Source organism: Streptomyces termitum, from assembly GCF_014650175.1.
In the GTDB taxonomy this organism is placed as follows: Bacteria; Actinomycetota; Actinomycetes; order Streptomycetales; family Streptomycetaceae; genus Streptomyces; species Streptomyces termitum.
Genome location: NZ_BMUL01000001.1, coordinates 223,999 through 337,980, shown reverse-complemented (window position 1 = coordinate 337,980; position 113,982 = coordinate 223,999). Strand labels below are relative to the sequence as shown.

The 113,982-nt window shown below is 74.3% G+C and carries 98 protein-coding genes and 1 pseudogene (1 of these 99 only partly in view); 41 read left to right on the top strand and 58 right to left on the bottom strand.

The genetic code is table 11. The features are described from left to right. The 7 genes in view from IE219_RS01600 to IE219_RS01570 are tightly spaced (at most 17 nt apart) and all read right to left on the bottom strand, a layout consistent with a single transcriptional unit that may run on beyond the window. On the bottom strand, positions 1 to 344 hold the 5' end (the start) of the coding sequence (locus IE219_RS01600; RefSeq protein WP_189974626.1) for an NADH-quinone oxidoreductase subunit G. The gene continues 2,176 nt to the left of window position 1, outside the view; only the first 344 of its 2,520 coding nucleotides appear in the window; its start codon is at positions 342 to 344; its stop codon lies beyond the left edge, outside the window. Then, entirely contained in the window at positions 341 to 1,690 is a 1,350-nt protein-coding gene (gene nuoF / locus IE219_RS01595) for an NADH-quinone oxidoreductase subunit NuoF (RefSeq protein WP_189974615.1), read from the bottom strand. The genes IE219_RS01600 and nuoF overlap by 4 nt, the downstream gene beginning before the upstream one ends. After that, positions 1,690 to 2,433 (bottom strand): NADH-quinone oxidoreductase subunit NuoE, encoded by a 744-nt coding sequence (nuoE, locus tag IE219_RS01590; protein ID WP_189974613.1) that lies wholly within the window; start codon positions 2,431 to 2,433, stop codon positions 1,690 to 1,692. Before nuoE ends, nuoF begins: the two co-directional genes overlap by 1 nt. Further along, positions 2,430 to 3,752, bottom strand: a complete 1,323-nt coding sequence (locus IE219_RS01585) for an NADH-quinone oxidoreductase subunit D (RefSeq protein WP_189974611.1) — start codon at positions 3,750 to 3,752, stop codon at positions 2,430 to 2,432. Before IE219_RS01585 ends, nuoE begins: the two co-directional genes overlap by 4 nt. Next, the gene (locus IE219_RS01580; protein ID WP_189974609.1) at positions 3,749 to 4,480 is read right to left on the bottom strand and encodes an NADH-quinone oxidoreductase subunit C; all 732 of its coding nucleotides are present in this window, start codon (positions 4,478 to 4,480) and stop codon (positions 3,749 to 3,751) included. The genes IE219_RS01585 and IE219_RS01580 overlap by 4 nt, the downstream gene beginning before the upstream one ends. After that, complete coding sequence (locus IE219_RS01575) at positions 4,477 to 5,031, bottom strand: NuoB/complex I 20 kDa subunit family protein (protein ID WP_189974607.1); 555 nt, start codon at positions 5,029 to 5,031, stop codon at positions 4,477 to 4,479. Before IE219_RS01575 ends, IE219_RS01580 begins: the two co-directional genes overlap by 4 nt. A gap of 17 nt (positions 5,032 to 5,048) precedes the next feature. Then, positions 5,049 to 5,408 carry an NADH-quinone oxidoreductase subunit A gene (locus tag IE219_RS01570; protein ID WP_189974605.1) on the bottom strand — a complete coding sequence of 120 codons (360 nt, stop codon included), beginning with the start codon at positions 5,406 to 5,408 and terminating at the stop codon, positions 5,049 to 5,051. A gap of 691 nt (positions 5,409 to 6,099) precedes the next feature. On the opposite strand from IE219_RS01570, the gene IE219_RS01565 reads away from it, so the two are divergent. Then, complete coding sequence (locus tag IE219_RS01565) at positions 6,100 to 6,969, top strand: C40 family peptidase (protein ID WP_189974603.1); 870 nt, start codon at positions 6,100 to 6,102, stop codon at positions 6,967 to 6,969. Between the two features lie 91 nt (positions 6,970 to 7,060). Here IE219_RS01565 and IE219_RS01560 read toward each other — a convergent pair whose 3' ends face one another. Beyond that, positions 7,061 to 7,957: an NAD(P)-dependent oxidoreductase gene (locus IE219_RS01560; RefSeq protein ID WP_189974601.1), complete on the bottom strand. Its 897-nt coding sequence runs from the start codon at positions 7,955 to 7,957 to the stop codon at positions 7,061 to 7,063. 102 nt (positions 7,958 to 8,059) lie between these two features. Between IE219_RS01560 and IE219_RS01555 the strand changes: the two genes are divergently transcribed. Beyond that, positions 8,060 to 9,034, top strand: coding sequence for a helix-turn-helix domain-containing protein (locus IE219_RS01555; protein WP_189974600.1), 975 nt, complete (start codon positions 8,060 to 8,062; stop codon positions 9,032 to 9,034). Here the strand turns inward: IE219_RS01555 and IE219_RS01550 are convergent. From IE219_RS01550 to IE219_RS01530, 5 genes are all read right to left on the bottom strand, one after another. Beyond that, the gene (locus tag IE219_RS01550) at positions 9,000 to 10,286 is read right to left on the bottom strand and encodes a geranylgeranyl reductase family protein (protein WP_189974597.1); all 1,287 of its coding nucleotides are present in this window, start codon (positions 10,284 to 10,286) and stop codon (positions 9,000 to 9,002) included. The genes IE219_RS01555 and IE219_RS01550 overlap by 35 nt on opposite strands. Positions 10,287 to 10,451: 165 nt before the next feature. Next, positions 10,452 to 11,147, bottom strand: a complete 696-nt coding sequence (locus tag IE219_RS01545; protein ID WP_189974596.1) for a demethylmenaquinone methyltransferase — start codon at positions 11,145 to 11,147, stop codon at positions 10,452 to 10,454. Positions 11,148 to 11,218: 71 nt separating this feature from the next. Then, positions 11,219 to 11,818, bottom strand: coding sequence for an imidazolonepropionase-like domain-containing protein (locus IE219_RS01540; protein ID WP_189974593.1), 600 nt, complete (start codon positions 11,816 to 11,818; stop codon positions 11,219 to 11,221). Positions 11,819 to 11,825: 7 nt separating this feature from the next. Continuing rightward, positions 11,826 to 13,025, bottom strand: coding sequence for a cyclic dehypoxanthinyl futalosine synthase (gene mqnC / locus IE219_RS01535; protein WP_189974591.1), 1,200 nt, complete (start codon positions 13,023 to 13,025; stop codon positions 11,826 to 11,828). A gap of 324 nt (positions 13,026 to 13,349) precedes the next feature. Then, positions 13,350 to 14,219: a menaquinone biosynthetic enzyme MqnA/MqnD family protein gene (locus IE219_RS01530; RefSeq protein ID WP_189974589.1), complete on the bottom strand. Its 870-nt coding sequence runs from the start codon at positions 14,217 to 14,219 to the stop codon at positions 13,350 to 13,352. Between the two features lie 293 nt (positions 14,220 to 14,512). Between IE219_RS01530 and IE219_RS01525 the strand changes: the two genes are divergently transcribed. Next, positions 14,513 to 14,716, top strand: coding sequence for a cold-shock protein (locus tag IE219_RS01525; RefSeq protein WP_043227793.1), 204 nt, complete (start codon positions 14,513 to 14,515; stop codon positions 14,714 to 14,716). A gap of 142 nt (positions 14,717 to 14,858) precedes the next feature. On the opposite strand, the gene IE219_RS01520 is transcribed toward IE219_RS01525, so the two are convergent. Continuing rightward, positions 14,859 to 15,704 carry a M23 family metallopeptidase gene (locus tag IE219_RS01520; protein ID WP_189974587.1) on the bottom strand — a complete coding sequence of 282 codons (846 nt, stop codon included), beginning with the start codon at positions 15,702 to 15,704 and terminating at the stop codon, positions 14,859 to 14,861. A gap of 134 nt (positions 15,705 to 15,838) precedes the next feature. On the opposite strand from IE219_RS01520, the gene IE219_RS01515 reads away from it, so the two are divergent. From IE219_RS01515 to IE219_RS01500, 4 genes are all read left to right on the top strand, one after another. Beyond that, complete coding sequence (locus IE219_RS01515; protein WP_189974584.1) at positions 15,839 to 16,249, top strand: DnaJ family domain-containing protein; 411 nt, start codon at positions 15,839 to 15,841, stop codon at positions 16,247 to 16,249. Further along, positions 16,249 to 16,761, top strand: a complete 513-nt coding sequence (locus IE219_RS01510) for a mycothiol transferase (RefSeq protein WP_189974583.1) — start codon at positions 16,249 to 16,251, stop codon at positions 16,759 to 16,761. The genes IE219_RS01515 and IE219_RS01510 overlap by 1 nt, the downstream gene beginning before the upstream one ends. 220 nt (positions 16,762 to 16,981) lie before the next feature. Continuing rightward, entirely contained in the window at positions 16,982 to 19,201 is a 2,220-nt protein-coding gene (locus IE219_RS01505; RefSeq protein WP_229849529.1) for an FG-GAP repeat domain-containing protein, read from the top strand. A gap of 216 nt (positions 19,202 to 19,417) precedes the next feature. Beyond that, positions 19,418 to 21,310: a serine/threonine-protein kinase gene (locus tag IE219_RS01500; RefSeq protein ID WP_229849528.1), complete on the top strand. Its 1,893-nt coding sequence runs from the start codon at positions 19,418 to 19,420 to the stop codon at positions 21,308 to 21,310. On the opposite strand, the gene IE219_RS01495 is transcribed toward IE219_RS01500, so the two are convergent. Further along, a complete protein-coding gene (locus IE219_RS01495; RefSeq protein WP_189974579.1) occupies positions 21,307 to 21,714 on the bottom strand; it encodes a Zn-ribbon domain-containing OB-fold protein in 408 nt (135 codons plus the stop codon). The genes IE219_RS01500 and IE219_RS01495 overlap by 4 nt on opposite strands. A gap of 212 nt (positions 21,715 to 21,926) precedes the next feature. On the opposite strand from IE219_RS01495, the gene IE219_RS01490 reads away from it, so the two are divergent. The 4 genes from IE219_RS01490 to IE219_RS01475 all read left to right on the top strand — a co-directional run bounded on the left by IE219_RS01490 (position 21,927) and on the right by IE219_RS01475 (position 26,958). Further along, entirely contained in the window at positions 21,927 to 23,066 is a 1,140-nt protein-coding gene (locus tag IE219_RS01490) for a flavin-containing monooxygenase (RefSeq protein ID WP_189974577.1), read from the top strand. 163 nt (positions 23,067 to 23,229) lie between these two features. Continuing rightward, positions 23,230 to 25,452 (top strand): acetate--CoA ligase family protein, encoded by a 2,223-nt coding sequence (locus IE219_RS01485; protein WP_189974575.1) that lies wholly within the window; start codon positions 23,230 to 23,232, stop codon positions 25,450 to 25,452. A 12-nt stretch (positions 25,453 to 25,464) separates the two neighbouring features. Beyond that, a complete protein-coding gene (locus IE219_RS01480; RefSeq protein ID WP_189974573.1) occupies positions 25,465 to 26,307 on the top strand; it encodes an enoyl-CoA hydratase/isomerase family protein in 843 nt (280 codons plus the stop codon). A 51-nt stretch (positions 26,308 to 26,358) separates the two neighbouring features. Continuing rightward, positions 26,359 to 26,958, top strand: a complete 600-nt coding sequence (locus tag IE219_RS01475; protein WP_189974571.1) for a flavin reductase family protein — start codon at positions 26,359 to 26,361, stop codon at positions 26,956 to 26,958. Here the strand turns inward: IE219_RS01475 and IE219_RS01470 are convergent. Both IE219_RS01470 and IE219_RS01465 read right to left on the bottom strand, forming a co-directional pair. Further along, positions 26,948 to 28,249 carry an MFS transporter gene (locus tag IE219_RS01470; protein WP_189974570.1) on the bottom strand — a complete coding sequence of 434 codons (1,302 nt, stop codon included), beginning with the start codon at positions 28,247 to 28,249 and terminating at the stop codon, positions 26,948 to 26,950. The two genes, IE219_RS01475 and IE219_RS01470, sit on opposite strands and share 11 nt — an antisense overlap. 92 nt (positions 28,250 to 28,341) lie before the next feature. Next, positions 28,342 to 29,592 carry an MFS transporter gene (locus tag IE219_RS01465; protein ID WP_189974962.1) on the bottom strand — a complete coding sequence of 417 codons (1,251 nt, stop codon included), beginning with the start codon at positions 29,590 to 29,592 and terminating at the stop codon, positions 28,342 to 28,344. Positions 29,593 to 29,702: 110 nt separating this feature from the next. On the opposite strand from IE219_RS01465, the gene IE219_RS01460 reads away from it, so the two are divergent. Then, positions 29,703 to 30,707, top strand: coding sequence for a GlxA family transcriptional regulator (locus IE219_RS01460; protein ID WP_189974568.1), 1,005 nt, complete (start codon positions 29,703 to 29,705; stop codon positions 30,705 to 30,707). A gap of 167 nt (positions 30,708 to 30,874) precedes the next feature. After that, complete coding sequence (locus tag IE219_RS01455; protein ID WP_189974566.1) at positions 30,875 to 31,243, top strand: peptidoglycan-binding domain-containing protein; 369 nt, start codon at positions 30,875 to 30,877, stop codon at positions 31,241 to 31,243. Positions 31,244 to 31,261: 18 nt separating this feature from the next. Here the strand turns inward: IE219_RS01455 and IE219_RS01450 are convergent, their stop codons facing one another. After that, positions 31,262 to 32,311 (bottom strand): Zn-dependent alcohol dehydrogenase, encoded by a 1,050-nt coding sequence (locus IE219_RS01450; RefSeq protein ID WP_189974564.1) that lies wholly within the window; start codon positions 32,309 to 32,311, stop codon positions 31,262 to 31,264. A 49-nt stretch (positions 32,312 to 32,360) separates the two neighbouring features. Then, a complete protein-coding gene (locus IE219_RS01445; protein WP_189974562.1) occupies positions 32,361 to 33,275 on the bottom strand; it encodes an SDR family oxidoreductase in 915 nt (304 codons plus the stop codon). A gap of 84 nt (positions 33,276 to 33,359) precedes the next feature. Here IE219_RS01445 and IE219_RS01440 point away from each other — a divergent pair, with 84 nt between their 5' ends. Then, the gene (locus IE219_RS01440; RefSeq protein WP_189974961.1) at positions 33,360 to 34,286 is read left to right on the top strand and encodes a cyclase family protein; all 927 of its coding nucleotides are present in this window, start codon (positions 33,360 to 33,362) and stop codon (positions 34,284 to 34,286) included. Between the two features lie 292 nt (positions 34,287 to 34,578). On the opposite strand, the gene IE219_RS01435 is transcribed toward IE219_RS01440, so the two are convergent. From IE219_RS01435 to IE219_RS32185, 4 genes are all read right to left on the bottom strand, one after another. Continuing rightward, positions 34,579 to 35,022, bottom strand: coding sequence for an ATP-binding protein (locus IE219_RS01435; RefSeq protein ID WP_189974560.1), 444 nt, complete (start codon positions 35,020 to 35,022; stop codon positions 34,579 to 34,581). Between the two features lie 437 nt (positions 35,023 to 35,459). Next, on the bottom strand, positions 35,460 to 36,326 hold the full coding sequence (locus IE219_RS01430) for an acyl-CoA dehydrogenase family protein (protein WP_189974558.1): 867 nt from the start codon (positions 36,324 to 36,326) through the stop codon (positions 35,460 to 35,462). An 8-nt stretch (positions 36,327 to 36,334) separates the two neighbouring features. After that, positions 36,335 to 37,465 (bottom strand): acyl-CoA dehydrogenase family protein, encoded by a 1,131-nt coding sequence (locus IE219_RS01425; protein WP_189974555.1) that lies wholly within the window; start codon positions 37,463 to 37,465, stop codon positions 36,335 to 36,337. After that, entirely contained in the window at positions 37,465 to 37,590 is a 126-nt protein-coding gene (locus IE219_RS32185) for a hypothetical protein (RefSeq protein WP_268256824.1), read from the bottom strand. The genes IE219_RS01425 and IE219_RS32185 overlap by 1 nt, the downstream gene beginning before the upstream one ends. Positions 37,591 to 37,724: 134 nt before the next feature. On the opposite strand from IE219_RS32185, the gene IE219_RS01420 reads away from it, so the two are divergent. Then, positions 37,725 to 39,248 carry a class I adenylate-forming enzyme family protein gene (locus IE219_RS01420; RefSeq protein WP_189974554.1) on the top strand — a complete coding sequence of 508 codons (1,524 nt, stop codon included), beginning with the start codon at positions 37,725 to 37,727 and terminating at the stop codon, positions 39,246 to 39,248. Here the strand turns inward: IE219_RS01420 and IE219_RS01415 are convergent. Continuing rightward, a complete protein-coding gene (locus IE219_RS01415) occupies positions 39,211 to 39,690 on the bottom strand; it encodes an STAS domain-containing protein (protein ID WP_229849527.1) in 480 nt (159 codons plus the stop codon). The genes IE219_RS01420 and IE219_RS01415 overlap by 38 nt on opposite strands. 250 nt (positions 39,691 to 39,940) lie before the next feature. On the opposite strand from IE219_RS01415, the gene IE219_RS01410 reads away from it, so the two are divergent. After that, positions 39,941 to 40,519: a sigma factor gene (locus IE219_RS01410; RefSeq protein ID WP_189974550.1), complete on the top strand. Its 579-nt coding sequence runs from the start codon at positions 39,941 to 39,943 to the stop codon at positions 40,517 to 40,519. Then, positions 40,516 to 41,691, top strand: coding sequence for a maleylpyruvate isomerase N-terminal domain-containing protein (locus IE219_RS01405; RefSeq protein ID WP_189974548.1), 1,176 nt, complete (start codon positions 40,516 to 40,518; stop codon positions 41,689 to 41,691). The genes IE219_RS01410 and IE219_RS01405 overlap by 4 nt, the downstream gene beginning before the upstream one ends. An 80-nt stretch (positions 41,692 to 41,771) precedes the next feature. Here the strand turns inward: IE219_RS01405 and purU are convergent, their stop codons facing one another. Then, positions 41,772 to 42,623, bottom strand: a complete 852-nt coding sequence (gene purU, locus IE219_RS01400) for a formyltetrahydrofolate deformylase (protein WP_189974546.1) — start codon at positions 42,621 to 42,623, stop codon at positions 41,772 to 41,774. Between the two features lie 103 nt (positions 42,624 to 42,726). Continuing rightward, the gene (locus IE219_RS01395; protein WP_189974544.1) at positions 42,727 to 43,230 is read right to left on the bottom strand and encodes an SCO4402 family protein; all 504 of its coding nucleotides are present in this window, start codon (positions 43,228 to 43,230) and stop codon (positions 42,727 to 42,729) included. A gap of 143 nt (positions 43,231 to 43,373) precedes the next feature. On the opposite strand from IE219_RS01395, the gene IE219_RS01390 reads away from it, so the two are divergent. Then, complete coding sequence (locus IE219_RS01390; protein ID WP_189974542.1) at positions 43,374 to 44,642, top strand: ABC transporter substrate-binding protein; 1,269 nt, start codon at positions 43,374 to 43,376, stop codon at positions 44,640 to 44,642. 49 nt (positions 44,643 to 44,691) lie between these two features. Here IE219_RS01390 and IE219_RS01385 read toward each other — a convergent pair whose 3' ends face one another. Beyond that, entirely contained in the window at positions 44,692 to 46,125 is a 1,434-nt protein-coding gene (locus IE219_RS01385; RefSeq protein WP_189974540.1) for a hypothetical protein, read from the bottom strand. Positions 46,126 to 46,274: 149 nt separating this feature from the next. Continuing rightward, entirely contained in the window at positions 46,275 to 47,657 is a 1,383-nt protein-coding gene (locus tag IE219_RS01380; protein WP_189974538.1) for an NsdA family TPR-like regulatory protein, read from the bottom strand. 262 nt (positions 47,658 to 47,919) lie between these two features. Between IE219_RS01380 and IE219_RS01375 the strand changes: the two genes are divergently transcribed. The 4 genes from IE219_RS01375 (at position 47,920) to IE219_RS01360 (ending at position 52,492) form a co-directional block, all read left to right on the top strand. Further along, complete coding sequence (locus tag IE219_RS01375; RefSeq protein WP_189974536.1) at positions 47,920 to 48,606, top strand: bifunctional DNA primase/polymerase; 687 nt, start codon at positions 47,920 to 47,922, stop codon at positions 48,604 to 48,606. A 322-nt stretch (positions 48,607 to 48,928) separates the two neighbouring features. Continuing rightward, positions 48,929 to 49,795, top strand: coding sequence for an ABC transporter ATP-binding protein (locus tag IE219_RS01370; RefSeq protein ID WP_189974534.1), 867 nt, complete (start codon positions 48,929 to 48,931; stop codon positions 49,793 to 49,795). 5 nt (positions 49,796 to 49,800) lie between these two features. Beyond that, positions 49,801 to 51,429 carry a transporter gene (locus tag IE219_RS01365; protein WP_189974533.1) on the top strand — a complete coding sequence of 543 codons (1,629 nt, stop codon included), beginning with the start codon at positions 49,801 to 49,803 and terminating at the stop codon, positions 51,427 to 51,429. A gap of 241 nt (positions 51,430 to 51,670) precedes the next feature. After that, a complete protein-coding gene (locus tag IE219_RS01360) occupies positions 51,671 to 52,492 on the top strand; it encodes an alpha/beta hydrolase family protein (RefSeq protein ID WP_229849526.1) in 822 nt (273 codons plus the stop codon). 40 nt (positions 52,493 to 52,532) lie between these two features. Here IE219_RS01360 and IE219_RS01355 read toward each other — a convergent pair whose 3' ends face one another. Both IE219_RS01355 and IE219_RS01350 read right to left on the bottom strand, forming a co-directional pair. Next, on the bottom strand, positions 52,533 to 52,913 hold the full coding sequence (locus IE219_RS01355; protein WP_189974532.1) for an ADP-ribosylation/crystallin J1: 381 nt from the start codon (positions 52,911 to 52,913) through the stop codon (positions 52,533 to 52,535). A 129-nt stretch (positions 52,914 to 53,042) separates the two neighbouring features. Next, on the bottom strand, positions 53,043 to 55,325 hold the full coding sequence (locus IE219_RS01350) for a tetratricopeptide repeat protein (RefSeq protein ID WP_189974531.1): 2,283 nt from the start codon (positions 55,323 to 55,325) through the stop codon (positions 53,043 to 53,045). Positions 55,326 to 55,549: 224 nt separating this feature from the next. Here IE219_RS01350 and IE219_RS01345 point away from each other — a divergent pair, with 224 nt between their 5' ends. Beyond that, positions 55,550 to 56,293 (top strand): DUF4232 domain-containing protein, encoded by a 744-nt coding sequence (locus IE219_RS01345; protein ID WP_189974530.1) that lies wholly within the window; start codon positions 55,550 to 55,552, stop codon positions 56,291 to 56,293. Between the two features lie 91 nt (positions 56,294 to 56,384). Next, positions 56,385 to 59,732 (top strand): phosphoinositide-specific phospholipase C-related protein, encoded by a 3,348-nt coding sequence (locus tag IE219_RS01340; protein ID WP_189974529.1) that lies wholly within the window; start codon positions 56,385 to 56,387, stop codon positions 59,730 to 59,732. A 73-nt stretch (positions 59,733 to 59,805) separates the two neighbouring features. Here the strand turns inward: IE219_RS01340 and IE219_RS01335 are convergent, their stop codons facing one another. After that, positions 59,806 to 60,651: a class I SAM-dependent methyltransferase gene (locus IE219_RS01335; RefSeq protein WP_189974528.1), complete on the bottom strand. Its 846-nt coding sequence runs from the start codon at positions 60,649 to 60,651 to the stop codon at positions 59,806 to 59,808. A gap of 196 nt (positions 60,652 to 60,847) precedes the next feature. Here IE219_RS01335 and IE219_RS01330 point away from each other — a divergent pair, with 196 nt between their 5' ends. After that, on the top strand, positions 60,848 to 61,432 hold the full coding sequence (locus tag IE219_RS01330; RefSeq protein WP_189974527.1) for a TetR/AcrR family transcriptional regulator: 585 nt from the start codon (positions 60,848 to 60,850) through the stop codon (positions 61,430 to 61,432). Between the two features lie 124 nt (positions 61,433 to 61,556). Here IE219_RS01330 and IE219_RS01325 read toward each other — a convergent pair whose 3' ends face one another. Continuing rightward, a complete protein-coding gene (locus IE219_RS01325) occupies positions 61,557 to 62,636 on the bottom strand; it encodes an alpha/beta fold hydrolase (RefSeq protein WP_189974526.1) in 1,080 nt (359 codons plus the stop codon). 453 nt (positions 62,637 to 63,089) lie between these two features. On the opposite strand from IE219_RS01325, the gene IE219_RS01320 reads away from it, so the two are divergent. Then, positions 63,090 to 63,848, top strand: coding sequence for a hypothetical protein (locus IE219_RS01320; RefSeq protein ID WP_189974525.1), 759 nt, complete (start codon positions 63,090 to 63,092; stop codon positions 63,846 to 63,848). 139 nt (positions 63,849 to 63,987) lie between these two features. Here the strand turns inward: IE219_RS01320 and IE219_RS01315 are convergent, their stop codons facing one another. Further along, positions 63,988 to 64,677 (bottom strand): iron-dependent transcriptional repressor DtxR, encoded by a 690-nt coding sequence (locus IE219_RS01315; RefSeq protein WP_031010751.1) that lies wholly within the window; start codon positions 64,675 to 64,677, stop codon positions 63,988 to 63,990. 184 nt (positions 64,678 to 64,861) lie between these two features. Between IE219_RS01315 and IE219_RS01310 the strand changes: the two genes are divergently transcribed. After that, entirely contained in the window at positions 64,862 to 65,653 is a 792-nt protein-coding gene (locus IE219_RS01310) for an SIS domain-containing protein (RefSeq protein WP_189974523.1), read from the top strand. 83 nt (positions 65,654 to 65,736) lie between these two features. On the opposite strand, the gene IE219_RS01305 is transcribed toward IE219_RS01310, so the two are convergent. The 3 genes from IE219_RS01305 to IE219_RS01295 all read right to left on the bottom strand — a co-directional run bounded on the left by IE219_RS01305 (position 65,737) and on the right by IE219_RS01295 (position 69,228). Continuing rightward, positions 65,737 to 67,095: a PAS domain-containing protein gene (locus IE219_RS01305; RefSeq protein ID WP_189974521.1), complete on the bottom strand. Its 1,359-nt coding sequence runs from the start codon at positions 67,093 to 67,095 to the stop codon at positions 65,737 to 65,739. Between the two features lie 168 nt (positions 67,096 to 67,263). Further along, a complete protein-coding gene (locus IE219_RS01300; RefSeq protein WP_189974519.1) occupies positions 67,264 to 67,926 on the bottom strand; it encodes a response regulator in 663 nt (220 codons plus the stop codon). A 96-nt stretch (positions 67,927 to 68,022) separates the two neighbouring features. Continuing rightward, on the bottom strand, positions 68,023 to 69,228 hold the full coding sequence (locus IE219_RS01295; RefSeq protein ID WP_189974517.1) for a sensor histidine kinase: 1,206 nt from the start codon (positions 69,226 to 69,228) through the stop codon (positions 68,023 to 68,025). Positions 69,229 to 69,334: 106 nt separating this feature from the next. On the opposite strand from IE219_RS01295, the gene IE219_RS01290 reads away from it, so the two are divergent. Together IE219_RS01290 and IE219_RS01285 are read left to right on the top strand one after the other, a co-directional pair. Further along, positions 69,335 to 70,294 (top strand): ABC transporter ATP-binding protein, encoded by a 960-nt coding sequence (locus tag IE219_RS01290; RefSeq protein WP_189974515.1) that lies wholly within the window; start codon positions 69,335 to 69,337, stop codon positions 70,292 to 70,294. Next, a complete protein-coding gene (locus tag IE219_RS01285; RefSeq protein ID WP_189974959.1) occupies positions 70,291 to 71,034 on the top strand; it encodes an ABC-2 transporter permease family protein in 744 nt (247 codons plus the stop codon). The genes IE219_RS01290 and IE219_RS01285 overlap by 4 nt, the downstream gene beginning before the upstream one ends. Before the next feature lie 316 nt (positions 71,035 to 71,350). On the opposite strand, the gene pdxH is transcribed toward IE219_RS01285, so the two are convergent. Continuing rightward, on the bottom strand, positions 71,351 to 71,977 hold the full coding sequence (gene pdxH / locus IE219_RS01280; protein ID WP_189974958.1) for a pyridoxamine 5'-phosphate oxidase: 627 nt from the start codon (positions 71,975 to 71,977) through the stop codon (positions 71,351 to 71,353). A 286-nt stretch (positions 71,978 to 72,263) separates the two neighbouring features. On the opposite strand from pdxH, the gene IE219_RS01275 reads away from it, so the two are divergent. Beyond that, positions 72,264 to 73,364: a citrate synthase 2 gene (locus IE219_RS01275; protein ID WP_189974512.1), complete on the top strand. Its 1,101-nt coding sequence runs from the start codon at positions 72,264 to 72,266 to the stop codon at positions 73,362 to 73,364. Here the strand turns inward: IE219_RS01275 and IE219_RS01270 are convergent. Beyond that, positions 73,343 to 74,416 carry an isopenicillin N synthase family dioxygenase gene (locus IE219_RS01270; RefSeq protein ID WP_189974510.1) on the bottom strand — a complete coding sequence of 358 codons (1,074 nt, stop codon included), beginning with the start codon at positions 74,414 to 74,416 and terminating at the stop codon, positions 73,343 to 73,345. The genes IE219_RS01275 and IE219_RS01270 overlap by 22 nt on opposite strands. Before the next feature lie 326 nt (positions 74,417 to 74,742). Here IE219_RS01270 and IE219_RS01265 point away from each other — a divergent pair, with 326 nt between their 5' ends. Next, on the top strand, positions 74,743 to 75,702 hold the full coding sequence (locus tag IE219_RS01265) for a threonine/serine dehydratase family protein (protein ID WP_189974957.1): 960 nt from the start codon (positions 74,743 to 74,745) through the stop codon (positions 75,700 to 75,702). A 76-nt stretch (positions 75,703 to 75,778) separates the two neighbouring features. Here IE219_RS01265 and IE219_RS01260 read toward each other — a convergent pair whose 3' ends face one another. The 10 genes from IE219_RS01260 to IE219_RS01215 all read right to left on the bottom strand — a co-directional run bounded on the left by IE219_RS01260 (position 75,779) and on the right by IE219_RS01215 (position 88,279). Further along, positions 75,779 to 76,363 carry a TetR/AcrR family transcriptional regulator gene (locus IE219_RS01260; RefSeq protein ID WP_189974508.1) on the bottom strand — a complete coding sequence of 195 codons (585 nt, stop codon included), beginning with the start codon at positions 76,361 to 76,363 and terminating at the stop codon, positions 75,779 to 75,781. Beyond that, positions 76,351 to 77,079 (bottom strand): enoyl-CoA hydratase family protein, encoded by a 729-nt coding sequence (locus IE219_RS01255; RefSeq protein ID WP_189974506.1) that lies wholly within the window; start codon positions 77,077 to 77,079, stop codon positions 76,351 to 76,353. Before IE219_RS01255 ends, IE219_RS01260 begins: the two co-directional genes overlap by 13 nt. Next, entirely contained in the window at positions 77,076 to 78,647 is a 1,572-nt protein-coding gene (locus IE219_RS01250) for an AMP-binding protein (protein WP_189974504.1), read from the bottom strand. Before IE219_RS01250 ends, IE219_RS01255 begins: the two co-directional genes overlap by 4 nt. A 180-nt stretch (positions 78,648 to 78,827) precedes the next feature. Continuing rightward, entirely contained in the window at positions 78,828 to 79,448 is a 621-nt protein-coding gene (locus tag IE219_RS31525; protein ID WP_229849525.1) for an excalibur calcium-binding domain-containing protein, read from the bottom strand. Positions 79,449 to 79,583: 135 nt separating this feature from the next. Further along, positions 79,584 to 80,717, bottom strand: a complete 1,134-nt coding sequence (locus IE219_RS01240; RefSeq protein WP_189974502.1) for an acyl-CoA dehydrogenase family protein — start codon at positions 80,715 to 80,717, stop codon at positions 79,584 to 79,586. Further along, positions 80,714 to 82,606: an ATP-binding protein gene (locus IE219_RS01235; RefSeq protein WP_189974500.1), complete on the bottom strand. Its 1,893-nt coding sequence runs from the start codon at positions 82,604 to 82,606 to the stop codon at positions 80,714 to 80,716. Before IE219_RS01235 ends, IE219_RS01240 begins: the two co-directional genes overlap by 4 nt. A gap of 10 nt (positions 82,607 to 82,616) precedes the next feature. After that, on the bottom strand, positions 82,617 to 84,221 hold the full coding sequence (locus IE219_RS01230) for an acyl-CoA carboxylase subunit beta (RefSeq protein WP_189974497.1): 1,605 nt from the start codon (positions 84,219 to 84,221) through the stop codon (positions 82,617 to 82,619). After that, on the bottom strand, positions 84,218 to 85,930 hold the full coding sequence (locus IE219_RS01225) for an acyclic terpene utilization AtuA family protein (RefSeq protein ID WP_189974956.1): 1,713 nt from the start codon (positions 85,928 to 85,930) through the stop codon (positions 84,218 to 84,220). The genes IE219_RS01230 and IE219_RS01225 overlap by 4 nt, the downstream gene beginning before the upstream one ends. Before the next feature lie 56 nt (positions 85,931 to 85,986). Continuing rightward, positions 85,987 to 86,784 (bottom strand): TIGR03084 family metal-binding protein, encoded by a 798-nt coding sequence (locus IE219_RS01220; RefSeq protein ID WP_189974496.1) that lies wholly within the window; start codon positions 86,782 to 86,784, stop codon positions 85,987 to 85,989. A 124-nt stretch (positions 86,785 to 86,908) separates the two neighbouring features. Beyond that, positions 86,909 to 88,279, bottom strand: coding sequence for a hypothetical protein (locus IE219_RS01215; protein ID WP_189974494.1), 1,371 nt, complete (start codon positions 88,277 to 88,279; stop codon positions 86,909 to 86,911). Positions 88,280 to 88,410: 131 nt separating this feature from the next. Between IE219_RS01215 and IE219_RS01210 the strand changes: the two genes are divergently transcribed. Both IE219_RS01210 and IE219_RS01205 read left to right on the top strand, forming a co-directional pair. Further along, positions 88,411 to 88,614, top strand: coding sequence for a hypothetical protein (locus IE219_RS01210; protein WP_189974486.1), 204 nt, complete (start codon positions 88,411 to 88,413; stop codon positions 88,612 to 88,614). Between the two features lie 71 nt (positions 88,615 to 88,685). Next, positions 88,686 to 89,258 carry a dihydrofolate reductase family protein gene (locus tag IE219_RS01205; RefSeq protein WP_189974484.1) on the top strand — a complete coding sequence of 191 codons (573 nt, stop codon included), beginning with the start codon at positions 88,686 to 88,688 and terminating at the stop codon, positions 89,256 to 89,258. On the opposite strand, the gene IE219_RS01200 is transcribed toward IE219_RS01205, so the two are convergent. Further along, positions 89,240 to 90,190 carry an EamA family transporter gene (locus tag IE219_RS01200; protein WP_189974955.1) on the bottom strand — a complete coding sequence of 317 codons (951 nt, stop codon included), beginning with the start codon at positions 90,188 to 90,190 and terminating at the stop codon, positions 89,240 to 89,242. The genes IE219_RS01205 and IE219_RS01200 overlap by 19 nt on opposite strands. A gap of 170 nt (positions 90,191 to 90,360) precedes the next feature. Here IE219_RS01200 and IE219_RS01195 point away from each other — a divergent pair, with 170 nt between their 5' ends. Then, a complete protein-coding gene (locus tag IE219_RS01195; protein ID WP_189974483.1) occupies positions 90,361 to 91,260 on the top strand; it encodes a LysR family transcriptional regulator in 900 nt (299 codons plus the stop codon). Between the two features lie 26 nt (positions 91,261 to 91,286). Here IE219_RS01195 and IE219_RS01190 read toward each other — a convergent pair whose 3' ends face one another. Next, positions 91,287 to 94,094 carry an FAD-binding and (Fe-S)-binding domain-containing protein gene (locus IE219_RS01190; RefSeq protein ID WP_189974482.1) on the bottom strand — a complete coding sequence of 936 codons (2,808 nt, stop codon included), beginning with the start codon at positions 94,092 to 94,094 and terminating at the stop codon, positions 91,287 to 91,289. Positions 94,095 to 94,145: 51 nt separating this feature from the next. Here IE219_RS01190 and serC point away from each other — a divergent pair, with 51 nt between their 5' ends. Then, positions 94,146 to 95,264: a phosphoserine transaminase gene (serC, locus tag IE219_RS01185; RefSeq protein ID WP_189974481.1), complete on the top strand. Its 1,119-nt coding sequence runs from the start codon at positions 94,146 to 94,148 to the stop codon at positions 95,262 to 95,264. Between the two features lie 128 nt (positions 95,265 to 95,392). Here the strand turns inward: serC and IE219_RS01180 are convergent, their stop codons facing one another. Next, positions 95,393 to 96,424, bottom strand: a complete 1,032-nt coding sequence (locus IE219_RS01180) for a WD40 repeat domain-containing protein (protein ID WP_189974480.1) — start codon at positions 96,422 to 96,424, stop codon at positions 95,393 to 95,395. Between the two features lie 79 nt (positions 96,425 to 96,503). Here IE219_RS01180 and IE219_RS01175 point away from each other — a divergent pair, with 79 nt between their 5' ends. Together IE219_RS01175 and IE219_RS01170 are read left to right on the top strand one after the other, a co-directional pair. Further along, entirely contained in the window at positions 96,504 to 97,187 is a 684-nt protein-coding gene (locus IE219_RS01175) for a GDSL-type esterase/lipase family protein (RefSeq protein WP_189974479.1), read from the top strand. A gap of 70 nt (positions 97,188 to 97,257) precedes the next feature. Continuing rightward, positions 97,258 to 98,247: an aldo/keto reductase gene (locus IE219_RS01170; RefSeq protein ID WP_189974478.1), complete on the top strand. Its 990-nt coding sequence runs from the start codon at positions 97,258 to 97,260 to the stop codon at positions 98,245 to 98,247. Between the two features lie 90 nt (positions 98,248 to 98,337). On the opposite strand, the gene IE219_RS01165 is transcribed toward IE219_RS01170, so the two are convergent. Beyond that, a complete protein-coding gene (locus tag IE219_RS01165) occupies positions 98,338 to 101,316 on the bottom strand; it encodes an FG-GAP-like repeat-containing protein (protein WP_189974477.1) in 2,979 nt (992 codons plus the stop codon). 504 nt (positions 101,317 to 101,820) lie between these two features. Between IE219_RS01165 and IE219_RS01160 the strand changes: the two genes are divergently transcribed. Then, a complete protein-coding gene (locus IE219_RS01160) occupies positions 101,821 to 102,348 on the top strand; it encodes a GNAT family N-acetyltransferase (RefSeq protein ID WP_189974476.1) in 528 nt (175 codons plus the stop codon). Positions 102,349 to 102,390: 42 nt separating this feature from the next. Here IE219_RS01160 and IE219_RS01155 read toward each other — a convergent pair. The 3 genes and pseudogenes from IE219_RS01155 to IE219_RS01145 all read right to left on the bottom strand — a co-directional run. Further along, positions 102,391 to 102,546 (bottom strand): annotated as a pseudogene (locus IE219_RS01155) (lamin tail domain-containing protein); the annotation flags it as partial. Between the two features lie 176 nt (positions 102,547 to 102,722). After that, positions 102,723 to 104,069 (bottom strand): MFS transporter, encoded by a 1,347-nt coding sequence (locus IE219_RS01150; RefSeq protein ID WP_189974475.1) that lies wholly within the window; start codon positions 104,067 to 104,069, stop codon positions 102,723 to 102,725. A gap of 27 nt (positions 104,070 to 104,096) precedes the next feature. After that, entirely contained in the window at positions 104,097 to 104,540 is a 444-nt protein-coding gene (locus tag IE219_RS01145; RefSeq protein WP_189974474.1) for a MarR family winged helix-turn-helix transcriptional regulator, read from the bottom strand. A gap of 197 nt (positions 104,541 to 104,737) precedes the next feature. On the opposite strand from IE219_RS01145, the gene IE219_RS01140 reads away from it, so the two are divergent. Next, entirely contained in the window at positions 104,738 to 104,977 is a 240-nt protein-coding gene (locus IE219_RS01140; protein ID WP_189974473.1) for a hypothetical protein, read from the top strand. On the opposite strand, the gene IE219_RS01135 is transcribed toward IE219_RS01140, so the two are convergent. Next, positions 104,947 to 106,395: an NCS2 family permease gene (locus tag IE219_RS01135; protein ID WP_189974472.1), complete on the bottom strand. Its 1,449-nt coding sequence runs from the start codon at positions 106,393 to 106,395 to the stop codon at positions 104,947 to 104,949. The genes IE219_RS01140 and IE219_RS01135 overlap by 31 nt on opposite strands. 147 nt (positions 106,396 to 106,542) lie before the next feature. Here IE219_RS01135 and IE219_RS01130 point away from each other — a divergent pair, with 147 nt between their 5' ends. Further along, entirely contained in the window at positions 106,543 to 106,827 is a 285-nt protein-coding gene (locus IE219_RS01130) for a DUF2530 domain-containing protein (protein ID WP_189974471.1), read from the top strand. Positions 106,828 to 106,956: 129 nt separating this feature from the next. Further along, the gene (locus IE219_RS01125) at positions 106,957 to 109,389 is read left to right on the top strand and encodes an HAD-IC family P-type ATPase (RefSeq protein WP_189974470.1); all 2,433 of its coding nucleotides are present in this window, start codon (positions 106,957 to 106,959) and stop codon (positions 109,387 to 109,389) included. A 31-nt stretch (positions 109,390 to 109,420) separates the two neighbouring features. On the opposite strand, the gene IE219_RS01120 is transcribed toward IE219_RS01125, so the two are convergent. Both IE219_RS01120 and IE219_RS01115 read right to left on the bottom strand, forming a co-directional pair. Next, the gene (locus tag IE219_RS01120; protein ID WP_189974469.1) at positions 109,421 to 112,546 is read right to left on the bottom strand and encodes a sacsin N-terminal ATP-binding-like domain-containing protein; all 3,126 of its coding nucleotides are present in this window, start codon (positions 112,544 to 112,546) and stop codon (positions 109,421 to 109,423) included. Between the two features lie 66 nt (positions 112,547 to 112,612). Beyond that, complete coding sequence (locus IE219_RS01115; RefSeq protein ID WP_189974468.1) at positions 112,613 to 113,539, bottom strand: DUF3027 domain-containing protein; 927 nt, start codon at positions 113,537 to 113,539, stop codon at positions 112,613 to 112,615. Positions 113,540 to 113,982 lie beyond the last annotated feature (443 nt).

Below are 113,982 nucleotides of genomic sequence, written 5' to 3'. Positions count from 1 at the left end.
TTGATGAGCAGCAGCTCCATCACGCCGTGCTGGGCCTTCTCGGCGACCGGGGAGGTCAGCTGCGAGCGGACGACCATGCCGTCGGTGCAGGTGATGGTGCAGGAGGCCATCGGCTTGCGCTGGCCCTCGACCTCGACGATGCACTGGCGGCAGGCGCCGGCCGGGTCGAGGAGGGGGTGGTCGCAGAAGCGGGGGATCTCGATGCCGAGCTGTTCGGCGGCGCGGATGACCAGGGTCCCCTTGGGGACGGAGATCTCGGCGCCGTCGATGGTCAGCGTGACCAGGTCTTCCGGCGGTACGGCCGGGGAGCCGCCCCCCGCCGGGGTGGACTCGGTGACGGTCATGCGGTCACCTCCTTGTGGTTGTCCGCCCAGGCGGTCGACTTGGCCGGGTCGAAGGGGCAGCCCTTGCCCGTGATGTGCTGCTCGTACTCCTCGCGGAAGTACTTGAGGGAGGAGAAGATCGGCGAGGCGGCGCCGTCGCCGAGGGCGCAGAACGACTTGCCGTTGATGTTGTCGGCGATGTCGGCCAGCTTGTCGAGGTCGGCCATCTCCCCCTCGCCCGCCTCGATGTCGCGCATGAGCTGGACGAGCCAGTAGGTGCCCTCGCGGCAGGGGGTGCACTTGCCGCAGGACTCGTGCGCGTAGAACTCGGTCCAGCGGGTGACGGCGCGGACCACGCAGGTGGTCTCGTCGAAGCACTGGAGCGCCTTGGTGCCGAGCATGGAGCCGGCGGCGCCGACGCCCTCGTAGTCGAGGGGGACGTCGAGGTGCTCGTCGGTGAACATGGGGGTGGAGGAGCCGCCGGGGGTCCAGAACTTGAGGCGGTGGCCGGGCCGCATGCCGCCGCTCATGTCGAGGAGCTGGCGCAGGGTGATGCCGAGGGGGGCCTCGTACTGGCCGGGCGAGGCGACGTGCCCGCTGAGCGAGTAGAGCGTGAAGCCGGGGGACTTCTCGCTGCCCATGGAGGTGAACCAGTCCTTGCCCCGGTGGAGGATGGCGGGAACGGACGCGATGGACTCGACGTTGTTCACCACGGTGGGGCAGGCGTAGAGGCCGGCGACGGCGGGGAAGGGCGGCCGGAGCCGGGGCTGGCCGCGGCGGCCTTCGAGGGAGTCGAGGAGGGCGGTCTCCTCGCCGCAGATGTAGGCGCCCGCGCCCGCGTGCACGGTGAGTTCGACGTCGAGGCCGCTGCCGAGGACGTTCGTGCCGAGGTATCCGGCGGCGTACGCCTCGCGGACGGCCTCGTGGAGGCGGCGCAGGACGGGGACGACCTCGCCGCGCAGGTAGATGAAGGCGTGGCTGGAGCGGATCGCGTAGCAGGCGATCACGATGCCCTCGATGAGGGAGTGCGGGTTGGCGAAGAGGAGCGGGATGTCCTTGCAGGTGCCGGGCTCGGACTCGTCGGCGTTGACGACGAGGTAGTGCGGCTTGCCGTCGCCCTGCGGGATGAACTGCCACTTCATGCCGGTGGGGAAGCCGGCGCCGCCGCGTCCGCGGAGGCCGGATTCCTTGACGTAGGCGATGAGGTCGTCGGGGCTCATCGCGAGGGCCTTGCGCAGGCCCCGGTAGCCGTCGTGGCGCTCGTACGTCTCCAGGGTCCAGGAGTCGGGCTGGTCCCAGAAGGCGGAGAGGACGGGGGACAGGAGCTTCTCGGGGCTGCTGGAGTTGATCTCGGCGGCCAAGGTCATCACTCTCCCTCCTGACCGGCTGATTCGCCGCGCGGGTGGACGATCCGGGTCTGCTGCGGGGTCTCGCCCTTGGCGAGGCGGAGTCCGACGAGGGAGGCGGGGCCGGCGCCGCCGGTGGCGGCGACCGCGCCGGGGCGCTCGTCGGGGAAGCCGGCGAGGATCCGCGCGGTCTCCTTGAAGGTGCACAGGGGGGCGCCGCGGGTGGGTTCGACGGTGCGGCCGGCGCGCAGGTCGTCGACCATCTTCCGGGCCGACTCGGGGGTCTGGTTGTCGAAGAACTCCCAGTTGACCATCACGACGGGGGCGAAGTCGCAGGCGGCGTTGCACTCGATGTGCTCAAGGGTGATCTTGCCGTCGTCGGTGGTGCCCTTGTCGTCGACGCCGAGGTGCTCCTTGAGCTCCTCGTAGATGGCGTCGCCGCCCATGACGGCGCAGAGGGTGTTGGTGCAGACGCCGACCTGGTAGTCGCCGGACGGCCGGCGGCGGTACATGGTGTAGAAGGTGGCGACGGCGGTGACCTCGGCGGTGGTGAGGCCGAGCACGTCGGCGCAGAACCGCATGCCGGTACGGGTCACGTGGCCCTCCTCCGCCTGCACGAGGTGCAGCATCGGCAGGAGCGCGGAGCGGGAGCCGGGGTAGCGGTCGATGATCGCCTTCGCGTCCTCCTCCAGCCGGGCCCGGACGTCGGCCGGGTAGGCGGGGGCGGGGAGCTGGGGCATCCCCAGGCTGACGTTGTCGGTCATCGGTCGACGCCTCCCATCACGGGGTCGATGGAGGCGACGGCGACGATGACGTCGGCGACCTGGCCGCCCTCGCACATCGCGGCCATGGCCTGGAGGTTGGTGAAGGACGGGTCGCGGAAGTGGACCCGGTAGGGGCGGGTGCCGCCGTCGGAGGCGACGTGCACGCCGAGTTCGCCCTTGGGGGACTCGACGGCCGCGTACGCCTGGCCGGCCGGGACCCGGAAGCCCTCGGTGACCAGCTTGAAGTGGTGGATCAGGGCCTCCATGGAGGTGCCCATGATCTTCTTGATGTGGTCGAGGGAGTTGCCGAGGCCGTCGGGGCCGAGGGCGAGCTGCGCGGGCCAGGCGATCTTCTTGTCGCCGACCATGACCGGTCCGGGTTCGAGCCGGTCGAGGCACTGCTCGACGATCCGCAGCGACTGGCGCATCTCCTCCAGGCGGATGAGGAAGCGGCCGTAGGCGTCGCAGGTGTCGGCGGTGGGGACCTCGAAGTCGTAGTTCTCGTAGCCGCAGTACGGGTCGGTCTTGCGCAGGTCGTGCGGGAGTCCCGCGGAGCGCAGGATCGGTCCGGTGACGCCGAGGGCCATGCAGCCGGTGAGGTCGAGGTGGCCGACGTCCTGCATGCGGGCCTTGAAGATGGGGTTGCCGGTGGCGAGCTTGTCGTACTCCGGCAGGTTCTTCTTCATGGTCTTCACGAACTCGCGGATCGCGTCGACGCCGCCGGGCGGGAGGTCCTGGGCGAGGCCGCCGGGCCGGATGTAGGCGTGGTTCATGCGCAGGCCGGTGATCAGCTCGTACAGGTCCAGGATCAGTTCGCGGTCCCGGAAGCCGTAGATCATGATCGTGGTGGCGCCGAGCTCCATGCCGCCGGTGGCGATGCAGACGAGGTGCGAGGAGAGCCGGTTGAGCTCCATGAGGAGGACCCGGATGACGCTGGCGCGGTCGGGCACGTCGTCGGTGATGCCGAGCAGCTTCTCCACGCCGAGGCAGTACGCCGTCTCGTTGTAGAACGAGGTGAGGTAGTCCATGCGCGTGACGAAGGTGGTGCCCTGCGTCCAGGTCCGGTATTCGAGGTTCTTCTCGATGCCGGTGTGGAGGTAGCCGATGCCGCAGCGGGCCTCGGTGACGGTCTCGCCGTCGATCTCCAGGATGAGCCGGAGCACGCCGTGGGTGGACGGGTGCTGGGGGCCCATGTTGACGACGATGCGCTCGTCGTCGGCCTTGGCCGCCGAGCGCACGACCTCGTCCCAGTCGCCGCCGGTGACGGTGTAGACCGAGCCTTCGGTGGTCTCGCGGGGGTTGGATGCGGTGTTGCTCACGAGTACGACCTCCGCTGGTCCGGAGCCGGGATCTGGGCGCCCTTGTACTCGACGGCGATGCCGCCGAGGGGGTAGTCCTTGCGCTGCGGGTGGCCCTGCCAGTCGTCCGGCATCATGATCCGGGTGAGGGCCGGGTGGCCTTCGAAGACGATTCCGAAGAAGTCGTACGTCTCGCGCTCGTGCCAGTCGTTCGTCGGGTAGACGGCGACGAGGGAGGGGATGCGCGGGTCGGTGTCCGGGGCGGACACCTCCAGGCGGATCAGCCGGCCGTGGGTGAGCGAGCGCAGGTGGTAGACGGCGTGCAGCTCGCGGCCCTTGTCGCCCGGGTAGTGGACGCCGGAGACGCCGGTGCAGAGCTCGAAGCGGAGCGCCGGGTCGTCGCGGAGGGTGCGGGCGACGCGGGCGAGGTGCTCGCGCTCGATGTGGAAGGTGAGCTCGCCGCGGTCGACGACGGTCTTCCCGATGGCGTTCTCGGGGAGGAGTCCCTGCTCCTCCAGGGCGCCTTCGAGTTCGTCGGCGACCTCGTCGAACCAGCCGCCGTAGGGGCGGGTGGCGGCGCCGGGGAGGCGGACGGAGCGGACGAGGCCGCCGTAGCCGCTGGTGTCGCCGCCGTTGTTCGCGCCGAACATGCCGCGCTGGAGCCGGACCTCCTCCCCGTGCTCGCCGCGCTGACCGGGCAGGTTCTGCGCGCTCAGCTCCTTCTCGGGATTGGGTGTCTCGTCGCTCACCGGAGCAGGCCCTTCATCTCGATGACCGGCAGCGCCTTGAGCGCGGCCTCCTCCGCCTCGCGGGCCGCCTCCTCCGCGTTGACGCCGAGCTTGGAGCCCTGGATCTTCTGGTGGAGCTTGAGGATCGCGTCCATCAGCATCTCGGGGCGCGGCGGGCAGCCGGGGAGGTAGATGTCGACCGGGACGATGTGGTCGACGCCCTGGACGATGGCGTAGTTGTTGAACATGCCGCCCGAGGAGGCGCAGACGCCCATGGAGATGACCCACTTGGGGTTGGGCATCTGGTCGTAGACCTGCCGCAGGACGGGGGCCATCTTCTGGCTGACCCGGCCGGCGACGATCATGAGGTCGGCCTGGCGCGGTGAGCCGCGGAAGACCTCCATGCCGAAGCGGGCGAGGTCGTAGCGTCCGGCGCCGGTGGTCATCATCTCGATGGCGCAGCAGGCGAGGCCGAAGGTCGCGGGGAAGACGGACGCCTTCCGGACCCAGCCCGCGGCCTGCTCGACGGTGGTCAGCAGAAAGCCGCTCGGGAGTTTCTCTTCGAGTCCCATGGGTGCTCCTCAGCCCCTCAGTCCCATTCCAGGCCGCCGCGCCGCCACACGTAGGCGTAGGCGACGAAGACGGTGAGCACGAAGAGCAGCATCTCCACGAGCCCGAAAAGCCCCAGGGCGTCGAAGGTGACGGCCCAGGGGTAGAGGAAGACGATCTCGATGTCGAAGACGATGAACAGCATCGCCGTCAGGTAGTACTTGATGGGGAAGCGCCCGCCGCCGGCGGGAGTCGGGGTCGGCTCGATGCCGCACTCGTACGCCTCAAGTTTTGCCCTGTTGTACCGCTTTGGCCCGATTAGCGTGGCCATGACCACGGAGAAGATCGCAAACCCCGCACCCAGGGCACCGAGCACGAGGACGGGCGCGTACGTATTCACGCTCCTCGCTCCTTCCAGTCGTCCTTGACCGTTGGACCGCACTGCCGGCTCACGGCCCCGGCGGGCGACCTCCAGGAAGATCGCCCCCATGTGAGGCAGTTCACAAGCCTGACGTCCGCGTATCTTAAGCCCGCCCCTCTGTGATCTGCGACACGGGGTACGCCAACGGATTTGTGATCTCCACCACCTGACGAAGGATCATGAAGTCGGATGAGCGGTGATCTTGTTGCGTGAAGCGCCCAGGTGATCACCAGGTGTGACATTCGGACCGGAAATCGCTGGTCGGAGCGGGTGGCGCTCTATCAAGACATGGGCAGTACAAGCAAATTGGCAGTGGACGCGGACGGGTGATATAGGCATGCGCGTCGCCCGTCCGGGGGGCCGTCGGGACGAAAGTGGACGGCCGGAGTCCGTGTGCCCGCGTTCACGAGCCTCGAATGTGACCTGCGTCACGTGATCTTGGCGCGAAAAGAACGGGGCTTGGCCATCGGCCCCAAGAGGTGGTAGGTGAAGGGCAATTCGGGCATCTCATCGAAAACGCGTGATCAAGGGCGGAATGAGCGATGACCGTTTTGCCCTTTGTGCCGTCAATGCTCTTTCGGGTGAAGCGGATTCAACGATTCCGGTCGTAACTGTGGCGCAACCCACGTTTCTTGATGGGAACCCTGAAGCCCTGATAGCGGTTGTTCCCATGTCCCACACCGCTCACATACCCAGCCACCGGAAGCCCCGCCGCAGCGCGTCGAAGCTCGCGCTCCGCGCCGGAGTTGCCGGTGGCGTCCTCGGCACCATCGCCGTCGCCGGTGCTGCCGGGCCGGCCAGTGCCGAGCCGGTGGCCGAGACCATCGAGATGCCCACCCTCGGCTCGCTCGGCGCGGACCTCGCCACCGCCGTCGCCGCCTCCGCGGACGCCTCCCAGCAGGAGGCCATGGGCCGGTCCCTGGAGGACCAGGAGTCCGCCGCCGCGCTGAAGGCCGCCCTGGAGGCCAAGAAGGCCAAGGCCGAGGCCGACCGCAAGGCCGCCGCGGAGAAGGCCGAGAAGGCCCGCCAGGAGGCCGAGGCGAAGGCCGAGGCCGAGCGCGCCCGCGCCGAGGCCCGTGCCACCCGCGACAGCGCCCGCAGCACCCTCACCGCCACCTCCGCGTCCGGCTCCTCGGCGTCCGGCTCGGTGAGCCGCTCCTCCTCCGAGACCGCGAAGCCCGTCACCGGCTCCGCCGCCGCGATCGTCGCCTTCGCCCGCGCCCAGGTCGGCGACGCGTACGTCCGGGGCGGCACCGGCCCCAACTCGTGGGACTGCTCCGGCCTCGTCCAGGCCGCCTACCGCCAGGCCAACATCGACCTGCCGCGCGTCTCCGGCTCCCAGTCCTCCATGGGCACCTTGGTCTCCCTGAGCAACCTCCAGCCGGGCGACGTCCTCTACTGGGGCAGCCGCAGCGGCTCGTACCACGTCGCCATCTACGTCGGCGGCGGCAAGTACGTCGGCGCGCAGAACCCGTCCACCGGCGTCGTCGAGCGCTCGCTCGACTGGGACACGCCGTCGGGCGCCGTCCGCATCCTCTGATCCCCGGATCGGAAGCAGCGCGAAGGGCCGTCACTCCTCGGGGGAGCGACGGCCCTTCGCGCATGCCGGTACGGACATCACGCCCGAAGCGTCACGAGCCGGACCCTTCCGACGGGCGGGCCTTCCGGAAGGAGTCGATGACCCGGGCGTAGCTGTCCCCGCCGTGGCCCGCCGCCACCGCCTCCTTCATCAGCTCCAGGTGCAGCCGCGGCAGCCGCCCGTCGATGCCGCGCGCCTCCCCCGCGTGCAGCAGGTGCCCGACCGTCGCCACCTGGACGTCGATGGTGGCGTCGTCGCCGGGGTACTCCCCCGCGTCGATCTGGTCCGCGTAGGTGGAGAGGAACCACGACACCGTGCGCAGCCAGCGCACCGAGACCGCCGTGAACTCCTTCGCCGGCACCCCGTCCGCCCCGGTCAGCGCGGTGCCGTGCAGCCAGCCGCCGAAGACCGACCACATCAGGCCGAGCAGCCCGGAGTCGTACAGCGAGGCGAGGCCCGCGTCCGCGCCCAGGTCGACCGGGTCGCCGAGGACGCCGAGGGCCGCGCGGTGCCCGGCCAGCAGCTCCGGGCCGCCCGAGTAGAGGATCATGCTCTCGCTGTCGCCGACGCCCGGCGGGGTGGTCATGACGGCGCCGTCGAGGTAGCCGGCGCCGTGCCCGGCGGCCCACGCGGCCTCCTCGCGGGCCTGCTCGGGCGAGCCGGAGGTGAGGTTGACCAGGGTCCGGCCGCGCAGCGCGCCGGCGACCGGTCCGAGGAGGTCCCGGACCGCCGGGTAGTCGAGGACGCAGACCACGACGAGTCCGCTCGCCGCGACCGCCTCGGCGACGGTGGCGGCCCGGACGGCGCCGCGCGCCACGAGCGGCTCGGCCTTCTCGGGGGTGCGGTTGAAGACGGTGGTGGGGTGGCCGGCGTCGAGGAAGGCGCCCGCGAGGGCGGCGCCCATCTGCCCGAGGCCGATGACGGTCACTGGAGTGTTCTGCGTGCTCATGGCTCCACGCTCGCAGCGCGCGGGCCGCGCCGACAGGAGCGGAACCGCCGTGCGGCGCACGGTTCCTGCCACGGTGTCGGTCCGGTGCCGTACCGTCGGAGCATGAGCGCTGGAGCGGTCGCCGTCGTCCTCGTCCCCGACGAGCGGGGCGGCCTGTCCCCCTGGGACCAGTACGAACTGTCCACGATCTCCATGGTGTTCGGGGTGCCCTACCCCGATCTCGCCGATCCCTGGTACGCGTTGCGGGTGTGCGGCCCGGGGCCGTACGGCACCCACGGCCTGGACGGGATCGCCGGTGCGGCGACCGTCGTGGTGCCCTCGGTGCCGGTGGCGGTGGCCGAGGGGCGGGCGGAGGTGCCGGAGGAGATCGTCGGGGCGCTGCGGGAGGCCGGGGCGGCGGGGGCCCGCATGGTGTCGATGTGCACCGGCGCCTTCGCGCTGGCGGCGGCCGGGCTGCTGGACGGCCACCGGGCGGTCCTGCACCCGAACTACGCGCCGCTGCTGGCCGCCCGCCACCCCCGGGTGACCGTGGACGCCTCGGTGCTCTACACCGACGGGGACCGGGTGCTGACCGGGGCGGGCGCCGCCGCCGGCCTGGACCTCTGCCTCCACCTCGTACGGAAGGACCTGGGGGCGGCGGTGGCGGGCGAGCTGGCGCGGCGGCTGGTGGTCCCGGCGCACCGGCCGGGCGGGCAGCCGCAGGCGGTGGCGGCGCCGGTGCCGCCCCGGGACGAGGACAGCCTGGGGCCGGTGCTGCACTGGGCGGCGGAGCACCTGCGGGAGCCGCTGTCGGTGGAGGAGCTGGCGCGCCGGGCCCGGATGAGTCCGCGCACCTTCCACCGGCGGGTGCGCGAGGCGCACGGCACCACCCCGCTCCAGTGGCTGCTGGGACAGCGGGTGGCGCGGGCGCAGACGCTCCTGGAGGCGACGGACCTGCCGGTGGAGCGGATCGGGGAGGAGAGCGGCCTCGGGTCGGCCGCCAACCTCCGCCGTCACTTCACGCGGGCGCTCGGGCTCTCCCCGAGCGCCTACCGGGAGGCGTTCAGGCCTTCGGCGCGACCTTCGACAGGCCGTTGATGATGCGGTCCATGGCGTCGCCGCCGGTGGGGTCGGTGAGGTTGGCCAGCATCTTGAGCGTGAACTTCATCAGGACCGGGTGGGTCAGGCCGCGCTGGGTGGCGATCTTCATGACCTTGGGGTTGCCGATGAGCTTCACGAAGGCGCGGCCGAGCGTGTAGTAGCCGCCGTAGGTGTCCTTGAGGATCCGCGGGTAGTTCCGCAGGGCCAGTTCGCGCTGGGCGGGGGTGGCGCGGGCGTGGGCCTGGACGATGACGTCGGCGGCGATCTGGCCGGACTCCATCGCGTAGGCGATGCCCTCGCCGTTGAAGGGGTTGACGAGGCCGCCCGCGTCGCCGACGAGGAGCAGGCCGCGGGTGTAGTGCGGCTGACGGTTGAAGGCCATGGGGAGGGCGGCGCCCCGGATCGGGGTCGTCATGTTGTCGGGGGTGAAGCCCCAGTCCTCCGGCATGGAGGCGCACCACGCCTTGAGGACCTCGCGCCAGTCCAGCTCGCGGAAGGCGGAGGAGGAGTTGAGGATGCCGAGGCCGACGTTGGAGGTGCCGTCGCCCATGCCGAAGATCCAGCCGTAGCCGGGCAGCAGGCGGTCCTCGGCGCCGCGCTTGTCCCACAGTTCGAGCCACGACTCCAGGTAGTCGTCGTCGTGCCGGGGGGTGGTGAAGTAGGTGCGGACGGCGACGCCCATGGGGCGGTCCTCGCGGCGGTGCAGGCCCATGGCGAGGGAGAGCCGGGTGGAGTTGCCGTCGGCGGCGACGACGAGCGGGGCGTGGAAGGTGACCTCGCGCTTCTCCTCGCCGAGCTTGGCGTGCACGCCGGTGATGCGGCCGGTGCGGTCGTCGACGACCGGCGCGCCGACGTTGCAGCGCTCGTACAGGCGGGCGCCGGCCTTCTGCGCCTGGCGGGCGAGCAGCTCGTCGAAGTCGTCGCGCTTGCGGACCAGTCCGTAGTCCGGGTACGAGGCGAGGTCGGGCCAGTCGAGCTGGAGCCGGACGCCGCCGCCGATGATCCGCAGGCCCTTGTTCCGCAGCCAGCCGGCCTCTTCGGAGATGTCGATGCCCATGGAGACGAGCTGCTTGGTGGCGCGCGGGGTGAGGCCGTCGCCGCAGACCTTCTCGCGCGGGAAGGCGGTCTTCTCCAGGAGGAGGACGTCGAGTCCGGCCTTGGCCAGGTAGTAGGCGGTGGTGGAGCCGGCCGGGCCCGCCCCGACGACGATCACGTCTGCACGGTGCTCGGAGAGGGGCTGCTCGGTCACGGCGGAACTCCCGGGAGGTCGGCGAAGGGATCGGGGAAAGTCTAGGGCGGCGCGGGCGGCCCGGACCGGAGGGGCGGGGTACGCCCCCGGGCGCGGGCCGGACCGGCGGAGTGGGGCGCGGGGTGCGGGGTGCGCCCCGGGCGGGCCGGGCCGGAGGGGTGCGGGCTACGCCCGCTTGAAGCCCCGGTGGAGGGCGACGATGCCGCCGCTGAGGTTGCGCCAGGCGACCTCGGACCAGCCGGCCTTCTGGAGCAGGGCGGCCAGGGCGGGCTGGTCGGGCCAGGACTGGATGGACTCGGCGAGGTAGACGTACGCGTCGGGGTTGGAGGAGACGGCGCGGGCGACCGGCGGCAGGGCGCGCATCAGGTACTCCTCGTACACGGTGCGGAAGGGCGCCCAGGTGGGGTGGGAGAACTCGGAGATGACGACCCGGCCGCCGGGCTTGGTGACCCGGTACAGCTCGCGCAGCGCCTGCTCGGTGTCCTGGATGTTGCGCAGCCCGAAGGAGATGGTGACGGCGTCGAAGACGTCGTCCCGGAAGGGGAGCTTCGTGCCGTCGCCCGCGGTGAAGGGCATCCAGGGGTGGCGCCGCTTGCCGACCCGGAGCATGCCGAGCGAGAAGTCGCAGGGGACGACGTACGCGCCCGCGCGGGCGAAGGGCTGCGAGGAGGTCGCGGTGCCCGCGGCGAGGTCGAGGATCTTCTGCGCGGGCCGGGCGTCGACCGCCTTGGCGGCCTCCTTGCGCCAGCGCCGGTCCTGGCCGAGGGAGAGCACGTCGTTGGTGAGGTCGTAGTTGGCCGCCACGCCGTCGAACATGGAGGCGACTTCGTGCGGCTGCTTGTCCAGGGATGCGCGGGTCACGGGTGCTCGGCCTCGCAGGGTCGGGAGGGGACGGACCCGCCCATTCTGGCAGGCGGGTCCGGTGCGGGGGCTCAGCGGGCCCGGTGGACGAGCCGGCCGCCGATGACGGTGGCCACGCAGGTCGCCGCGCCCGCGCGGACCAGGGCGGCGCGGTCGGGGACGTCGAAGACGGCGAAGCGGGCGGGGCCGCCCGCCGCGAGGGCGGGCAGCAGGACGAGGGGCGCCGGGGAGAGCGCGGGCGGGCCGGGGAGCCGGTCCGGGCGGCCGGCGAGGGCGAGCCCGACCCGGCGGACGGCGTCCTGGGCGGCGCGGGTGCGCAGCTCGCCCGCGAGCGCGACGGTGCCGTGGGCGAGGAGCCGCTGCACCCCGCGCCGGGCGCTGGCGCCGAGCCGGGCGGGGTCGGCGCGGAAGAGCTCCCGGGCCCGCTCCCCGGTGACCGGCGCGGTGCCGAACGCGTCGGCCTCGCGCGGGTCCGGGTGGTAGGTCAGTTCGAGGAGCTCGGGGCCGTAGGGGTTGAGCAGGCCGGGGGTGAGGATGCCGGGCCAGCGGCGCAGCCGGGCGCCGGGGTGGGCGTCGGCGAGTTCCTCGTACGGCCCGACGGCGGCGAGGCGCGCGCCGTCGACCAGGACGGCGGTCTCCGGCGACGCCTCGGCGGCGTGCAGCGTGAGCACGACGGCCCTAGCGGGCGTCGAGGAGCTTGAGCTCCGGGTGGGCGGTGCCGCCCTCGATCGCCACCGAGGAGATGTGGGAGGCGACGCGCTCGTCGACCGGGTCGTTCGCCGGGTCGTCGTGGACGGCGAGGTGCTCGTAGGTGGTGGAGCGCTGGGCGGGGACGCGGCCGGCCTTGCGGATGAGGTCGATGATCTCCTGGCGGTTGGAGCGGTGCCTGGCACCGGCGGAGGAGACGACGTTCTCCTCCAGCATGATCGAGCCGAGGTCGTCGGCGCCGTAGTGAAGGGAGAGCTGGCCGACCTCCTTGCCGGTGGTGAGCCAGGAGCCCTGGATGTGGGCGACGTTGTCGAGGAAGATCCGCGCGATGGCGATCATGCGGAGGTACTCGAAGAGGGTGGCCTGCGTGCGACCCTTGAGGTGGTTGTTCTCGGGCTGGTACGTGTACGGGATGAAGGCCCGGAAGCCGCCCGTCCGGTCCTGCGCGTCGCGGATCATCCGCAGGTGCTCGATGCGCTCGGCGTTGGTCTCGCCGGTGCCCATGAGCATGGTGGAGGTGGACTCGACGCCCAGCCGGTGGGCGGTCTCCATGATCTCCAGCCAGCGCTCGCCGCTCTCCTTGAGGGGGGCGATGGCCTTGCGGGGGCGCTCGGGGAGCAGCTCGGCACCGGCACCGGCGAAGGAGTCGAGGCCGGCCGCGTGGATGCGGGTGACGGCCTCCTCGACGGAGACGCCGGAGATGCGGGCCATGTGGTCGACCTCGGAGGCGCCGAGGGAGTGGATGACGAGCTGCGGGAAGTCCTTCTTGATGGCGGCGAAGTGCTTCTCGTAGTACTCGACGCCGTAGTCCGGGTGGTGGCCGCCCTGGAACATGATCTGGGTGCCGCCGAGTTCGACGGTCTCCGCGCAGCGGCGCAGGATGTCGTCGAGGTCGCGGGTCCAGCCCTTCTCGGTGTCCTTGGGGGCGGCGTAGAAGGCGCAGAAGCGGCACGCCGTCACGCACACGTTGGTGTAGTTGATGTTCCGCTCGATGATGTACGTCGCGATGTGCTCGGTCCCGGCGTAGCGGCGGCGGCGCACCGCGTCGGCGGCGGCGCCGAGCGCGTGCAGGGGCGCCGAGCGGTACAGGTCGAGCGCCTCCTCGGGGGTGATCCGGCCACCCGCGGCGGCGCGGTCGAGAACGGACTGGAGATCGGCCTTCTCGGTCACCGGTGTCCCTTTCGGAGGATTGCTTCGGGGTCTGTGACGGACCGATCCAGCGTACGTCAGCGGGGCGGGCGGCCCGGGGCGGGGTCCGCCCCGGGGCGGCACCGGCATGAAATTCGGATGAACGTTCATCCGCGCGAATCCCGTGGAGCAAGTGGAGCGAATGGGAAGGCGCGGTGGGGGTCGTCCGCGAATTGCGAAGGGGAATGCCGGAACTCTCCCGGAGCCGGTCCCGAACTCCTCCGGGGGCCGGTCCCGAACTCTCCCGGGGGTTGGTCCGGAACTCTCCCGGGGGGCGGTCCGGGGCTTTGCCGGACGCCCTGTCGGCTATTCGGCCGGCGGGAGCAGTTCGACGGTCACGTCGGCCGGAAATCCGGTCGTCGGTCCGGTGCGGCGGGCGAACTCCCGGACCCCGGCGAGTTGCTCCGGGCCGAAGCGGAAGTCGAGGGTGCGGAAGTAGCGCTCCAGCAGCTCGGCGTCGAATGCCTCCCAGCGGGCGGCCTGTTCGGCCACCTTGGCGACCTCGTCGAGGGAGAGGTCGCGGGAGGCGAGGAAGGCCCGGTGCACCTCGTGGACGGTCTCCGGCTCGCGGGCCAGGTAGTCCTTGCGGGCGGCCCAGACGGCGAAGACGAACGGCAGCCCGGTCCACTCCTTCCACATCAGGCCGAGGTCGTGGACCTGGAGCCCGAGCCGGGGCGCGTCGTGCAGGGAGGCGCGCAGCGCGGCGTCGCCGATCAGCACCGCCGCCTCGGCCTCCTGCATCATCAGGCCCAGGTCGGGCGGGCAGGTGAAGTAGGCCGGCTCGACCCCGTACCGCTCGGAGAGCAGCAGCTGGGCGAGGCGGACGGAGGTGCGGGAGGTGGAGCCGAGGGCGACGCGGGAGCCGTCCAGCTCCTCCAGGGGCCGCTGGGAGACGATCACGCAGGACATGACGGGCCCGTCGCAGCCGACGGCGATGTCGGGGAGGGCGACCAGCTCTTCGGCGTGGCGGAGGTACTCCACGAGGGTGATGGGGCCGATGTCGAGGTCGCCGCGCACGAGCCGCTCGCTGAGCTTCTCGGGGGTGTCCTTGGTCAGCTCCAGGTCGAGGAGGGTGCCGGTTCTGGCGAGGCCCCAGTAGAGGGGGAGGCAGTTCAGGAACTGGATGTGTCCGACCCGGGGGCGGCTGCGCTGGTGCTCGTCGTTCGCATTGTCCACATCGCGAGGCTAGACCCGTCTCGTACCGTGGACATCGCCGGGGACATCGCGGCGGACATCGCGGCGGACATCGACGAGGCCGTCAGCGCGTTAGGATCGGTTCAAACATGAGGGTGACGTGATCTCTCCCTCTATCGCGGCGTGAGCACTGCGTGCTACGCTCGACGCAAGTTGCAGTTTGGTTTCCCTTGCAGTACAGAGCCTGCGGAGCATGTAACCCGCAGGCTTTTGTAGTTTTCAGACTTGTTTGCAGGTTCTGGAGCAGGGCGACCCTTTGGCCCATAGGAGGGCTCATGGCTACCGGAACCGTCAAGTGGTTCAACGCTGAAAAGGGCTTTGGCTTCATCGCCCAGGAAGGCGGCGGCCCGGATGTCTTCGTCCACTACTCCGCGATCAACGCGAACGGCTTCCGTTCGCTTGAGGAGAACCAGCAGGTGAGCTTCGACGTCACGCAGGGCCCGAAGGGTCCGCAGGCGGAGAACGTCACCACGATCTGAACGCCGTAGTGGCGATCGCGATCTTCTAGAGCAGTACCCAAGGAGCCCCGCTCCGTGCCGCAGGTGCGGCACGAGCGGGGCTCCTGCCCGTTCCCGGGCCCGTTTCGGGCGGGCCCGGCGGGAGCGGTCCCGTTCCCGGTGCTCAGCAGTCCCGGATCACGGTGCCGTTGTTGTCCCGGGCCTCGTCGTTGCCCCAGCGGGAGAGGTAGTAGGCGGAGACGTAGGCGTTCCGGCCGTTCTTCCCGGCGTAGACGGTGTCGAGGTCGGTGCGGAGCCACCAGTGGTTGTAGCTGGTGCCGCTGCCGATCTGCCGGCCCCAGACCTTGCAGTAGACGTAGTTCGTGCCCGCGTTCAGGACGCCCTGGGCGTCGGTGCTGTTCGGGCCCGCGTAGCCGGTGGCGTTGGCGAAGGTGTCCACCCAGTACTTCGTGGGAGTGCCGCCGCCGCAGCCGTTGTCGCTGGTCAGGCTCTTGGAACCGTAGGAGCCGGGGTACGGGGCGAGCGAGGCGCCGTTGATCACGATGGACTGGCCGGTGCCGTTGTAGAGCTGCTCGTAGTGGATGTGGGCGCCGGAGCTGTTGCCGGTGGAGCCGGTGGTGCCGATCTGGCGGCCCTGGGAGACGGCCTCGCCATGGGCGACCGAGTAGGCCGAGAGGTGGAAGTAGTAGGTCTGCCAGCCGCCGCCGTGGTCGATCACGATGTAGTTCCCGGCGCCGGACGGCTGGGAGTAGCGGTAGGCGGTGCCGGAGGCGGAGGCCAGGACGGGGGTCCCGGCGGTGGCGCCGCCGTCCGAGCGGATGAAGTCGAGGGCCTGGCGGACCTCGGCGGAGTGGTGGCTGTAGGTCCATTTCTGGCCGCAGGGGAAGGGCGCCTTGAAGAGGGGGGCGGCGTGGGCGGTGCCGGCCGTGCCGAGGACCGTGAGCAGTCCGGCGAGGAGGGCGAGCAGGCCGCCGAGGGCGGGGATTCGTGCCGTACGCGGGTGTCGCATGCGGTTTCTTCCTCCGGGAAGGGGAAAAGGGGCGGTGGACGCGCGTTGAGCGGCACCAGGGTGCCGGACGGCGGGCCGCCGCAGTAGACCGCGTACGCCACACGCTTCCCGGCCCGGATACGTACGCTGGACACATGACCGAACGGAAACCGCCCGGTGTCAGCTTCGAGTCCTTCGTCGACCGGCAGATCCGGGAGGCGGCGGAGCGCGGCGACTTCCGGACGCTCCCCGGCTTCGGCCGGCCCCTTCCCGACGACACGGCCCCCTACGACGACCTGTGGTGGGTCAAGCAGAAGATGCACCGGGAAGGGGTGGCGGTACTGCCGCCCGCCCTCCGGCTCCGCAAGGACGTCGAGGACGCCGGGGCCGCGGTGGCGGCGGCCCGCTCGGAGAGCGAGGTCCGGCGGATCCTCGGCGACATCAACACCAGGATCGCGGAAGCCCTGCGCCGTCCCCCGGCGGGCCCGCCGCTGCGCCTGGCGCCGTTCGACGTCGAGGCGGAGCTGGCCCGCTGGCGGGAGGCGCGCGACGCCCGGGAGGCGTGATGAGGAGTGCCGGTCTGCTGCTGGACGGCTTCGGGCGGGTCCGTGAGGCCGTTCACGCGGCCGTGAAGGGGCTCGGCGAGGACGCGCTCGCCGCCCGGCTGGATCCGGAGGCCAATGCGATCGCCTGGCTGGTCTGGCACCTCACCCGGGTGCAGGACGACCACCTGGCGGACGCCTTCGGCACGGAGCAGCTGTGGCGTGCGGAGGGGTGGCGGGACCGCTTCGGGCTGCCCTTCCCGGCCGGGGCGACGGGGTACGGGCAGTCACCGGCGGACGCGGGCCTGGTACGGGCCCCGGCCGCGCTGCTGCTGGGCTACCACGACGCGGTGCAGGACCGGACGGCCGCACTGCTGGCCCCGGTCACGGACGCGGACCTGGACCGGGTGGTGGACACGGCCTGGGACCCCCCGGTGACGCTGGGCGTCCGCCTGGTCTCGGTGATCGCGGACGGCCTCCAGCACGCGGGCCAGGCGGCGTACGTACGGGGCGTGCTGGGCCGGACGGGCGGCTGAGGGGTCGCCCGCTCCCCGGGCCGCGCCCGGAACGTCCCGCCGGACCGGCCGGTGCGGGGCCTTTTTCCGTTGCCGGAACGGGGTCGTTCCTGGAATGCTCCGCTCCGGCCCGGCCGATGTCGTGAGGATTTTCTCCTCTCGTACAACCGATCGGTTCCGTCGGGTGTCCGATCCGGCGTGGCACTTTCTCGTGCCCGTGTTTCCTTTTCTGGGGGTTTCCTTGCAGCACCGCTCCACCGGTTCCCGTCTCGCCGTCGCCGTCACGGCCGTTCTCGCCGTGACCGCGCTCGGTGCCGGGTCCCTGGCCGCCGCTCCGGTGGCCTTCGCGGCGTCCGCCGCCGCGGCGCAGGACGGCGCCCTGCCCGCCGTGCCGACGGGCGCCCGGGTGCTGGCCACGGGTCCGTCGGGCCTTCTCACGCAGGACGACTGGCCGTCGGTCGCCATGGCCTGGACGCCGCTCGACGGCGGCGCGCCGGTTCCGGTGACGATTCCGGCGGGCGGCGGCTGGGCGTCGGCGGGCGGGGACGTCCTCGTCCTCGGCGACGCGCCCTCCGCCCGCGACATGCGCAAGGTCAGTCTGCGGAACATGGCGGTCCGGGACTCCGTCCCCGTGGACATCGACCTGACCTCCCTCGACGGGCGGTACGTGACCGTCCTCGGTCCGGACACCGTGCTGGCCGAGCTGCCGAAGCCCGACGGCTCCTCGGAGCTGGCCGTGGTGACGAAGACCGCCGCCGGTCTGACCACGAAGCCCGTGACCGGACTGCCCGCGGGCGCCCGGCGGTTCTACAGCGACGCGCCGATCGTGGACGGCCAGGTCTTCGTCGGCCACATGGCGAGCACCACCAAGCCGCTGGCCGGCGGCCGGTCCGTGATCGACATCGCCACCGCCTCCGTCGTGCTGACGTACGGCGCCTCCGAGGGCGGGATCGAGTACGGCCACCTGCTGTTCTCCCCGTCGTTCGTGGCCTGGTACGAGCGCGAGGGCACGACGATCACCCTCGTGGCGGTGGACCGCCGGGTCCCCGAGCGGGAGACGAAGGTCCTCGGCACCGAGAGCACCAACATGCTCGCCACCCTGGCGGGCGACTGGCTGGTCTACGGGCATTCGAAGGGCGTCCGCGCCTACTCGCTGTCCAGCGGCGACGGCCGGGTCATCACCGACGAGATCAACGGGACGACCGGTCTGGCGGCCCTGGAGGGCGGCGACTCGCTGGTCAGCGGGCGGCGCCCCGACGGCAGCATCGGCGTCTTCCGCCTGAGCACGGCGGAGACGTACCGCGAGCTGGTCGTCACCAAGGCGGCCGAGATGACGGAGGGCGCCCCGCTCGCCGTCACCCAGTCGCACGTCCCGGCCACGGTGGACCTGGACAAGTCCGGCGGCCGGGTGAAGCTGGGCTGGACGCTGTCGCGCCCGGACGCGGTGGTGGACGTGACGGTCACCCACACGGCGACCGGCAAGGCGTACCGGACGTCGATCAACCCGGTCACCGACGGCACGCTGTTCTCGTTCGAGTGGTCCGGCGAGGTCTTCCGGCCGAGCGGTCCGTACACCGACGACGCCCCGAACGGCGCGTACACGGTGGCGATGGTGGCGACGCAGGTCGACGGCGTCGGGGAGCCGGTGCGGCTGACGCTGCCGATGCAGGTCACCCGTACGCCCAACCCCCACGACTTCAACGACAACGGCTCGCCCGACCTGCTCGCCCGGGACTCCTCCGGCGTGCTGTGGCGCGAGGACCTGCGGGACCGGCCGCTGGACGGGGTGGTCAAGGCCGCCTCCAGGACCCGGATCGGGTCGGGCTGGAACTACCGGGTCATGGAGGCCGTCGGCAACATCGGCGGGGGCACGGCGGGCGATCTGCTCGCCCTCGACGGCTCCCACGTCCTGTGGCTGTACCTGGGCTACGGCGACGGGACCTTCACCAGCCGCATCCAGGTCGGCACGGGCTGGAACTACGACAAGCTCACCGGCGGCTCGGACGTGACCGGTGACGGCAAGGCCGACATCCTCGCCACCGACTCCGCGGGCGTGCTGTGGCTCTACAAGGGCACCGGCAGCTACAAGACGCCGTACGAGCCGCGCGTGAAGGCGGCCACCGGATGGAACACGTACAACCAGATCACCGCGCTCGGGAACATCGCGGGCGGCGCGGGCGGCGACGTCGTCGCCCGGGACGCCTCCGGCACGCTGTGGCTGCACCTGGGCAACGGGGACGGCACCTTCGCCAACCGCGCCAAGGTCGGCACCGGCTGGGGCGCCTTCTCCCAGCTCGTGAACGCGGGCGACGTCGACGACGACGGCCGCCCCGACCTGATCGCGTACGGCTCCGGCGGCACCTTCCTCTACCGGTCCACCGGCAGCTGGTCCGCCCCCTTCACGAAGGCGGCGACCTCGCTCTACGCGGGCGAGGGCACCACGTTCACGAACGTCTTCTGACGGGACCCGTCCCGCGCGGGGCTCCGTCGAGGACACCCCCGCGCGTCTGACCGGCCGCGCGCGCAAGGGCCTTCCCGGTACGCACCGGGGAGGCCCTTCGGCGTTCACGGAACCTTCAACCACAGCCCGGTAACAAGACGCTGACGGCGATTCAGTTGCCTGTGACACTCGGCTACCCTGTGGCCCATGCAGGGGGAATTGGAAAACGACTCTAGTTTGGCGGGCAGCGGTGCGATACCGCTCGAAGAGGACGACCCGCGCCGCATCGGGGCCTTCCGCCTGCTCGGCATCCTCGGCTCCGGCGGCATGGGCCGGGTCTACCTGGGGGCCGTGCCGGGGACGTACGCGGCGGTGAAGCGGGTGCTGCCCGTGCTCGCCGAGGACGCGGACTTCCTCAGCCACTTCGGGCACGAGCTGGACAACCTCGCGCGGCTGCCCGCCGGGGCCAGCACCCGGCTGCTGGCGAGCGACCGGCTGGCGAAGCCGCCGTGGTTCGCGACCGCCTTCATCCCCGGCGTCACCCTCAACGACGCGCTGCGGCTCCACGGCGGGCCGCTGCCCGCCGACGCCCTGTGGCGGCTGCTGCGCGAGGCGGCGGCCGGACTGCGGTCCGTGCACACCGCCGAGATGGTGCACCGCGACCTCAAGCCGTCCAACGTCATGCTGACCAAGGACGGGCTCTCCCTCATCGACTTCGGCGTCGCGCGGGCCGCCGACCAGAGCAGGCTGACCAAGACCGGCATGGTCATCGGCACGCCCGCCTACATGGCGCCCGAACAGGCCGTCGCCGACCGCGAACTGACCGGCGCCGCCGACGTCTTCGCCCTCGGCAGCCTCATCCTCTACGCGGCCAACGGCCGGCCGCCCTTCGGCGACGGCTCCGGACCCGACCTGCTCTACCGGGTCGTCCACGGGCAGCCCGACTTCGGCACCCTGGAGGAGACCGACCCCGACCTCGCCGGGCTCGTCCGCACCTGCCTCGCGAAGGACCCCGCCGACCGGCCCACCGCCACCGAACTCGTCGGGCACGCGGACGCGCGGGCCGCCGGGGTCGCCTGGCCGGAACCGGTCGCCGCGCGGATCGCGGAGCGCGCCGCCTTCGCCGCCGGGGCGCCGACCGCCGAGACCCTGGCCGCGCTGGAGGCCGCCGACCCCACCGAGGACGAGGCCACCGCGCCCCTGACCCCGCAGGTGCGGGTGCCGGTGCCGGGCGACCCGCTCGTCACCTCGCAGCCCGGGAAGCCCGAGAAGCAGCGGCGCAACCGGCTCCTCCTCATGGCCGTGCCCGTCGTCATCACCACGGGGACGACCCTGACGCTCGCCCTCGGGCCGTACGAGATCGGGCGCGCGGGCGCGCAGGGTCCGCCGTCCGGCGGGCCGAGCAGCGCGGCCCCGCAGCAGCCCGGCCCGGCCTCCCCCGGCGCCCCGACCACCACGGCCTCCGCCTCCCCGTCCGCCTCGGGCCCCTCCTCCGCCGCGCCGCCCGGCGGGCCCTCGTCGGCGGCCCCGCCGCCGCCCGGCGCCCCGGCCCAGCTCCCGCCGCCCCCGGCGGGCGGGTCCGGCGGCGGCTCCGGGGGCGGTTCCGGGGGCTCCGGCGGCGGGTCGAAGACGACGGCCGCGCCGCCCGCCCCCCAGCCGACCACCGCGCCGAGGACGACCGCCCCGCGCCCCGCCACCACCACGCCCAAGCCTCCGGCGACGACGGCGAAGTACTACTCCCTCCGGAACTCGGGCACCACCGACTGCCTCGCGGAGGTCGTCTTCAGCTACGGCGCCCAGGTCGCCGCCACCAAGTGCGGCGAGGCGAGCAACGCCATGGGCACGTACTCCTTCACCTGGAAATACGTGGGCAAGTCGGACGGCACCTTCCAGCTGATCAGCAAGAAGTCGGGGATGTGCCTCCACGCGCAGCCCAGCTCCTTCCTGATCACCGCCCCCTGCGACGGCTCGGCGAACCAGCTCTGGAAGACCTACCGCCCCTCCAGCCAGGGCTTCATGGTCAAGAACTTCGCCCTGGACGCCTGCCTGGTCCCCCAGTCCTTCCAGGCGTCGGTCCTCCGCTGCGAGACCGGCACCCCCCACTACTGGAAGTACGCCGGACCGGTCTAGGGCCTGTCCGGCCGGGCGGTGAAGACGGGGACCGCCACGCCGTCGTCGCCCGTGCGGAAGGAGACGGACAGCGGCATCCCGATCCGGAGGTCCGCCTCCGGGACGCCGACGACCTCGGTCATCACGCGCGGGCCCTCCGCCAGGTCCACGACGGCGGCCACGTAGGGGACGCGGTCGCCGAAGGGCGGGAGGTCGTTGCGGTGGACGACGGACCAGGTGTAGAGCACCGCCCGGCCGCTCGCCTCCGTCCAGCGGACGTCCTCGCTCCAGCAGTGCGGGCAGAACTCGCGCGGATAGTGGTGGGGGCGGTCGCAGGCGGCGCAGTGCCGGAGCAGGAGGCGGCCCTCGGCGGCGGCGTCCCAGTAGGGGCGGGTGAAGGCGTCGATGTCGGGGGTGGCGGTCACGGGGACTCCGCTCTCGGGGGGGGGGGGGGGGGGGGGGGGGGCGGGACCGGGGCCGTACGGGCGCTCCCCGGCACCGGAACCCGGAACTGACGGTACGTCAGTTCAGCGCACCCGGCGCCGCTCCGCAAGCCCCGCACGGCGTGACCGTTTCGCAACCGAAATCCCTCTTGACCGAGACCCACCGCGTGTACACGTCATTACGCTCAGCAGTCATGGTCACCACCCCCCAAGAGCCGGTCTACGTCATCGGCGCCGGCCCCGGCGGGCTCGCGGTCGCCGCCACCCTGCGCGCCCGCGGCGTCCGCGCCGTCGTCCTGGAGCGGTCCGACGCCGTCGGCGCCTCCTGGCGCGGCCACTACGACCGGCTGCGGCTGCACACCACCCGCCGCCTGTCCGCCCTGCCCGGCCTGCGCATCCCCCGCTCCTACGGCCGCTGGGTCGCCCGCGCCGACGTCGTCCGCTACCTGGAGACGTACACCGAGACGCACGAGCTGGACGTCGTGACCGGGGTGGAGGTGCACCGGATCGACCCCGGCGAGGACGGCGGCTGGGTCCTGCACGCGACCGGCGGGCGGCGGCTCACCGGCCGGGCCGTCGTCGTCGCCACCGGCTTCAACCACACCCCGCGCGTGCCGTCCTGGCCCGGCCGCGACACCTACGCCGGGGAGCTGGTCCACGCCCGCGAGTACCGCAACCCGGAGCGCTACGCGGGCAAGGACGTCCTCGTCGTCGGCATCGGCAACACCGGCGCCGAGATAGCCGCCGACCTCGCCGGGGGCGGCGCCGCCCGGGTCCGGATCGCGGTCCGCACCGTCCCGCACATCGTCCGCCGCACCACCGCGGGCTGGGCCTCGCAGCGCAACGGCATCCTCATGCGGCGGCTCCCCGCCCGCCTGGTCGACCTCCTCGGCACCGGCATGAACCGGCTCGCCGTCCCCGACCTCTCCGCCCACGGCCTGCCCCGCCCGGACACCGGCCTCGCCACCCGCGCGCGGGCCGGGGCCATCCCGGTCCAGGACGTGGGGCTGATCGACGCGGTGAAGGCCGGGACCGTCGAGGTCGTCGCCGCCGTCGAGTCCTTCGACGGGGACGAGGTCGTGCTCGCCGACGGCAGCCGAATCGCCCCCGACGCGGTCATCGCCGCCACCGGCTACCGGCGCGGCCTGGAACCCCTCCTCGGCCACCTCGACGCCCTCGACGAGCGGGGCCGCCCCGTGGCCTCCGGCGCCCGCAGCCCCCGCCACGCCCCCGGCCTCTACTTCATCGGCTTCTCCAACCCCATCAGCGGCATGCTCCGCGAAATGGCCCTCGACGCGGAACGCATCGCCCGCCGGATCGCACGCACGCGCTAGGCCCGGACCGCCGGCCGCACGGCCCCGTCCGGGGAGTCCCGGGCGGGGCCTTCGTGCTTCTTCCGTCCCGCCCCATTCCTGACTAGGCGTCAGTTCTGTAATCTGACAGTGCGTCAGGTCACTTGTCCTGGACGCCTCCAGCACGGAAGGGCGGAGCGCAACGATGCTTGGATCGACCCACGGCACCTTCACCACCGGTCTGCGCGCCCGCGTGGAAGCCTGCGGGGAGACACCCCGCGACGCCGTCCACGGGCACGCCGCCGCGCCCGGCGACCTGGACGTCAGCGGCCGGCCGCTGCACGCCGCCGTCCCCGACCTCGACCGCTTCTTCCGGCCCCGGACCGTCGCCGTCGTCGGCGCCTCCGACGCCGAGGGGCGGCCGAACACCGGCATCACCCGGCAACTGCTCGCCTGGGCCGGGCGGGTCGGCGCGGAGCTCGTACCCGTGCATCCGAAGCGCACCACGGTCTTCGGCCTGCCCTGCGTCCCCACCGTCGACGACCTCCCCGGGCCCGTCGACCTCGCCGTCCTCCTCGTCTCCGACCCGCTCCCCCTCGTCGAGGAGCTCGGCCGGGCCGGCATCCGCTTCGCCGTCGCCTTCGCCTCCGGCTTCGCCGAGACCGGCGCCGACGGGGCCGCCGCGCAGGAACGCCTCGCCGAGGCCGTCCGCCGCAGCGGCGTCCGCCTCCTCGGCCCCAACACCAACCTCAACGCCTTCGAGCACTTCCGCGACGACCTCGACGGCCCCGCCATCGCCCTCATCACCCAGTCCGGACACCAGGGCCGCCCCCTCTTCACCCTCCAGGAGCTCGGCGTCCGGCTCTCCCACTGGGCCCCCACCGGCAACGAGGCCGACCTGGAGACCGCCGACTTCCTCTCCTACTTCGCCTCCCTCCCCGAGGTAGGCGCCGTCGCCGCCTACGTCGAAGGGCTCAAGGACGGGCGGTCCTTCCTGCTCGCCGCCGACCGGGCCGCCCGCGAAGGCGTGCCCGTCGTCGCCGTCAAGGTCGGCCGCACCGAGACCGGCGCCCGCACCGCCGCCTCCCACACCGGCAAGCTCACCGGCGCCGACCGGGTCGTCGACGCGGCCATGCGGCAGTTCGGCGTCATCCGCGTCGACGGCCTCGACCAGCTCCAGGACACCGCCGCCCTCCTCGCCCGCGCCCGCAAACCCCTCGCCGACGGCGTCGTCGTCTACTCCATCTCCGGCGGTACGGGAGCCCACTTCGCCGACCTCGCCACGGCCGCCGGGCTCGACCTGCCCACCCTGCCGCAGGCCAAGCAGGACGAGCTGCACCAGTGGATCCCCGACTACCTCAACGTCGCCAACCCGGTCGACAACGGCGGCCACCCCGTCGGCGACTGGCGCGGCCGGAAGATCATCGACGCGATCCTCGCCGACCCCGCCGTCGGCGTCCTCGTCTGTCCCATCACCGGGCCCTTCCCGCCCATGAGCGACAAGCTCGCCCAGGACCTCGTGGACGCCGCCGAGGCCACCGACAAGCTGGTCTGCGTGGTCTGGGGCTCGCCCGTCGGCACCGAGGAGGCGTACCGCACCACCCTCCTCGGCTCCTCCCGCGTCGCCACCTTCCGCACCTTCGCCAACTGCGTCGGCGCCGTGAAGGCCTACCTCGACCACCACCGCTTCACCGCCGACTACCGCTCCCCCTTCGACGAGGCCCCCCGCACCCCCTCGCCGTCCCTCCGCAAGGCCCAGGCCCTCCTGCGGCCCGGCCGGCGGCTCAGCGAGCACGCCGCCAAGCAGCTGCTGCGCGCGTACGGCATCCGCGTCCCGCGCGAACAGCTCGTCACCAGCGCGGCGGCGGCCGTCCGCGCCGCCGGGCTCGTCGGCTACCCCGTCGTCATGAAGGCGTCCGGCACCCAGCTCGCCCACAAGACCGAACTCGGCCTGGTCAAGGTCGGTCTCACCTCCGCCAGCCAGGTCCGCGACGCCTACCGCGACCTCACCGACATCGCCCGCTACGAACAGATCGACCTCGACGGCATCCTCGTCTGCCAGATGGTCGGCAAGGGCGTCGAGATGGTCGTCGGCGTCACCCGGGACGAACTCTTCGGGCCCACCGTCACCGTCGGACTCGGCGGTGTCCTCGTCGAAGTCCTGAACGACACCGCCGTCCGCGTCCCGCCCTTCGGCGAGCGCGAGGCCCGCTCCATGCTGGACGAACTGCGCGGCCGGGCCCTCCTCGACGGCGTCCGGGGCGCCCCGCCCGCCGACGTCGACGCCCTCGTCGAAGTCGTCCTGCGGGTCCAGCGGATGGCCCTCGAACTCGACGGCGACCTCACCGAACTCGACATCAACCCGCTGATGGTGCTGCCGCGCGGCCAGGGCGCGGTGGCCCTCGACGCGCTCGCCGTCTGCCGATAGGAGCCCGCCGCCATGGCCCCCGCCCCCGCCGAGCCCGCCGAGTCCTCGGAGCCCGCCGCGTCCGCGCCCCCCGACGTGCTGCACGCGGTCGAGAACGGCGTCTCCTGGATCACCCTCAACCGGCCCGAGGCGATGAACGCCGTCACCTGGGACCAGCGCGAACGGATCATCGGCCTGCTCGCCGACGCCTCCGCCGACCCGGACGTCCGCGCCGTCGTCCTCACCGCCACCGGACGCGGCTTCTGCGCCGGGGCCGACCTGCGGGGCGGGCCCCGGGCGGACGGCGAGCGGGTCGCCGGGGACGTCGCCCGGATGATCCGGCGGGGCGCCCAGCGCTTCGTCACCGCCGTCCTCGACTGCGAGAAGCCCGTCCTCGCGGCCGTCAACGGCACGGCGGCCGGGATCGGCGCCCACCTCGCCCTCGCCTGCGACCTCGTCCTCGCCGCCGAGGACGCCCGCTTCATCGAGGTCTTCGCCCGCCGGGGCCTGGTCCCCGACGGCGGCGGCGCCTACCTGCTGCCCCGGCTGATCGGCCCCCAGCGCGCCAAGGAGCTGATGTTCTTCGGCGACGCCCTCCCGGCCGCCGAGGCCCACGCCATGGGCCTGGTCAACCGCGTGGTCCCGGCCGGCGAGCTGGCCGCGACCGCCCGGGAGTGGGCCGAGCGCCTCGCCCAGGGCCCCACCCGCGCCCTGGCCCTCACCAAGGCCCTGGTCAACGCCTCCCTCGACTCCGACCGGGCCACCGCCCTCGCCGCCGAGGCCACCGCCCAGGAGCTCAACATGACCACCCGGGACGCCCAGGAGGGCGTGGCGAGCTTCGTGGAGCGGCGGGAGGCGCGGTACGAGGGCCGGTGAGGGGTGCTGCGGGCCTTCCCATCTGACGCATCGTCAGTTTCAATGCTGGACATGATGGGACACGCGGGGATGGCGGCCAGCGCCGTCCGACACCTGAGAGCGGCCGGGGCGCCCACGGCCGTCGAACCCCTCCCCCGGCCCGCGCTGCGGGCCGTGCGGGAGGACGAGCGGGCGCCCCTCGACCCGGCGGAGTTCCGCCGGGTCCTCGGACACTTCGCGAGCGGCGTCACCCTGATCACCGCCACCGGCCCGGCGGGCCCCACCGGCTTCGCCTGCCAGTCCTTCGCCTCGCTCTCCCTCGACCCGCCGCTCGTCGCCTTCATGGTCGCCAGGACCTCCACCACCTGGCCCCGGATCGCCGCCGCCGGCACCTTCTGCGTCAACGTCCTCGGCGCCGGCCAGGCCCCCCTGTGCCGGTCCTTCGCGGTCAGCGGCGCCGACAAGTTCGCGGGCGTCGACTGGACCCCCGCCCCGGTCACCGGCGCCCCCCGCGTCACCGGCGCCCCCGCCTGGATCGACTGCACCGTCACCGCCGTCCACACCGGCGGCGACCACCTGATCGTGGTCGGCCGGGTGGAAGCCCTCGACGCGGCCGACGAGAGCGCCCCGCTCCTCTTCCACCGGGGAAGGTTCGGCGGCTTCACGCCGTGAGCGGGCGGCCCTCCGGGGTGCCGGGGCGGCGGATGACCAGGGACATCAGGGCCGCCGCCGCGCACAGGGCGCCGGCCGCGTACCAGACGACGTCGTACGAGCCGAAGACGTCGCGGGCCACGCCGCCCGCGAAGGCGACGGCGGCGGCGCCGACCTGGTGGGAGGCGAGGACCCAGCCGAAGACGATCGCCGAGTCGTCGCCGTAGTGCTCGCGACACAGGGCGATCGTCGGGGGGACCGTCGCCACCCAGTCCAGGCCGTAGAAGACGACGAAGAAGAGCATCGGCGGCTGCACCGAGGGCGCCAGCAGCATCGGCAGGAAGAGGAGCGAGACGCCGCGCAGCGCGTAGTAGACCGCGAGGAGGCGGCGGGGCGAGAAGCGGTCGGTGAGCCAGCCGGAGGCGATCGTGCCCGCGACGTCGAAGACGCCGATGACGGCGAGCAGTCCGGCGGCGGCCGTGACCGGCATGCCGTGGTCGTGGGCGGCGGGCACGAAGTGCGTCTTGATCAGGCCGTTCGTCGAGGCGCCGCAGATCGCGAAGGCGCCCGCGAGGAGCCAGAAGGGGCCGGTCCGCGCCGCCTTGAACAGGACGGTGACCGCGCGGCGGGCCGCGCCGGTGACCGGGGCGGGCTTGGGCGCGTACTCCCCGCCGTACGGGGCGAGGCCGACGTCCGCCGGGTGGTCGCGCAGCAGCAGCCACACGAAGGGGACGACGGCGAGCGCGGTGAGCGCGACGGTCACGGCGGCCGGGCGCCAGCCGTGGTCCTCGACCAGCCAGGACAGCAGCGGCAGGAAGACGAGCTGCCCGGAGGCGCCGGCCGCCGTGAGGATGCCGGTCACCAGGCCCCGGCGGGCGGCGAACCAGCGGTTGGTGACGGTCGCGGCGAAGGCCAGCGCCATCGAGCCGCTGCCCAGGCCGACGAGGATCCCCCAGAAGAGGACGAGCTGCCAGGCGGCCGTCATCCAGACCGTGAGCAGCGAGCCGAGCGCGATCACCGAGAGCGCGGCGGCGACGACCCGGCGGATGCCGAAGCGGTCCATGAGGGCGGCGGCGAAGGGGGCCGTGAGGCCGTACAGCGCGAGGTTCACCGAGACCGCGAAGCCGATCGTGCCGCGCGACCAGGCGAACTCCTCGTGCAGCGGCTCGATGAGCAGGCCCGGCAGGGAGGCGAAGCCGGCCGCGCCGATGACCGTCACGAAGGTGACGGCGGCGACCGACCAGGCGCGGTGGAAGCGGGGGGTGCGGGAGGGCTGGGGGGTGGAGGGGCGGGCCTCCGTCGTCTGGGCCATGTCATGAGCATCGCCCGGGACCCGTACCCCCGCCATTGGCCCGGCTGCCATCTTTCCAACGGATCGGGCCACCCTCCCCTTCCCCCGTGCGGCTAGGAGATCCGGGGCAGGTTCCTGATCGGGCGGACCGACAGGAGGGCCGTGACCACCAGGACCGCGATCGAGGCGCCCGCGAGGAGGACCGCCTCCGGGCCGACGACGCCCGCGACCGGGCCGGAGAGCGCGCGGCCGACGCCCATCATGAGCAGGGAGCCGGCGACGTCGTAGGCGTGCATCCGGTTCAGGGCCTCCTGCGGGACGTGCGTCTGCACCGCCGTGGACCACATCACCAGCCAGTACGCGAAGGCCGTGCCCGCCACGAACTGGCCCGCCGCCAGGGCCGGGACGGGCGCGTCGAGGCCGAGCAGGACGAGGTTCACCGGCAGGCCGAGGAGCGCGACCGCGCCGGAGGCCAGCGGGCGGCGGGGCCGGATCCGCAGGGCGAGCAGGCCGCCGAGCGCGCTGCCCGCGCCGTTGACCGCCATCAGCACGCCGTAGACGGCCGACCCGTGCGCGCCGGTCACCAGGCTCGCGGTGAGCGGCACCATCGGCCCGGCCACCGTCAGGCCGTACACCGTCCAGATGGAGATGACCCCCCACAGCCAGCTCCGGGAGCGGAACTCGCGCCAGCCGAGGGCGAGCTCGGCGGCGAAGGAGCCGCGCCTGCGGTCGTCGGCGGGGGCCGGGGGCAGCCGCATGAGGAGGAAGCAGACGGCGCTGACGGCGAAGGTGGAGGCGTTGGCGGCGAAGGCGGCGCCCGCGTTCCACAGCGCCACGAGGAGGCCCGCCAGCGCCGGGCCCGCCATCGTCATGAGGGCCTCGGCGACCCGCAGGACCGCGTTGGCGCGCTGCACGTCGGGCGCGATGCGCGGGATCGTGGAGGCGACGCCCGGCTGGAAGAGGGCCGCGCCGACGCCCGCGACGACGGAGAGCCCGTACACGGCCCACAGCGGCGGGCTGCCGACCGCGAAGGAGACGGCGAGGAGCCCGGCGCCGGGCAGCCGCAGCAGATCGGCGGTGATCATCATGCGGCGGGCGGTGAAGCGGTCCGCGAGGACGCCGCCGAAGAGGACGAAGACGGCGAAGGCGGCGGTCCACAGGCCGAGCGCGTAGCCGACGGTGGAGCCGGGGCGGCCCGCGCCGAGGAGGCCGGCGGCGAAGGCGACCGGCACCATCCCCTCGCCGAGGACGGCGGCGGCGCGGGCGGTGAAGAAGAGGCGGAAGTTGCGGTTCCAGAGCGCGGGCGGGACGACGGGGGCGGGAATCCGCGCGCCGGCCTCAGACTTGTAGGTGTTGTCCGTCACGGAGAGCCAGTGGTACCACCGAGTGGTCTGGACCACCACTCCTTTTTCCGGAGACCGGGCCCCCGGGCCCGCTCCGCCCGCCCTTTCCACGCCACGACGGGAGGAACCCCGTGCCGCACCCCGCCCCGGGCCCCGGCCCCGCACCGCACCGCGTCGTCGTCCTCGCCCTGCCCGGCATCCTCCCCTTCGAGCTGGGCATCCCGCACCGGATCTTCGGCCGCGCCCGGGACCCCGAGGGACGGCCGCTCTACACGATCACCACCTGCGCCGTGACCGCAGGGCCGGTGCGGACCGACGCGGACTTCGCCATCCACGTCGAGCACGGCCCGGAGGCGCTCGCCGCCGCCGACACGGTCGTCGTCCCCGCCTCGTACGAACTGGGGCCGGTCTACGAGGAGGGCAGGCTCCCCGCCGACCTGGCCGCCGCCCTCGCCCGCATCCGGCCCGGCACCCGGCTCGTCGCCATCTGCACCGGCGGGTACGTGCTCGCCGCCGCCGGCCACCTCGACGGGCGCCCGGCCACCACCCACTGGGCCTCGGCCGAACACTTCCAGCGCCTCTTCCCGTCGGTGCGGGTCGACGCGGACGTCCTCTTCGTCGACGACGGCGACGTCCTCACCTCGGCGGGCGTCGCCGCCGGGCTCGACCTGTGCCTGCACCTGGTGCGCCGCGACCACGGCGCGGCCGTCGCCAACGACGTCGCCCGCCGCACGATCGTCCCGCCGCACCGGGACGGCGGCCAGGCCCAGTACATCGCCCGCCCGGTCCCGGACGGCACCGCGCACACCACCACCGGCGCCCGCGCCTGGGCCCTGGCCCACCTCGACGAGCCGCTGCAACTGCGCGACCTCGCCGAGCGGGAGGCGATGAGCGTGCGGACCTTCACCCGCCGCTTCCGCGACGAGGTCGGCGTCAGCCCCGGCCAGTGGCTCACCCGGCAGCGCATCGAGCGGGCCCGGCACCTGCTCGAAACCACCGACCTGCCGGTGGACCGGATCGCCCGGGACGCCGGCTTCGGCACCGCCCAGTCGCTGCGGGTCCAGCTGACCGCCGCGATCGGGGTCACCCCCAGCGCCTACCGCCGGACCTTCCGCCTCCCCCAGGCGGACGGCTGAGGGGGCGGGCGGTCACCGGCCGGGCGAACGGCCCCCGGGCGGGTACGTCCCGGGAACGCGTCCCGGGACGTGTCCGGGACCCGTGAGACGGCCGGGACGGGCCGGGCGGCGCCTACGGTCGGTCCGGGCCCGGCATCCGGCCGGCCCGTCCCGAAGGGGGAACACCCATGCGCAAGCGCCTGCTGACCGGTCTCGCCACCGCCGGACTCGTCCTGTCGGGCGGCCTCCTGGCCGCGCCCGCCGCGAACGCGGCGATCATCCCGGACAAGTGCGGGTACACCGCCGCGGAGCCCGAGCTGGCCTACGGCGACCGGGGCACGGCGGTGACGCAGCTCCAGTGCGAGCTGAACAACTCCCTCTCCCCGAACACCTACGGCTCGCTGACGAAGGACGGCGACTGGGGCCCGGCCACCGAGCGGGCCGTCCGGAACTTCCAGGCGTGCGTCGGCATCACGCAGGACGGCATCGTGGGCCCGCAGACCTGGTCCCGGCTGAACGCCGCGGCGAGCGACTCCACGAACTGGCGCTGCCGCTGACCGCACGGCCGCCCGTGGCTAGAAGACCAGCACCCCCCGGGCGACCTTGCCCGCCTCGGCGTCCTCGCGGGCCCGGTCGAACTCCTCCACCGGGTACGAGGCGGTGACCAGTTCGTCGAGGAGGAGGGCTCCGGAGCGGTACAGCTCGGCGTAGAGCGGGATGTCCTTCTGGGGGCGGGAGGAGCCGTACCGGCAGCCCAGGACCGACTTGTCGAGGAACATCGCGGCGGGCGGGAAGCTCGCCTCCGCCTTCGGCGCCGTCATCCCCAGCAGCACGGCCTGCCCGTGCCGGTCGAGGAGGTCGATGGCGGTGCGGACCAGACCGGTGTGGCCGACGCACTCGAAGACGTGGTCGGCGCCGGTCGGCAGCACCTCGCGGACGCCGTCGGCGGAGGGCAGGAAGTGGGTGGCGCCGAAGCGGCGGGCCACCTCCTCCTTCGCCGGATTGGTGTCCACGGCGACGATCGTGAGCGCGCCCGCGATCCGGGCGCCCTGGAGGACGTTCAGCCCGATGCCGCCGGTGCCGATGACGACGACGGTGTCGCCCCGGGCCACCCGGGCCCGGTTCAGGACGGCGCCGACGCCGGTGAGGACGCCGCAGCCGAGGAGCGCGGCGGAGGCGAACGGCACGTCCTCGGGGATCTTCACCGCCTGCACCGCCTTCACGACGGTCCGCTCGGCGAAGGACGAGTTGGAGGCGAACTGGTAGAGGTCCCGGCCGCCGCGCGAGAAGGGCTTCCCGGGCATCCCGATCGCCTTGCGGCACATGGTGGGGCGGCCGGTGTCGCAGTCGGGGCAGGCCCCGCAGTTGGCGAGCGTGGAGAGCGCCACGTGGTCGCCGGGGACGACGTGCCGCACCCCCTCCCCGACCGCCTCCACGACCCCGGCGCCCTCGTGTCCGAGGACGACGGGCGGCGGGAAGGGGATCGTCCCGTCGATGACGGACAGGTCGCTGTGGCAGAGCCCGGCGGCCCGGATGCCGACCAGCACCTCCCCGGGCCCCGGCGGCCGCACCTCCAGGTCCGTGACGACCTCGACCCGCTTCCCGTCGAACACCACACCCCGCACGACAGCCCCTCCCTCGTCTCCTGTTACCGGTACCGGTCGTCCGTCCCGCTCACTGGTTCGGGCGCGCGCCCTCCGCCGCCGCGCGGGCCATCTCCTCCAGCCGGGCCAGCATCGGCATCGGATCGGTGCCGACCGTCCCGGGCAGGAAGTCCGCGATGCGCTCCGGCGTCCACCCGCCGCCCTCCGCGTATCCGGCCCGCAGTTCGCGGGGCTGCGCCCAGACGGCGATCTTGGGGCCGGCGATCGTGTAGACCTGGCCGGTGATCCGCTCCTCGCGGGCCCGCTCGGAGAGCAGGTAGACGACGAGCGCGGCGACGTCCTCCGGCTCCCCGATCTCCTTCAGCTCCATCGGCACGTTGGCGGACATCCGGGTCCGGGCGACGGGCGCGACCGCGTTGGCGGTGACGCCGTACTTGTGGAGGCCGAGGGCGGCGCTGCGGACCAGCGAGATGATCCCGCCCTTGGCCGCCGCGTAGTTGGCCTGGGCCACCGACCCCTGGTGGTTGCCGCTGGTGAAGCCGACGAGCGTGCCGGAGCCCTGCTTGCGCATGACGGCGGAGGCGGCCCGGAAGACGGTGAAGGTGCCCTTGAGGTGGGTGGCGACGACGGGGTCCCACTCCTCCTCGGACATGTTGAACAGCATCCGCTCGCGCAGGATGCCGGCCACGCAGACGACGCCGTCGATCCGGCCGTACGCGCTCAGCGCCGTGTCGACGACCCGCTGCCCGCCGGCCATCGTGGAGATGTCGTCGGCGACGGCGACGGCGGTGCCGCCCGCGGCCTCGATCTCCTTCACGACCCCGGCGGCGATCTCGGAGGTCGGTTCGCCGCCCTCGACGGAGACCCCGTAGTCGTTGACGACGACCTTGGCGCCCTCCGCCGCGCAGGCGAGGGCGACGGCGCGGCCGATACCGCGTCCCGCCCCGGTCACGGCGACGACCTTGCCCGCCAAGAAGTTCCCCATCTCCGGCCCCTTCCCGCAGTTTCTGACGGTCCGTTAGATTCTATGGGTCGCCAGATGCCGGAAAACAAGACCCCGGAGGCCCCGATGTCCCTCCCCGCCGCTTTCCACGAGATCGCCGCGCGCGTCAACAACTGGGGCCGCTGGGGCCGGGAGGACGAGATCGGGACCCTGAACCTGATCACCGACGAGGTGGTGCGGGAGGCCGCCGCCACCGTCCGCCGCGGCCTGCGCGTGCCGCTCGCGGTGGAGCTGAAGCAGGACGGGGTGCAGACCGGGATGATCCCCGGCCGGGTCAACCCGCTGCACGTGATGGTGCAGGTCAACCAGGAGCTCTTCGGCCCCGGCACGGTCGCCACCAGCGACGACGCGGTGACCCTCGGCCTCCAGGCCGGCACCCACTGGGACGCCCTCACGCACGCCTCGCACTCGGGCCGGATCTACAACGGCCGCCCCGCCGACACCGTCACCGCGCACGGCCGGGCGGCCTTCAGCGGCATCCACACCGCCCGGCACCTGGTCAGCCGGGGGGTGCTCCTGGACGTGGCGGCGGCGAAGGGGGTGGACCGGCTGCCGGGCGACCACGCGGTGACCCCGGAGGACCTGGACGAGGCGGCGGAGTTCGGGCGGGTCACGGTCCGGGCGGGCGATGTCGTCCTCGTACGGACGGGGCAGATCCGGGCGTACCTGGCGGGCGACCGGCACGGGTACGCCTTCCCGTCGCCGGGGCTCTCGGTCCGCACGCCGGAGTGGTTCCACGCGCGGGACGTGGCGGCCGTCGCCAACGACACGCTGACCTTCGAGATCTTCCCGCCGGAGATCGAGGACCTGTGGCTGCCGGTGCACGCGCTGGACCTGGTGGAGATGGGGATGCTCCAGGGCCAGAACTGGAACCTGGAAGAACTGTCCACAGCCTGTGCACAAGAAGGCCGGTACGCCTTCCTGCTCTCCGCGATGCCGGAGCCCTTCGTCGGCGGCACCGGCACGCCGGTCGCCCCGGTCGCCCTGCTCTGACCGCCCGAGGGCGCGCACGGGGGCCGCGCGAAGGCACGCACGGGGGCCGCACGGGGGCCGCGCGAGGGCACGTGCGGGGGCCGCGGGGGCGCGCACGAAGGCGCGTGCGAGGGCGGGCCGGAGGACGAGGGGCGCGCGGAAAGGCGGCGGGCGGCGGCGCGCCCGCGCGCGCCCCGAGCACGGCACGTACGGCCGCCGCCCGGCCACGACCCGCACCTGCCGAGGGCGCACGGCCCTCGGCTCCCCTCGCCACGAATCGCTCACCCCAGGGTGGGCAAAACGGAACGAACCGTCAACAGTGCACCCGGCCGGGTGAGCCGAAGCCCTCCCCGGCGACGGGGTCGGCCGGCGACCGGTCCACCTCGCACCAGATGCTCTTGCCGACGCCCTCGCGCTGCCAGCCCCACCGGTCGGCGAGACCGTCCACGAGTTCGAGCCCGCGCCCGTTGGTGTCCTCGCCGGCGGCATGGCGGGGCCGGGGCGGCCGATCGCTCGCGTCGGCGACCTCCACCCGCACCCCTCCCTCCGCCGCGAAGAGCATCCGCAGCACGGCCGGGCAGCCGGTGTGCACCACCGCGTTGGTGACCAGCTCGGAGATGAGCAGCACCAGCGTCTCCGCGAGCGGCTCGTCCTCCCCTATGCCCGAGCCGGCGAGCCGTTTCCTGGCCCACCTCCGCGCACGGCCCACCTCCGCCGGGTCCGGCCCGACCTCCAACTGAACCTGAAGCACCTGCACCGTTCACACCATCCGAACCGGCGAACACACCTTCACGGAACGTGATTACCTTGCGAGACAGCATGGTTGACGTACAGTCACCGCAACAAGCGCTTCGGGCATATTCCAGCGCGAAGGAGTACGCATGGTCCATACTGTGCGACGCACTCGGCGGGGAGGTCGAACGCGGGGCGCGATCCCGGGCCCGCGAGCACGCGCGTCCCCCGGAGAGTACCGGAGCGGAACGTCCCTTCCGGCCCGTGACGGCCCCCCGCAGGACACAACCCGATATCGGCTCGCACCCCGAATCGAACACGCTCCGTCACCAGTTCGCCCGCTGTTCACCCGGTCCGGTGGGAGCGCGCTCACGGTCCGTGGACACGCTCCGGAAGAGACCGGGGAGCCGGTCCGGACCGGGCCGGACCCGGGACCCGTACGGCCCCGGATCCCGTACGGGCCTAGAGCGCGTCGGCCACCCGTTCCGCCGCGCGCGCCCCCGGCAGCAGCAGCGCGGCCCGCACCCAGGCCCGCTTCAGGTGGAGGTGCACGTCCGCCTCCCAGGTGAAGCCCATGCCGCCGTGGACCTGGAGGCAGTCCCGGGCGTTCGCCACCGCCGCCTCGTCGGCGAGCAGCTTCGCCCCCGCGATCTCCACCGGCTCCGCGGTGACCGCCGCCCCGTGCACGGCGGCCCGCGCCAGCTCGGTCCGCACCAGCATCCCGGCACACAGGTGCTTGACCGCCTGGAAACCGCCGATGACCTGCCCGAACTGCTCCCGCTGCCCGGCGTACGCGACGGCCGCGTCGGTGCACCAGGCGGCGGACCCGACCTGCTCGGCGGCGGTCAGCAGCACCGCCTCCCAGCGGAGTCCGGCCGGCCCGCCGGGCACCCGGTGCAGGGGCGTCAGCGGATCGACCGACCGCACCGGCACCGCGCCGGCGGCGGGGCCGAGGACCACGTCCGCGTCGTCCGCCCACGGCAGCAGCCCCTCCGGCGAGACCTCCGTGACGACGGCGGTCCCCTCCGCCGCCCCCGGCACGCGCCCCGCCGCCAGGTGGGTGGCGACCAGCGGGCCGGGCAGCAGCGCCCGCCCCGCCTCCTCGAAGAGCAGCACCGCCTCCGGCAGTCCGAGCCCGACGCCGCCCGCCGCCTCCGGCAGCCGCAGCGCGAAGAGGCCCGCCTCGCCCAGCTCCTTCCACAGCGCCCGGTCGAGCCGGGCCGGGCCGTCGGCGGCGGCCCGCAGCGCCTCGCGGCCGAACCGCCCGGCGAGCAGTTCCCGCATCCCCCGCGCCAGATCCCGCTGGTCCTCGCTCGGTCGGAAGTCCACGGTCCCGCTCACCGCCCCTTCGGCAGGCCGAGGATGCGCTCGGCGACGATGTTGCGCTGGATCTGGCTGGTGCCCGCGGCGATCGTGTACGAGAGGGACGAGAGCCGGTCGAGGGTCCACTCCCGGCCGAGGTCGAGCGCGTCGGGCCCGAGGACCTCGGCGGCGGCGTCGTACAGCTCCTGGCGGGCGTGCGAGTAGTGCAGCTTGAAGACGGAGCCGCCGGTGCCGGGCACGCCGCCGGCCCCGGCCTCGCTGACGTTGCGCTGGGTGAGCCGCCACAGGGCCAGGAACTCGGCGGAGAGGCGGCCGAGGCGGCGGCGCAGGGCCGGGTCGTCCCAGGTGCCGTTGGCCCGTGCCGTACGGGCGAGTTCGCCGAGGAGGCGGCGGCAGGCGACGACCTCGCCGACGAAGGCGGTGCCGCGCTCGAAGGAGAGGGTCACCATGGTGACGCGCCAGCCGTCGTCCTCCTCGCCGACCCGGTTCGCGACCGGCACCCGCACCTCGTCGAGGAAGAGTTCGGCGAACTCGGCGGAGCCGGCGAGGGTGCGCAGCGGGCGGACCGTCACGCCCGGCGCGTCCATGGGCAGCGCGAGCCAGGTGATGCCCCGGTGCCGGGGCCCCTCGGTGCCGGTGCGCACCAGGAGTTCGCACCAGTCGGCGACCTCGGCGTGCGAGGTCCAGATCTTCTGCCCGGTGACGACGTACGCGTCCCCGTCCCGGACCGCCCGGGTCCGCAGGGAGGCCAGGTCGGAGCCGGCGCCGGGCTCGCTGAAGCCCTGGCACCACACCTCGTCGCCGCGCAGCACCGGCTCCAGCCAGCGCTCCCGCTGCTCGGGCGTGCCCTCGGCGGCGATGGTCGGCCCGGCGTGCAGGAGACCGACGAAGTTGGCGCCGACGTAGGGGGCGCCGGCCCGCTCGGTCTCCTCCAGGAAGACCAGCCGCCGGGCGGGCGAGGCGTCCCAGTGGACGTGCCCGTACCCCGCGTCGTAGAGCCGCCGCTGCCAGCCGCAGTCGTACGCCCGCCGGGCCGGCCAGTCGAGCGGGTCGGGGCGCGGCGGCAGTCCGGGCAGCACGGCGGCCAGCCACGCCCGCAGCCCCGCGCGGAACTCCTCGTCCTCCTCGGTGTGGGTGAGGTCCATCAGACGCGCCCCCGGGAGCGGGCGCCCTCGGCGGCGCGGGCGGGCCGGGGTGCGGAGGGAGAGCGGGCGGGCCGGATCGCGCGGGCGGGCTCTTCCGCGCCGGTGGCGCGGGGCGGTTCGGTCATGACCCCTCCTGATATCTGATGGATCGTCAGATCCCGGTGCCGCCAGGCTAGCCCCGCACCCCTGGACCGACAAGGACCGGCCCTCTACGCTCTCCGCACGATCTGACGGTCCGTCAGCGAAGAGGAGTCCGGGCATGACCGAAACCCCGCAGGACCTGGGCGCGTCCCGCACGCTCTGGGAGCTCGTCGAACGCCGCGCCGCCCTCACCCCCGACCGGCCCGTCCTCCTCCAGGACGACCGCGTCCTCACCTTCGGACAGTTCAGGGACCGCGCCGAACGGTGCGCGGCCGGGCTGTACGCGCGCGGCGTGCGGTCCGGGACCGTCGTCGCCTGGCAGCTCCCCACCCGCCTGGAGACCGCCGTCCTCTCCGCCGCGCTCACCCGCCTCGGCGCCGTCCAGTCCCCCGTCATCCCCTTCCACCGGGACAAGGAGGTCGGCTTCGCGCTGCGCGCCTGCGCCGCCGAGCACTTCGTCGTGCCCGGCACCTGGCGCGGCTTCGACCACACCGCCATGGCCCGGCGGCTCGGCGCGCGCGGCGTCCTGGAGGCGTACGACACCCTCCCCGACGGCGACCCCGGCACCCTGCCGCCGCCCCCCGCGCCCGGCACCGGCACCGACGTCCGCTGGATCTACTGGACCTCCGGCACCACCTCCGACCCCAAGGGCGTCCTGCACACCGACCGCTCCCTGATCGCCGGCGGCTCCTGCCTGGCCCACGCGCTGCGCCCCCGCCCCGACGACGTCGGCTCCATCGCCTTCCCGTACGCGCACATCGGCGGCCCCGACTACCTCGTCATGCTGCTGCTGTACGGCTTCCCCGCCCTCATGTCCGAGCAGTTCGCGCTGCCCGGCGCGCTCGACGCCTACCGCGCCCACGGCGTCACCATCGCCGGCGGCTCCACCGCCTTCTACGCGATGTTCCTCGCCGAGCAGCGGGCCCGCCCCGGCACGCCCGTCCTGCCCTCCCTCCGGCTCCTCGCCGGCGGCGGCGCCCCCAAACCGCCCGAGCTGTACCACGCCGTCCGCGAGGAGCTCGGCTGCCAGCTCACCCACGGCTACGGCATGACCGAAGTCCCCATGATCACCATGGGGGACCCCGACGACACCCCCGAGAACCTCGCCACCACCGAGGGCCGGCCGCCCGCCGCCATGGAGATCAGGATCGACGCCGACGGCGGGATACGGCTGCGCGGCGAAGCCGTCTGCCGCGGCTACCTCGACCCGGAGCAGACCGCCGCCGCCTTCGACCGGGACGGCTTCCTGATCACCGGCGACCTCGGCCGCCTCACCCCGACCGGGCACCTCGTGCTCACCGGCCGGGCCAAGGACGTCATCATCCGCAAGGGCGAGAACATCTCGGCCAAGGAGATCGAGGACCTCCTGCACGAGCACCCGGCGGTCGGCGACGTCGCCGTCGTCGGCCTCCCCGACCCCGAGCGCGGCGAGCTGGTCTGCGCCGTCGTCGAACAGCCCGCGGACGCCCCGCCGCTCACCCTCGCCGACGTCACCGGCTTCCTGCGCGCGGCCGGGCTCTCCGTCCACAAACTGCCGGAGCGACTGGAGGTCGTGGCGGCCCTGCCGCGCAACGACACCCTGCGCAAGGTCCTCAAGTACAAGCTCAGGGAGCGGTTCGGGACCCCGGCCGCCGCGGACTGACCACCACCGGAGGCGGGGCCGGGGACGGCGCGCGCGGGGGTACGGGGGCGGGCGAGGGCACGGGGACGGGCGCGCCCGCCTCCAGGGCCGCCGGGACGTCCTCGTACACGTCGAAGAGGCGGACCACGCCCAGCGCCGAGAAGACCCGGGTCACGTGGCCCCGGCCGTCCCCCGTGCCCCGGCCCGGCTCCGGCGGGAGGACCAGGCGCAGCCGCCCGCCGCAGGAGCGCAGCAGCCGGCGGGCGGCCACCAGCACCCCGACCCCGGTCGAGTCGCAGAAGAGGACGTCCGAGAGGTCGACGACCAGATCGTGCCGGCCCGCCGCGACGGCGTCGTGCACCCGCCTGCGTATCCGCGGCGAGGTCACCAGGTCCAGCTCGCCGCTCAGGCGCAGCACCGTCCACGCGCCGTGGTCGTCCTCATGGGCCTCGATCGTCGTCACGGACGGGCGCCTGCCCAGGGGGACACCGGCGAAACCCCCCGTAAGGGCGGATGACGCTTTCCTTACCACCCGCACCCGCGTCAAGGGCGCACTTGCGGCAAACGGGCGTGCGCCGCGGGCCCACCGCATTACTTTGGAGTTCGGAACAGGAAAGTCTGGTCCCCCGGACAGAGACGGGCCGGTCCCCGCACGGGGTCGGGCCCGACGGGCAGCAGGGCGCGTACGGAAGCGGAAGGGTGGTGAAGCTCGGATGGCGCACCTCACACCACCGCGCTGGGACCGCAGGATGCAGCAGCGGCTCGCCCGCGGCGAGGCCGCCGCGCTCGGCGAGCTGTACGACCGGTTCGCCTCCCTCGTGCACAGCCTCGCCCACCGCGTCCTCGACGACGACCGGGCCGCCGACCAGATCACCCGCGAGGTCTTCGGCTACATATGGGAGAACCCCGACGCCTACGACCCCCGGCAGGGCAGCATGCGGTCCTGGGTCGCCCGGCTGACCCAGCGGGAGGCCGTGCAGAGGCTCCGACAGACCGAGACCACCGCCTACGCCGAGACCGGCGTCGGCTCCGCCGAGGAGCTGGAGGCCAAGGTGCACCGCGCCGGCGTCGCCGCCCGCGCCGACTACATCGCCACCTCCATGCCCGCCCCGCTCCGCAAGGCGCTCGAACTCGCCTACTTCCAGCGGCGGGACTACCGCCAGACCGCCGCCGACCTCTCCATCACCCACGAGGAGGCCCGGCGCAGGCTCCGGCTCGGACTCCAGCTCCTCGCCACCGCCGAGACCCGGCCGCTCGACGGACCGCCGGGCGGCCACGGACGGATCCTGTGACGGGGGCGAACGGCGAGGACGACGGCCCCGCACGCGCCCCGCGCCCACCGGAAGCCCCCGGAGCGGAGGTGCCCCTCAGCCACACCGTGCTCAAGTCCCTCCTCGGGGCCTGGGCACTCTCGGCGTGTTCGGCCGCCGAGACCGAGGCCGTCGAGGACCACCTCACCGGCTGCGCGCCCTGCGCCGAGGAAGCCCTCCGGCTGCGGAACGCGGTCAGCCTCCTCCACGAGGACCGCGACCTGGACCTCGACCCCATGCTGCGCTTCCGCGTCCTGGACAACTGCCTCAAGCGGCGCCCCGCCCGCATCCCCGTCCCCGCCTGGGCCGCGCCCTACGACGCCGAGACCGCCCGCCTCGACGCGCTGCTGCGCGACATCGGCGAATCCGAGTGGCACGCGCCCGTACGGCTCAAGTGGTACGAGGACGACGCCCTGGTGCGGCGCAAGTCCACCGTCGCCGGAGTCATCGGCCACCTCCTCGCCGTCGACGGCCTGGTCTCCGGCGCGCTCGGCCTCGCCGACCCGCTCGGGCCCGACGTGCCCGAACTGACGCCGACCGAGCGGACCGAATCCTTCTGGAAGGCGCTCGACCGGCCGCCCAACCGGACCCTGCGGGCGCCCTGGCGGGACCAGAGCCACGCCCTCGTCCAGACCGTCTCCGTCGCCGGGCCCGGCGCGGCCGACCTCACCGTCACCTACGGCGAATTCGCCCTCCCCCTCCAGGACGCCCTGCTGGAGCGGGCCTTCGAGTGCTGGGTCCACGCGGAGGACATCGCGAACGCGGTCGCCTACCCGTACGACCCGCCCAGCGGCCCGCACCTGCGCGGCATGATCGACCTCGCCGCGCGGCTGCTGCCCGGCGCCCTCGCCCACCGCCGCCGGTCCGGACGCGCGGCCCCGCCCCGCCGGCTCGTCGCCGCGGGCTCGCCCGGCCGCTCCCTCCACCTGGAGGTCGAGGGCGTGGGCGGCGGCCACTGGTACATCGCGCTGGACTCCCCCGCGGCCCTCGGCTCCCCCGACCACACGGTGGCGCAGGTCGCCATGGACGGGGTCGAGTTCTGCCGGCTCGTGGCGGGCCACATCTCCCCGCAGGAAGCGGCGGCGGGCCAGGACGGCGACCGGGAGGCCATCCACGACGTCCTCACCACGGCCGCCTCCCTGAGCCGCCTCTAGGACGCTCCTCCCGGCCCGGCCCAGACCCGGTCGGACCCGACCGGACTCGACCGGACTCGACCGGACTCGACCGGCCCGGGTCAGGCGAAGATGACGGTGCGGCGGCCGTTGGGGAGGATGCGGCGTTCCGCGTGCCACTTGACCGCCCGCGCCAGCGCCTGGCACTCCACGTCCCGCCCGACCGCGACGAGCTGGTCCGGCGTGACCTCGTGCCCGACCCGTTCGACCTCCTGCTCGATGATCGGCCCCTCGTCGAGGTCGGCCGTGACGTAGTGCGCCGTCGCCCCGATGAGCTTCACCCCGCGCGCGTGCGCCTGGTGGTAGGGCTTGGCACCCTTGAAGCTGGGGAGGAAGGAGTGGTGGATGTTGATGATCCGCCCGGAGAGCCGCTTGCAGAGGTCGTCGGAGAGGACCTGCATGTAGCGCGCGAGGACGACGAGTTCGACGTTCTCCTCCTCGACCAGCGCGAGCAGCTCCGCCTCGGCCGCCTGCTTGGTGTCCTTCGTCACGGGGATGTGCCGGAAGGGGATGTCGTAGGAGGCGACGAGCTCGGCGAAGTCGGTGTGGTTGGAGACGACGGCGACGATCTCGACGGGCAGCGCGCCGATGCCGGACCGGAACAGCAGGTCGTTGAGGCAGTGACCGAACTTGGAGACCATCAGGACGACGCGCATCCGCTCGTCGGCCCGGTTGATCTGCCAGTCCATGGCGAAGGAGTCGCCGACGGCGGTGAAGCTGGCCCGCAGCTTCTCGACGTTCACCGGCGCTTCGGCGGAGAAGTGGACCCGCATGAAGAAGAGTCCGGTGTCGTGGTCGCCGTACTGCTGGCTGTCCTCGATGTTGCATCCGGTGATGAAGAGGTAGCTCGACACGGCGTGCACGATGCCCTTTTTGTCCGGGCACGAAAGGGTGAGGACATACTGGTCGGTCATGGCGACAGCGTGCCACACGGAAACCCCCGTGCCGCAGTCTCCGTCCACCCATCGGGACGCCGCACGCCCCGCCGCGCGTCCCCGCCGGTACGCCCCCGAACCGCTACGCGCGCGTGAGGACGCGCAGGAGCTCCAGCGAGCGCGGCGGCACGTCCGGGTCGTCCCCGTCGGCGGTGGCGAGCCGGACGTGGGCGTCGCGGGCCGCCTGGACGGCCTCGGGCCAGCCGGGGTGCTCCAGGTAGGCGGAGACGGGCGCGTCGGGCCCGGCCTGGTGCAGGATGCGCAGCACCCGCAGGACGGCGAGGTCGACGGCCTGCGCCTCGCCGGAGTCGCGGAAGATCGCCCCGACGTACCTCTCGGCGGACCAGTTGTCGAGCCAGGTGTCCTCGACGAGCCGGTAGACGGCGTCGGTGACGTCCCCGTACCCCTCCTGGCCGGCGAGCCAGACGGACCGGTGGAACCCGGGATCGGAGAGCATGTGCAGCGCTGAGCGCACGTTGGCGCGCCAGCGCCACCACGGCATGTCGTTGAGCGGCATGCCGCCCATGGTGGAGGAGCGACGGCCGCGACGGGAAGAGTTGGCCGAACCGGGTGCGGGACTGGACATCGTCCGATCGTACGGTTCGCCTCCGACAAGCGGAGTCACCCCCTCCCCTTATGGGGACCGACCCCCGCAATTCACCTCTGCGTCACCCTCCGTCGAACAACACACACTCCCGCGTTACCCGGAACGCGGAATGGTGCGTGGACATGACCGGTAGGCGACTGTCCTCATTCCTCGCGTCCGTCACCGCCGCGGCGGCCGGCGCGTCGCTCCTCACCGGGTGCGGCGCGCTCCCCGGCGTCTCCGGAGGCTCCAGGGAGCCCGTCACGGTGATGACCTGGGCCCCCGACCAGACGCGCGCGACCAACATGCCCGGCATGCCCGCCATGGCCCAGGCGTACGCCCGCTGGGTGAACTCCGAGGGCGGCATCGACGGCCACCAGCTCCGCGTCCTCACCTGCAACGAGGAGAACAGCCCGACGGGCGCCGCCGCCTGCGCCCGCCGCGCGGTGCGCGAGAACGTGGTGGCCGTGGTGGGCTCGTACAGCCAGAACGGCCGCGCCTTCATGGCCCCCCTGGAGGCGGCCGGCATCCCGTACATCGGCGGCTACGGCATCACCGAGGACGAGTTCACCAGCCCGGTCTCGTACCCCGTCAACGGCGGTGTCGCCTCGCTCGTCGCGGGGCACGGCATGCAGTTGGCCGAATCCTGCCGCCAGGTCTCCCTGGTCCGGCCCGACACCGTCGCCGGCGACCGGCTGCCCAAGCTCCTCGACGCCGGGCTGCGCAAGGCCCGCCGGCACCAGGCCGTGGACATCCCGGCCGTCGAGGACGCCACCGAGTACACCTCGCAGGCCACCCGCGCGCGGGAGCGGGCGGGCACGGACGACGGCTGCGTCGCGGCCGTCCTCGGCGAGCGCACCCAGACCTTCTTCGACTCCTTCCGGCGGCTCCCGGAGGGCTCCGGGAAGGAGGAGGCGGCGCAGGTGCGGATCTCCTCCGTGCTCGGCAGCGTCGGCCAGCCGCTCATCGACCGCACCGGCGGCGCCCGCAGCCCCTTCGAGGGCGCCTACGTCACCGGCTGGTACCCGGCGGCGGGCGACCCGAGCTGGGAGCCGATGCGGAAGGTCATCCAGGCGCACGCCTTCGCCGACAACCGGGTGGACCCGGCCGACGCGGGCGTGCAGACGACCTGGATCGCGTACACCGTCCTCAAGAAGGTGATCGAGTCGCTGAACACGGACAAGGTCACCGGCTCGCGGATCAGCGGCGCCCTCGACCGGGGCGCCCAGGTGGACACCGGCGGCCTCACCCCGACGCTGCGGTGGATGTACGGGGACCTGCTCGGCGCCCCGGGCTTCCCCCGGATCGTCAACCACGCGGTGACCTTCCAGGTGGTCCGCCAGGGCCGCCTGGTGGCCCAGAAGCCGGGCTTCGTGGACGTCGGCCCGACCGTCACCGGCGCCGCCGTCTGACCCCCGCCCCTTCGGAAGGAGGCGGAGGACCGGGCGGCGCCGGACAGCCCTAGAGCTGGGTGGCGGCGCGGCGGGTCAGGCCGTACTTGTCGGCGGTCGGGTTCCACAGCCCGGCCGCCGCCTTCTTCTCCCGGGTCGCCTCGCCGCTCTTCTCGTCGGCGGCCTTGAGGCGGTTGGTGTTGCGGGCCTTGCCGTCCTTGCAGCCGTTCTTGGCCTTCATCTGGTCGGCCCAGCCCGCGTAGTGGTCGTCGGCGGCGGCGGACGCCTGCCACGCGCGCGTGAGCGCGGCCGTCAGCGCGGCGCTGTCGGGCAGCTTGTCGACGCTGAGCGTCTGGAGCTTGGTGACCAGGCCCCGGCGCTGCTCTGCGGCGCCCCGCAGGTCGGCGGCGGCCTGGTCGAGGTCCTTGCACTGCTTGATCGCCTCGACCGAGCGGATGACCGCGTCCCGGCTGTCGTTGCTGGTCGCGAGGAGCTTGTCCAGGTCCTTCGCCTGCGGCTCGGCCGGGTCGTCGGCCTTCTCCGCCGGGGCGGAACCGGTCTTCTCGGCGCCGGGCGTCGGCGAACCGGCGGCCACCTTGTCACCGCCCGCCGTGGTGTCCTTCTTGTCGTCGTCGCCGCCGCTGAGCAGGGCGCCCGCGCCGAGGCCGACGACCGCGCAGCCCGCGACCACGACCGCGATCAGCGCGACCGGCGACTTCCGGCGCGGCTCGGGCTCGTCGTAGTACTCCTCCTGGTAGCCGTACTGCGGCGGCGGCTGGTGCGGAGGGTGCTGCTGGTGCTGCGGATTCTGCTGGTACGGGGCCGGGGCGGGCTGCTGGTAGGCCGGGGGCGCGGGGCGCGCGGGCGCCGAGTCCCGGAAGAGGTTGTCGAACTCGGCGGGCGGCTGCGGCTGCGGCGGCCCGCCGTGCAGGGGCCCGCCGCCCATCGGGCCGCCGCCCGCCGGACCGCCCATCGGGCCGCCGCCCGCGGGTCCGCCCGGCACCGGGGCGATGTACTGGGTGGCGTCCGAGGCCCCGGCCGGGGCGGGCGGCTGCGCCAGCGGACCCGTACCGAGGAACTGCGTCTGCCCGCCGTCCCCGGCGCCGTTCAGCGGCGGCACGGGCGCGAGGTGCTGGGTGGCCTGCATGTCGCCGTGCGGGGCGACCGGCGGCGGATAGCCGTACCCGGCGGGCGGGCCCTGCGGCGGCCCGGCCGGCGGCATCCCGCCGGGCACCGGCGCCAGGTACTGGGTCGCCTGCATGTCGCCGTGGGCGGCGACCGGCGGCGGATAGCCGTAGCCGGCGGGCGGGCCGGCTGGGGGCTGCTGGGGCAGCGGGGCGATGTACTGGGTGGCCTGGAGATCACCGGCCGGCGCCTCGGGCGGCAGCGGCTGCGCCGGGGGCAGCGGCTGCCCGCCCGGCTGGGGCTGGGCGCCACCGGGGCCCCAGGCACCGCCCCACGCCTGCGCGCCCCCCTGCTCCGGACCCTGTCCGTTCTGCGTCACCGGGACTCCTACTGATGGACCGACCTACGGAATCGTCGGCTCACGCTACCGAATGCCCCTACGAGTCCGCACACACGTGTGAGGCCGGTAACACCCTTCGTCCCGGAACGCCCTCCGGAAAAGATCCCGACCGCCCCGCCGCCGGCCGCTCAGGCGGCCACCACCTCCAGCCGGGCCTCGAACTCCCGCACCACCGGCTCGCCCGCGTAGGGCTCCAGGCGCTCCCTCAGGTCCTCCAGGTACTCCGCCCCGCGCGAGGTCCGCAGCGTGCCCAGGAGTTCCAGCGCGCGCGTGCCCGTGCGGCACGCCTCCTCGATCTCCCGCTGCTGCACCCGCGCCACCGCGAGCAGCGCCAGGCCGATCGCCCGCCGCCGCACCCGGCTCTCCGGATGCCCGGACAGCGACTCCTCCGCCGCGTGGACCGCCGCCTCCGCCCAGCCCAGGTCCCGGTAGCAGTGGGCGAGTTCGTCCGCGAGGTACGCCCCGTCGAAGTGGGTGATCCACGGCGGGTCGTCGCCCGTGTCCGGATCGGCCGCCTCCAGCGCGCGTACGGCACGGCCCGCGGCGGCCTCGAAGGCGCGGGTGTCCCCGAGCAGCGCGTGCCCGCGGGCCTCCGCCGCCAGGAACATCGCCTCGGCCCGCGGCGTCACCCGCCCCCGGGTGCCCTCCTGGGCGGCCCGCGCCAACTGGGCGATCTCGCGCGGGTTCCCGAGCTGCGCGGCCAGGTGGCTCATGGACGCCGCCAGGACGTACCCGCCGTAGCCCCGGTCCCCGGCCGCCTGCGAGAGCCGCAGCGCCTGGATGTAGTACCGCTGGGCGAGCCCCGGTTGGCCGGTGTCCACCGCCATGTAGCCGGCCAGCTCGGTCAGCCGGGCGGCGGCGGCGAACAACTCCCGCCCCACCGACTCCCGGTAGGAGCCCGACAGCATCCCGGACACCACGCTGTCGAGGTAGTGGACCACCACCGGGCGGACGTGGCCGCCGCCGAACCGCCGGTCCAGCTCGACGAGGGCGGCCGTGGTCTCCCGGACCGCCGCCACGTCCGAAGGACCCACCCGGGCCCCGGTGGAGCGCGCCACCTGCGCGTCGGTGCCGGTGATCAGCCAGTCGCGGCTGGGCTCCACGAGCGCGGAGGCGGCCACCGCGGAGCCGTTCAGGAACTCCCGGCGGCCCACGTCGCCCCGGTACAGCTCACACACCTGCTCGATCGCGCCGAGCACGGTCGGCGCGAACTGGAGCCCGACGCCCGCCGCGAGGTTCCGGCCGTTGGCCATCCCCACCTCGTCGATGGTGACGGTGCGGCCGAGTTTGCGGCCGAGCGCCTCGGCGATGATGCCGGGCGCGCGCCCGCGCGGCTGCTGCCCGCGCAGCCACCGCGCCACCGAGGTCTTGTCGTACCGCAGGTCGAGGCCGCGTTCCGCGCCGACCATGTTGACCCTGCGGGCGAGGCCCGCGTTGGAGCACGCGGCCTCCTGAATGAGCGCCTGGAGCCGTTCGTTGGGCTGTCGCGGCACGAGTGGCCTGGCTGCCATGTGTGGAACCCCCAGACGGAGCATGTACGGACACGGTCTCAACACTGCCCGGCTAATATCCGGTCAATGCCGATGTGAACACGCGAAACCGGACACGCTGGTTCCCCCTCGGCGCGCCCTTTTCCCGCCCTTTCCGTACCCCTTTCCACGCCCCGGTCCTCCGCGCGCCCCCGCGCGTGCACCCATGCGCCCCGCATGCAGGATCGATGCCTCACCCCCGGCGCCGCCGCGCCCGTAACCCCAGGTGACGGGGGCAGTTGTCATGACCGTGGATGAGAGCATCGGAGTCACGACGAAAACCGCCCAGATCCCCGGCCAGCGCGGCGAGCAACTGCTCGACGGCGCCGTGCGGTACGCGGACGAGCGGCACTGGGACGTGTTCCCGGGAACGTGGCTGGAAGCCGTCGAGGGCCGGGAGCTCTGCTCCTGCGGCACGGCGGACTGCCCGCTGCCGGGGGCCCACGCCGTGAAGCCGGACTGGGCGACGCTGGCGACCGGGAGCGGGGTCGGGGCCCGGCGCATGTGGACCAAGCACCCGAAGGCGTCGATCCTCCTCCCCACCGGCCGCACCTTCGACGCCGTCGAGGTCTCCGAGTCGGCCGGCTTCCTGGCGCTCGCCCGGCTGGAGCGGATGGGACTGAGCCCGGGCCCGGTGACCTGCACCCCCGACCGCCGGATGTTCTTCTTCGTGCTCCCCGGCGCCGCCGCCAAGGTGCCCGACCTGATCCGCAAGCTGGGCTGGGTGCCCTCCTCCCTCGACCTCACCACGCGCGGGGAGGGCCATTACGTGGCGGCCCCGCCCACCCGGGTGGGCGGCCGGGGCGCGGTCCAGTGGGCCCGCCGCCCCACCCCCGCCAACCGCTGGCTGCCCGACGCGGAGGAGCTGATCAGCGCCCTCGCGTACGCGTGCGGACGCGAAGCCGCCGACGCCCGCACCAAGGGGGCGTGAGAGGGCCTCGGTCACGCCGTGAGCCGGGGGTCCGCCGGACGGCGATCACGCCGTGACCTGGGGTTCCGCCGGGCGGCGGCCTAGGCCGTGTCCGGAAACTCCCGCCTGGCCCGCGACGCCCGGCACGCACTCTCGCCGCACCGGCCGAAATCCCCAGTACATCCAGTACGGGGGATCACGGCCGGCACGCCGAGAGCACGCACCGGACGCCGCAGGCCGCGCCCTCCGGGCGCACGACGGGAGTTTCCGGACACGACCTAGGGTTGGCCCCATGGAGGCGCCTTCGCGCGCCGTACGGGGACGATCGGAAGGCTGACGGACCATGCCCGACCAGGCATCTGACGGAGTGTTCGAGACGGCGGGCGCCGCACCGGGATCACCGGGCGCGGCGCCCGCCGTGCACGTGGAGGGGGTGTGGAAGCGGTTCGGGCAGCAGATCGCGGTCAGCGGGATCGACCTGACCCTGCCCGCCGGCCGGTTCATCGGCCTCGTCGGCCCGAACGGCGCGGGCAAGACCACCACCCTCTCGATGATCACCGGCCTGCTCCGGCCCGACGCGGGCCGGATCCAGGTCGCCGGGCACGACGTGTGGCGGGACCCCGAGTCGGTCGCCCAGGTCAAGGCCCGGATCGGCATCCTGCCCGAGGGGCTGCGGATGTTCGAGCGGCTGTCGGGCCGGGAGCTCCTGGCGTACAGCGGCCGGCTGCGCGGGCTGCCGGGCGCCGAGGTCGACAAGCGGGCCACCCAGCTCCTCGACGTCCTCGACCTGGCCGGTTCGCAGAACAAGCTGGTCGTGGACTACTCGACCGGCATGCGGAAGAAGATCGGCCTGGCGGCGGCGCTGCTGCACAACCCCGAGGTCCTCTTCCTCGACGAGCCCTTCGAGGGCGTCGACCCGGTCTCCGCGCAGACCATCCGGGGCGTCCTGGAGCGGTACACCGGCTCCGGCGCGACCGTCGTCTTCTCCAGCCACGTCATGGAGCTGGTGGAGTCGCTGTGCGACTGGGTCGCGGTGATGGCGGGCGGCCACATCCGCGCGCAGGGCCCGCTGGCCGAGGTGAAGGGCTCGGCGGCCACCCTCCAGGAGGCGTTCCTGGAGCTGGTGGGCGCGGGCAGCCGGGACGCGGCGGGCGATTCGCTGGACTGGCTGGGCGGCGGCCGGGGCGGCGAGCGGGACGGGCGGCGGTGAGCTCCGTGACCGACTCGGCCCCGGTCCCGGCGTCCGCCGCGGGCCCCTCCCTGACCTCCGTCTTCGTCCGGCTCAAGCTGTCGCTGATACGCAACGGGCTGCGGCAGTCGGGCGGCCGGACCTTCGCGTTCGTCGCCTCCCTGGTGATCGTGCTGTTCCTCGCCGCCCTGGTGGTGCTCGGTTTCCTGCTGCTGCGCGGGCACGAGGCAGCCGGTGCGGTGGCGGTCCTGACCGTCGCCCTGTTCGGCGCGGGCTGGGCGGTGATGCCGCTGTTCCTGCCGGGCGGCGACGAGACGCTCGACCCGTCGCGGCTGGTGATGCTGCCGCTGCGCCCGCAGCCGCTGGTACGGGCGCTGCTGGTGGCCTCCCTGGTCGGCATCGGGCCGCTGTTCACGCTCTGCCTGGCGGTCGGCGCCGTGGCGGCCGTCGCGTACGGCCCGGTGGCCACGGTGATCGGCGTGCTCGCCGTGCCGCTGGTCCTGCTGGTGTGCGTGGCGCTGTCGCGGGCCGTCGCGGCGGCCAACGTACGGCTGCTGACCTCCCGCAAGGGCCGGGACCTGGCGCTCCTGAGCGGCCTGGTGATCGCGCTCGGCGTCCAGGCGGTCAACTTCGGCGCGCAGGCCCTGGGCCGGTCCAAGGACCTGTCGGTGCTGGACACGGTGGCGTCGGTGGTGGGCTGGCTGCCGCCCGCCTCGGCGGTCGCGGCGGTGCGCGACGCGGCCGACGGGAACCCGGGCCTCGCGGTGGCCCGGCTGGTGCCCTCGGTGGCGGCCCTGGTGCTGCTGCTGTGGTGGTGGCGGCGGAGCCTGGTGCGGCTGATGGTCGAGCCGGACGGGTCGACGATCGGCGCGGCGCCGGACGCGGGCCGGGACCCCTCCAAGGGGCGCGGACCGCTGGCGCGGCTGCTGCCCGGAGGCCGTACCGGAGCGGTGATGGAACGTTGCTTCCGCTACATCTGGCGCGACCCGAAGACGAAGGCGGCGTGGGTCTCCTCGCTGGCGGTCGGCGCGCTCGTGCCGATCTTCAACGCCTTCCAGGAGGCGGGCTCGGTCTACTGGGCGTGCTTCGCCTCGGGCATGCTCGGCGTGCAGATGTTCAACCAGTTCGGGCAGGACTCGTCGGCGTTCTGGATGGTGGCGCAGACGATCTCCTCCCCGGCGGACGCCTACGCGGAACTGCGCGACCGCGCGTACGCGCTGGTGGTGATCACCGTGCCGTTCACCGTGGTCGTGGCGGTCGCCACCGGTCTGATCACGGGCGGCTGGTCGCAGCTCCCGCAGGTGTTCGGCCTGGCGTTCGCGCTGCTCGGCGCGATGCTGGCGCTGGGCGTGGTGGCGTCGGTGCGGTTCCCGTACGGGATCCCGCAGGACTCGCGGCGGAACGTGGCGCCGGGGCAGGGCGGCATGGCGGTCGGCGCGATCTTCGCCGGCATGTTCGGCGGCCCGGTGCTGTGCGCCCCGCTGCTCGTGCTGCTGTTCTGGCTGCGCGGCTCCGCGCACGAGGGCCTGCTGTGGCTGCTGCTGCCGCTGGGGGTGGCGTACGGCGTGACGCTGACCTGGGCGGCGCTGAAGGTCATGTCCCGCGGCATGGCGAAGCGGCTGCCGGAGATCCTGGCGGCGGTCAGCAAGGGCTGACGGGAGGACCGGCGGCCGACTCCTCGCGGGCGGTCGGCCGCCGGTCGCCGGTCGCCGGAAAACGCGTGGACGGGGTGCGGGGCGGGCTTGTACGGTGCGAGGAGACCGTGGCCCCGTACCAGGAGGTGAGACCCATGAACGCTGTAGCGATGTGGGTGCTCCCCCTTTCCGTCACGGCCGGCGACTGACACGGGTGTCGCCGGGAGCCCCCGAACACGAGGACTCCCGAAAGGCGTCAGCCATGAACTCTTCGCATTCCCCCCGGTCCCACCAGACTTCCCGGCCCCCTCGGACCCACCCGTCCCTCGCCTTCACCGCCGACGCGCCCTCGCACGGCATGCGCGAGCGCGACTTCACCGTGGACGGCGTCCCCGGTGTCCTCTGGTCGCCGGTCTCCGGCACCGGCCGCGCGCCCCTGGTCCTGCTGGGCCACGGCGGCGGCGCCCACAAGAAGCACCCCGCGATGATCGGCCGGGCCCGGCAGCTCGTGACCGGTCACGGCTTCCACGTCGCCGTCCTCGACGCGCCCGGCCACGGCGACCGGCCCCGGTCGGCCGAGGACGAGCGCGACATCGCCGCCCTGCGCGCGGCGCAGGCGGCGGGCGAACCGGAGGGGCCCGTCGTGGTCCCGTACAACGCCCGGCTGGCGGAGCGGGCCGTGCCCGAGTGGCGGGCCGCCCTGGACGCCCTCCAGGAGCTCCCCGAGATCGGCGCCGAGGGCCCGGTGGGCTACGCGGGCGTCGCCATGGGCAGCGCGATCGGCGTGCCGCTGGTGGCGGCCGAGCCCCGGATCACGGCGGCCGTCTTCGGCCTGATGTGGCCCGACGCCCTCTTCGAGGCGGCGCGGCGGATCACCGTGCCGGTGGAGTACGCCCTCCAGTGGGACGACACCCGGATCCCGCGGGAAGGGGGCCTCGCGCTGTTCGAGGCGTTCGGGTCGGCGGAGAAGAGCCTGCACGCGAACGCGGGCCTCCACGTCGACTTCCCCCGGTTCGTCGAGTCCGAGAGCGCGGCCCGTTTCCTCGCCCGGCACCTGACCCGGACGGCCGCCGCACCGGCCTGATCCGGACGGCGGCCGCACCGTCCCGGGCCCCGCTCCCCGCTCAGGGCCGGAAGGTGTGGACCACGCCGATGGTGCCGACGATGTGCGCGTTGAACTCGTCGAGCTCCTCGGCGGGCACCCACAGCTCCAGGATGGTGCGGCCGCCGGCCTGCCGGACGGGGTAGCGGGCGAGGAAGGCGGAGTCGACCTCGAAGCGGGTGACGTGGCCGACTCCGCTGTGCTTCACGTTCCAGTCGCGGGCGATGCGGATCGCGTAGTCCTCGTTCATGACCGGGTAGAAGATCGGCTGGTCGGGCAGGCGGGGCGGCCAGGCCCGCCAGCCGAGGTCGCGGACGAGGGCGAGCTCCTCGGGGCCGGTGGGGCGCCAGAGGGTCGTCGTCGGACGCGGCGGGAGGCCGGAAGCGGGACCGATGCTGCTCATGGCCGAAAACGTAGCCGGGCGGCCCCGACGGCGGCCAGGAGTTTTCCACAGGCCGCCGTCCACAGGGGTCGCGGAGCACGGCGGGTCGGTGGGAACGTCGGGGCAGCGACCCGCGCGGACGGGGCCGGGTCAGTGGGGGGTGTCCGGGGCGCCCGGAGCGGCGAGTTCCCGGTCGGCTTCCGCGAGGCGGGGGTGGCTCTGTTCGCCGAGGCCGCGGCGGGCCGCCTCCAGCATGGTGCGGGCCTCCGTCTCGCGGCCGAGGCGGCGCAGCGCGATGGCCAGGTCGAGCCGGACGGGTTCGCTCCAGGCGTCCATGCCGGAGGACTCGAAGCTCTCCAGGGCGCGGCGCAGCAGCGGTTCGGCCTCCGCCCAGCGGCCCAGCACGCCGAGGTCCAGGCCGAGTTCGTGCAGGACGTAGGACCGGAAGAGGCTCAGGATGCCCGTCGTCCGGCCGGGGATGCCGGCCAGGCAGAGTTCCTTGGTGCGCCGGTGGACGGTCAGGGCCTCCTCGGCCCGGCCCAGGACGCGCAGTTGCCGGCCCAGGGTGTTGAGGGTGGACAGCTCCGCGAGGCGGGCCTGCTGGGCGGGGTTCTCCCGGTGGCAGGCCGCGGCGTTCTCCAGCCAGGCCACCGCCTCCCCGGCGCGGCCGAGGCGGGCCATGGCCCCCGCCCCGTAGCCGTACGCCCAGCCCACCTGGAGGAGGTCGCCCGTCTCGCGCGCCACGGCCAGCGCCTCGCGGGCGGTGCTGAGCCCCCGGGTGGGGTCGTGCACGCACAGGTTGTACGACCAGGCCAGGTAGTTGAGGTGCGTGGCCTCCTCGCGCCGGTCGCCCAGGGCGCGGGCGGCCGCCACCGAGTGGCGGAACACCTCCGTCCACTGCTCCCAGTGCTGGACCTGGTCGGAGAACCAGTGCATGGCCTCCGCCGTGTCCAGGACCTCCCGGTGGTGTCCGGCCGCCTGGGCCCGGCGCAGGGCGTCCAGCCACTGGGCCCGCTCGGTCTCCAGCCAGTCGCGGGCCTCCTCGGGGCCGCGCGGTCGGGTCGCCGGTTCGGGGTCGCCCGCGGGCGGGCGTTCGGCGTCGAAGTGGAGGGCGGCGGCGGTGGCGCGGGCCAGCATCCAGTGCGCCGCCTCCTCCTGGCGGCGGGCCAGCTCGACCGGGTCGTCCTCGTCGAGGCGCTCGGCGGCGAACAGGCGCAGCAGGTCGTGGAAGCGGTAGCGCTCGACGGCCGGGTCGGGCAGCAGCAGCCCCCGGTCGGCCAGCTCCTCCGCGTACCGCTCCGCCCGGCCGAGCGGCATGCCCGCCAGGAGCGCCGCGGTGCGCGGGGAGAAGTCGGGTCCGGCGGCCAGGGCGGCGCGCCGCAGCAGCAGCCGCGCCGGCGGGTCGAGCTGCCGGTAGGAGAGCGCGAAGGCGGCCCGCACCCGCAGGTCGCCGGCCTCCAGGGCGTCGAGGCGGCGGCTCTCGTCGGCGAGCCGGGCCGCGAGCCGGGCGAGGCGTTCGCGCGGCCGGGCGGCCAGTTTCTGGGCGGCGATCCGGACGGCCAGCGGGAGCTGTCCGCAGAGTTCCGTCAGGTCGCGCGCCGCCTGGGCCTCCGCCGCGACCCGTTCCGGGCCGATGACCCGGGCCAGCAGGGCCACGGACTCCTCGCGGCGCAGCACCCCGAGGGCGAGGCGGTGGGCGCCTTCGAGGCCGGTGAGGGCGCTGCGGCTGGTGACCAGGGTCAGCGAGCGGCCCTCGGCCGGCAGCAGCGGCCTGACCTGCGCCTCGTCGGCGGCGTCGTCGAGGAGGAGGAGCATCCGGCGCCGTCCGGTCAGGGTGCGGAACAGGTCGGCCCGGCCCTCGGTGTCCGGCGGCAGCGCGTTCCCCGCGATCCCGCAGGCGCGCAGCAGCGAGCCGAGGACCTCGCGCGGTTCGGCCGGTTCCGCCCGGGTGCCGCGCAGGTCGACGGAGAACCGGCCGTCGGGGTAGTGGTCCGCGAGTTCGTGCGCCGCCCGGACCGTGAAGGCCGTCTTGCCCAGTCCCGGCTGGCCCGTGACGAGGATCATGGGCGCGGGTCCCTCGGCGGCCGCCGCCCGCAGCCGGGCCAGGTCCTCCTCGCGGGCGGTGAAGTCGCCGACGTCGCGCGGCAGCCGCAGTCCGCCGGGGGCGGCGGGGGCGGGCTTCGGGCGGGGCCGGCCCGCGGCCGCCGTCCGTTCCAGTTCCGCGGCCTCCTCTCCGGTGGGCGCGAGGACCTCCGTCAGCGCGGTGACCGTTCGCCGCTGCGGGCCCCGGGTGCGGCCCCGCTCCATGTCGGCCAGGGCCCGCACGCTGACCCCCGCCCGGTGGGCCAGCTCCTCCTGGCTGAGTCCGGCGCGCCGGCGCAGGGCGCACAGCAGGGACGCGAACTCCCCGTGACCGTCGTCGTCGGTGCTCATCGTGTGCGTCCCCGTGAAGAAGTGCGGTCGGCCGGGCGTCCGGCCCGTGGTCGGGCCGGGCGTCCGCCCGGTCGCCCGGCCGGGCGTCCGGCAGAAGTACACCGCAGCCTACTTCCGCCGGTGGAACTTCCTGGTGACGGTCGCGTGGAGGGTGATGGACTGGCCGGACGCTCCGGCCGGCGGCCGGGGCCGATCCGTCGTACCTCACCCCCGGGGGTTCCACCATGCGCACGCGTTCCCGCCGGCGCGCGTTCCTCGCCGTCACCACCGCCGCCCTGGCCCTGGGCCTCACCGCCTGCGGCGGTGGCGGGACGACCGCCGGCGGTCCGGCGGACCGCTCCACCGGCCCCGCCGCCGACACCCCGGCGACGCCCGGGGGTACGGCCCCGGAGGCGGAGGCCCCGGAGAGCGCCGGGGCGACGGAGGCCGCCGCGTCGGGGACCTCGCGGACGTCCGGGAAGCGGAAGCCCGCCGGGCCGCGCGGCGGCGTGAACGACACGGAGGCGTACGCGTACGCCCACCCGTGCGCGATGACCCAGTTGTCGCTGGAGGTCCGTCCGAGCGGGACCCTGCGGATCATCGAGGTCACCAACACCACCGCCGACGCCTGCCTCCTCGACCCGCTGCCCGCCGTCGACCTCGGCGACCAGGACAACTCCGGCCAGGACCGCAACATCCACCCGCTGGTCCCCGGCGGCGTCGGCGGCCCCGGCCACGTGCTGCGCGCGGGCACCACGGCGTACGCCGTCCTCGACATCAACCCGGCCCGGCGGACCGGCGGCACCGAGGAGGACGTGAACGAGATGAACGTCCTGCTCAGCCCCTCCCAGATGCCCAACGCCGACACCCGGGTCTTCCGCCTCGGCCCGGCCGCCGGTGTCTTCGCCCCCCGGCTGGGCCTCTACCGCGCCACCGTCGCCGACGCGACGGCCTCGGCCCGGCAGGCGGACACCCCCGCCCCGCGCTAGCACCCTTCTCTTTCCCGGCCCCGTTCGCCCGTACGACGAGCGGGGCCGTTCCGTCGGCCGCGAGGCCCCGTCCCCGAAGGAGCACCACCCCATGTTCAAGCGAGATCGCCGCCCCGGGCGGCTGGTCCGCGCGGCCGTCGGCGCACTGGCCCTCACCCTGGCGGCGCTCACGCTGCCCGGTGCGACGGGCAGCGCCGACGCGGCGGAAGGGCCGCCGAACCGCCTCGGCCCGGTCGCGATACAGAACACCGGCAACGGCTTCGCCGTCGACGCCGACGCCGGTGACATGGAGGAGGGCAGGAAGATCCTCCAGCGCTTCTACAAGGCGGAGAAGCGCCAGCAGTGGTGGTTCGAGGCGACCGGCGCGCCGAACCAGTACCACATCAAGAGCAATGTGAACGGCGCCTACTGCCTCGCCGCCGACGCCGCCCACGGGGTCGCCGTGCTGAAGTCCTGCGGCGCCGAGGGCACCGCCTGGATCTTCGACGAGACCGCCGCCGACACCTACCTGCTGAAGGACGCCGGGAGCGCGCAGTACCTGATGGCGCCCCTCCGGTTCCTGAAGGAGGACCAGTCGCCCTCGGAGAACGAGGACATGCTCGCTCCGGTGGGCGGGAAGGAGAACAACGAGCGGCAGCTCGTGCTGGGCGACCGGAACCACGCCATGGTCCGCGGCGCCTGGTACCTGAACAACCTGACGCTGGAGAAGTACACCCCTCCGGCCGACCCCCGCCTCGACGAGGCGACCTTCCTCACCACGCACAACGCCTTCAGCAGCTCCGCCTACGCGCTCACGGCCGCCAACCAGTCGCGTTCCTTGACGGAGCAGCTCGACGACGGTGTACGCGCCCTGATGCTCGACGTCCACGAGGAGTTCGGCACCCTCCAGCTGTGCCACACCTCCTGCACGCTGAACGGCGGCATCCGGATGAGCCGGGGGCTCGCCGAGGTCTCGGAGTACCTGAAGAAGGACCCCGAGGCGATCGTCACCCTCTTCCTGGAGAGCTACCTCTCCGACCCGGAGCTCCTGGAGACGGAGTTCAGGAAGGCGGGGCTCGCCGATGTGATCTTCGATCCGGAGGCGGAGGACGTGCGGTCGACCGGCTGGCCGCGACTGTCCGACATGCGGCGTTCGGGGAAGCGGCTGCTGGTCTTCAGCGACCGGGACACGCACCTCACGCGGAAGAACGCGCAGGGCCAGGACGTCTACGTGCCCTCCGAGATCGGCCTGGCCTTCGGCAAGCAGTGGACGGTCGAGAACTTCTGGAGCATCGGCGGCGGGGGCGGCGACTTCCAGTGCTACAGCCGCTGGGGTGACGTCCCGCTCACCCGGACCCAGCCCAAGTTCGTCCCGCTGTTCGTCATGAACCAGTTCAGGAACATCCCCACCACCATCACGGCCGGGATCGACAACGGTCCGCCCCTGGTGGAGCGGGCGCTGGACTACTGCGGGCCCGCCGCCCGCAAGACGCCGAACTACGTGGCCGTCGACTACTACGAGTACCCCAGCGTGGAGGCCAACTTCCTGGCGGTGCGGACCATCAACCAGTACCGGTACCGCTCCTCGGGAGCCCCCGCTCCCGCCACCACCCCGGACATCACCTCGCAGAACCGCCGCGGCCCCCTGCCCGGCCTGCCGAACTGGAGCGGGGTCGGCTACCGGAGCAACGGCGAGCTGCCCGCGCGCCGGCAGTTCAACGACGACCCGGCGTGCCGCCTCACTCCGCAGACCCTGGCCGACGCCTACGGGGTGAAGCCCGGCGACGGCCTGGACGACTCCGCCGGTCTACAGAGCGCCATCGACCACATCCGCACCGTGTGCGGCCCCACGGCCTCCTTCGACAAGCTCTCGTCGATCGAGCTTCCCGCCGGTGAGCTGATCGTCACCCGGCAGCTCGGCATGGACGCCGACTTCCTCGTCCTGCGGGGCCAGGGGCGCGGCGCCAACGGCACGAACATCGTCTTCGCGCCGGACGCGAACACCCGCTACGACACCCTCACCGCGGACGGGGGGCGCTGGGACCAGGACGCGATGACGTACCAGGCGGGCGCCGACACCGCCAAGGGCGGCTGGATCTGGCCGGGTCGCGGCCTCTTCCGGGTGCAGACCCGCGAGGTCGCCCCGCGCTACGCCGACGAGTGGGCCGCCGCCCCCGCCAACCGCAAGGACCTCTACGAGGGCTCGGTCAACCAGCACTGGGCCTCCGGCGTGAAGCTGCGCGGCGCGGCGGGCGACTCCGCCTACTCCGCGCGGGAGGGCGGCACGGTCGTCCACCTGGCGTCGAACGCCGACATGAGCCGGTTCGCCGTCGGCGGCCACCTGTGGGTGGGCGCGGCGAACAGCCGGAAGTTCTACGAGCAGCAGGAGGTGACGGACACCGGCTACTACGAGGACCTGCACATGCGCCAGCAGGTGTTCCGCATCAGCCGGGTGGACGCGGCCGACCGCACCGTCACGCTCGACAAGCCGCTGGAGTTCGACCTCCCCCTCGACTCCACCTCCGACGGGTCCGCGCCGATCGGCTCCACCCCGTACGTCAGCAAGGTCACGCCCCTGAAGATGGTGGTCGGCGTCGGCTTCGAGAACTTCGCCTTCACCCAGCAGGTGGACGCCGCCAACGCCGAGCAGCCGGGGAAGAACGACTACGGCAACCGGGCGCCCGCCGAGGCCCTGCACGGCCTGGTCTTCAAGTGGGCGGCCGACTCCTGGGTCCGGAACGTCGGCTCCCGGATGACCGGCTCGCACCCGATCGTGACCGAGGTCGCCAAGAACCTCCAGTTCGAGAAGAACGTCCTCAACGGGGCCTGGAACAAGGGCAAGGGCGGCAACGGCTACTTCCGGGGCAGCCGGGTCTGGGACTCGCTGTACGCGTTCAACACCACCCGGAACCTGCGCCACTTCACCCTCCAGTGGTCCGCGTCGGGCAATGTCGTCTACGGCAACGACTTCGACTCGGACCTGAACCTGCACGGCGGCTGGGAGCGCCGGAACCTCTTCGAGAAGAACGTGGTCCAGGTCTCCGCCCAGCACGCGCCGGGCAACTGCCGTGCCAACTGCGGCGGTGAGGGCGGCGGCACCGAGACGGGCACCTGGTACCCGATCTGGTGGGCGGCCGGTCCGAAGGCGGCGAAGTGGTCCGGCTCCTCCGGGCCGCAGAACGTCTTCCACGACAACGTCCTCACCAAGCAGCTGGAGGAGGGCGGCCCGTACTGGTACTACGCGCCGTACTCGAACGTCTTCGGCGGCACCGCTCCCCAGCCGGTGTTCCAGTTCGGCTCCGACCCGGACCTGCCCAGCCGCTTCCGGCACCTCGCGCTCGGCGGCTCGCCGATCCCCGACTGGAACGGCCGGGAGACGGCGGACTTCACCGGCACGGGCGGGGTGAACACCACTCAGACCGGCCCGGTCGGCTCGGTCTTCCTCGACAAGACCGGCTGAACCGAACTCTCCTGAAGGCCGCCCGGAGCACCCTCCGGGCGGCCTTCGCGCGTCAGGCCGCGCGGCGGCGGTCTCAGGGGCGGGTGGCCGTCACCAGCCAGGACGTGCTGAGGAGGCGGACCGGGCCGGTGGGGGTCCGGTGGGGGCGGAGGTGGGTGGTGAGGGCGGTGCGGGCGCGGGCGCGGGTGGGCTCGTCGGCCCGGTCCATCAGGTGGCGGCCGGGACCGGTGGCCAGGAGGAAGTCGGCCGCGTCGGCGGCGTCCCGGCCCCAGGTGCCGTACGCCCGGACCTCCTCGACGGACGTCCGCGCGAAGCCGGCCGCCGCGAGGACCGCCCGGACGCGGTCCGGGTCGGCGAGGGAGAACATGCCGGGCAGGCCGGGCCGGGCGAAGTCGCCGACCGGGAGGATGCCGCGCAGGGAGGCCATGGCGGTCACCCAGTCGTTGCGGTCCGGGTCGGACGGGCAGACGAGGGCGAGCCGCCCGCCGGGGCGCAGGGCGCGGCCGATGTTGCCGAAGGCCGCTTCGGGGTCGGCGAAGAACATGGCGCCGTAGCGGCTGACGGCCGCGTCGAAGGAACCCGTCTCGAAGGGGTGCGTCTGGGCGTCGCCGCGTACGAAGGAGGCATTGGCGACGCCTTCCCAGGCGGCCCGGGCGCGGGCCTCGGCGAGCATGGGCGCGGAGAGGTCGAGGCCGAGGGCGTGGCCGCGCGGGGCGCGGAGGGCGGCGAGCCGGGTGGTGCGTCCGGCGCCGCAGCCGAGGTCGAGGACCCGGTGGTCGCCGGTGATTCCGGCGGCGTCGAGGAGCGGGGTGTTGAAGCCGTCGTTGACGGCGTTCCAGCGGTCCTGGTGGCGGGCCCAGTGGGCGCCCTCGGGGCCGTTCCACGCCTGCTCCTGCGCGGTGTTGGCGATGGTCGTCACGACTGCCTCCACGGGTGACGGAAAGAATGGGCACACGCCCATTCCTGGTGCCCCACAGTATGGGCACACGCCCATTCGGGCAATCCCGTCTACGATCCGTTCGGCCGGACGCGGGCTGAAGCGAACGGATGCGAACGGATGCGAACGGATGCGGCCGGACCGGGCCGCCGGGGCGCGAGGAGAGGACGGCAGGCTCATGTCACCGCGTGGAGTGGCGACGCCGGACGTGCGCGAACGACTGTTCGCGGCGGCCGAGCGGGTCGTGGAGAGGGACGGCGCGGGCGCGCTCACCAGCCGGTCCGTGACCACCGAGGCGGGCTGCGCCAAGGGGCTGCTGCACGCCCACTTCGCGGGCTTCGACGAGTTCGTGGCCGAGCTGTGCCTCGACCGCTTCGCCAGGACCGCCGAAAAGGCGCGCGCCCTGGACGGCCTGGCCGGGCGGGGCACCGTGGCCGGGAACCTCGACGCGGTCGTCCTGGCCCTCTTCGACTCCGGCGGCCCCGCCGTCTCCGGCCTCGTCATGGGCCGCCCCGCCGCCTCCCTCCGGGTCCGCGAGGCCCTGGCGGGCGGCGCGCCGGGCTTCGCGGCGATCGAGGAGTCCGTCGCCGGCTATCTGGAGGCCGAGCGGGCGCTCGGCCGCGTCCCGGCCGCCCTGGACACCGCCGCCGCGGCCCTCGCCCTCGTCGGCACGAGCCACCACCTGCTGATGACCACCTGGCCCGACTCCCCCGACCCCCGCCCCCGGGTCCGCCGCCTGCTGACGGCCCTGCTCGGGGCCTGAGCGCGGCGCTCCGGCGGGCGGGGCGGCCCGCCCGGAGGGATCCGGGCGTGCGACGAGCCCGGGGGCGACGCGGAGCCCGTCCCCGCGCGAACGGGCCTTCGACAGCCTCCGTACCGCCGGGCCGTCACCCCGTCAGGACCCCCTCCAGGAACGGAGTGACCGCCTCCGACCAGGCTTCCGGGTGGGTGTAGTGGAGGAGGTGGCCCGCGTCGGGGATCTCCGCGTACCGGCCGTGCGGGAGGACGCGGACCATCTCCTGGGCCTCCGCGCGGCCCAGTTCGCCGTCGAGGCCGCGGACGACGAGGGTGGGGCAGCGGACCTGGGCCAGGGAGTCCCAGTGGGCGTCGTGCACCCAGGTCTCGCGGGAGGTCAGCATCTGTTCGGGGTCGAAGACCGGGTGCCAGCCGTCGGGGCGTTCGGTCATGACCTCGGCGAAGAAGGCGCCCCGCGCGGGGTTCGGCTCCTCCACCCACGGGTCGTCCGCGCCGAACCAGCGGTGCACGGCCGCCAGGGACGGGAACGGGGCCGGCCAGTCGCGGAACCACTCCCGCCAGGCGCGCTGCGAGGCCGCGCCGAGCGCGGAGGCGCGCATGTCGCTGATGACGAGCGCCCGGACCAGGTCGGGGCGCTCGGCGGCGAGCTGCCAGGCGGTGAGCGCGCCCATGGAGTGGCCGACGAGGGTGACGGGACCGAGGCCGAGGCCCTCGACGACGGCCGCCGCGTCCGCCACGTACGCCTCGCGCGTGAACGGTCCGGCGGGCGGCTTCGCGCTCGCCCCGTGGCCCCGCTGGTCGAGCCCGACGAGCCGGTGACCGCCCGTCAGGAGGCGCGCGGCGGGGGCCCAGTGGGCGGCGTGCCCCATCAGGCCGTGCAGCAGCAGCACCGGCGCGGGCCGGTCCCCGGAGGGAGCCGAGTCCTCCGGGGCGGTTCTGCCCTCCGGGCCGGTGGACTGCCTGCCGATGACCGGGGTCCGGGCCGGGGCGGGACCCGGGGCCGGTGCCGGTGCCGACGCGGGGGCCGGTGTCGGTGCGAAAACCGGGGCCGGACGTGCGGCCGGGCCCGAAGGCGCGGCAGGGGCCGGGCGCGCTTCAGGGCCCGGAGGTGTGCGGTCCTCAGGGGTGCCGCCGGTGCGGTCCCCTGTCGTGAAGTCCCAGGCCGCCAGCCGGATGCCGTCGGCTCCGGTGACGTCGAGTCGTCGCGCCATGATCTGGCACCCCCTCTTTCCCGTCGAACCCCGCCAGACTATCGAACTCGCATTCGAAAATGCGTTGCCGCCGCGTAACACCCCTCGTTCGAGTGACGGCCCTCGGGGATTGCCGGGCTCCGCCGAGGGGAGATCTTCACCGGGAGGCGGACCGCTCGGGGAAAACGGTCCGAGGGGACCGACCTTGAGAGCTCGGGGCTCCAGGTCGGAACAGGGGAGGACAGGCCCCGGCGCCGCAGGGCGCCGGGGCCCTCTGTCGTCCGCTGAGCGTCCGTCACCCCGCAGCCCCCCTCCCCGCGTTCCGCCGCGTCGAGGACCAGCGTGGCACGGCAAGGGCGCGGGCGTGACCATTCCGACGTAAATCGGAACGGACGGGGGCGGCCGGACCCCCGGCGCGCGCCGGTTCCGCGCGCCCCCTGCGGTTCGCTCTCCCTCGCATGGGTGAATGGAGCCATGCGCAGTACCCACGTCCTGGTCAAGGGCGCCCACACCACGACCCTGAAGGGCGGTCGGCTGACGCTCTCCCGGGGGCGGCGGACGACCACCGTGCCGCTCGCCGCCGTCCAGGAGGTCCGCCCGCACGGGGCGACCGCGCTGACGCTGGTACTGACCGACGGCGCCACCCGCCGCCTGCCCGGCGGCACCGCGCACGCCGCCGACGCCTTCCGCGCCGCCCTCACCGCCGCGCTGCCAGAGCGGCGCGACCCGGCCGGCAGCGCCCTGCTCACCGAGCGGGAGCGCAGGCGGCGGCCCTGGCTGCGGCGGCTGACGGCCGGCGCGGTCGGGCTGGCGTACGCCGGTTACGTCCTCCGGGTCGCCGTCGGCCCCGGTCTCCTCGGCGCGCTCACCAGCGCCCTGGGCGCCCCCGCCGCGCTCCTCGGCCTGCTCGCCGTCCGGGCCGGCGCGCGGGGCGCCCTCGTCCGGGCGCGGCTCGCCCGGCGGGGCGTCACCGTCATGGGCGTCCGGGGCCGGCACCCGGACGGGACCCCGCACGGCGGGTTCACGTACACCGACGCCCTGGGCAACGAGTACGGGCACGCGAAGGGCGGCACGGAGCCCGCCGCCCACCTCGTCTACGACCCCGAGTCCCCCCGGGACAGCGTGCTGCGGCAGCCCGCCGCGTGGGTCGTCGCCAAGTACGGCCTCGGCTTCGCGCTCGCCCTCGCCGTCCTCGCCCTCGGCACCGCCGGACTCGTCCGGCCCTACGTCTGAGCCCGGACGCGCGGAGGCCGGGGCCCGGACGCGCGCCGAAGCCCGGAGCCCGGACACCCGGCCCGGGCGCCGCGTCCGGACGTGCCGGAGCCCCGGGCCGGGCGGACCGGCGCCGGGGCTCCTCCCGTCCTCGGACGGGTCAGCGCTTCGCGACGAAGACGTGCGCCGCGACCTCCGCGTCCAGCTCGGCCGCCTCGCCGCTGCTGCCGACCAGCACGCCGCCCGCCGACTCCGACACCGACACGACCGAGCCGGGCTGCACGCCCGCCCGCCGCAGCGTGTACATGAGCTGGGCGTCCGTCTGGATCGGCTCGCCGATCCGGCGCACGACCACCGTCTTGCCGCCGCTCGCGTCCAGGTCCGCCAGCGACACCATCGAGTCGTCGAGGAAGGACTCGGCCTCGGCCTTCTCGCCCAGCTCCTCCAGGCCCGGGATCGGGTTGCCGTACGGCGACTCCGTCGGGTGCCGCAGCAGCTCCAGTACGCGGCGCTCCACCGCCTCGCTCATCACGTGCTCCCAGCGGCACGCCTCCGCGTGGACCTGCTCCCACTCCAGGCCGATCACGTCCACGAGCAGGCACTCGGCGAGCCGGTGCTTGCGCATGACGCGCGTCGCGAGGCGGCGGCCCTCCTCGGTCAGCTCCAGGTGGCGGTCGGACGCCACGGCGACCAGCCCGTCCCGCTCCATGCGGGCCACCGTCTGGCTGACCGTGGGGCCGCTCTGGTCGAGCCGCTCCGCGATCCGGGCGCGCATGGGGACCACACCTTCCTCTTCGAGTTCGAGGATGGTGCGGAGATACATCTCCGTGGTGTCGATCAGTCCGGACATTCGTGCCCCTCGATGAGTCGTGCGCTGGCCCTGTGCCAATTCTTGCGCATCGGGCGGACAAGCGGACCGCGCCGGGGCGAGAGTGGGCGAGACGGGGACAGGGAGACCCCCGAGGCAGTATTGACAGAGCAATGGTCCAGACCGCACCGTGATCGGCGACCTCGACGACAAGGAGCTTCCTCACATGGGCGAGAACGCGGGCGGGAACGCGAACGCGAGCACGGCGGAGAGCAAGCTGGCGGGACGGTTCTTCGACGCGGCGATCGGCCTGCTCCAGCAGGTCCGCGACGAGGACGCCGCCGAGATCGCCGCCGCCGGAGCCGCCGTCGCCACAGCCGTCGCGAGCGGCAACCGCATCTTCACCTTCGGCGCCGGGCACTCCTCCCTGCCCGCCCAGGACGTCGTCTACCGGGCCGGCGGCCTGGCCCTGATGAACCTGCTCGTCGTCCCCGGCGTCGTCGGCGTCGACGTGATGCCCGCGACGCTCGGCTCCGCCCTGGAGCGGGTCGACGGACTCGCCGCAGCAGTCCTCGACACCTCCCCCATCGCCTCCGGCGACGTCCTCTTCATCATCTCCCTGTCCGGGCGCAACGCCCTGCCCGTCGAGATGGCCATGAACGCCCGCGCCCTCGGCGTCACCGTCGTCGGCGTGACCTCCACCGCGTACGCCACCGAGACGAAGTCCCGGCACGTGTCGGGGACGTACCTCAAGGACCACTGCGACATCGTCCTCGACTCGAAGATCGAGATCGGCGACGCGGAGCTGACCCACGACGGCATCGAGGCGCCCTTCGCCCCCGCCTCCACCGTCGTGACCAGCGCCCTCATGCAGGCCACCATGGCCGCCGCCGCCGAGGAGCTGGTCCGGCGCGGCATCGAGCCGCCGCTGCTGCGCTCCGGCAACGTCGACGGCGGCCACGAGTGGAACGGCCGCGTGATGACCGAGTACGCGGACCGGATCTTCTACCGGCACTGAGGCACGCGGCGCGGGCGGTACGGACCCCGGTCCGCACCGCCCGCGCCGGACGCCCCCCGCCGAACGCTCGCGCCGGACGCCCGTCAGGCGCCCGGGAGTTCGCCCGGCAGGTCCAGGCAGCCCGCCACCCGGGCCGCGACCGTCTCCGCGTACACCACGTCCGCGCGCTCGAAGGCGCCACGGGCCGCCGTGCGCAGGAAGGTCAGCACCCCGACCGTGCGGCCCCGGGAGCGCAGCGCCGTGCACAGGGCGTGCGCCGTGCCGGCGGGCCAGTGGCGCTCCTCCGCCCACCGCGCCGCGTCCCGCCCCGCCTCCGTCCGCACCGAACCCGCCCGGTCCCACGCCTGGAACGCCGGGTGATCGGAGCCGTACCGCTGCGGAAAACCGCCGGTCAGGCCCGCCGCCTCGTCGAAGCCCGCCCCCTCGGGGGCGCCGCCCGGCGAGGCCACCGCCCGGGTCAGCCGGCGGCCGCCCGCCACCCGGTCCACCAGACCGTGGTCGGCGAACCCGGCCAGCGCGAAGTCGAGCAGCACCGCCACCGCCTCCGCCGGGTCCGCGTACTCCGCCGCCGCCACGCCCGCCCGGTGCAGCTGGGCCCAGCGGAACCGGGTCCGGTCCGCCTCCCGGGCCGCCCGCCGCTCCTCCGTCACGTCCTGGAACAGCCACGCCACCCCCAGCGGCACCGGCTCCTCCGTCATCGGCGACGACAGCCGCACGAAACCGCTGCGCCAGCACCGCCGCCGCTCTCCCCCGCCCGCGCCGGGCCGCGCCGCGAGCGTCACCCACAGGTCCGCCGGGGCGGGCGGGGCACCCTCCGCCAGCACGTGCTGGAGCGCCCCCTCCAGCTCCTCCACGCCCCCCGCGACCACCTCGCCCAGCGGGCGGCCGAGGAGCGCCGTGCGGCCCGCGCCGATCGCCCGCGCCGCGTGGTCGTTGACCACCGCCGGGCGCAGATCGGCGTCGACCAGGACGACCCCCCAGGGCGCGTCGTCGAACAGCGCCTCGCTCAGCGCGATCGACCGCTCCAGGTCGATCTGCACGTGCACCTCGCTGAAGGCGCAGTACACCCCGGCCGGCCGGCCGTCCGCGGCGCGCACCCCGGCCGTCTGGCAGCGCACCAGGACCCGGCCGCCGTCCTTGCGGAGCAGCGCCAGCTCGTGCACCTGGCGGCCCGGCGTCCGCATCGCCCCCATCACCCGGGCCAGCGTGCGGGCCGCGTCGGCGCTGCGCGCCGCCCAGCCGTCGAAGCCCCGCCGCCCCACGGCCTCCGCCGCGGGCCAGCCGAGGATCCGCTCGGCCTCGCGGTTCCAGTGCGTGATCGTCCCGTCCGCGTCCAGCGCGCACAGCGCCGCGTCCATCCCGTCGAGCAGCGCGGCCAGCAGATCCGCCCCGGCCTCCGGGGCCGGAACGGTGTCCCGCGCGGCCCCCGTGAAAGCACTCACCTGGCACTCCCCCCGGTAACCCCCCTGACGCAGGCCATTCAACTGGAACGTGACCCATCCCACACCGGGTTCGGCGAAACGTCTTCGGGAACCCTTCGCCGGCCCCCGCCGGGTCCCCTCGCGGGGGCCGTACGGGCATCCGCCGGTGGCACGTGACGGCGGCAGCGGTCAGGCCGGGGCGACGAAACCCGACTCGTACGCGGCGATCACCGCCTGGGTCCTGTCCCGGGCACCGAGCTTCGCCAGGATGGCGCTGACGTGCGACTTCACCGTCTCGGTGCCCACGATCAGCCGCGCCGCGATCTCCGCGTTCGACAGTCCCCTGGCCATCAGGCGCAGCACGTCCTCCTCCCGCTCGGTCAGCCCCGCGCGGGCCAGCGCCTCCCGGGCCCGTGCCCCGCCGCGCTCCCGCCCGTACGCGGCGGCCAGCTCCCGGACGGCCGCCGGGAAGAGCAGCGAATCGCCCTCCGCGACCAGCCGGACCGCGTGCACGATCTCCGCCGGGCGGGCCCGCTTGAGGAGGAAGCCGTCGGCACCCGCGCGCAGCGCCCCGTACACGTACTCGTCGTTCTCGAACGTGGTGACCACCAGGATCTTCGGCGGCGCGGCCACCGTGCGGAGCACCGCCGAGGTCGCCTCGATGCCGTCCATCAGCGGCATCCGGACGTCCATCGCCACCACGTCCGGGCGCAGCGAGCGGACCAGCGGGACGACGGCCGCGCCGTCCGCCGCCTCCCCCACCACCTCGATGTCGGGCTGGGCCTCCAGGACCACCCGCAGGCCGGCCCGGACCAGGGGTTCGTCGTCGACGAGAAGGACCTTGATCACCATCGTGCCAGCGTAGGGAGTCTCCTTCGGATCGGGCCAGGCTCGCGGGGTCCGGCCCGATCCGAAAGAAACTTCCCGGCCGGCCGCCCCGGCGCGGGATCAGCGCAGGGGCAGGGTGACCTCCACCCGCCACTCGCCGTCCCGCACCCCCGCCCACGCCTCGCCGCCCAGCAGCGCCGCCCGCTCCCGGACGCCCCGCAGCCCGCTGCCCGAACCGGCCGCGGCGGGCGGCCGGCCGGCCGGGACCGGATTGGCCACCCGCAGCAGGAAGCGGGACGGCTCCGCCGCCACCCGGACGGTCACCGGGACCGGGCCCGCGTGCCGCAGCGCGTTCGTCAGCGCCTCCTGGAGCATCCGGTACGCCTCCCGGGAGACCGGCCCCGGCAGCTCCTCCACCGGCCCCGTCACCTCCGCCGACACCCGCGCCCCGGACGAGCGGGCCGACTCCAGGAGCCGGGCCGCCTCCTCCAGGCCCGGGGCCGCGCCGCGCGGCCCGCCCTTCTCCCGGAGCAGCAGCAGCACCCGCTCCAGGTCCTCCAGGGCGGCCCGGCCGCTCTCCTCGATCGCCGCGAGCGCCCGGTCGGTGAACTCCGGATCGCCCGCCGCCCGCGCCGCGCCCGCCTGCACCACGGCCAGGGTGAGCGCGTGGCCCAGCGAGTCGTGCAGCTCGCGGGCGATCCTGTTCCGCTCCAGGAGCCGCTCCGTGCGCTCCTCCAGGGCCGTCATCCGCTCCTTCACCGACGGGCCGAGCAGCCGGAGCGCCACCCGGGTCTCCAGCCGCCCGGCCCCGACCACCAGGGCCAGCAGAAGAAACAGCGGGAGCGGCGCGAGGAAGCCGCCGCCCGGCACCCCCGGCCGGGGCAGCGCCCCCGCCACCGGCTCCTCCACCGACGTGCCGGACAGCACCAGCGCGCACTGGAGCAGCCAGACGGAGACGATCCAGACCGCGAGACCCGCCTCCATCCGGAAGACCGCCCACAGGGCCGTCCTGCCCCGGTCCGCCCAGGACGCCGACGGGGTCGCGGAGATGCCCGTCCCGGCCTCCCCGGCGCCCCGCACGCGCGCGTGCTTGCCGGGGAAGAGCATCAGGCGCGCCTGGAGGCCCTCGGCGCGGCGGGCCGAGGGGAGCAGGGCGAGGGCCGCCACCGGCGGGACCGGCAGCAGGCCGGCGACCAGCCAGTCGGCGACGGTCGGCGAGGAGAGGCCGGGATAGATCAGCCCGGCGGCGATCGGCACCACCGCGCCGATCATCAGGTGCAGCCAGCGGGTGTAGGTGACCGCGCGGACCAGGGGGCGCAGGAACATCCCGTCATCCTCGCAGCGGCGCCCGCGCGGCTCCTCCCCCGCGCGGGGGAGACGGTCCCCCCTCGCCGGGGATGGCCCGGGGCCGCCCGGCGGCCAGGCTGGTGCCATGACCAGCATCGACGTCAGGAACCTCACCAAGGAGTACCGCGGCCGGCAGGTGACCCGCGCCGTGGACGGGCTGACCTTCCGGGTCGAGCCGGGCCGCGTCACCGGCTTCCTGGGCCCCAACGGCGCCGGGAAGTCGACCACCATGCGGCTCGTCCTCGGCCTCGACCGGCCGACGTCGGGCACCGCCACCGTCGGCGGCCGCCCGTACGTGACGCTGGCCGAGCCGCTGCGCGCGGTCGGCGCGCTCCTCGACGCGCAGGCCGCGCACCCGTCCAGGACTGGCCGGAACCACCTGCGCCTTCTCGCCGCCTCCAACGGACTGCCGGAGCGCCGGGTGGCCGAGGTGCTGGACGAGACCGGTCTGGCGGACGCGGCCGGGCGCCGGATCCGCACCTACTCGCTGGGCATGCGGCAGCGGCTCGGGATCGCCGCCGCGCTGCTGGGCGACCCCGGGGTGCTGATGCTGGACGAGCCCGCCAACGGCCTGGACCCGGAGGGCATCGTCTGGATCCGGGGGCTGCTGCGCCGGCTGGCCGCCGAGGGTCGCACGGTGCTGGTCTCCAGCCACCTCATGAACGAGACTTCGGCCTTCGCCGACCACCTGGTGGTCCTCGGCCGGGGCCGGCTGCTCGCGGACGTGCCGACGCGGGACTTCATCGACGCCCACAGCCAGGACCGGGTCCGGGTGCGCACCGGGGACCCGGTGCGGCTGCGGGCCGTGCTCCGGGCGAAGGGGTGGACGGTCGGCGAGGCCCCGGACGGGGACGGCCGGTGGGTGGTGGAGGGCGCCTCCGCCGAGGAGATCGGGGCGGCCACCGCCCGCGAGGGCATCCCGGTCTTCGAGCTGGCCGGCGAGCGCGCCTCGCTGGAGCAGGCGTACCTGGCCCTCACCGCGGAGGCCGCCCAGTTCACCACCCGTACCGCCGCGTCCCCCGCCGCTTCCCCGCAGGAGGTCTGACCGTGTCCGCCACCGCCGTGCTCCGCTCCGAGTGGATCAAGATCTGGTCGGTCCGCTCGGTCGCCGGTCCGCTGGTCGCCGTCCTCGTCTCCGCCCTGGCCATCGCCCTGGTCACCTTCCCGAACATCGGGCGGGAGCAGGCGGCGACCGAGGAGCTGGACCCGCTGTTCTGGCTCTACTACCCGCTGAACTTCGTGCAGATCGCCGCCATCGCCTTCGGCGCCACCGCCGCCTCCTCCGAGTACCTGAACGGGGCGCTGCGGAACTCGCTGGCGGCCGTGCCGCGCCGGGGCCTGTTCTACGGGGCGAAGGCGCTGGTCGTGGGGGCGCTCGCGCTGGCCGTGGGCGTGGTGTCCGGGTTCGTCATGTTCTTCACGGCCAACGCCTTCCTCGGGGAGTACGCCATCGGGATCGGCGAGCCGGGGGCGCTGCGGTCCTGCTTCGGCGCCGGCCTCTACCTGGCCCTGATCGCGCTGTTCTCGATGGGGCTGGCCTTCCTGCTGCGCAGCGCGGTCGCGGTGCTGAGCCTGCTGGTGCCGTTCATCCTCATCGTCTCCTTCGTCGTCGTCGGCTTCTCCGAGGGAGTGGCGGCCTGGCTGCCGGACCGGGCCGGGCAGCAGATCCTGTACCAGGAGCACACCGGGCCGCTGGGGCCCTGGACCGGGATCGGGGTGACCGCCCTGTGGGCCGGTGCCGCCCTGCTCGCGGGGTGGTGGGCGGTGCGCCGACGGGACGTCTGAGGGACGCGGTCAATTCGCTTGTGGGGGTCGGCGGGGGTTCGTAGGGTGGGGGTACACGCGAAAGGAGGTGATCCGGAAAAATGATTTCTTTTCGGACTCGTGAGGTGACTGCGGGCTAAGGCCTGCCGTCGCACGATGTGCACCTCGGCAGGCCCTCTGCCGAAACCCCAGCAGTCACCCGACCCGTGGGCCGCCGGTCAGTCCGGCCGGCTCCCGTCCGAACCTAGGCGGACGGGACCGAGGCCCACGGGTCGTTCGCGTTCTCCGGAGCCGTACGGGCTCCGCGAAGCCGCTGCTCCGCGGCCCCGGGCGCGGCTCAGGGGGCGAGCCGCTCGACCCGCCAGCCCTCGCCCGCGCGGACATACCGCAGCCGGTCGTGCAGGCGGTTCTCGTGCCCCTGCCAGAACTCGACCGCCTCCGGGACCACCCGGAAGCCGCCCCACTCCGGGGGCACCGGCACCTCGCCGCGGTCCGGATGGCGGGCCGCCAGCTCCTCGTAGCGGTCCAGGAGCGCCTGCCGGGAGGGGATCACCCGGGACTGCTCGCTCGCCCAGGCGCCCAGCTGGGAGCCGTGCGGGCGGGTGCGGAAGTAGGCGGCGGTCTCCTCGCGGGAGGTGCGGGCGGCCCGGCCGGTGACGATGACCTGGCGGGCCAGCGGGTGCCAGGGGAAGAGCAGCGAGACGTACGGGTTCGCGGCCAGCTCGGTGCCCTTGCGGGAGCCGTAGTTGGTGAAGAAGACGAAGCCGGCGCCGTCGTAGTGCTTGAGCAGGACCGTCCGGGACGAGGGGCGCCCGTCGGGGGTCGCGGTCGAGACGACCATCGCGTTCGGCTCGTGGATCGCCGGACTGGCGGCGGTCTCCTTGAACCAGAGCGCGAACTGCCCGATCGGGTCGGGCGCGAGGTCCGCGGGGGACAGCTCCTTGGTGCGGTACTGCTCGCGCATGTCGGCGGGGTCCAGAGCGTCGGTCACGGGCCCATCCTGCCGCAGCCGCCCGGGCCGCCCGCCACCGCGGGGTGCCGCCGCGCGCCCGGGTCCGCCCGCCGGACCGGCACCCCAGTCTGCCCGCCCCGGCGGGCCGCCAATCCTTCGTCGCCGGATCGGCGCAGTGTGCCGGATGTCACGCTTCCCCGCATCATCGGAACCGTACAGACTCGACGGCGGCATGGCTGTCGAGTCCCTCCAGCCGCCACCGTTCGGGTGATCGATCATCGATAGAAGGAGCCGCCTGATGTCCGACTTCGTACCGGGCCTCGAAGGAGTCGTCGCGTTCGAGACCGAGATCGCCGAGCCCGACAAGGAGGGCGGCGCGCTCCGCTACCGCGGCGTGGACATCGAGGACCTCGTCGGCCACGTCTCCTTCGGCAACGTGTGGGGCCTGCTCGTCGACGGCGCCTTCAACCCCGGCCTGCCGGCCGCCGAGCCCTTCCCGATCCCGGTCCACTCCGGCGACATCCGGGTCGACGTGCAGTCCGCGCTCGCCATGCTCGCCCCCGTCTGGGGCCTCAAACCGCTCCTCGACATCTCCCCCGAGCAGGCCCGCGACGACCTCGCCCGCGCCGCCGTCATGGCCCTGTCCTACGTCGCCCAGTCGGCGCGCGGCCAGGGCGTGCCGATGGTGCCGCAGAGCGAGATCGACAAGGCCGAGTCCATCGTCGAGCGGTTCATGATCCGCTGGCGCGGCGAGCCGGACCCGAAGCACGTCAAGGCCGTCGACGCCTACTGGACCTCGGCCGCCGAGCACGGCATGAACGCCTCCACCTTCACCGCCCGCGTCATCGCCTCCACCGGCGCCGACGTGGCCGCCTCGCTCTCCGGCGCGGTCGGCGCCATGTCCGGCCCGCTGCACGGCGGCGCGCCCTCCCGCGTCCTCGGCATGATCGAGGAGATCGAGCGGACCGGCGACGCGACCGCCTACGTGAGGCAGGCGCTCGACAAGGGCGAGCGGCTGATGGGCTTCGGCCACCGCGTCTACCGGGCCGAGGACCCGCGCGCCCGCGTGCTGCGCCGGACCGCCAAGGAGCTGGCGGCGCCGCGCTTCGAGGTCGCGGAGGCGCTGGAGAAGGCGGCCCTGGAGGAGCTGCACAACCGCCGCCCGGACCGGGTGCTGGCGACGAACGTCGAGTTCTGGGCGGCGATCGTGCTGGACTTCGCCGAGGTCCCGGCGCACATGTTCACGTCGATGTTCACCTGTGCCCGGACGGCCGGCTGGTCGGCGCACATCCTGGAGCAGAAGCGCACCGGCCGCCTGGTCCGCCCGTCGGCCCGCTACACGGGCCCCGGGCAGCGGGACCCGCGCGAGATCGAGGGCTACGCCGACATCGCCGGCTGATCCGGGCGCCCCTCGGGGCGCAGCAGCAGGTCCGCGTGGTGGCGGGCGGCCACCAGGGGATGTGCGCGCATCTTTCCCTTGAGGGCGTTGCGGCCGTACTCGGCGAACAGCGGGTTCGCCGGGTCGGTCGTGACGCCGGGGGCGGCGGAGGCGTACGGGAAGTCCAGCGGGGCGATCCGGGCGTCGAGCCGGGGGTTGTAGAAGAACGGGACGGAGAAGCGCTCCGTCGCGCCGGGCGGGGAGACCACCCGGTGGTTGGTCGCGAGCAGGTAGCCGTCGGTGGCGACTTCGAGGAGTTCGCCGAGGTTGACGACGAAGGCGCCGGGCAGCGGCGGCACGTCGTGGAAGTTCCCGTCCTCGCGCTGCACCTGGAGCCCGCCGACGCGGTCCTGGAGCAGCAGGGTCAGGAAGCCGTAGTCCTTGTGCGCGCCGACGCCCTGGTCGTCGCCCTCGCCGCTGCTGCCCGGGTAGCGGACCAGCTTGAGCTGCGGGTGGGCGTGCGGGCCGAAGGCGCCGTCGTAGAAGTCGGGGGCCGCGCCGATGGAGGCGAGCAGCTCGCGCAGCAGCTTCGCCGCGACGCCGCTGAGCCGGTCGATCCAGTGCAGGGCGGCGGTGCGCAGCTCCGGCAGCGCCTCGGGCCACTGGTTGGGGCCCTCCAGCCAGCCGTAGGCGGGCTCCCAGGGGGCGGGCGCGCGGGCGGGCCGCTCGGCGCCGATGTCGAGCTGGTCGCGCCAGTCCCGGGCCCCCCGGGTGCGCTCGTCGCCGATCCGGGTGTAGCCGCGGAAGTGCGGCGAGTTGATGTTGTCGAGGGCCAGCCGGTCCGCCTCGGGCAGCGCGAAGAAGGCGCGCGTGGCGTCGGTGAGGGCCTTCGTCTCCGCCTCGGTCACGCCGTGCCCGACAAGCTGGAAGAAGCCGACGTCGTGGGCGGCGGAGTGCAGCTGGGCGTGGAGCAGCCGGCGGGCGTCGGGGCCGCGGTCGGCGGCGGAGAGGTCGACGATCGGGAGCTGGGAGGCGTACGGGAGGGAGGGGGCGGGAGTGGTGCTGAGGCTCATGGGTGCGTCCGCGGGGTGTACGGGTCCCGGGGCGGCCGCCGGGGGTGGGGCGGGGGCCGCGGGTACCGGTCGACAAGGTCGGTGGAGGGACCCTGCGGGGCGTACGTGGTGGCGCCCCCGGGTCAGGCGGCGCGGCGACAGCTCATGCTCGTGACGCGGACGAAGTCCACGTGACGGCGGCGTACGAGCGGAGGCATGGGACCAGCGTACTGCGGCCCCGTGGAAAGAGGTGTGGCCCGGGTCACAGCGGATCGTGAGGGCCGGGGCCCCGGCGTCTGACCGTACGGCCCCGGGCGCCGGGGCCGTACGGCACAGTGGGCGGCGTGCTGATCACCGTCGCGGACGTCGAAGCCGCTGCCGAACGCCTCACCGGACACGTCGTACGGACCCCGGTCCTGCCCAGTCCCGGACTGACCGCGCTGCTCGGCGCGGACGTCACCGTCAAGCTCGAACTCCTCCAGCGCACCGGCTCGTTCAAGGCGCGCGGGGCGGTCGCCAAGCTCCTCTCGCTCACCCCCGGGGAGCGGGCGGCCGGCGTCGTCGCGGTCAGCGGCGGCAACCACGGCGTCGCGCTCGCCGTCATGGCCGGGGCGCTCGGCGTGCGGGCCACCGTCGTCATGCCGCGCACCGCCCCGGCCCGCGCCGTCGAGACCGCGAGGGCCGCCGGGGCGGAGGTCCGGCTCGCCGACACCATGCCCGCCGCCTTCGCCCTGATGGACGAGCTGCGGGACGCCGGGCTCGCCGTCGTCCACCCCTTCGACGACCCGCTCGTGGTCGCCGCCCAGGGCACCGTCGGCCTGGAGTTCGCCGAGGACGCGGGCGAGCTCACCGACGTCCTCGTCAGCATCGGCGGCGGCGGGCTGATCGCGGGCGTCGCCACCGCGCTGCGCGCCCGCCGCCCCGGCGTCCGGATCTGGGGCGTCGAGACCGAGGGCGCCCAGGCCATGACGGCCGCGCTCGCCGCCGGCGGCCCGGTGCCGGTCGCGCTCTCCTCGATCGTGTCGACGCTGAGCGCCCCCAGCGCCTCCGCGCTCACCCACGCGCACGCCGCCGCCCTCGTCGAGGACGTGATCACGGTGACCGACGCGGAGGCCGTGCGCGGCGTCCTGGACCTGGCCGAGCACGCCAAGGTGTGGGCCGAGCCCGCCGCTGGCTGCCTGCTCCCGGCCGCCCGCCGGGTCCTGGACCGGGTCGGCCCCGGCGCCCGCCTCGGCCTGGTCGTCTGCGGCGGCAACGCCACCACCGCCGACGTCACCGCCTGGGCCGACCGCCTCGGCGTCCGCTGAGCCACCGCCCCGGCCCGCCGCGAGGGCCCGTCGGTCAGACGGACCCGTACCGCCACCTCGGGCCCCCTCCGTCGTCTCAGTCCGCCGTGAGGGTTTCGTCGATCAGGCGGGCCCACTGGGCCACCACCCGGTCGCGGCGGGCCGTGTCGTCGGTCAGCAGCGTCGCCAGGCCGAGGCCCCGGGCCATGTCCAGGAGGCCCTGGACCGTCTCGCGGACGCCCGGCCGGGACTCGTCGGCGCCCAGCAGCTCGACGGCGATGCGGTGCGACTCGCGGCCCACCCGGGCCTCCAGCTCCGCCACCCGGTCGCGGAGCTGGTCCTCGTGGGCGGCCGCCACCCACAGCTGGAGCGCGGCCCGGAACAGCGGGCCGGTGAAGAGGCCGACCAGCGCGGCGACGGTCTGCTCCCGGTCGTCGGTGGGCAGCGCCCGCAGCGCCTGCGAGCGCTCCTCCGCCACGTACTCCACCGCCGCCGTGAACAGGTCCTCCCGGGTCGGGAAGTGGTGCTGGGCCGCGCCCCGCGACACCCCGGCCCGCTCGGCGACCACGGCCACCGTGGAACCCGCCCAGCCGACGTCGGCCAGGCAGGCCACGGCGGCCTCCAGGAGCCGCTGCCGGGTGGCGCGGCTCCGGTCCTGCTTGGGTGCGGTCACAACCGCCATGCGGGGTCCCGTCGTTCGAGGAAGGCCGTCATGCCCTCGCGCGCCTCGGCGGAGGCGAAGAGCGTGGCCGACCTCTGGACGAGTTCCTCCGCGTCGCGCTCGAAGGCTGCCAGGACTCTAGCGGTGACCAGCCGCTTCGACTCGCGCAGGCCCTGCGGGGAACCGGCCCGCAGCCCGTCCAGGATCGCCGGAAGCTCCTCCTCCCCGGCCGTCACCAGGCCCATGGCGCGCGCCTCGGGCACCCCGAACCGCTCGCCGGTGAGGTAGTACCGGGCGGCGGCGCGCGGGTCGAGCCGGGGCAGCAGCGTCAGGGAGATCACCGCCGGGGCGACCCCGATCCGCACCTCGGTGAGCGCGAAGTCCGCGCCCTCGCCCGCCACCACGACGTCGCAGGCGCCGAGGAGGCCGAGGCCGCCCGCGCGGGCCCTGCCCCCTGCGGCGACGTGTCCGACGACGGGCTTCGGCAGCTCCACGACCTGCCGGAGCAGGTCGACGAAGGCGTACGGGCTGGGCGGGGCCTTCAGGTCGGCGCCCGCGCTGAAGGTGGTGCCGGTGTGGGTGAGGACGACCGCCCGCACCGCCGGGTCCTCGCCCGCCCCGGCGAGCGCGTCGGCGAGGCCGGTGACGAGGGCCGCCGAGAGGGCGTTGCGGGTGTCGGGGGAGTCCAGGGCCAGGGTGACGATCCCCCGCTCCTCGGTGACGACGATCGGGCTCACGCGCGCTCCCTCAGTTCTCGGCGGAGGATCTTCCCGGAGGCTGCCCGGGGCACGGCGTCGACGAACTCGACGGCCCGGACCTTCTTGTACGGGGCGACGCGGGCGGCCACGTGGGCCATGACCTCCTCGGCGGTGAGCCCGGCGGCGGCGGGCTGGCGGACCACGAACGCCTTCGGGATCTCGGCGCCCTCGGCGTCGGTCACCCCGATCACGGCGGCGTCCGCGACGCCCTCGTGGGTGAGCAGCAGCGCCTCCAGTTCGGCCGGGGCGACCTGGAAGCCCTTGTACTTGATCAGCTCCTTGACCCGGTCCACGACGTACAGCCAGCCGTCGGCGTCGACCCGGCCGACGTCGCCGGTGTGCACCCAGCCGTCCGCGTCGATCATCGCTGCGGTGGCGTCGGGCCGCCCCAGGTACCCCTTCATCACCTGCGGGCCCCGGATGGCGATCTCGCCCTCCGCGCCGGGCGCCGCGTCCTTCGCCGGGTCGTCCAGGTCGAGGACGCGCAGCTCGGTGGAGGGCAGCAGCCTGCCGACGGTGCCGGGCGGCGGGTCCGCCTCGGAGAGCGGGGTGACGTGGGTGCCCGGGGACAGTTCGGTCATGCCGTACGCCTGCCGGACCGGCGGCAGTCCGAGCCGCCGGGAGCACGCCTCGGCGAGGGCCGCGTCGAGCGGGGCGGCGGCGGAGACCAGGTACTCCAGCGAGGACAGGTCGTAGTCGGCGACGGCCGGGTGCTTGGCGAGCGCGAGGACGATCGGCGGGGCGACGTACAGGCCGTTGATGCGGTGCTTCTGGACGGCGCCGAGGAAGGTGTCCAGGTCGAAGCGGGGCAGCACGACGACGGTGGCGCCCTTGCGCAGCGGCGCGTTCATCAGGGCCGTGAGGCCGTAGATGTGAAAAAAGGGAAGTACGGCGAGAATTCGGTCGCCGGGGCCCATCGGGATGAAGGGGTCGAGCTGCGCCAGGTTGGTGGCGATGGAGGCGTGCGTGAGCATCACGCCCTTGGGGACGCCGGTGGTGCCGGAGGAGTACGGGAGGGCGGCGACGTCCTCGGCGGGGTCGATGGCGATCTCCGGCTCGGGCGCGGTGGAGCCCAGGAACTCCTGGAGCGACCTGGCCCCGTCCGCCGCCGCGTCGCAGACGAGGATCTCCTCGACGCCGCCCGCGAGTTCGGCCGCCGCGCGGGCGGCGGGGAGCAGCGGGGAGACGGTCACGATCCAGCGCGCGGCCGAGTCCCGGAGCTGTTTGGCGAACTCCTCGGGGGTGGCCAGCGGGTGGACGGTGGTGACGGCGGCCCCGGCGCGGGTGGCGGCGTAGAAGGCGACCGGGAAGAGGACGGTGTTGGGGCTGTGCAGCGCGAGCACGTCGCCCTTGCGCACCCCGGCCTCCGCGAGCCCGGCGGCGACCCGCCGGTGGAAGGCGTCCACCTGCGCGTAGCTGAGGGTCAGGTCGCCGGCCCCGTCGATCAGGGCGGGCGCGTCGCCGTACGCGGCGGCCCCGCCCAGGACGGCGTCGTGGATGGGGAGGGAGAGGACGGGAACGGGGTCGTACGCGCTGCGGAACACCATCTGCGGCCTCCTGGCGGGGCGGGGGACGGGGCGGGGCGGCGGTCGCCGGGCCGCCCCCGAGGGGGCGGGTGGGGACGACCCTGTCAGCGCCCCGCAAAACAAGCAAGCACGCATGCATGATTCACGGGTGCGGAACGGGCCCGGGGGCGGCGGGCACCGGGCCCGCCGCCCCCGGGGCGGTCAGTTCTCGCAGGCGACGCCGTCGCCGTCGCGGTCCAGTTTGCGGCTGTAGCCGGGGTCGCCCGCGTAGATGGGGGCGGCACCCGCGGCGCGGACGGCGGCGCAGTTGGCGTAGTACGGCTCCGGGTCCGGCTCGGCGGTCTCCGGGGGCCGAGTGGTCTGCGGCGGCAGCTTCGGCTTCAGGGTCTTCGGGGCCTGGGTGGTCGGCTCCGGCTCCGGCTCGGGCGCCCGGGTGGTCGGGTCCGGGGAGGGCGCCTCGGTGGTGGGCTCCGGCGTCGGGGTCGCGGTCGTCGGCTCCGGGCTCGGGCTCTCGGTCGTCGGCTCCGGGGACGGGCTCTCGGAGGTCGGGGCGGGCGCCGGGCTCGCCGTCACCGCCGGCTTCGGGTCGCCCTCCGGGGCCTTCTCCTCCGGGGGTATGACCAGCACCAGGAGGAACCACAGCCCGGAGAGGACCGACGCCACGGCCTTCGTACGGGTCGTCCAGTGGCCGAGCCAGGCCAGGGCGATGCCCGCCGGCGGGAGCAGCACGAGCAGGGTGATGATCAGCGCCGGATGCTGCCACCAGCGGCGCTGGGGCCGCCAGGCCGGGGGCGGCTGGTACGGGTGGGGCTGCGGGTGCACGGGGGGCTCCGGGACTGAAGGGCGCGCGCGGCGCGGGGCGGGGTGCCCAGGATCGTACACAGGATCTTCACAGGAGAACCCCCTCGTGCGGAGATCCGGTCACGGCCGCCCCCGCCCCGCCCCTCGCCCCTCGTGTCAGTACGACTTCGGCAGCCCCAGGGTCTGGTGGGAGACGAAGTTGAGGATCATCTCCCGGCTGACCGGGGCGATCCGGGCCACCCGGGAGGCGGCGATCAGCCGGGCGAGGCCGAACTCCTTGGTGAGGCCGTTGCCGCCGAGGGTGTGGACGGCGGTGTCGACGGCCTTCACGCACGCCTCGGCCGCCGCGTACTTCGCCATGTTGGCGGCCTCGCCCGCGCCCATGTCGTCGCCCGCGTCGTACAGCCGGGCCGCCTTCCGCATCATCAGGCGGGCGAGTTCGAGCTCGATGCGGGACTGGGCGAGCGGGTGGGCGATGGCCTGGTGGGCGCCGATCGGGGCCTTCCAGACCTGCCGCTCCTTGGCGTAGGCGACGGCCCGGTCGAGGGCGAAGCGGCCCATGCCGATCGCGAACGCGGCCGTCATGATCCGCTCCGGGTTGAGCCCCGCGAACAGCTGGAGCAGTCCCGCGTCCTCGTCGCCGACGAGCGCCTCGGCAGGGAGGTGGACGTCGTCGAGGGTGAGCTCGAACTGCTTCTCCGCCGCGTCGAGTTCCATCTCGATGTGGCGGCGGCCGAAGCCCGGAGTGTCGCGCGGCACGATGAAGAGGCACGCCTTGAGGTTCCCGGTGCGGGCGTCGGAGGTGCGGCCCACGATCAGGGTGGCGTCGGCGATGTCGACGCCGGAGACGAAGACCTTCCGGCCGTTGAGCGTCCAGCTGTCGCCGGTGCGGGTGGCGGTGGTGGTGATCCGGTGCGAGTTGGAGCCCGCGTCGGGCTCGGTGATGCCGAAGGCCATCGTCCTCGACCCGTCCGCGAGCCCCGGCAGCCAGGCCCGCTTCTGCTCCTCGGTGCCGAAGCGGGCGATGACCGTGCCGCAGATCGCGGGCGAGACGACCATCATCAGGAGCGGGGCCCCGGCGGCGCCCGCCTCCTCCAGGACGAGGGAGAGCTCGGCCATGCCGCCGCCCCCGCCTCCGTACTCCTCCGGCAGGTTGACGCCCAGGTAGCCGAGCTTTCCGGCCTCCTCCCACAGGGCGGCCCGGTCGAAGCCGGGGCCGTGCCGGTGGCCGAGGGCGGCGACGGCGGCGCGGAGCGCGGTGTGTTCCGGCGACTCGATGTCGGTGCTCATACGGTCTGGTCCTCCTGTGCTTCGGTCTGGACGACGGCGAGCAGGGCGCCGACCTCGACCTGGCGGCCGGGGGCGGCGTGGAGCGCGGTGAGCGTGCCGGAGGCGGGAGCGGTGACGCGGTGCTCCATCTTCATCGCCTCCAGCCAGAGCAGGGGCTGCCCGGCCTCGACGCGGTCGCCGGGGGCGAGGCCGTCCGCGACCCTGACGACGGTGCCGGGCATGGGCGCGAGGAGGGACCCGGGCAGGGTCCGCTCGCGCGGGTCGGTGAAGCGGGGGCGGGCGGTGAGCCGGTACGGGCCCGCGCAGACCAGGCCGTCGGGGTACTCCGCCACCTCGAAGTCCCGGACGACTCCGGCGACTTCGAGCCGGACCCGGTCGGGCGCGGCGCTGACGGCCCGGACGCCCCCGGGGGCCAGGACCTCGAAGCCGCCGTCCCGGGCGGGCCGGTAGCGGACCTCCGGCAGGCCCTCGTAGCTCCGGGTCTCGTCGCCGGAGCGGACGTTGCGCCAGCCGCCGCCGAAGCGGCCCCGGCGGGCGGCGGCCCCGGCGAGCGCGGCGGCGACGGCCGCGTGCGCCCGGCCCTCCGGGGCGGCGGTCAGGGCGGGGAGGTGGCGGTCGTAGAAGCCGGTGCCGAGGCGGGCCGGGTCGGCGAGGTCGGGGTGGCGCAGGGAGGCGACGAGGAGGTCGCGGTTGGTGGCGGGGCCGTGCAGCCGGGCCCGCTCCAGGGCGTGGGCGAGCTTGCGCAGGGCGGCCTCGCGGGTGGGCGCGCGGACGATGACCTTGGCGAGCATGGCGTCGTAGTGGACGCCGACCGCGTCTCCGGAGGCGTAACCGGTGTCCACCCGCACGCCGTCCCCGGCAGGCAGTTCGAAGCGGTGCAGGACGCCGGTCTGCGGGGCCCAGCCGGCGGCCGGGTCCTCGGCGTAGAGCCGGGCCTCGACCGCGTGGCCCCGGGCGGGCGGCGGCTCGGCGGGCAGCGCCCGGCCCTCGGCGACGGCGAGCTGGAGGGCGACGAGGTCGACGCCGTGGACCTCCTCGGTGACGGGGTGCTCGACCTGGAGGCGGGTGTTCATCTCCAGGAAGTGCGCCCGCCCGTCGGCGACCAGGAACTCGACCGTGCCGGCGCCGGTGTAGCCCACGGCCTTCGCGGCGCGGACCGCCGTGTCCAGGAGGGACGCCTCCAGGGCGGCGGACAGGCCGGGCGCGGGCGCCTCCTCGATCACCTTCTGGTGGCGGCGCTGGAGGGAGCAGTCCCGGGTGCCGAGCGCCCACACCGTGCCGTGGGTGTCGGCGAGGACCTGTACCTCGACGTGCCGGCCGCCCTCCACGTACGGCTCGACGAAGACCTCGCCGTCCCCGAAGGCGCTCGCGGCCTCCGCCGAGGCGGACGCCATCTCCCCTTCCAGGGCGGTGAGTTCGCGGACGATCCGCATGCCCCGGCCGCCGCCGCCGGCCGCCGCCTTCACCAGGACCGGCAGGTCGGCGGCGGTGACGGCGGCCGGGTCGAGCGGGGCGATGCCGAGGAGTTCCTTGGCGCGGGTCTTCGACGCCATCGCCTCGACGGCCTCCGGCGGCGGCCCGATCCAGGTCAGTCCGGCGGCGGTGACGGCACGGGCGAAGTCCGCGCTCTCGGAGAGGAAGCCGTAGCCGGGGTGGACCGCGTCGGCGCCCGCCGCGAGCGCCGCCGCCACGACGAGGTCGCCGCGCAGGTACGTCTCCGAGGGCGCGGCCCCCGGCAGCCGTACCGCCGTGTCCGCCTCCCGCACGTGCAGGGCGTCCGCGTCCGCGTCGGAGTGGACGGCGACGGTCGCGATGCCCAGCTCCCGGCAGGTGCGGAAGACGCGGCAGGCGATCTCGCCCCGGTTGGCCACAAGGACGGAGGTGATCAACGAAGGTGCCTCACATTCGGAAGACGCCGAAGCCGCCGCGCGCGCCCTCGACCGGTGCCGTGTGGATCGCGGACAGGCACAGTCCGAGGACCGTGCGGGTGTCGCGGGGGTCGATGACCCCGTCGTCGTAGAGCCGGCCGGAGAGGAACATCGGGAGGGACTCGGACTCGATCTGCGCCTCGACCAGGGCGCGCAGCCCGGCGTCGGCCTTGTCGTCGTAGGACTGCCCCTTCGCGGCGGCCGACGCGCGCGCCACGATGGACAGGACGCCCGCGAGCTGCTGGGGGCCCATGACGGCGGACTTGGCGCTGGGCCAGGCGAAGAGGAAGCGGGGGTCGTAGGCGCGGCCGCACATGCCGTAGTGCCCGGCGCCGTAGCTCGCGCCCATGAGGACGGAGAGGTGCGGGACCCGGGAGTTCGACACCGCGTTGATCATCATGGCGCCGTGCTTGATGATGCCGCCCTGCTCGTACTCCCTGCCGACCATGTAGCCGGTGGTGTTGTGGAGGAACAGCAGCGGGATGTCCCGCTGGTTGGCGAGCTGGATGAACTGGGCGGCCTTCTGCGACTCGGCGGAGAACAGCACGCCCCGCGCGTTGGCGAGGATGCCGACGGGGTAGCCGTGCAGCCGGGCCCAGCCGGTGGTCAGCGACGATCCGTACAGCGGCTTGAACTCGTCGAAGTCGGAGCCGTCGACGAGGCGGGCGATCACCTCGCGCGGGTCGAAGGGCGTCTTCAGGTCGCCGGGCACGATCCCGAGGAGCTCCTCCGGGTCGTACTTCGGCGGCTCGTAGGCCGCCGGGTCCGGATCGGGGTGCGCCTTGCGGTGGTTGAGGCGGGCGACGATCCGGCGGGCCTGCCGGATCGCGTCGGGCTCGTCCACCGCGTAGTGGTCGGCGAGCCCGGAGACCCGGGCGTGCATCGCCGCCCCGCCCAGCGACTCGTCGTCGCTCTCCTCGCCGGTCGCCATCTTCACCAGCGGCGGCCCGCCGAGGAAGACCTTCGACCGCTCCTCGATCATCACCGTGTGGTCGGACATGCCGGGCACGTAGGCGCCGCCGGCCGTGGAGTTGCCGAAGACGACCGCGATCGTGGGAATGCCCGCCGCCGAGAGCCGGGTGAGGTCGCGGAAGAGCGCCCCGCCGGGGATGAAGATCTCCTTCTGGGAGGGCAGGTCGGCGCCGCCGGACTCGACGAGGGAGATCACCGGGAGCCGGTTGGCGTACGCGATCTCGTTGGCGCGCAGCGCCTTCTTCAGGGTCCACGGGTTGGAGGCGCCGCCGCGCACGGTCGGGTCGTTGGCGGTGATCAGGCACTCGACGCCCTCCACCACCCCGATGCCGGTCACCAGGGACGCGCCCACGGGGTAGTCGCTGCCCCAGGCGGCGAGCGGGGAGAGTTCCAGGAAGGGGCTGTCGGGGTCCACCAGGAGCTCGATCCGCTCCCGGGCGAGCAGCTTGCCGCGCCGGCGGTGCCGCTCCGTGTACTTCTCGCCGCCGCCCGCGAGCGCCCGGGCGTGCTCGGCGTCGAGCGCGGCGAGCTTCTCCAGCATGGCGGCCCGGTGGGCGGCGTGGTCGGGTCCGCCGGTGTCGAGGGCGGAGGCGAGGACGGTCACAGCAGGGTCTCCGGGAGGTCGAGGTGGCGGGAGCGGAGCCATTCGCCGAGGGCCTTGGCCTGCGGGTCGAAGCGGGCCCGCGAGGCGACGCCCTCGCCGAGGAGCCCGGCGACGGTGAAGTTCAGCGCCCGCAGGTTCGGCAGCACGTGCCGGGTGACGGGCAGTCCGGCCGTCTCGGGGAGCAGTGCGCGGAAGAGGTCGGCGGTGAGGGTGTGGACGAGCCACCGCCACTCCTCCTCGGTGCGCACCCACACGCCCACGTTGGCGTCGCCGCCCTTGTCGCCGCTGCGGGCGCCCGCGATCCGCCCCAGCGGGGCGCGGACCACCGGGCCCGGGGGCGGTGGCGGCGGCAGGTCGGGCTCGGGCACCGGTTCCAGGACCCGGCTGTCCGGCGGTACGGGGACGGCGGTACGGGTCCCGTCGGGGAGCACGGCCGTGTGCGGGACGTCGGCGGCGGGCACGTACGCGGTCTCGAAGACCCCGTAGGGGGCGCCCCGGCCGGGCGGGGCGGTGACGTGGAAGCCGGGGTAGCTGGCGAGGGCCAGTTCGATCGCGGCCCCCGTCAGGTCGCGGCCCACCCGGTCGGGGTCGGGGTCGCGGACGACGAGCCGCAGCAGGGCGCTGGCGGTCTCCTCGGTCGGCGCGTCCTCCCGGTCGGTGCGGGCCAGTTCCCAGCGGACCTCGGCGGGCGGCGCGGCGGCGAGCGCGGCCCCGACCTGCTCCCGGACGAGGGCGGCCTTGGCGTCGACGTCGAGGCCGGTGAGGACGAAGACGACCTCGTTGCGGTGGCCGCCGAGGCGGCAGCCGCCCGCCTTGAGGGTGGGCGGCGGGGCCTCGCCCCGCACCCCCTCGATCCGCACCCGGTCCGGCCCGTCCTGGACGAGCCGCACGGTGTCGAGGCGGGCGGTCGCGTCGGGTCCGGCGTAGCGGGCGCCGGAGGTCTCGTACAGGAGCTGGGCGGTGACCGTGCCGACGTCGACGGCGCCGCCGGTGCCGGGGTGCTTGGTGACGACCGCCGACCCGTCCCCGTACAGCTCGGCGAGCGGGAAGCCGGGCCGTGCCAGGGCCTTCGGGTCGCGCTCGGCGAGCTCCCGGAAGAAGGCGTAGTTGCCGCCGGTGGCCTGGGTGCCGCACTCCAGGACGTGCCCGGCGACGACCGCCCCGGCCAGCCGGTCGTACTCCTCGGGCCCCCAGCCGAACCACCACTGGGCGGGGCCGGTGACGAGGGCGGCGTCGGTGACCCGGCCGGTGACGACGACGTCGGCGCCGGCGGCGAGGCAGGCGGCGATCCCGCCGCCGCCCAGGTAGGCGTTGGCGGTCAGGACGCCCGGTCCGGGCGGCAGCGCGTCGCCCTCGACGTGGGCGACGCGGGTCGGCAGGCCGAGCTTGGCGGCCAGCTCCCGCAGGGCGGCGGCGAGCCCGGCCGGGTTGAGCCCTCCGGCGTTGGCGACGATCCGGACGCCGCGCTCGTGGGCGAGCCCGAGGCCCTCCTCCATCTGCCGCAGGAAGGTCTTGGCGTACCCCGCCGACGGGTCCTTGAGGACGTCGCGGCCGAGGATGAGCATGGTGAGTTCGGCGAGGTAGTCGCCGGTGAGGACGTCGAGTCCGCCGCCGGTCAGCATCTCGCGGACGGCGTCGAAGCGGTCGCCGTAGAAACCGGAGGCGTTCCCGATCCGCAGGACCCGCCCCGCCGCACCCGGTCCGGCCACCGCCGGTCCCGTCACGGCCCGGCCCTCGGCGCCCCGCCCCGCCGCACCCGGTCCGGTCACGGCCTGGCCTCCTCGCGGGCCGGGCGGCCCGCGCCCGCCGGTCCGGCGAACGCCTGCGCGAAGGAGAGCCAGCGCTCGGCGTCGGCACCCTCGGCGACGAGGGCGGTGTCGTCCCGGTGGATCCGCTGGGTGACCAGGAGGCAGAAGTCGAGCGCGTCGCCGGTGACCCGCTGGGCCGCGTCCTCGGGGCCGTACGTCCACGACGTGCCGTCCGGGGCGGTGAGTTCGACCCGGACCGGGTCCGGCGGCGGCTGCTCGCCGCGCACCAGATAGGCGTAGCCGCGGGCCCGGTGGCCGATCCAGGCGACGTGCCGCAGCCGGGCGGTGGGCGTGCGGACGGCCCCCAGGGCGTCGGCCACGTCCTGGCCGTGCGCCCAGGTCTCCATCAGCCGGGCGGTGGCCATCGCGGGGGCGCTCATCGGCGGCCCGTACCAGGGGAAGCGGCCGCCGGGCGGCACCGCGCGCAGGGCCCGCTCCAGCCGCTCCCGGCCGTCGCGCCAGCGGGCGAGGAGCACGTCCGGCGGCAGCGCGGCCCCCTCCTCGGCCCCCTCGTCGACGAACCGCTCGGGCGCGGCCGGCGCCTTCTCCACCTCGGCCGCGAAGCCCTCCGCGTCGGTGACGGCGAGCAGCGCGGCCCGGTCCGTCCAGGCGAGGTGCGCGATCTGGTGGGCGAGGGTCCAGCGCGGGGCGGGGGTGGGGCGGGACCAGTCCGCCGGGGTCAGGTCGGCGACGAGGGCGTCGAGTTCGTCGCCCTCGGCGCGGAGGTCGACGAGGACGTCGACGGGGTCGGACACGGTGCGCTCCCCTCGGGAGGACGGGCCTGAGGAGTGGGAGCATGGCAGCGATCCGGGAAACAATCAAGCATGCTTGCTTTGATTGGTGCGGGCCCGGAACCCGCCCCGGAAGGGCCGTCCGGGATCAGCCCGGGAGGGAGACCGTGGTCAGGGCGTCGAGGGCGGCGGCCGGCAGGAGGTAGCCGAGGGTGCCGTTGCGGTACGTCGAGATCTGGAAGCCCACCAGGCCGCCCCGCTCCGAGAACATCGGGGCGCCCCGGAGCGCGCCGTCCATCTCCCCCACCACCCGCAGCAGCCCGCCCGTGCGCCCCCGCAGGTCCACCAGGCAGGAGTACGGCCTGTAGGGGTTGCGGGCGCTGGCCAGGAGCCGGGAGCCGATCGGCGGCTTCCGGTCCAGGCGGACCGGCACGGCGGGCGGCGGCACCGGCTCCCGGAGCTCCAGGACCAGCAGTTGCACGTCCTTGTGCGCCAGACCGTCCACCCCGCTCACCTCCCGCACCTCCGCCGGCACGGTCAGCCCGCCGACGTCGACCGACCGGACCAGCCGCCGCGCCTTCGTCGCCACGTCCCACTCCAGCGCGGAGACCACCGTCCGCCCGTCGACCAGCAGGCCGCTGGCCTCGCTCGTCCCGTAGGAGATCTGCGCGCTGAGCGCCGCGGCGGCCTCCTCGTCCATCGGCGGCGGAGCCCCGTAGAAGTGCACCGTGTTCCCGCCGCCCTCGATCCGCAGGCCGTACGGGTCCGGGTCCTCGCGCCCCGGGCCGCCGCGCCCCGGCTCCGCACGTCCCGGGCCCTCCCCTCCCGCGCCCTCGCGCCCCGGGGACTCCGGCCGGGCCGCCGGGACCGCCGGGGGAACCACCGGGGGAACCACCGGGGTGACCGCCGGGGGTGCCGCCTCCGCCTCCGCCAGCCGGTGCTCCAGCCGCTCGCACCGCTCCTCCGCCCGCCGGTGCAGCTCCCGGACCCGCTCCAGCTCCTCCCGCAGCTCCCGCACCTCCTCGCGCAGCCGGGCGTACTCGCCGGGCCCGCCGTCGCCCTCCGCGCGCAGCTCCCGGAGCTGGAGCCGCAGCTCCCGCACCCGCCGCTCGCGGTCGTCGAGCGTCTCCTCCAGGCGCCGCACGGACCGGGCGGCCCGCTGGGCCTCGCCGTCCGCCTCGGCGAGCTGGAGCTCCAGCAGCCGGACCCGGTGGACCGGCCCCCGGGAGGCGTACACGGCGGCCCGGTGCAGGGCCTTGAACATCGCCACGGTCTCCTCGGTCGGCACCTCGGTACCCCGCGCCTCCGCGACGTCGCCCAGCAGGTTCCGCACGAAGTCCCAGTGCGGGACGCGCCGCCCGCCGAAGTACCGGGAGACGGCGCCGGAGTCGTACGACCTGCGGACCGCGTAGCGGCGCACCGACAGCGGCGCGAGCCCCGCGAACAGGTCCCGCAGGGCCCTCGCCAGTGCCAGCGCCTCCGGCGGCGCCTCCTCGCCGAGCGGCTTCAGTCCGGTCATCGCCCCGCCTCCTCCCGGCGGGTGCTGCCGGTTCGCCCGCAGCACCGCTGCACCTGCCGCAGCACCCCGCTCCCCCGCGAGTCTGGCCCAGGAGACCCCTCCGCACACCGGAAACCGGACAAGGAGCCCCCGTGCCCCAGCCCCGCACCGCCGACCTCGTCGTCTTCCTCGCCGTCCTCGCCACCGCCGCCGCCCTGGTGCTGCGCGGCACCGATCCGGCGACCCTGACCACGGTCACCGTGGCGGTCTCCGGCCTGTACGCGGCGTGGCGCGGCCCCGGCCGCAAGGACCGCGCCGGAGAAGGACGTTCGGACGGGGACACCCGGGAGCGATGAGTTTCCGGCCCGGCCCCGGTCCTAGATCATGAACGCGACACCACCGGCCCCCAGGAACCGAGGTCCCCGCCATGCGCACGCTCATCAGCTCCGCCTTCGTCTCCCTCGACGGCGTCGTCGAGGCCCCCGGCGGCGAACCCGGCTACCGCAACTCCGGCTGGACCTTCAAGGACGTCGCGTTCCTGCCGGAGGCGTTCGAGATCAAGGGCCGCGAGCAGGAGGAGGCCACCGCGATGCTGCTCGGCCGCGTCAGCTACGAGGCGTTCAGCCCCGTGTGGCCCGGCATGGCCGACTTCGCCGGCTACAAGGAGATGCCGAAGTACGTCGTCTCCACCACCCTCGCCGAGGACGCCCTCGTCGACGACTGGGGGCCGACCACGATCCTGCGCTCGGTGGACGAGGTCGCCGCCCTGAAGGAGACCGACGGCGGCCCGGTCATCCTGCACGGCAGCGCCTCGCTGAACCGCGCGCTGTCCGACGCCGGCCTGATCGACCGCTACCACCTGCTGGTCTTCCCGCTGCTCCTCGGCGCCGGCAAGCGGCTCTTCAGCGCCACCGACAAGGACGCCCAGAAGCTCCGGCTGACCGAGCACGAGGCGTACCCGAACGGCGTCCAGAAGCAGGTCTACGACGTCGTCCGCTGACCCGGACCGCCGGTCCGCGCCGTCTGGGTGCGGACCGCGCCGACGCTCGCGGCGATGACGAGGGCGATGGCGAGGCCGTCGGTGGGCGAGAGCGCCTGGTGCAGGACGAGGAGGCCCGCGCCGGCCGCGATGGCGGGCTCCAGGCTCATCAGGACGGCGAAGGTCGGGGCGGGCAGCCGGCGCAGGGCGAGCAGTTCGAGCGTGTACGGCAGCACCGAGGAGAGCAGGGCGACGCCGAGGCCCAGCGCGACGGTGGTGGGCACGACGAGCGCGCCGCCCGCCTCGGCGATGCCCAGCGGCAGGCTGAGGACCGCGCCGAAGGCCATCGCGAGGGCCAGCCCGTCGGCCTTGGGGAAGCGGCGCCCGGTGCGCGCGCTGAAGACGATGTACGTGGCCCACATGGCGCCCGCGCCGAGCGCGAAGCCCGCGCCGAGCGGGTCGAGCCGGTCGAAGCCGCCGCCGCCGAGGAGGGCGACGCCGCCGAGGGCGAGACCGGCCCACAGGAGGTTGACGAGCCGCCGGGAGGCGATGACGGAGAGCGCGAGCGGGCCGAGCACCTCCAGGGTGACGGCGACGCCCAGCGGGATCCGGTCGAGGGCCTGGTAGAAGAGGATGTTCATGCCCGCCATGGCGGTGCCGAAGGCGACGACGGTGCCCCAGTCGGCGCGGCCGTAGCCGCGGACCTTCGGCCGGCAGACCAGCAGCAGGACGAGGGCGGCGAGGACCAGCCGCAGGGTGACGACGCCGAGGGCGCCGGCCCGGGGCATCAGCAGGACGGCGACGGCCGAGCCGAACTGGACGGAGAGCCCGCCGGCGACGACGAGCGCGACGGGCCCCAGCCCGCCCCGGCGCCCGCCCGGCGCGGCCGGGGCCGTGCCCGCACGCGCGCCCGGCGCGCTCGGAGCCGTACCGCCGGAGACCACCGGGGCCATCTCCTTGACCTGGCTGTTCACGCCACCGCTCCTCCCCGGTCCGCCGTCGGACCGGCTCATCCACCGATAAGTTCACTTCATTAAACCGTCAGTTCAGAGTAGTGCACTCCCCCGCACCCTGACGGCCAGATTCCGCTTCCACGCTAGGGAGCCCCCGTGCGGCAACGGAAATGCCGACCTTCCTGCGGTTATGCTCCGGACGCATGACCGTGCGCATCGAGCTGCGCCACCTGCGCTGCTTCCTCGCCATCGCCGAGGAGAGGAACCTCACGCGGGCCGCCGCCCGCCTCCACCTCACCCAGCCCGCCGTCTCCCGCACCCTCGCCGCCCTCGAACGGCACCTCGGCGCCCGGCTCGTCGACCGCTCCACCCACCACCTGGAGCTCACCGCCGAGGGCCGCGCCTTCCGCGAGCGGGCCGCCGCCGCCCTCGCCGCCTTCGACGCCGCCGTCGACCCCGCCCGGCTGCGCCACCGCCCGCTCCGCCTCGGCCACGCCTGGTCCGCCTTCGGCCCGTACACCACCCCCCTGCTGCGCCGCTGGCAGCGGGAGCACCCCGAGACCCCGCTCGAACTCCTCCGCGTCGACGACCGCACCGCCGGACTCGCCCGCGGCCAGGTCGACGCGGCCCTGCTGCGCGGCGCGGTCGAGGCCCCCGGCCTGGTCACCGCCGAGCTGACCAGCGAGCCCCGGGTCGCCGCCCTCCCCTCCGACAGCCCCCTCGCCGACCGGCCCGGCCCGCTCTCCCTGCGCGACCTCGCGGGCGAGACGGTCGTCCTCAACACCGTCTCCGGCACCACCGCCCTCACCCTGTGGCCGCTGCCCGACCGGCCCGTCTCCGCCCTCACCGTCGCCAACACCGACGACTGGCTCACCGCCATCGCCGCCGGCCGGGGCGTCGGCGTCTCCTCCGCCTCGACCGCCGCCCTCCACCCCCACCCCGGCGTCACCTACCGGCCGCTGCCCGACGCCCCGCCGCTCCCCGTCCTGCTGGCCTGGCGCGACGCCTTCCCCCACCCGGCGACCGCCGCCCTCGCCGCGATGGCCCGGGAGATCGTCCGGGACGCCTGACCCGGCGCCGCCCCCGGCCCGACCCCTCAGCCCGCCCCCTGCGCGCGCCCCTCCTCAAGCCCCTCCGCGAGGAGTTCCGCCAGGTGGCGGGCCCGGCGGCCGGTCAGGTGCGCGATCTGGGTGCGGCAGGAGAAGCCGTCGGCCAGCACCTCCGCCCCGGCCGGGGCGGCGCGCAGGGCGGGCAGCAGCCGGTCCTCCGCACAGGCCACCGACACCTCGTAGTGGCCGGGCGCGAAGCCGAAGTCGCCCGCCAGGCCGCAGCAGCCGCCCGCGAGCCCGCCGGTGAGCCCGGCCCGCTCGCGCAGCCGGCGCTCGGCGGCGTCGCCGAGGACGGCGTGCTGGTGGCAGTGGGTCTGGCCGGTGACCGGCCGGTCCAGCCGGGGCGGGACCCAGCCGGGCGCCAGCTCCTCCAGGGCCTCCGCGAAGGTGCGGACGGAGGCGGCGAGCCGCGCCGCCCGCGGGTCACCGGGCAGCAGCGCGGGCAGGTCGGTGCGGAGGGCCGCCGCGCAGGAGGGCTCCAGGACGACCACCGGCCCGTCCGTCCCCGCCATCACGCCGAGCGTCCGGCGCAGCACCCGCCGGGCCGCGCCGAGCCGCCCGGTGGACACGTAGGTGAGGCCGCAGCAGACCCGGCCGGGCGGCAGCGCGACCCCCAGCCCGGCGTCCTCCAGGACCCGGACGGCGGCCCGGCCCGCCTCGGGCGCGAGGTGGTCGGTGAAGGTGTCCGGCCACAGCGTGAGCACCGGCGGCCGGGCCGGGGCGCGCTCCGCGAACCAGGCGGTGAGGGTGGACCCCGCCACCCTCGGCATCGCCCGCCGGGGCGTGACGCCCGCCAGCCGGGCCGCGAACGGCAGCCGGGTGACCGCGTTCAGGCCCCGGCCCAGCAGGTCGAGCCAGCGCGGCAGCCCGCCGAGCGTCCAGTGCGCGCGCGGCCGGCGCAGCGCCCCGCCGAAGCCCGCGTGGTACCGGTCGAGGAACTCCGCCTTGTACGCGGCCATGTCGACGCCCACCGGGCAGTCGCGGCGGCAGCCCTTGCAGGACAGGCACAGGTCCAGCGCCTCCCGGACCTCCTCGGAGCGGTGCCCGTCCGTGACGACCTCGCCGAGCGCCATCTCGTGGAGGAGGCGGGCCCGGCCCCGGGTGGAGTGCCTCTCCTCGCCGGTGGCGCGGAAGGACGGGCACATCACCGAGTCGTCCGGGACCGGCCCGGAGACCCGGCACTTGGCGACCCCGACGCAGCGGGCCGCCTCCCGGCCGAGCCCCACCAGCGGCAGGCCGGTGAAGCGGAGCCCGGAGTCGAGCGGTTCGGGCCGCACCAGCATGCCCGGGTTGAGGCCGCCGTCCGGGTCCCACAGGTCCTTCGCCGCGCCGAAGAGGCCGACCAGCCCGTCCCCGTACATCCTCGGCAGGAGTTCGGCCCGCGCCTTGCCGTCGCCGTGCTCGCCGGAGAGGGAGCCGCCGTGGGCGACGACGAGTCCGGCGACCTCCTCGGAGAAGCGGCGGAAGCGGCGGACCCCGTCGGGCGTCCACAGGTCGAAGTCGATCCGGACGTGCACGCAGCCGTCGCCGAAGTGCCCGTACGGCACCCCCCGGAGGCCGTGCGCGGCCAGCAGGGCGCGGAACTCCCGCAGGTAGGCGCCGAGCCGGGCGGGCGGCACGGCGCAGTCCTCCCACCCGGGCCACGCCTCCCCGCCCGCCGCCGGGGCCCCGCCGGGCCCGCTCCCGGGCGCGGCGGGCAGCCGGGTCGCCGTGCCCGCCGCGTCCTCGCGGATCCGCCACAGCGCCCGCTGCCCGGCCGGATCGCGCACCACCGCCGCGTCGAGCGCGTCCGCCGCCCGCACCAGCCTCCGGGCCGCGCCCTCCCCGTCCACCTCGCAGAAGAGCCACGCCCCGCCCCTCGGCAGCCCGGCGGCGGCCCCGACGAGATCGGCCGCCATGCCCTCCACGGTCAGCGGGCCCAGCGGGAGGAGCCCGGCGGCCGCGTCGGCGGCGGCGGTCTCGTCGGCGTACCCGAGGACGACGAGGACCGGGTCCGCCGGGAGCGGCACCAGCCGGACGGTCGCCTCCGTGACGATCCCGAGGGTGCCCTCGGAGCCGACGAAGGAGCGGACGACGTCCCGGCCCCGCTCGGGCAGCAGCGCGTCCAGCGCGTACCCGGAGATCCGGCGGGGCAGCCCGGCCGGGTAACCCGTGCGGAGCAGCCCCAGGTGGCGGTCGGCGAGGTCCAGGAGGCCGGGCGGGGCGCCCCGCCCGTCCCGCCCGAGCGTCAGCCGGGCGCCCCGGTAGGTCACCACGTCGAGGGAGCGCACGTTGTCCGCGGTCGTGCCCCACGCGACCGAGTGCGCCCCGCAGGCGTTGTTGCCGATCATGCCGCCGAGGGTGCAGCGGCCGTACGTGGACGGGTCGGGGCCGAAGGTCAGCCCGTACGGCCGCACCGCCTCCCGCAGCCGGGCCGGCACCAGCCCCGGGCGGACCACGGCGGTCCGCGCCTCCGGGTCGACCGAGACCAGCCCGCCGAGGTGCCGTGTGAAGTCCAGCACCACGCCGGTGCCGGTGGCCTGGCCGCCGATCGAGGTCCCGGCGCCGCGCGCGACGACCGGCACCCCGTGCTCCCGGCAGACGGCCAGCGCGGCGGCCACGTCGTCGGCGTCGCGCGGGGCGACCGTCCCCAGCGGCACCCGGCGGTAGTTGGAGGCGTCCATGGTCGCCAGCGCCCGCGCGGAGGAGGTGAAGTCGACCTCCCCGGCGAGCGCGGCCCTCAGGGCGGCGGCGAGTCCCCGGCGCGTTGCTTCGTCTGTTCCCACGACGCAAGCATGTCTCGTTCCTCGTCTCATCCGGCGGACATCCCGCGACCGGGCCCGTCCCGAACCGATACGCTCCGGCTCGTGGCCGACATCCAGATTCCCGCTGACATCAAGCCCGCAGACGGTCGTTTCGGCGCGGGCCCCTCCAAGGTGCGCACGGAGGCGCTGGACGCCCTCGCCGCCACCGGCACCTCCTTCCTGGGCACCTCCCACCGCCAGGCGCGCGTGAAGAACCTGGTCGGCGAGGTCCGTACCGGCGTCTCCGACCTCTTCTCGCTGCCCGAGGGCTACGAGGTGATCCTGGGCAACGGCGGCTCCACCGCCTTCTGGGACATCGCGACCCACGGCCTGATCGAGAACAAGTCGCAGCACCTCGCCTTCGGCGAGTTCTCCTCCAAGTTCGCGAAGGCCGCGAAGCTGGCCCCGTGGCTGGCCGAGCCGACCGTGATCTCCTCCGACCCGGGCACCCACCCGGAGCCGGTGGCCGAGGCGGGCGTCGACGTCTACGCCTACACCCACAACGAGACCTCCACCGGTGTCGCCGCCCCCATCCGGCGGGTCGCGGGAGCCGACGAGGGCGCGCTCGTCCTGGTGGACGCCACCTCCGGCGCGGGCGGCCTCCCGGTCGACATCGCCGAGACCGACGTCTACTACTTCGCGCCGCAGAAGTCCTTCGCCGCCGACGGCGGCCTGTGGCTGGCGGTCTTCTCCCCCGCCGCCCTGGAGCGCGCCCAGCGGATCCACGCGTCGGGCCGTCACATCCCCGAGTTCTTCTCGCTGCCGACGGCGATCGACAACTCGCTGAAGAACCAGACGTACAACACCCCGGCGCTCTCGACCCTCTTCCTGCTCAACGAGCAGCTGAAGTGGATCAACGGCCAGGGCGGTCTGGAGTGGGCCGTGGCCCGCACCAAGGAGTCCTCGGACGCGCTGTACACCTGGGCCGAGGAGTCCAAGCACGCCACCCCGTTCGTCACCGACCCGGCGAAGCGCTCGCAGGTCATCGGCACGATCGACTTCTCCGACGAGGTCGACGCGGCGGCCGTCGCCAAGGCGCTGCGCGCCAACGGCATCGTGGACACCGAGCCCTACCGCAAGCTGGGCCGCAACCAGCTCCGGGTGGCGCTCTTCCCGGCGATCGACCCGGCCGACGTCCGCGCGCTGACCGCGTGCGTGGACTACGTCATCGAGCGCCTCTGACCGGCTCCCGAACACCCCGAAGGGGCCCGGCGGTTCACCCGCCGGGCCCCTTCGCCGTACACGGGCGCGGGCGGGCTCCCGCCATCGCGCGCGGGCGCGGCGCCTCTTTCGCCGCGCGCGCGGGCGGGTCAGTCGCCGCGCCGCCGCAGCCGCTTGACGCCCAGGAAGAGGGCGGCGGCGCCGGCGAGGACGAGGAAGCCGGTGGTGGCGCTGCCCTTCGGCGTGCCGGAGTCCGCGCCGGACTCCCCGGCGGCGGAGGGCCCGCCGGAGGCACCGGCGGACGGGCCGGTGGCGCCCGGCGTCCCCGGCGGCTCCTCCCCGGGCCGGGCCGCCTCCCGCTCGACCCGCACCACCCGGCTGCCGCGCCCCTCGGAGCCGAACATGAAGGCCGTGCCGTCGCGGGTGTACGTCACCGACTCCGCCTGCCCCTGGAAGGGCGCCCCGACCGGGACGCCGTCGCCGTCGAGGCGGCCGTCCTTCCAGCCGTACTCCTTGGCGCTGAAGTAGCCGCGCAGCACCAGCCGTTCGCCGTCCGGGGAGAAGGCGCCGTCCGTCACCCAGGGGACCTCCCCGACGCGGCGGAAGGTGTTGGTGCCGGAGGAGGAGAGGCGCTCGGGCCCGGCGTAGAGGCCCCCGCCGCCCTGGTTCTTGCTGGCGATGTAGACCCGGCCGGTCTTCGGATGGACCATCAGCGCCTCGGCGTTCCGGGGCCCGTCGGCGTACTTCACGACGTACTGGGTGGCCCTGACCGTCTGGTCCTTCAGCACCTCGGGCTCGGGGAAGCGGTAGATCCAGACGTGGTCCCAGGAGCCGTCCAGGTTGTCCCCGATGTCGCCGACGTAGAGGTCGCCGTCGGGGCCGATGGAGATCGCCTCCATGTCGCGGGGCGTACCGACGCCCGCCATGGTGACGGTCGCGACGGTCTTCCCGGTCCGGGAGTCCACCGCGTAGATCCGGGGCTCGTCCTGGTCGTTGTGGGTCCAGTAGACGCCCGGGTGCCGCACGCTCGCCGCGAGCCCGCTGGACTCGTCGATCCGCGCGTCCCCGATCGTGAAGTCCCGGTCCGGCGGCGCCTCCCGCGCGTGGGCGGGCAGGGGCACCAGGAGGACGAGGGCGGCGGCCGCCCCGGCCCCCCGCAGCAGACGCGGAACACTACGCATCCCCCCAGCCTGCCACGTGCCCCGCGCCCGTGGCGGGGGTCACGTCGTGGGCGGCGGCGGGGTCGGGAAAGATGGGCGCATGCGTTTTCTGTTCGTCGGCGACAGCATGACCATCGGACGCGCCGGCGACTGGACCTGGCGGCACCGCATGTGGCGGCACCTGGAGGCGGTCCTGCCCGGCGGGTACGCGGTCGTCGGCCCGCGCGACGGCCTGTACGTCCCGGAGGGCGAGGCGGGCGACCCGCAGGACTACGCGGACCCGGACTTCCCGCCCGCCGCCCGCCGCCACCTCGCGGGCTGGGGCGAGGGCTGGCTCCACATGGCCCCGGTCATCGGCGAGACCGTCACCGCGACCCGCGCCGACGTGCTCCTCGTCTCGCTCGGCCTGATCGACCTCGGCTTCTACACCAACGGCGACCAGACCGAGGAGAACGTCCGGGCCTTCGTCGCCGCCGCCCGCGCCGCGAACCCGCGCGTGCGGATGGTGCTGCTGCCCGTCATCCCGAACGTCCGGGCCGGCTACGACCCCGCCTTCGCCGCCGAGTGCGCCCGCTTCAACGACCTCCTCGCGAAGGCCGTCGCCGACCTCGACGAGGCGGCCTCCCCGCTGCTCCTCGCCACCGTCCCCGACACGTACGACCTGCGGACCGACACCTACGACGGCACCCACCCGAGCCCGTCCGGCGAACACAAACTGGCGGCGGCCTTCGCCGACGCGATGCACCAGGCGTGGGCCCTGGGCGGCCCCTACCGGGAGGGGTAGGGGCCGGACGGGGCGCCCCGGGCGGTACGCCCTTGCTTCGAGCGGACTCCAACGAGTGGGATGGTGACCCATGAAGTACACGCAGCTCGGACGCACCGGACTCAAGGTCAGCCGCCTCGTCCTCGGCACGATGAACTTCGGACCGCAGACCGACGAGCCCACCAGCCACGCCATCATGGACGCGGCGCTCGACGCGGGCCTCAACTTCTTCGACACCGCCAACGTGTATGGGTGGGGCGAGAACAAGGGCCGTACCGAGGAGATCATCGGCTCCTGGTTCGCCCAGGGCGGTGGCCGCCGGGAGAAGACGGTCCTCGCCACCAAGGTCTACGGGTCGATGCACCGGGACGGCGAGACCTGGCCCAACCACGACAAGCTCTCGGCGCTGAACATCCGCCGCGCGGTCGACGCCAGTCTCAAGCGCCTCGGCACCGACTACATCGACCTGTACCAGTTCCACCACGTCGACCGGAGCACCCCCTTCGACGAGATCTGGCAGGCGGTCGACGTCCTGATCCGGCAGGGCAAGATCCTCTACGCCGGTTCGTCCAACTTCCCCGGCTACAAGATCGCCCAGGCCAACGAGGCCGCCGCCCGGCGCGGCATGGTCGGCCTGGTCAGCGAGCAGTGCCTCTACAACCTCTTCGAGCGGCGCGCCGAGATGGAGGTGATCCCGGCCGCGCAGGAGTACGGCCTCGGGGTCATTCCCTGGTCGCCGCTGCACGGCGGGCTCCTCGGCGGTGTCCTGAAGAAGGAGGCCGGGGGCAAGCGCCGTACCGAGGGCCGGGCGGCGGAGAGCCTCGCCGACCCGGCGGTGCGGGCCCGCTTCCAGGCGTACGAGGACCTGCTCGACAAGCACGGGCTCGCCCCCGGCGAGGTCGGCCTCGCCTGGCTCCTCACCCGGCCCGGCGTGACCGGACCGATCGTCGGCCCGCGCACCCCGGAACAGCTCTCCGGCGCCCTGCGCGCGCTGGAACTGGAACTCTCCGAGGAACTGCTGACCGGACTCGACGAGATCTTCCCCGGCCCCGGCCCGTCCCCGGAGGCCTTCGCCTGGTAGGCACACGACCGGGCCCGGCACGGCCGACGGCCGACGCCCGCTCGTGCGGGCGGCGGCCGTCGCCGTCGTCGGGGCGCCCGGCGCCCCGACTCAGATGTGGATCTCGTGCGCGGGGGCGCCGACGCCGGTGGCGATCACCTGCGGGGCGGCCCAGCGGATGGTGCCGGCCGCGTCGGTGCTGCCGACGAAGGCCTGGAGGGAGCCGTCGGCCTCCAGCACCAGGTAGTCGGCGCGGGCGTCGCCGCCGACGTCCGCGAAGCGGACCTGGTCGGCGGTCCAGGCGCTGGAGCCGGAGGCGATGTAGCCCAGCTCCTGCCAGCCGCCCCGGCCGTTGCCGCCCTGGTTGACGAAGGCGCGGACGGCGCCGTTCTCGTCCAGGACGAGGTAGTCGGCGCGGCCGTCGCCGCCGATGTCGGCGAAGCGGACCCGGTCGGCGCTCCAGGCGCTGGAGCCGGAGGCGATGTAGCCCAGCTCCTCCCAGCTGCCGAGGGCGGTGCTGCGCCAGGCGCGGACGGCGCCGTTGGCGTCGAGGACGAGGTAGTCGGCGCGGGCGTCGCCGTCGATGTCGGCGAAGCGGACCTGGCTGCCGGTCCAGGCGCTGGAGCCGGTGGCGATGACGCCCTGCTGGACCCAGCCGCCGCGGCCGTCGCCGCCCCGGTTGAGGTAGGCGCGGACGGCGCCGTTGCCGTCGAGGACGAGGTAGTCGGCGCGGCCGTCGCCGTCGACGTCGGCGAAGCGGACCTGGCCGCCGGTCCAGGCGCTGGAGCCGGAGGCGATGTAGCCGAGCGCCTCCCAGCTGCCGAGGCCGGTGTTGCGCCAGGCGCGGACGGCGCCGTTGGCGTCGACCGCGAGGTAGTCGGCGCGGCCGTCGCCGTCGATGTCGACGTCGTAGTCACCGGCGGTGGCGCGGGCCGGCGGCGCGGGCCGGACGTCGACGAACTCCTTGACCCAGCCCTTGCGGACGACCGTCTCGATGCCGCCCAGGAAGGCGTCGGCCATCTTCGTGTAGCCGGCGTTGTTGGGGTGGAGGTCGTCGTTGAGGTCGGCGGTGGTCAGCGCCCCCATGCCGACCTGGGTGATGCGGTAGCCGAGCGCGGTGCGGGAGGCGACCAGGCCGGGCAGGGCGTTGTTGTACGCGTCGACCCGGGCCTGGACCGCGGGGTCGGTGGCGGGCACCAGGGAGGCCAGCACGATCGCGGTGTCGGGGGAGGCGGCGTGGATCTGGTCGACGAGGCCGCCGAGCCGCTGGGTGGCGGTGCCGACCTGGTAGTTCCGGTTCATGTCGTTGGTGCCGATGTGGAGCAGCACCACGTTGGGCCGGGCCGTCGCCATCCAGCCGTCGATCCCGGCCGCCAGCTGGTCGATGCGCCAGCCGGAATGGCCTTCGTGGCGGGTGCCGTCGGGGTCCTGGAGGCTGCCGACGAACTCCAGCGAGGTGGCGCGGCCGGCGAGCCGGGCGGCGAGTCCGGGGCGGTAGCCGGTGCGGGTGGTGCTGCCGACGCCGAGGGTGATCGAGTCGCCGAGCGGCATCACCGCGAGCCGGGGGGTGTTCCACTCGCCGGGCTGCATCGGGCCGCCCGGCTCGGCGTCCTGGAGGTCGCTGCCGTTGTAGGTGTAGGTGTTCAGCTGGGCGACGGAGGCCAGCGGGGCGGGGTCGCCGTCCTTGTACTGGTCGACCGCGAGGTAGGTGGGCTTCTTGCGGGCGGCGGGGGTGCAGAACCGCTCGGCCCGGTTGAGGACCTTGCTGTTGTCGTTGGTGTAGGTGGGGGAGAGGGGGGCGTCGCGGAAGTGGTTCATCACGAACAGCCGGTTGAACTTCTCCCTCTCCCACGTCTGTGTCGCCTCGACGTAGACCTCCCGGTCGCCCTTCTCCAGGCTGAGCGGGATCGCCGGCCAGCGGCTGCGGCAGTTCCAGTCGGAGTTGCCCAGGCCCGGTCCCATGGACCAGTGGTTCTCGACCGTCCAGTCCTGGCCGAACATGACGCCGTCGGCCTCCAGCAGCTGGTTTCTGTCCGAGAAGATCAGCAGTCGCCGGTCGGTCATCTCGCTGAGGCGGGGCCAGCCCTTCGACCGGACGCCCGACGTCTCGGGGTTGTAGACAAGTTCGGCGACGGCGGGGACCTGGGCCAGGGCGGCCTTCAGCTGGAAGGGCTCGGTGTAGTCCTCCAGGAACAGGGTGATGATCTTCTTCTCGTTGCCCGGGCGCTTCATGAACGAGGTGACGGTCTGTAGGGCGCTGACCAGCGTCTGCTGCCCGGGGCCGCAGGAGTTGTGGCAGAGCCGGACCTGCCCGTCGTGGAAGCGGGTGTCGAGCATCAGCGCCTCGACGCCGTCCTCCAGCTGGCGCGCGATGGAGTGCGGCTGGTTGGTCGCGACGTCGCGGATCGGGTCGTCCTCGTCGTTGACGAAGGAGTTGTGGGCGGTGAGGAAGGTCTTCTGGTCCAGCCGCGGGTCGGCGGGCATCGGGTGCTTCTGCTCGGCGACCACGTCGGCCGGGATGACGTACCACTCGTCGCGCCGGTTCTCCGCCCCCGTGCCGAGGGTCAGCTCGGACGCGTTGTCCCCGGCGGGCGCGCCGACCAGCGGCACGCCGGTCGAGGGGACCTTGAGGCGGTAGCGCTCGGGCCCGATCGACTCCAGGACCCAGTCGGTGGCGTACGCGTCGCAGGGCCGGACCACCGGGGACGGGGTGAAGCCCTCCATGTCGCCGTTGCGGCCGAGGCAGGCGTCGGTGCGGGTGGAGTTCTTGATCTGGTACGTGTTGTTCCCGGGGAGCTGCCGGAACTCCCACTGCTGGTGCTTCTCGTCGCCCTGGGGGCGCGTGGTCTTGGGCGTGCCGCCGTAGTCGGCGGAGATCGCGTACCCGTTGAGGACGTTCTGGAGGTAGACGCGCCCGACGGTCGGCGGGGCGGCCGCGGCGGGGCTCGCGCCCGTCACCAGGCCGCCCGTCACCGCCAGGCCGAGGGCCAGCGCCAGCACGAGGAGGTACGCCAGCGGGCGGCGCCCCGTCCCCGGGAGGCCGGCGGCCGGTGGTGGCTCGGGTCTGCGGACGGTGCTCTGCGGGGTCACGGGACGGCCCTCCATGCGGTACGGGAAAGCCTCCGCGCCCGGACGGCGGCGGAGGCCCGGAGGCACGCGGAACGGCACGCGGTGCTCCGCCGACCAGTCCAGCAGCCGTCCTCGGCACGGACCAGGCAGTTCCACCGGCAGAAGTGGTCCAGACCACACGGTTCAAGCCAACGGTGCTCCCACCGGCCGGATTCCGGCGACCGGAGGCACCGGGAGGGGGGTCGTACGGGCCGTCACGGCGACCCGCGGGGCGGCGGAACCTACGACCCGACCACCGACGCCACCGCGATGATCGCGAACATCAGTACGAGCACACCGGCCATGATCTGGTTACGAGTCTTCGGATCCACCCTTCGAGATTAACCCGGCCCCCCGCCCGGCCCCGCCAGGGGCCAGACCGCCACCGTCCCGTAGCGGGGCCGGGCGCCCGCCGGGCCGCCGGCCGGGAGGTTCGAGGCGAAAAGCCTCATGCCGTCGAGTCCGGCACCCCCTACCCTCGGCCGGATGGAGAGCGAGCGCGAGAACGCGATCACGATCAGGCAGGGGCGCGGGGCGCGGGACGTTCCCGTGATGCTGGGGATCCTGGACAGCGCCGTGGTGTGGCTGAACGGGAAGGGGATCACCGCCCAGTGGGGCACCGAGCCCTTCTCCGCGCGGCCGAAGACGGTGGAGCTGGTGACGGAGGTCGCGACCGGGGGGCGGACCTGGATCGCGGAGGTCGGCGGCGTCCCGGCCGGCACCCTCACGCTGACCCCGCACCCCGGCTCGTACGTGCCGCCGGCGGACGAGCCGGAGCGGTACGTCCGCTTCCTCGCCACGGACGGGCGGTTCCACGGCCTCGGGGTGGGGGCGGCGCTGCTCGCCCGCGCGGTGGAGGAGACCCGCCGCGCGGGCGTCTCGCTGCTCCGGGTGGACTGCTTCGCGGGCAGCGGGGGCCGGCTGGTGGCGTACTACGAGCGCCGGGGCTTCACCCGCACCGACCCGTTCACGGTCGGCGACTGGCCGGGGCAGCTCCTGGAGATGCGGGTCTGAGCCGGCAGGCCGCGCCTTTTGTCAGTGGAAGGTGATGTAGCCGTTGCCGTCGCGGCCGGGGGCGTCGTACTGGACGCCGGAGATCTTCAGCGCCGAGGAGTACTCGGTGGCCTGGGCCGGGGACGCGACGAGGGCTCCGGTCAGCGCTCCGGCGGTGAGGAGCGCGGCCGTGGCCGGACGGACGAGACGCGTGCGCAAGGGAGTCCCCCTGGGTGGTGCCGGTGAATGGTCGGCTCAACATACACAGGAGGCACACAACTCCTCACGGAAACGGCCACATCCGGAAGGACGCGAAAGGGGCGGGCGGGAGTCGGTGACTCCCACCCGCCCCTTGGCTTGAAACCGCCCCCGGCCGGAAGCGGCCGGGGGGGGCGTCAGGCCGCCGTCGCCAGGCGCTCCGGGCGGGCGCGCGGGACGAAGCGGAGGCTCGGGTGGCCGCCGCGCCAGGCCCAGACCGCCGTCAGGCCGCCGACCCGGGCGAGGACCAGGCCGATGCCGGCCGCCGCGGCGAGCGAGAGGGCGCCGCCGGTGGCGAAGCCGACGCGCGCGCCGTAGGTGTCGGTGACCCAGCCGAGCAGCGGCGCGCCGATCGGGGTGCCGCCGGCGAAGACCATCATGTAGAGGCTCATCACGCGGCCCCGCATGACGGGGTCGGTGGCCATCTGGACGGCCGAGTTGGCGGTGATGTTCACCGTGAGGCCGACCATGCCGATCGGCACCAGCAGCAGGGCGAACAGCCAGAACGACGGCGAGAGGGCCGCCGCGATCTCCAGGGCGCCGAAGACGCCCGCGGCGATCACCAGCATCCGCAGCCGGGTGGAGCCGCGGCGGGCGGCGAGCAGGGCGCCCGCGAGGGAGCCGGCCGCCATCAGGGTGTTGAGGAAGCCATAGGTGCCGGCGCCGACGTGGAAGACCTCCCCGGAGAAGGCCGTGAGCCAGATCGGGAAGTTGAAGCCGAAGGTGCCGACGAAGCCGACGAGGACGATCGGCCAGATCAGGTCCGGCCGCCCGGCGACGTACCGCAGTCCCTCCCGCAGCTGTCCCTTGCCGCGCGGCGCGCGCTCCACCTTGTGCAGCTCGGCGGGGCGCATCAGCCACAGGGCCGCGAGCGGCGCGAGGAAGGAGAGGCCGTTGACGAGGAAGGCCCAGCCGCTGCCGACGCCGGCGATCAGGACGCCGGCGACGGCGGGGCCGACGAGCCGGGCGGACTGGAAGTTCGCGGAGTTCAGGGAGACGGCGTTGCGGAGCAGGCCGGGGCCGACGAGTTCGGAGACGAAGGACTGCCGGGCCGGGTTGTCGACCACGGTGACCATGCCGAGCAGGAAGGCGATCAGGTAGACGTGCCAGACCTGGACCTGTCCGGAGAGGGTGAGGACGGCGAGCGCGAGGCCGCACAGGCCGAGGGCGCCCTGGCTGATCATCAGCAGCCGCCGCTTGGGGTAGCGGTCGGCGATGACGCCGCCGTAGAGGCCGAACAGCAGCATCGGCAGGAACTGGAGGGCCGTGGTGATGCCGACGGCGGCGGCCGAGCCGGTGAGGCTCAGGACCAGCCAGTCCTGGGTGATGCGGGCCATCCAGGTACCGGTGTTGGAGACGATCGCTCCGGTGAAGAACAGCCGGTAGTTGCGGACGGCGAGCGAGGAGAAGGTTCCCTTCCCCTCACGGGGTGTCGTGGTGGATCGATGGACGGGGGCGGAGTCTGCTCCGGGTCCCGTACTCAAAGTGCGTCGCCTCCTTGGCGCTCGGTTTCAGAGATGGGCGAGCTTCTCCAGGACCGGAGCGGCCGCGCGCAGTACGGCCCACTCGTCCTCGTCCAGCCCCTCGGCGAGGGAGGCCAGCCAGGCGTTCCGCTTGCGGCGGGCGTCTTCGAGCATGACCTCGGCCCGCTCGGTCTGGCTGACCACCTTCTGCCGGCGGTCGTCGGGATGCGGCTCCAGCCGGACCAGTCCCTTGGCTTCGAGCAGGGCCACGATGCGGGTCATCGACGGCGGCTGTACGTGCTCCTTGCGGGCCAGCTCACCGGGGGTGGCGGAGCCGCAGAGGGCCAGGGTGCCGAGCACCGACATCTCGGTCGGGCTCAGCGACTCGTCGACGCGCTGGTGCTTGAGGCGCCGGCTCAGCCGCATGACGGACGAGCGGATCGCGTTCACGGCCGCGGCGTCGTCGGCGGTGCCGTGGGACAGGTCAGGCATGTAGTTAGACTACCTCATTACTTTCCCTAAATACCAACCGGGTTTCCCCGTGTCGCACGTCTCACCCGAAACGCGTACGACACGGACACGAATCGCTTTCGCACAGGTCACGGCCGGTCTCGATGTATCACCCGAACGGGTGAGCCGGATCCGGAAAGTGACGCAAAGGAGCCCCGGCAGCCCCGACCCTGAACGGCATGGGATCGACAGTGCTCAGCCTGCGCATCGACAGTGAGCTGCTCGACCGGCTCAAGGGTCACGCCGCGAAAAGAGGAATGAGCGTCCAGGACTATGTCGTCCGGACGCTCATTCGAGAGGACTTCGACGAGCGGTTCAAGACCGCCGTCGAGGAGACGGAGAAGTTCTACGGGACGGAGCCGGGTCCCCCCGGCCCCGTCCCGCACGATCAGGTCAGGCCCAGCGCCGGCATCGCGTAGTAGAAGACGAAGACCGCCGAGACCGCGTACATGGCCGCCGGGACCTCCCGGGCCCGGCCCGCGGCGAGGCGCAGCACGGTGAAGGCGATGAAGCCGATGCCGATGCCGTTCGTGATCGAGTACGTGAACGGCATCATCACCATGGCCAGGAACGCCGGGATCGCGACGGTGTAGTCGCTCCAGTCGATGTCCTTGACCGACCCGGCGAGGATCAGGAAGCCCACCGCGAGCAGCGCGGGGGTCGCCGCCTGCGACGGCACCATGGTCGCCAGCGGCGTGAGGAACAGCGCCACCGAGAACAGCGCGCCCGTGACGAGCGAGGCGAGGCCGGTACGGGCGCCCTCGCCGACGCCCGCCGTCGACTCCACGAAGCAGGTGGTGGCCGAGGACGAGGTGGCGCCGCCGGAGGCGACCGCCAGGCCGTCCACCAGCAGGACCTTGTTGATGCCGGGGAAGTTGCCGTCCGTGTCCATCAGCTTGGCCTCGTCACCGACGCCCAGGATCGTGCCCATCGCGTCGAAGAAGCAGGACAGCAGGACGGTGAAGACGAAGAGGACGCCGGTCAGGACGCCGACCTTGGAGAAGCCGCCGAAGAGGCTCATCTCGCCGAGCAGGCCGAAGTCGGGGCTGGAGACCGGGTTGCCGGGCCACTCCGGGGTGGTCAGGCCCCAGGACGGGATGTCGGCGACCGCGTTGATCACCATGGCCACGATCGTCATGACGACGATGGAGATCAGGATCGCGCCCGGCACCTTGCGGACGATCAGCGCGAGGGTGAGCAGGGTGCCCAGGACGAAGACGAGCACCGGCCAGCCGTTGAGGTGGCCGTCCGCGCCGAGCTGGAGCGGGACCGTGGTGTGCGCGGCGTCCGGGATGCGGGAGACGAAGCCCGAGTCGACCAGGCCGATCAGCATGATGAAGAAGCCGATGCCGATCGCGATGCCCTTGCGGAGGCTGACCGGGACGGCGTTCATCACGCGCTCGCGCAGGCCCGTGGCGACCAGCAGCATCACGACGATGCCGGCGAGGAAGACCATGCCCATGGCGTCCGGCCAGGACATGTTCGGGGCGAGCTGGAGGGCGACGACCGTGTTCACGCCGAGACCGGCGGCGAGCGCGATCGGCACGTTGCCGATGACGCCCATGAGGAGCGTCGAGAAGGCCGCCGAGAGGACGGTGGCGGTGACGAGCTGGCCGCCGTCGAGCTGGTGCCCGTACATGTCCTTGGCACTGCCGAGGATGATCGGGTTCAGCACGATGATGTAGGCCATCGCGAAGAAGGTGGCGAAGCCGCCGCGGATCTCGCGGGCGAAGGTCGAGCCGCGCTCGGTCACCCGGAAGTAGCGGTCGATCGGAGAGACCGCCCCTGGGCCCTGGGGACCGGGTGCGGGGGCCTTGGCGGTGGCCGTGGTGCTCATGGAGTAGGTTCCTCTTCGAAGCGTCCTTTTTGGCGGTTCATACGAAGGAAACCCGCCACAGGCAAACCGTTTCAGTATGAACACATGAACGAGTGCGAGTCCATCTCCGCGCGTAGACCTGAAAACGGGCCGCCTAGACTGGACCCCATGGCGAAGTGGACACCCCAGCACGAGGCACCGGAGCCCCTGGAGGGGCCCGTCGTCGGCACCATCACCGGCGGCACCGTCATCTGGTTCGCCCTCTTCCTCGTCCAGGTCCCCTTCTACTCCTGGTTCGCCGACCGCGACCTCACCTGGTGGGTGTGGACCTGCCTGGCCGGCGGCGGTCTCGGCCTGATCGGCATCTGGTACGTGCGCAAGCGCGACGCGGCCATCAAGCGGCACGCGGCGGCGCGGGCCCTGGCCGACGGCACGACACCCTCCCCCTCGTGACGACCCCGGCCACGACCCCGGCCCCGGGGGCCCGCGCATAGCACCCCGGGAGGATTCCGCTCCTCCCCCGGTCTGATCTTCGGACCGCTCGGCGGGTGAACGCCCGGAACCGGCCGTACCGTCGAGAACATGACTCAGCGGGCGAAGATCGACACCGACGACGGCGGCGGCGACGGCCTCCCCCCGGGACCGGCCGGGGAGAACGCCACGGCCGTGGTCCACCGGCCCGCCGGCCTCACCGGCGCCGAGGTCGCCGAGCGCGTCGCCCGCGGCGAGGTCAACGACGTCCCGGTCCGCAGCTCCCGCTCCACCGCCGACATCGTCCGCGCCAACGTCTTCACCCGCTTCAACGCGATCATCGGCGTGCTCTGGGTGATCATGCTGATCGTCGCCCCGATCCAGGACAGCCTCTTCGGCTTCGTGATCGTCGCCAACACCGGCATCGGCATCATCCAGGAGCTCCGCGCCAAGAAGACCCTCGACGGCCTCGCCGTCATCGGCGAGGCGAAACCCACCGTCCGGCGCGACGGGCTCGCCGCCGAGATCTCCACCTCCGAGATCGTCCTCGGCGACCTCATCGAGCTCGGGCCCGGCGACAAGGTCGTCGTCGACGGCGTCGTCGCCGAGGCCGACAGCATGGAGATCGACGAGTCCCTCCTCACCGGCGAGGCCGACCCCGTCGTCAAGCACCCCGGCGACCCGGTCATGTCCGGCTCCTTCGTCGTCGCCGGCGGCGGCGCCTTCACCGCCACCAAGGTCGGCCGGGAGGCGTACGCGGCCCAGCTCGCCGAGGAGGCGTCCCGCTTCACCCTCGTCCACTCCGAGCTGCGCTCCGGCATCTCCACCATCCTCAAGTACGTGACCTGGATGATGGTCCCCACCGCGCTCGGCCTGATCATCAGCCAGCTCGTCGTCAAGGACAACGACCTCAGGAACTCCATCGCCCGCACCGTCGGCGGCATCGTCCCGATGATCCCCGAGGGCCTCGTCCTCCTCACCTCCGTCGCCTTCGCCATCGGCGTCGTCCGGCTCGGCCGCAAGCAGTGCCTCGTGCAGGAGCTGCCCGCCATCGAGGGCCTCGCCCGCGTCGACGTCGTCTGCCTCGACAAGACCGGCACCCTCACCGAGGGCGGCATGGACGTCACCGAGACCCGGCCGCTGAACGGCGCCGACGCGGCGTACGTGGGCAAGGTGCTCGGCGCCCTCGGCGAGTCCGACCCCCGCCCCAACGCCTCCCTCCAGGCCGTCATCGCCGCCCACCCCGACACCGAGGACTGGCGCTGCGTCGAGTCGCTGCCCTTCTCCTCCGCCCGCAAGTACAGCGGCGCCGCCTTCAGCGAGGGCGGCGGCGAGGAGACCACCTGGCTGCTCGGCGCCCCCGACGTCCTCCTCCCGGCCGGCGACCCGGCCCTCGCCGAGACCGACCGGCTCAACGAGCAGGGCCTGCGGGTCCTCCTCCTCGCCCGCGCCGTCCACGACCTCGACTCCCCCGAGGTCGCGAAGGACGCCCGGCCCACCGCCCTCGTCGTCCTCGAACAGCGGCTGCGGCCCGACGCGGGCGACACCCTCGCCTACTTCGCCGAACAGCACGTCGCCGCCAAGGTCATCTCCGGCGACAACGCGGTCTCCGTCGGCGCCGTCGCCGGAAAGCTCGGCCTGCCCGGCGCCGCGAACACCGTCGACGCCCGCACCCTGCCCACCGACCCCGAGGAGATGGCGAAGGTCCTCGAAGCCAACTCCGTCTTCGGCCGCGTCACCCCCCAGCAGAAGCGCGACATGGTCGCCGCGCTCCAGTCCCGGGGCCACACCGTCGCCATGACCGGCGACGGCGTCAACGACGTCCTCGCCCTCAAGGACGCCGACATCGGCGTCTCCATGGGCTCCGGCTCCGAGGCGACCCGGGCCGTCGCCCAGATCGTCCTCCTCAACAACTCCTTCGCCACCCTGCCCTCGGTGGTCGGCGAGGGCCGCCGGGTGATCGGCAACATCACCCGCGTCGCGACCCTCTTCCTCACCAAGACGGTCTACTCGGTGCTGCTCGCGATCCTGGTGGTCGTCTCCCAGATCGAGTACCCCTTCCTGCCCAGGCACCTGACCCTGCTCTCCACCCTGACCATCGGCATCCCGGCCTTCTTCCTCGCCCTCGCCCCCAACAAGGAGCGCGCCAAGCCGCACTTCGTCCGGCGCGTCATGCGGTACGCGATCCCCAGCGGCGTCATCGCGGCGGCGGCCACCTTCACCACCTACCTGCTGGCCCGCCACCACTACACCGGCGCCGACGCCCTCGGCGCCGAGACCAGCGCCGCCACCCTGACCCTCTTCCTCGTCTCCATGTGGGTCCTGGCGATCATCGCCCGCCCCTACACCTGGTGGCGGATCGCCCTGGTCGCCGCCATGGGCGGCGCCTTCCTCCTGGTCCTCGCCGTCCCCTGGCTCCAGGACTTCTTCGCCCTCAAACTCGTCGGCGTCACCATGCCCTGGACCGCCGTAGCCATCGCCGCCGCCGGCGCGGCCCTCCTGGAACTCGCCTGGCGCTGGGTCGGCCGCCGCTTCCCGGCCTGAGCGGGGCGGGAAGCGGCGGCGGGGCCCGGCGTCAGTCGAACCAGCGGTCGCGGGCCAGTTCCGGGGTGCGGGTCGGGTCTTCCAGGAGGGCGGCGACCTCGAAGCGGCGGGGCCACTGGCCGGCGGCCCAGGCGAGGCCGGCGGCGACGCCCTCCAGGGTGGCGGCGTGCACCACGCCGTCCGGGGTGCGGCGCCAGTCCAGCTCCACGCCGCCCGCCCGCAGCTCCTCGTGTTCGAGGTACGCGGCCGGGGTCGCCGGGCCGAGGAGGGCGTGGACCGGGGCCGGGACCTCGTGCTCCTCGCCCTCCGTCGTGACCTCCGCCTCGACCTCCTCGCTCAGCCGCCGGACCTGGAGCAGCTCCGCCAGGTCGGCCGCGCGGGACGGGGCGACCGGCAGCAGCGGGCGGCCCGCCGCGAGGGGCAGCAGGTCGGGGGCGTCCGCGATCAGCGCCTCCGCCGCGTCGACCACCACCAGCTCGCCGTCGGCCACCGCCCGCAGCTCGTCGGGGAGGGTGACCCGCTCGGGGTCCAGGTCGGCCAGGGCCGTGTACAGGGCGTGCAGCTGCGGGGCCGACACCGCGCGGTCCGGGTCCGCCAGGCGGGCCAGCAGCTCGGCCGCGCCGCCCGGCTCGTCCAGGAGGGCCGCCACCGAGGTCCGCACGCCCAGCGCCCGCAGCACCTGCTCGTCGTCGAAGCCGGTCGCGTCGGCGGAGTCGTACAGCCCGGCCAGCAGCGGGTCCGTGCCCGCCGCCCGCAGGCCCGCCGGGCGGCGCCCGTCCAGGACCGGGTGGTCGCGCAGCCACCACGCCGTGTAGGAGCGGACCGTCTCGGTGGTGCCGTCCGGCAGGAGGACCCGTACGGGCTGGACGAGGGCGTCCCGCAGCGGCGGCCGGGCCAGCAGGGACAGGGCGCGCGGCCAGGCGTCGTCGTCCACCAGGTCCAGGTCCCGCACCGCCACGATCTCCGTCGCCACCGGCGGCACCACCGCCTCCGGCAGCCGGTCGAGGACGTCCTCGCACCACACGTCCACCGCGTCCAGCAGCCCGGCGTCGTCCGGCTCCGGATAGTCGCCGTCGCGCGGCTCCAGGTCGTCCGGGTCCAGGACCAGGTCGGTGGCCCGGACCAGCGCGAAGTCCGCGAGGACGCCGCAGGCCGCGAGCGGGCCCGCGCCCCACCGCCCGGCCAGCTCCTCGTCCACGTACGCCAGCTCGTCCTCCCGCATCACCGACGCGAAGGCCGACCCCGGCAGCACCAGCTCGCCCGCCGGGGACAGCTCGCCGTCCTCGTCCGGCAGCGCCAGCGCCCCCAGCCACGGCTCGTCGCCCGGCTCCAGGTCCGCGTCCCGCACCAGGCCGAGGACCGTCTCCGCCAGCTCGTCGGCGTCGAGGGCCGCCCCGTCCTCGTCCCACACCTCGCCCGCGTCCAGCGAGGCCGCCACCGCCGCCCGCACCTGCGGGGTCGTCAGCACGGCGCGCGGCGTCGCGGGCAGCGCCCCCAGCTTCTCCAGGAGCGGATGGGCCGCCTCCGGGTGCGCCACCTTCAGGCCCAGCCGGGCCAGCTCCGCCGGGGTGCCCTCCTGCGGCAGCAGGACCTGCCGGGGGCCGATCACCGTCCGCCCCGAGTCCAGCGGCACCGGCAGGCCCGTCAGCCGGTCCGGGTCGACGCCCGCCAGCGAGTCGTACAGCCGCCGCCACCACTCCGGCGACCGCTCCGCGCCCGCCAGCCGGTCCACCGCCTCGGTCAGCGGCACCCGGCCCACGCCCAGCGTCCGCAGCTCGGGGCGGCGCTCCAGACCGGCCGGGAGCAGTCCGGGGAAGACCTCGGCCAGCACGGCGACGGTCTCCGCGCCCGCGCCCTCCACGACCTCCGCCTCGACGGGCCGCAGCGCGGGCAGCTCCTCGGAGGGGGCCGCCGGGGCGAGGAAGGCGGCCCTCGGCAGCAGCTCCAGGACCGCTTCCCGCAGCGCCCCGTCCAGCGGCCCCTTGCCCAGCGGGCCGGGCACCAGGTCGAGCAGGCCGGTCGTCACCGGCCGCCAGTGAGCGAGGAGTTCGGTGTACGCCTCCGCCGCCCGCCGCACCAGGAAGTCGGTCAGCGGCCCCGGCGCGGGGTGCCGGCGCGCGGTGTCCAGCGGCAGCGAGGCGATGAGCAGCGCCGGGAGGCCCAGCGGCTCGTCGGTCGGGGTCGGCGCGTGGACGACGGGCGCGGTGCTCGGGTGGCGGGGGGCGCCGGCGTCGTCGACGGGCACGGCCCAGGTGACCGACCAGTGCGGGCGCAGCCGCTCCTCCACCGGCCGGTCGGCCAGCAGGGCGGCGTCCAGCGGGCCGGTGCGGACGACGGTGCGCCAGCGGCGCGGGGCGTCGGCGGCCGAGTCCTCGATCCGCACGTGGCCGTCGGCCTCGGAGCGGGTCAGGACGCGGACGCCCGCGGCGGTCTCCACGACGACCTCGCGGAGGCCGGGGAGGGTGAGGAGCAGCGCGTCGTCCACGGAGTCGAGCAGCCGCTCGGCGAGGTCCCGGGCGGCGGCGTCCCGCAGCGGCAGCACGACGACCGTGTCGTAGCCGTCGGGGGCGGTGCCCTCGGCGGGCAGCGGCAGCCGCAGCAGCGGCACGTGGCCGTCGCGGCGGCGCAGCTCGTCGCCGAGGCCGGGGCTGTGCCGGGCCGCGTCCGCCGCCAGGGCGCGGGCCTCGGCGAGGGACCAGCGGACGCCGCCGTGCCGGCCGAGGACGGCCGGTTCGTCGGTGACGGCGAGGACGGCGGCGAAACCGACGCCGAAGCGGCCGACGGACTCGCCGCGCTCCCGCTTGGCTGAGGCGCGGAGGGTGGCCAGCGACTCGACGCCGGTGGCGTCGAGCGGGGCGCCGGTGTTCGCGGCGGCCAGCGCCGCCGGGCTGTCCCGGTCGGCCGGGTGCAGGGTCAGCCGGAGCCGGCCGGGCACGCCGGCCCGCGCGGCGGCGTCGGCGGCGTTCTGCGCCAGTTCCACGACGAGGCGGTCGCGGTAGCCGCCGAGGACGAGGTCCTCCTCGGCGTTGGCGTCCTCGCGGAAGCGGGCGGGGGAGGCCCCCCAGGAGTCGAGCACGCCGCGCCGCAGGCGGGCGGTCCCGAAGGGGTCGCTCCCGTCGGTCGTCGTCCGGACGGTGACGCTCACGTCTGACTCCACTCTGCCGTGCCTGGCTGCCGCGCCGAAGGTACCGCGCGCGCCGGGCCGGGGAGGGAACGGCGGGCGTCAGGAGTGGCCGAGGTCCTCCGACGCCTCGTCCGGGGCGCCGACCGAGCCGGAGTCGGCCGGCGGGCGGAGCGGGAAGGGGTCGACGGCGGTGGAGTCGAGGACCGGTTCGGCCGGGCGGGGCGGGGCGGGCACGACGGCCGCCTCGGAGTGGCCGCCGCAGCCGTATTCGAGGGAGACCACGCGGCCGTCGGCGGGCGCCAGCTCGTTGGCGCAGAGTCCGAAGGACTGGCTCAGCGAGCCGGCCAGCGGGACCAGGAAGGCGCACGTCCGGCAGCTGGCGGGGGCCGCCTGGGCCATCGGGGTGCGGGGGCCGAAGGACTCGTCCCAGCGGTCGGCGGCGAGCCGGAGGCCGTGCCGGGACAGGACGCGGGCGCGGCCCATGCCGAGCTCGTCGGCGACGGCGGCGATGGCGCCCCGGGTGGTGGTGCGGCCGGTGATCTCGGCGTCCTCGGTGTCGAGGTGGTCGGCGAGGTCGGTGGAGACCGCGGAGTTCGGCGGCGGGGCGTCCTCGCCGGTGTAGCCGGGTTCGAGGCGGGGGTCGTCCTGCTCGGTGGGCAGCAGGTCGCCGGGGCCGAGGTCGCCGGGGCGCAGCCGCTCGCTCCAGGGCACCCATTCGGGGGCGAGGAGGGCGTCGGGGCCGGGCAGCAGGACGGTCTCGTCGAGGGTGACGTTCTTGGCGCGGGAGGCCCGGGTGACGGTGACCGCCCAGCGCCAGCCCCGGTAGCCGGGTTCCTTGCAGGCGAAGTAGTGGGTGACGACCCGGTCACCCTCGGAGACCACACCGGAGTGCTCTCCTACGACGCCGGGCGCGGCGGCCTCTTCGGCGGCCTCCCTGGCGAGGTCCACCGCCTCGGCGCAGAGGCGGTCGGGGGCCGGGGTACGCGGGGCTCGCGGGGTACGCGTTCGCGTCGTCGCAGCACTCACAGGTCTCGCTTCTCTCCTACGCCGTCTCACGGGTGCGCCGGCCGAGGTTCGGGAGCGAGGCTCCGGGGACGGGGCGGGCGGAGCGGACCTGGGGGCCGCATCGACGTCCGCACCCGACCGGTCTCACGCGTCTCGGGCACACCTTTCGTCATCCATTCTGCGGGATGCCGAAGGGGCGCGCGGCCGAGGGGAACCGCCGGTGGCGCGCTACGCACGCTACCCCGTTCGCGGGCCTGGGCCCACCTGCCGGTCCCAAGTGGTCCGTTCCGGTGCCGGTTCCGGCGGCCGCGCGGGGGCGGAACGGGCGGGCCGGGCGGGGCGGTCCGGGGCGGGACACGCCCGGGCGTGGCGGGCCGTTCCGGCCGCCCGGCCGGGGCCCTGGGCCGTACGGGGACTCCGTACGGGGGCGCCCTCCCGCCCGTGCCGGGGGCTCCCCCGGCGGG

Coding starts and splice junctions, on each gene's coding strand:
- nuoF (WP_189974615.1), bottom strand. CDS start 1,690: ATGACCTTGGCCGCCGAGATCAACTCCAGCAGCCCCGAGAAGCTCCTG.
- nuoE (WP_189974613.1), bottom strand. CDS start 2,433: ATGACCGACAACGTCAGCCTGGGGATGCCCCAGCTCCCCGCCCCCGCC.
- IE219_RS01575 (WP_189974607.1), bottom strand. CDS start 5,031: ATGGGACTCGAAGAGAAACTCCCGAGCGGCTTTCTGCTGACCACCGTC.
- IE219_RS01565 (WP_189974603.1), top strand. CDS start 6,100: ATGTCCCACACCGCTCACATACCCAGCCACCGGAAGCCCCGCCGCAGC.
- IE219_RS01560 (WP_189974601.1), bottom strand. CDS start 7,957: ATGAGCACGCAGAACACTCCAGTGACCGTCATCGGCCTCGGGCAGATG.
- IE219_RS01555 (WP_189974600.1), top strand. CDS start 8,060: ATGAGCGCTGGAGCGGTCGCCGTCGTCCTCGTCCCCGACGAGCGGGGC.
- IE219_RS01525 (WP_043227793.1), top strand. CDS start 14,513: ATGGCTACCGGAACCGTCAAGTGGTTCAACGCTGAAAAGGGCTTTGGC.
- IE219_RS01520 (WP_189974587.1), bottom strand. CDS start 15,704: ATGCGACACCCGCGTACGGCACGAATCCCCGCCCTCGGCGGCCTGCTC.
- IE219_RS01515 (WP_189974584.1), top strand. CDS start 15,839: ATGACCGAACGGAAACCGCCCGGTGTCAGCTTCGAGTCCTTCGTCGAC.
- IE219_RS01510 (WP_189974583.1), top strand. CDS start 16,249: ATGAGGAGTGCCGGTCTGCTGCTGGACGGCTTCGGGCGGGTCCGTGAG.
- IE219_RS01490 (WP_189974577.1), top strand. CDS start 21,927: ATGGTCACCACCCCCCAAGAGCCGGTCTACGTCATCGGCGCCGGCCCC.
- IE219_RS01485 (WP_189974575.1), top strand. CDS start 23,230: ATGCTTGGATCGACCCACGGCACCTTCACCACCGGTCTGCGCGCCCGC.
- IE219_RS01480 (WP_189974573.1), top strand. CDS start 25,465: ATGGCCCCCGCCCCCGCCGAGCCCGCCGAGTCCTCGGAGCCCGCCGCG.
- IE219_RS01475 (WP_189974571.1), top strand. CDS start 26,359: ATGATGGGACACGCGGGGATGGCGGCCAGCGCCGTCCGACACCTGAGA.
- IE219_RS01470 (WP_189974570.1), bottom strand. CDS start 28,249: ATGGCCCAGACGACGGAGGCCCGCCCCTCCACCCCCCAGCCCTCCCGC.
- IE219_RS01455 (WP_189974566.1), top strand. CDS start 30,875: ATGCGCAAGCGCCTGCTGACCGGTCTCGCCACCGCCGGACTCGTCCTG.
- IE219_RS01445 (WP_189974562.1), bottom strand. CDS start 33,275: ATGGGGAACTTCTTGGCGGGCAAGGTCGTCGCCGTGACCGGGGCGGGA.
- IE219_RS01440 (WP_189974961.1), top strand. CDS start 33,360: ATGTCCCTCCCCGCCGCTTTCCACGAGATCGCCGCGCGCGTCAACAAC.
- IE219_RS01425 (WP_189974555.1), bottom strand. CDS start 37,465: ATGGACCTCACCCACACCGAGGAGGACGAGGAGTTCCGCGCGGGGCTG.
- IE219_RS32185 (WP_268256824.1), bottom strand. CDS start 37,590: ATGACCGAACCGCCCCGCGCCACCGGCGCGGAAGAGCCCGCCCGCGCG.
- IE219_RS01420 (WP_189974554.1), top strand. CDS start 37,725: ATGACCGAAACCCCGCAGGACCTGGGCGCGTCCCGCACGCTCTGGGAG.
- IE219_RS01410 (WP_189974550.1), top strand. CDS start 39,941: ATGGCGCACCTCACACCACCGCGCTGGGACCGCAGGATGCAGCAGCGG.
- purU (WP_189974546.1), bottom strand. CDS start 42,623: ATGACCGACCAGTATGTCCTCACCCTTTCGTGCCCGGACAAAAAGGGC.
- IE219_RS01395 (WP_189974544.1), bottom strand. CDS start 43,230: ATGTCCAGTCCCGCACCCGGTTCGGCCAACTCTTCCCGTCGCGGCCGT.
- IE219_RS01390 (WP_189974542.1), top strand. CDS start 43,374: ATGACCGGTAGGCGACTGTCCTCATTCCTCGCGTCCGTCACCGCCGCG.
- IE219_RS01380 (WP_189974538.1), bottom strand. CDS start 47,657: ATGGCAGCCAGGCCACTCGTGCCGCGACAGCCCAACGAACGGCTCCAG.
- IE219_RS01375 (WP_189974536.1), top strand. CDS start 47,920: ATGACCGTGGATGAGAGCATCGGAGTCACGACGAAAACCGCCCAGATC.
- IE219_RS01370 (WP_189974534.1), top strand. CDS start 48,929: ATGCCCGACCAGGCATCTGACGGAGTGTTCGAGACGGCGGGCGCCGCA.
- IE219_RS01360 (WP_229849526.1), top strand. CDS start 51,671: ATGAACTCTTCGCATTCCCCCCGGTCCCACCAGACTTCCCGGCCCCCT.
- IE219_RS01355 (WP_189974532.1), bottom strand. CDS start 52,913: ATGAGCAGCATCGGTCCCGCTTCCGGCCTCCCGCCGCGTCCGACGACG.
- IE219_RS01350 (WP_189974531.1), bottom strand. CDS start 55,325: ATGAGCACCGACGACGACGGTCACGGGGAGTTCGCGTCCCTGCTGTGC.
- IE219_RS01345 (WP_189974530.1), top strand. CDS start 55,550: ATGCGCACGCGTTCCCGCCGGCGCGCGTTCCTCGCCGTCACCACCGCC.
- IE219_RS01340 (WP_189974529.1), top strand. CDS start 56,385: ATGTTCAAGCGAGATCGCCGCCCCGGGCGGCTGGTCCGCGCGGCCGTC.
- IE219_RS01330 (WP_189974527.1), top strand. CDS start 60,848: ATGTCACCGCGTGGAGTGGCGACGCCGGACGTGCGCGAACGACTGTTC.
- IE219_RS01325 (WP_189974526.1), bottom strand. CDS start 62,636: ATGGCGCGACGACTCGACGTCACCGGAGCCGACGGCATCCGGCTGGCG.
- IE219_RS01320 (WP_189974525.1), top strand. CDS start 63,090: ATGCGCAGTACCCACGTCCTGGTCAAGGGCGCCCACACCACGACCCTG.
- IE219_RS01315 (WP_031010751.1), bottom strand. CDS start 64,677: ATGTCCGGACTGATCGACACCACGGAGATGTATCTCCGCACCATCCTC.
- IE219_RS01310 (WP_189974523.1), top strand. CDS start 64,862: ATGGGCGAGAACGCGGGCGGGAACGCGAACGCGAGCACGGCGGAGAGC.
- IE219_RS01300 (WP_189974519.1), bottom strand. CDS start 67,926: ATGGTGATCAAGGTCCTTCTCGTCGACGACGAACCCCTGGTCCGGGCC.
- IE219_RS01295 (WP_189974517.1), bottom strand. CDS start 69,228: ATGTTCCTGCGCCCCCTGGTCCGCGCGGTCACCTACACCCGCTGGCTG.
- IE219_RS01290 (WP_189974515.1), top strand. CDS start 69,335: ATGACCAGCATCGACGTCAGGAACCTCACCAAGGAGTACCGCGGCCGG.
- pdxH (WP_189974958.1), bottom strand. CDS start 71,977: ATGCGCGAGCAGTACCGCACCAAGGAGCTGTCCCCCGCGGACCTCGCG.
- IE219_RS01275 (WP_189974512.1), top strand. CDS start 72,264: ATGTCCGACTTCGTACCGGGCCTCGAAGGAGTCGTCGCGTTCGAGACC.
- IE219_RS01270 (WP_189974510.1), bottom strand. CDS start 74,416: ATGAGCCTCAGCACCACTCCCGCCCCCTCCCTCCCGTACGCCTCCCAG.
- IE219_RS01260 (WP_189974508.1), bottom strand. CDS start 76,363: ATGGCGGTTGTGACCGCACCCAAGCAGGACCGGAGCCGCGCCACCCGG.
- IE219_RS01250 (WP_189974504.1), bottom strand. CDS start 78,647: ATGGTGTTCCGCAGCGCGTACGACCCCGTTCCCGTCCTCTCCCTCCCC.
- IE219_RS01240 (WP_189974502.1), bottom strand. CDS start 80,717: ATGAGCACCGACATCGAGTCGCCGGAACACACCGCGCTCCGCGCCGCC.
- IE219_RS01215 (WP_189974494.1), bottom strand. CDS start 88,279: ATGACCGGACTGAAGCCGCTCGGCGAGGAGGCGCCGCCGGAGGCGCTG.
- IE219_RS01205 (WP_189974484.1), top strand. CDS start 88,686: ATGCGCACGCTCATCAGCTCCGCCTTCGTCTCCCTCGACGGCGTCGTC.
- IE219_RS01200 (WP_189974955.1), bottom strand. CDS start 90,190: ATGGCCCCGGTGGTCTCCGGCGGTACGGCTCCGAGCGCGCCGGGCGCG.
- IE219_RS01195 (WP_189974483.1), top strand. CDS start 90,361: ATGCCGACCTTCCTGCGGTTATGCTCCGGACGCATGACCGTGCGCATC.
- IE219_RS01190 (WP_189974482.1), bottom strand. CDS start 94,094: ATGAGACGAGGAACGAGACATGCTTGCGTCGTGGGAACAGACGAAGCA.
- IE219_RS01180 (WP_189974480.1), bottom strand. CDS start 96,424: ATGCGTAGTGTTCCGCGTCTGCTGCGGGGGGCCGGGGCGGCCGCCGCC.
- IE219_RS01175 (WP_189974479.1), top strand. CDS start 96,504: ATGCGTTTTCTGTTCGTCGGCGACAGCATGACCATCGGACGCGCCGGC.
- IE219_RS01170 (WP_189974478.1), top strand. CDS start 97,258: ATGAAGTACACGCAGCTCGGACGCACCGGACTCAAGGTCAGCCGCCTC.
- IE219_RS01160 (WP_189974476.1), top strand. CDS start 101,821: ATGGAGAGCGAGCGCGAGAACGCGATCACGATCAGGCAGGGGCGCGGG.
- IE219_RS01145 (WP_189974474.1), bottom strand. CDS start 104,540: ATGCCTGACCTGTCCCACGGCACCGCCGACGACGCCGCGGCCGTGAAC.
- IE219_RS01140 (WP_189974473.1), top strand. CDS start 104,738: ATGGGATCGACAGTGCTCAGCCTGCGCATCGACAGTGAGCTGCTCGAC.
- IE219_RS01135 (WP_189974472.1), bottom strand. CDS start 106,395: ATGAGCACCACGGCCACCGCCAAGGCCCCCGCACCCGGTCCCCAGGGC.
- IE219_RS01130 (WP_189974471.1), top strand. CDS start 106,543: ATGGCGAAGTGGACACCCCAGCACGAGGCACCGGAGCCCCTGGAGGGG.
- IE219_RS01125 (WP_189974470.1), top strand. CDS start 106,957: ATGACTCAGCGGGCGAAGATCGACACCGACGACGGCGGCGGCGACGGC.